This is a genomic window from Streptomyces sp. NBC_01390, from assembly GCF_045040105.1.
In the GTDB taxonomy this organism is placed as follows: Bacteria; Actinomycetota; Actinomycetes; order Streptomycetales; family Streptomycetaceae; genus Streptomyces.
This window is the reverse complement of record NZ_CP109551.1, coordinates 1,724,772-1,840,114: the sequence shown is the minus strand read 5'-3', so window position 1 is coordinate 1,840,114 and position 115,343 is coordinate 1,724,772. Positions and strand designations below refer to the sequence as shown.

105 protein-coding genes and 3 pseudogenes (1 of these 108 only partly in view) are annotated in these 115,343 nt (G+C 67.0%); 68 read left to right on the top strand and 40 right to left on the bottom strand.

What is annotated here, in order from left to right; genetic code table 11:
* Positions 1–318: 318 nt before the first annotated feature.
* From OG241_RS08110 to OG241_RS08085, 6 genes are all read left to right on the top strand, one after another.
* On the top strand, positions 319–909 hold the full coding sequence (locus OG241_RS08110) for a hypothetical protein (RefSeq protein WP_405814545.1): 591 nt from the start codon (positions 319–321) through the stop codon (positions 907–909).
* A gap of 78 nt (positions 910–987) precedes the next feature.
* Positions 988–1,317: a glutaredoxin family protein gene (locus OG241_RS08105; protein ID WP_405814544.1), complete on the top strand. Its 330-nt coding sequence runs from the start codon at positions 988–990 to the stop codon at positions 1,315–1,317.
* Complete coding sequence (locus OG241_RS08100) at positions 1,314–1,760, top strand: hypothetical protein (RefSeq protein ID WP_405776085.1); 447 nt, start codon at positions 1,314–1,316, stop codon at positions 1,758–1,760. The genes OG241_RS08105 and OG241_RS08100 overlap by 4 nt, the downstream gene beginning before the upstream one ends.
* Positions 1,757–2,287, top strand: a complete 531-nt coding sequence (locus OG241_RS08095; protein WP_405776087.1) for a hypothetical protein — start codon at positions 1,757–1,759, stop codon at positions 2,285–2,287. The genes OG241_RS08100 and OG241_RS08095 overlap by 4 nt, the downstream gene beginning before the upstream one ends.
* A gap of 14 nt (positions 2,288–2,301) precedes the next feature.
* The gene (locus tag OG241_RS08090; RefSeq protein ID WP_405776089.1) at positions 2,302–2,904 is read left to right on the top strand and encodes a hypothetical protein; all 603 of its coding nucleotides are present in this window, start codon (positions 2,302–2,304) and stop codon (positions 2,902–2,904) included.
* A gap of 57 nt (positions 2,905–2,961) precedes the next feature.
* The gene (locus OG241_RS08085; protein WP_405814543.1) at positions 2,962–3,201 is read left to right on the top strand and encodes a hypothetical protein; all 240 of its coding nucleotides are present in this window, start codon (positions 2,962–2,964) and stop codon (positions 3,199–3,201) included.
* A gap of 269 nt (positions 3,202–3,470) precedes the next feature.
* Here the strand turns inward: OG241_RS08085 and OG241_RS08080 are convergent, their stop codons facing one another.
* Positions 3,471–3,650, bottom strand: a complete 180-nt coding sequence (locus tag OG241_RS08080) for a hypothetical protein (protein WP_405814542.1) — start codon at positions 3,648–3,650, stop codon at positions 3,471–3,473.
* A 310-nt stretch (positions 3,651–3,960) separates the two neighbouring features.
* On the opposite strand from OG241_RS08080, the gene OG241_RS08075 reads away from it, so the two are divergent.
* From OG241_RS08075 to OG241_RS08000, 16 genes are all read left to right on the top strand, one after another.
* A complete protein-coding gene (locus OG241_RS08075) occupies positions 3,961–4,104 on the top strand; it encodes a hypothetical protein (RefSeq protein WP_405814541.1) in 144 nt (47 codons plus the stop codon).
* Between the two features lie 310 nt (positions 4,105–4,414).
* Positions 4,415–4,756: a hypothetical protein gene (locus OG241_RS08070; protein ID WP_319094586.1), complete on the top strand. Its 342-nt coding sequence runs from the start codon at positions 4,415–4,417 to the stop codon at positions 4,754–4,756.
* A gap of 364 nt (positions 4,757–5,120) precedes the next feature.
* Positions 5,121–5,354 carry a hypothetical protein gene (locus OG241_RS08065; RefSeq protein WP_319094585.1) on the top strand — a complete coding sequence of 78 codons (234 nt, stop codon included), beginning with the start codon at positions 5,121–5,123 and terminating at the stop codon, positions 5,352–5,354.
* Positions 5,355–6,030: 676 nt separating this feature from the next.
* Positions 6,031–6,600 carry a hypothetical protein gene (locus tag OG241_RS08060; protein WP_405776097.1) on the top strand — a complete coding sequence of 190 codons (570 nt, stop codon included), beginning with the start codon at positions 6,031–6,033 and terminating at the stop codon, positions 6,598–6,600.
* Between the two features lie 185 nt (positions 6,601–6,785).
* Entirely contained in the window at positions 6,786–7,208 is a 423-nt protein-coding gene (locus OG241_RS08055) for a hypothetical protein (protein WP_405814540.1), read from the top strand.
* 141 nt (positions 7,209–7,349) lie between these two features.
* The gene (locus OG241_RS08050) at positions 7,350–7,547 is read left to right on the top strand and encodes a hypothetical protein (protein WP_405776101.1); all 198 of its coding nucleotides are present in this window, start codon (positions 7,350–7,352) and stop codon (positions 7,545–7,547) included.
* A 14-nt stretch (positions 7,548–7,561) separates the two neighbouring features.
* Positions 7,562–7,699 (top strand): hypothetical protein, encoded by a 138-nt coding sequence (locus tag OG241_RS08045; protein WP_405776103.1) that lies wholly within the window; start codon positions 7,562–7,564, stop codon positions 7,697–7,699.
* 229 nt (positions 7,700–7,928) lie between these two features.
* A complete protein-coding gene (locus tag OG241_RS08040; protein ID WP_405814539.1) occupies positions 7,929–8,525 on the top strand; it encodes a hypothetical protein in 597 nt (198 codons plus the stop codon).
* A 706-nt stretch (positions 8,526–9,231) separates the two neighbouring features.
* Complete coding sequence (locus tag OG241_RS08035; RefSeq protein ID WP_405814538.1) at positions 9,232–9,564, top strand: hypothetical protein; 333 nt, start codon at positions 9,232–9,234, stop codon at positions 9,562–9,564.
* 267 nt (positions 9,565–9,831) lie between these two features.
* A complete protein-coding gene (locus tag OG241_RS08030; RefSeq protein ID WP_405814537.1) occupies positions 9,832–10,245 on the top strand; it encodes a hypothetical protein in 414 nt (137 codons plus the stop codon).
* 126 nt (positions 10,246–10,371) lie between these two features.
* Positions 10,372–10,653 carry a hypothetical protein gene (locus OG241_RS08025; protein WP_319094577.1) on the top strand — a complete coding sequence of 94 codons (282 nt, stop codon included), beginning with the start codon at positions 10,372–10,374 and terminating at the stop codon, positions 10,651–10,653.
* Positions 10,654–10,948: 295 nt separating this feature from the next.
* Entirely contained in the window at positions 10,949–11,155 is a 207-nt protein-coding gene (locus tag OG241_RS08020; protein ID WP_319094576.1) for a hypothetical protein, read from the top strand.
* A gap of 162 nt (positions 11,156–11,317) precedes the next feature.
* Positions 11,318–12,136 (top strand): hypothetical protein, encoded by an 819-nt coding sequence (locus OG241_RS08015; RefSeq protein WP_405814536.1) that lies wholly within the window; start codon positions 11,318–11,320, stop codon positions 12,134–12,136.
* 380 nt (positions 12,137–12,516) lie between these two features.
* Positions 12,517–13,095: a hypothetical protein gene (locus tag OG241_RS08010; RefSeq protein WP_405814534.1), complete on the top strand. Its 579-nt coding sequence runs from the start codon at positions 12,517–12,519 to the stop codon at positions 13,093–13,095.
* Positions 13,079–13,441 (top strand): hypothetical protein, encoded by a 363-nt coding sequence (locus OG241_RS08005; protein WP_319094573.1) that lies wholly within the window; start codon positions 13,079–13,081, stop codon positions 13,439–13,441. The genes OG241_RS08010 and OG241_RS08005 overlap by 17 nt, the downstream gene beginning before the upstream one ends.
* A 315-nt stretch (positions 13,442–13,756) precedes the next feature.
* Positions 13,757–13,936: a hypothetical protein gene (locus OG241_RS08000; protein WP_319094572.1), complete on the top strand. Its 180-nt coding sequence runs from the start codon at positions 13,757–13,759 to the stop codon at positions 13,934–13,936.
* 605 nt (positions 13,937–14,541) lie between these two features.
* On the opposite strand, the gene OG241_RS07995 is transcribed toward OG241_RS08000, so the two are convergent.
* Positions 14,542–16,293 (bottom strand): acyl-CoA dehydrogenase, encoded by a 1,752-nt coding sequence (locus tag OG241_RS07995; RefSeq protein ID WP_405814532.1) that lies wholly within the window; start codon positions 16,291–16,293, stop codon positions 14,542–14,544.
* 299 nt (positions 16,294–16,592) lie between these two features.
* Here OG241_RS07995 and OG241_RS07990 point away from each other — a divergent pair, with 299 nt between their 5' ends.
* A complete protein-coding gene (locus OG241_RS07990; RefSeq protein ID WP_319094570.1) occupies positions 16,593–17,546 on the top strand; it encodes an IS630 family transposase in 954 nt (317 codons plus the stop codon).
* 268 nt (positions 17,547–17,814) lie between these two features.
* On the opposite strand, the gene OG241_RS07985 is transcribed toward OG241_RS07990, so the two are convergent.
* Both OG241_RS07985 and OG241_RS07980 read right to left on the bottom strand, forming a co-directional pair.
* Positions 17,815–18,285 carry a hypothetical protein gene (locus tag OG241_RS07985; protein ID WP_319094569.1) on the bottom strand — a complete coding sequence of 157 codons (471 nt, stop codon included), beginning with the start codon at positions 18,283–18,285 and terminating at the stop codon, positions 17,815–17,817.
* A gap of 63 nt (positions 18,286–18,348) precedes the next feature.
* Positions 18,349–18,615, bottom strand: a pseudogene (locus tag OG241_RS07980) (helix-turn-helix domain-containing protein); the annotation flags it as partial.
* Between the two features lie 229 nt (positions 18,616–18,844).
* On the opposite strand from OG241_RS07980, the gene OG241_RS07975 reads away from it, so the two are divergent.
* A complete protein-coding gene (locus tag OG241_RS07975) occupies positions 18,845–20,122 on the top strand; it encodes a cytochrome P450 (RefSeq protein WP_319094568.1) in 1,278 nt (425 codons plus the stop codon).
* Positions 20,123–20,186: 64 nt separating this feature from the next.
* Here OG241_RS07975 and OG241_RS07970 read toward each other — a convergent pair whose 3' ends face one another.
* Positions 20,187–20,936 carry a TetR/AcrR family transcriptional regulator gene (locus tag OG241_RS07970; protein ID WP_319094606.1) on the bottom strand — a complete coding sequence of 250 codons (750 nt, stop codon included), beginning with the start codon at positions 20,934–20,936 and terminating at the stop codon, positions 20,187–20,189.
* A gap of 291 nt (positions 20,937–21,227) precedes the next feature.
* Here OG241_RS07970 and OG241_RS07965 point away from each other — a divergent pair, with 291 nt between their 5' ends.
* From OG241_RS07965 to OG241_RS07940, 6 genes are all read left to right on the top strand, one after another.
* Positions 21,228–23,138 (top strand): helix-turn-helix domain-containing protein, encoded by a 1,911-nt coding sequence (locus OG241_RS07965; protein WP_319094567.1) that lies wholly within the window; start codon positions 21,228–21,230, stop codon positions 23,136–23,138.
* A gap of 23 nt (positions 23,139–23,161) precedes the next feature.
* Entirely contained in the window at positions 23,162–23,848 is a 687-nt protein-coding gene (locus OG241_RS07960) for an alpha/beta hydrolase (RefSeq protein ID WP_319094566.1), read from the top strand.
* Between the two features lie 1,471 nt (positions 23,849–25,319).
* Positions 25,320–26,618: a pyridoxal-dependent decarboxylase gene (locus OG241_RS07955; RefSeq protein ID WP_405814530.1), complete on the top strand. Its 1,299-nt coding sequence runs from the start codon at positions 25,320–25,322 to the stop codon at positions 26,616–26,618.
* Complete coding sequence (locus tag OG241_RS07950; RefSeq protein ID WP_405814529.1) at positions 26,615–27,814, top strand: GNAT family N-acetyltransferase; 1,200 nt, start codon at positions 26,615–26,617, stop codon at positions 27,812–27,814. Before OG241_RS07955 ends, OG241_RS07950 begins: the two co-directional genes overlap by 4 nt.
* A gap of 2 nt (positions 27,815–27,816) precedes the next feature.
* Positions 27,817–28,164, top strand: a complete 348-nt coding sequence (locus tag OG241_RS07945; RefSeq protein ID WP_319094563.1) for a hypothetical protein — start codon at positions 27,817–27,819, stop codon at positions 28,162–28,164.
* Positions 28,165–28,228: 64 nt separating this feature from the next.
* Positions 28,229–28,747, top strand: a complete 519-nt coding sequence (locus OG241_RS07940) for a hypothetical protein (protein ID WP_319094562.1) — start codon at positions 28,229–28,231, stop codon at positions 28,745–28,747.
* A 641-nt stretch (positions 28,748–29,388) separates the two neighbouring features.
* Here the strand turns inward: OG241_RS07940 and OG241_RS07935 are convergent.
* Positions 29,389–29,859: a LysM peptidoglycan-binding domain-containing protein gene (locus tag OG241_RS07935; protein WP_405814528.1), complete on the bottom strand. Its 471-nt coding sequence runs from the start codon at positions 29,857–29,859 to the stop codon at positions 29,389–29,391.
* Positions 29,860–30,130: 271 nt separating this feature from the next.
* Between OG241_RS07935 and OG241_RS07930 the strand changes: the two genes are divergently transcribed.
* The 29 genes and pseudogenes from OG241_RS07930 (at position 30,131) to OG241_RS07790 (ending at position 56,172) form a co-directional block, all read left to right on the top strand.
* On the top strand, positions 30,131–31,066 hold the full coding sequence (locus tag OG241_RS07930) for a hypothetical protein (RefSeq protein WP_319094560.1): 936 nt from the start codon (positions 30,131–30,133) through the stop codon (positions 31,064–31,066).
* Between the two features lie 110 nt (positions 31,067–31,176).
* Complete coding sequence (locus OG241_RS07925; protein WP_405814526.1) at positions 31,177–32,223, top strand: hypothetical protein; 1,047 nt, start codon at positions 31,177–31,179, stop codon at positions 32,221–32,223.
* Positions 32,224–32,560: 337 nt separating this feature from the next.
* On the top strand, positions 32,561–33,802 hold the full coding sequence (locus OG241_RS07920) for an AAA family ATPase (RefSeq protein ID WP_405814524.1): 1,242 nt from the start codon (positions 32,561–32,563) through the stop codon (positions 33,800–33,802).
* A 110-nt stretch (positions 33,803–33,912) separates the two neighbouring features.
* Positions 33,913–35,598 (top strand): hypothetical protein, encoded by a 1,686-nt coding sequence (locus tag OG241_RS07915; RefSeq protein WP_405776142.1) that lies wholly within the window; start codon positions 33,913–33,915, stop codon positions 35,596–35,598.
* Positions 35,599–36,005: 407 nt separating this feature from the next.
* Positions 36,006–36,422, top strand: coding sequence for a hypothetical protein (locus OG241_RS07910; protein WP_405814523.1), 417 nt, complete (start codon positions 36,006–36,008; stop codon positions 36,420–36,422).
* A gap of 190 nt (positions 36,423–36,612) precedes the next feature.
* Positions 36,613–36,966, top strand: a complete 354-nt coding sequence (locus tag OG241_RS07905) for a hypothetical protein (RefSeq protein ID WP_405814521.1) — start codon at positions 36,613–36,615, stop codon at positions 36,964–36,966.
* Positions 36,967–37,116: 150 nt separating this feature from the next.
* A complete protein-coding gene (locus OG241_RS07900; protein ID WP_405814520.1) occupies positions 37,117–39,024 on the top strand; it encodes an AAA family ATPase in 1,908 nt (635 codons plus the stop codon).
* 223 nt (positions 39,025–39,247) lie between these two features.
* On the top strand, positions 39,248–39,892 hold the full coding sequence (locus OG241_RS07895; protein WP_405814519.1) for a TetR family transcriptional regulator: 645 nt from the start codon (positions 39,248–39,250) through the stop codon (positions 39,890–39,892).
* A 476-nt stretch (positions 39,893–40,368) separates the two neighbouring features.
* Positions 40,369–40,614 (top strand): hypothetical protein, encoded by a 246-nt coding sequence (locus OG241_RS07890; protein WP_405814517.1) that lies wholly within the window; start codon positions 40,369–40,371, stop codon positions 40,612–40,614.
* Between the two features lie 320 nt (positions 40,615–40,934).
* Positions 40,935–43,733, top strand: a complete 2,799-nt coding sequence (locus OG241_RS07885) for a UvrD-helicase domain-containing protein (RefSeq protein WP_405814516.1) — start codon at positions 40,935–40,937, stop codon at positions 43,731–43,733.
* A 383-nt stretch (positions 43,734–44,116) separates the two neighbouring features.
* On the top strand, positions 44,117–44,530 hold the full coding sequence (locus tag OG241_RS07880; RefSeq protein ID WP_405814515.1) for an SsgA family sporulation/cell division regulator: 414 nt from the start codon (positions 44,117–44,119) through the stop codon (positions 44,528–44,530).
* A 129-nt stretch (positions 44,531–44,659) separates the two neighbouring features.
* Positions 44,660–44,710: pseudogene (locus OG241_RS07875) on the top strand (hypothetical protein); the annotation flags it as partial.
* A gap of 68 nt (positions 44,711–44,778) precedes the next feature.
* Positions 44,779–44,931, top strand: a complete 153-nt coding sequence (locus OG241_RS07870) for a hypothetical protein (protein ID WP_405826898.1) — start codon at positions 44,779–44,781, stop codon at positions 44,929–44,931.
* 131 nt (positions 44,932–45,062) lie between these two features.
* Positions 45,063–45,638 carry a hypothetical protein gene (locus tag OG241_RS07865; protein WP_405826896.1) on the top strand — a complete coding sequence of 192 codons (576 nt, stop codon included), beginning with the start codon at positions 45,063–45,065 and terminating at the stop codon, positions 45,636–45,638.
* Complete coding sequence (locus OG241_RS07860) at positions 45,635–46,195, top strand: hypothetical protein (RefSeq protein WP_405814514.1); 561 nt, start codon at positions 45,635–45,637, stop codon at positions 46,193–46,195. The genes OG241_RS07865 and OG241_RS07860 overlap by 4 nt, the downstream gene beginning before the upstream one ends.
* Positions 46,196–46,296: 101 nt before the next feature.
* Positions 46,297–47,379 (top strand): AAA family ATPase, encoded by a 1,083-nt coding sequence (locus tag OG241_RS07855; protein ID WP_405814512.1) that lies wholly within the window; start codon positions 46,297–46,299, stop codon positions 47,377–47,379.
* A 96-nt stretch (positions 47,380–47,475) separates the two neighbouring features.
* The gene (locus OG241_RS07850) at positions 47,476–47,646 is read left to right on the top strand and encodes a hypothetical protein (RefSeq protein WP_405814511.1); all 171 of its coding nucleotides are present in this window, start codon (positions 47,476–47,478) and stop codon (positions 47,644–47,646) included.
* A gap of 5 nt (positions 47,647–47,651) precedes the next feature.
* Entirely contained in the window at positions 47,652–48,014 is a 363-nt protein-coding gene (locus OG241_RS07845; protein ID WP_405814509.1) for an HNH endonuclease, read from the top strand.
* A gap of 95 nt (positions 48,015–48,109) precedes the next feature.
* The gene (locus OG241_RS07840; protein ID WP_405814508.1) at positions 48,110–48,808 is read left to right on the top strand and encodes a hypothetical protein; all 699 of its coding nucleotides are present in this window, start codon (positions 48,110–48,112) and stop codon (positions 48,806–48,808) included.
* 30 nt (positions 48,809–48,838) lie between these two features.
* On the top strand, positions 48,839–49,648 hold the full coding sequence (locus OG241_RS07835) for a hypothetical protein (protein WP_405814507.1): 810 nt from the start codon (positions 48,839–48,841) through the stop codon (positions 49,646–49,648).
* Between the two features lie 89 nt (positions 49,649–49,737).
* Positions 49,738–51,204, top strand: a complete 1,467-nt coding sequence (locus tag OG241_RS07830) for a hypothetical protein (protein ID WP_405814506.1) — start codon at positions 49,738–49,740, stop codon at positions 51,202–51,204.
* A 233-nt stretch (positions 51,205–51,437) separates the two neighbouring features.
* Positions 51,438–51,560, top strand: a complete 123-nt coding sequence (locus OG241_RS07825; protein WP_405814504.1) for a hypothetical protein — start codon at positions 51,438–51,440, stop codon at positions 51,558–51,560.
* Positions 51,561–51,891: 331 nt separating this feature from the next.
* Positions 51,892–52,344: a helix-turn-helix transcriptional regulator gene (locus OG241_RS07820; RefSeq protein WP_405814503.1), complete on the top strand. Its 453-nt coding sequence runs from the start codon at positions 51,892–51,894 to the stop codon at positions 52,342–52,344.
* Positions 52,345–52,446: 102 nt separating this feature from the next.
* Positions 52,447–52,716, top strand: a complete 270-nt coding sequence (locus OG241_RS07815) for a hypothetical protein (protein WP_405814502.1) — start codon at positions 52,447–52,449, stop codon at positions 52,714–52,716.
* 149 nt (positions 52,717–52,865) lie between these two features.
* The gene (locus OG241_RS07810) at positions 52,866–53,576 is read left to right on the top strand and encodes a hypothetical protein (RefSeq protein ID WP_405814501.1); all 711 of its coding nucleotides are present in this window, start codon (positions 52,866–52,868) and stop codon (positions 53,574–53,576) included.
* The gene (locus OG241_RS07805) at positions 53,569–53,877 is read left to right on the top strand and encodes a hypothetical protein (protein ID WP_405814500.1); all 309 of its coding nucleotides are present in this window, start codon (positions 53,569–53,571) and stop codon (positions 53,875–53,877) included. The genes OG241_RS07810 and OG241_RS07805 overlap by 8 nt, the downstream gene beginning before the upstream one ends.
* Before the next feature lie 197 nt (positions 53,878–54,074).
* Entirely contained in the window at positions 54,075–54,707 is a 633-nt protein-coding gene (locus OG241_RS07800) for a hypothetical protein (protein ID WP_405814499.1), read from the top strand.
* Complete coding sequence (locus tag OG241_RS07795) at positions 54,704–55,123, top strand: hypothetical protein (RefSeq protein ID WP_405814498.1); 420 nt, start codon at positions 54,704–54,706, stop codon at positions 55,121–55,123. Before OG241_RS07800 ends, OG241_RS07795 begins: the two co-directional genes overlap by 4 nt.
* Before the next feature lie 233 nt (positions 55,124–55,356).
* Complete coding sequence (locus tag OG241_RS07790; RefSeq protein WP_405814497.1) at positions 55,357–56,172, top strand: hypothetical protein; 816 nt, start codon at positions 55,357–55,359, stop codon at positions 56,170–56,172.
* A gap of 181 nt (positions 56,173–56,353) precedes the next feature.
* Here OG241_RS07790 and OG241_RS07785 read toward each other — a convergent pair whose 3' ends face one another.
* On the bottom strand, positions 56,354–56,563 hold the full coding sequence (locus tag OG241_RS07785; RefSeq protein ID WP_405814496.1) for a hypothetical protein: 210 nt from the start codon (positions 56,561–56,563) through the stop codon (positions 56,354–56,356).
* Positions 56,564–56,703: 140 nt separating this feature from the next.
* Between OG241_RS07785 and OG241_RS07780 the strand changes: the two genes are divergently transcribed.
* The 5 genes from OG241_RS07780 to OG241_RS07760 all read left to right on the top strand — a co-directional run bounded on the left by OG241_RS07780 (position 56,704) and on the right by OG241_RS07760 (position 59,804).
* Positions 56,704–57,027, top strand: a complete 324-nt coding sequence (locus OG241_RS07780; protein ID WP_405814495.1) for a hypothetical protein — start codon at positions 56,704–56,706, stop codon at positions 57,025–57,027.
* Positions 57,028–57,237: 210 nt separating this feature from the next.
* A complete protein-coding gene (locus OG241_RS07775) occupies positions 57,238–57,585 on the top strand; it encodes a hypothetical protein (RefSeq protein WP_405814494.1) in 348 nt (115 codons plus the stop codon).
* Between the two features lie 647 nt (positions 57,586–58,232).
* Positions 58,233–58,640: a hypothetical protein gene (locus OG241_RS07770; RefSeq protein ID WP_405814492.1), complete on the top strand. Its 408-nt coding sequence runs from the start codon at positions 58,233–58,235 to the stop codon at positions 58,638–58,640.
* A complete protein-coding gene (locus tag OG241_RS07765) occupies positions 58,633–59,142 on the top strand; it encodes a hypothetical protein (protein ID WP_405814491.1) in 510 nt (169 codons plus the stop codon). Before OG241_RS07770 ends, OG241_RS07765 begins: the two co-directional genes overlap by 8 nt.
* Before the next feature lie 101 nt (positions 59,143–59,243).
* Positions 59,244–59,804 (top strand): hypothetical protein, encoded by a 561-nt coding sequence (locus OG241_RS07760; RefSeq protein ID WP_405814490.1) that lies wholly within the window; start codon positions 59,244–59,246, stop codon positions 59,802–59,804.
* A gap of 90 nt (positions 59,805–59,894) precedes the next feature.
* Here the strand turns inward: OG241_RS07760 and OG241_RS07755 are convergent, their stop codons facing one another.
* From OG241_RS07755 to OG241_RS07610, 30 genes are all read right to left on the bottom strand, one after another.
* Positions 59,895–60,278 carry an HU family DNA-binding protein gene (locus OG241_RS07755; protein WP_405814488.1) on the bottom strand — a complete coding sequence of 128 codons (384 nt, stop codon included), beginning with the start codon at positions 60,276–60,278 and terminating at the stop codon, positions 59,895–59,897.
* Positions 60,279–60,411: 133 nt separating this feature from the next.
* Positions 60,412–60,777 (bottom strand): hypothetical protein, encoded by a 366-nt coding sequence (locus OG241_RS07750; protein WP_405814486.1) that lies wholly within the window; start codon positions 60,775–60,777, stop codon positions 60,412–60,414.
* Between the two features lie 41 nt (positions 60,778–60,818).
* Positions 60,819–62,399 (bottom strand): hypothetical protein, encoded by a 1,581-nt coding sequence (locus OG241_RS07745; RefSeq protein WP_405814485.1) that lies wholly within the window; start codon positions 62,397–62,399, stop codon positions 60,819–60,821.
* Positions 62,400–62,466: 67 nt separating this feature from the next.
* Positions 62,467–68,013, bottom strand: coding sequence for a hypothetical protein (locus tag OG241_RS07740; protein WP_405814484.1), 5,547 nt, complete (start codon positions 68,011–68,013; stop codon positions 62,467–62,469).
* Between the two features lie 177 nt (positions 68,014–68,190).
* Entirely contained in the window at positions 68,191–73,320 is a 5,130-nt protein-coding gene (locus OG241_RS07735; protein WP_405814483.1) for a type IV secretory system conjugative DNA transfer family protein, read from the bottom strand.
* A gap of 136 nt (positions 73,321–73,456) precedes the next feature.
* Positions 73,457–75,529, bottom strand: a complete 2,073-nt coding sequence (locus OG241_RS07730; RefSeq protein WP_405814482.1) for a hypothetical protein — start codon at positions 75,527–75,529, stop codon at positions 73,457–73,459.
* Positions 75,530–75,671: 142 nt separating this feature from the next.
* On the bottom strand, positions 75,672–78,698 hold the full coding sequence (locus OG241_RS07725; protein WP_405814481.1) for an AAA family ATPase: 3,027 nt from the start codon (positions 78,696–78,698) through the stop codon (positions 75,672–75,674).
* Positions 78,699–78,736: 38 nt separating this feature from the next.
* Positions 78,737–78,925, bottom strand: coding sequence for a hypothetical protein (locus OG241_RS07720; RefSeq protein ID WP_328689715.1), 189 nt, complete (start codon positions 78,923–78,925; stop codon positions 78,737–78,739).
* Positions 78,926–79,126: 201 nt separating this feature from the next.
* Entirely contained in the window at positions 79,127–79,747 is a 621-nt protein-coding gene (locus OG241_RS07715) for a hypothetical protein (RefSeq protein ID WP_405814479.1), read from the bottom strand.
* A 334-nt stretch (positions 79,748–80,081) separates the two neighbouring features.
* The gene (locus OG241_RS07710) at positions 80,082–82,649 is read right to left on the bottom strand and encodes a CHAT domain-containing protein (protein WP_405826094.1); all 2,568 of its coding nucleotides are present in this window, start codon (positions 82,647–82,649) and stop codon (positions 80,082–80,084) included.
* Between the two features lie 217 nt (positions 82,650–82,866).
* The gene (locus OG241_RS07705; RefSeq protein ID WP_405814478.1) at positions 82,867–86,109 is read right to left on the bottom strand and encodes a hypothetical protein; all 3,243 of its coding nucleotides are present in this window, start codon (positions 86,107–86,109) and stop codon (positions 82,867–82,869) included.
* 444 nt (positions 86,110–86,553) lie between these two features.
* Complete coding sequence (locus OG241_RS07700; protein ID WP_405814477.1) at positions 86,554–87,444, bottom strand: hypothetical protein; 891 nt, start codon at positions 87,442–87,444, stop codon at positions 86,554–86,556.
* Positions 87,441–91,934, bottom strand: coding sequence for a WD40 repeat domain-containing protein (locus OG241_RS07695; RefSeq protein WP_405814476.1), 4,494 nt, complete (start codon positions 91,932–91,934; stop codon positions 87,441–87,443). The genes OG241_RS07700 and OG241_RS07695 overlap by 4 nt, the downstream gene beginning before the upstream one ends.
* A gap of 378 nt (positions 91,935–92,312) precedes the next feature.
* A complete protein-coding gene (locus OG241_RS07690; protein ID WP_405814475.1) occupies positions 92,313–92,993 on the bottom strand; it encodes a hypothetical protein in 681 nt (226 codons plus the stop codon).
* Positions 92,990–93,448, bottom strand: a complete 459-nt coding sequence (locus tag OG241_RS07685) for an XF1762 family protein (RefSeq protein ID WP_405814474.1) — start codon at positions 93,446–93,448, stop codon at positions 92,990–92,992. Before OG241_RS07685 ends, OG241_RS07690 begins: the two co-directional genes overlap by 4 nt.
* Positions 93,445–94,263, bottom strand: coding sequence for a tryptophan synthase subunit alpha (trpA, locus tag OG241_RS07680; protein WP_405814473.1), 819 nt, complete (start codon positions 94,261–94,263; stop codon positions 93,445–93,447). The genes OG241_RS07685 and trpA overlap by 4 nt, the downstream gene beginning before the upstream one ends.
* 40 nt (positions 94,264–94,303) lie before the next feature.
* Positions 94,304–95,542, bottom strand: coding sequence for an acetyl-CoA carboxylase biotin carboxylase subunit family protein (locus OG241_RS07675; protein ID WP_405814472.1), 1,239 nt, complete (start codon positions 95,540–95,542; stop codon positions 94,304–94,306).
* 39 nt (positions 95,543–95,581) lie between these two features.
* Positions 95,582–95,887 (bottom strand): hypothetical protein, encoded by a 306-nt coding sequence (locus OG241_RS07670; protein ID WP_405814471.1) that lies wholly within the window; start codon positions 95,885–95,887, stop codon positions 95,582–95,584.
* Positions 95,888–96,072: 185 nt separating this feature from the next.
* Positions 96,073–96,411 carry a hypothetical protein gene (locus OG241_RS07665; protein ID WP_328689707.1) on the bottom strand — a complete coding sequence of 113 codons (339 nt, stop codon included), beginning with the start codon at positions 96,409–96,411 and terminating at the stop codon, positions 96,073–96,075.
* A 261-nt stretch (positions 96,412–96,672) separates the two neighbouring features.
* Positions 96,673–97,215 carry a hypothetical protein gene (locus tag OG241_RS07660; protein ID WP_405814470.1) on the bottom strand — a complete coding sequence of 181 codons (543 nt, stop codon included), beginning with the start codon at positions 97,213–97,215 and terminating at the stop codon, positions 96,673–96,675.
* Positions 97,216–97,351: 136 nt separating this feature from the next.
* Positions 97,352–99,640, bottom strand: a complete 2,289-nt coding sequence (gene mobL / locus OG241_RS07655) for a relaxase MobL (protein WP_405814469.1) — start codon at positions 99,638–99,640, stop codon at positions 97,352–97,354.
* Between the two features lie 94 nt (positions 99,641–99,734).
* Entirely contained in the window at positions 99,735–100,778 is a 1,044-nt protein-coding gene (locus tag OG241_RS07650; RefSeq protein WP_405814468.1) for a hypothetical protein, read from the bottom strand.
* Complete coding sequence (locus OG241_RS07645; RefSeq protein ID WP_405814467.1) at positions 100,778–101,302, bottom strand: hypothetical protein; 525 nt, start codon at positions 101,300–101,302, stop codon at positions 100,778–100,780. The genes OG241_RS07650 and OG241_RS07645 overlap by 1 nt, the downstream gene beginning before the upstream one ends.
* A 63-nt stretch (positions 101,303–101,365) precedes the next feature.
* On the bottom strand, positions 101,366–102,076 hold the full coding sequence (locus tag OG241_RS07640) for a hypothetical protein (protein ID WP_405814466.1): 711 nt from the start codon (positions 102,074–102,076) through the stop codon (positions 101,366–101,368).
* Entirely contained in the window at positions 102,073–102,822 is a 750-nt protein-coding gene (locus OG241_RS07635) for a hypothetical protein (RefSeq protein WP_405814465.1), read from the bottom strand. Before OG241_RS07635 ends, OG241_RS07640 begins: the two co-directional genes overlap by 4 nt.
* A 113-nt stretch (positions 102,823–102,935) precedes the next feature.
* Complete coding sequence (locus tag OG241_RS07630) at positions 102,936–103,637, bottom strand: hypothetical protein (protein WP_405814464.1); 702 nt, start codon at positions 103,635–103,637, stop codon at positions 102,936–102,938.
* Positions 103,634–104,617, bottom strand: coding sequence for a hypothetical protein (locus OG241_RS07625; protein WP_405814463.1), 984 nt, complete (start codon positions 104,615–104,617; stop codon positions 103,634–103,636). Before OG241_RS07625 ends, OG241_RS07630 begins: the two co-directional genes overlap by 4 nt.
* A 197-nt stretch (positions 104,618–104,814) precedes the next feature.
* Entirely contained in the window at positions 104,815–106,956 is a 2,142-nt protein-coding gene (locus tag OG241_RS07620) for a phage tail tip lysozyme (protein WP_405814461.1), read from the bottom strand.
* Between the two features lie 58 nt (positions 106,957–107,014).
* Positions 107,015–108,319 carry a hypothetical protein gene (locus tag OG241_RS07615; protein ID WP_405814459.1) on the bottom strand — a complete coding sequence of 435 codons (1,305 nt, stop codon included), beginning with the start codon at positions 108,317–108,319 and terminating at the stop codon, positions 107,015–107,017.
* A gap of 138 nt (positions 108,320–108,457) precedes the next feature.
* Entirely contained in the window at positions 108,458–108,850 is a 393-nt protein-coding gene (locus OG241_RS07610) for a hypothetical protein (RefSeq protein WP_405814458.1), read from the bottom strand.
* A 420-nt stretch (positions 108,851–109,270) separates the two neighbouring features.
* On the opposite strand from OG241_RS07610, the gene OG241_RS07605 reads away from it, so the two are divergent.
* On the top strand, positions 109,271–109,780 hold the full coding sequence (locus OG241_RS07605; protein ID WP_405814456.1) for a helix-turn-helix domain-containing protein: 510 nt from the start codon (positions 109,271–109,273) through the stop codon (positions 109,778–109,780).
* On the opposite strand, the gene OG241_RS07600 is transcribed toward OG241_RS07605, so the two are convergent.
* The gene (locus tag OG241_RS07600) at positions 109,761–109,946 is read right to left on the bottom strand and encodes a hypothetical protein (protein WP_405814455.1); all 186 of its coding nucleotides are present in this window, start codon (positions 109,944–109,946) and stop codon (positions 109,761–109,763) included. The two genes, OG241_RS07605 and OG241_RS07600, sit on opposite strands and share 20 nt — an antisense overlap.
* A gap of 1,000 nt (positions 109,947–110,946) precedes the next feature.
* Here OG241_RS07600 and OG241_RS07595 point away from each other — a divergent pair.
* Positions 110,947–112,290 carry an integrase gene (locus tag OG241_RS07595; RefSeq protein ID WP_405814453.1) on the top strand — a complete coding sequence of 448 codons (1,344 nt, stop codon included), beginning with the start codon at positions 110,947–110,949 and terminating at the stop codon, positions 112,288–112,290.
* Here the strand turns inward: OG241_RS07595 and OG241_RS07590 are convergent.
* Together OG241_RS07590 and purB are read right to left on the bottom strand one after the other, a co-directional pair.
* Positions 112,286–112,393: pseudogene (locus tag OG241_RS07590) on the bottom strand (mismatch-specific DNA-glycosylase); the annotation flags it as partial. The gene OG241_RS07595 and the pseudogene OG241_RS07590 overlap by 5 nt on opposite strands.
* On the bottom strand, positions 112,390–113,832 hold the full coding sequence (gene purB / locus OG241_RS07585; protein ID WP_405814452.1) for an adenylosuccinate lyase: 1,443 nt from the start codon (positions 113,830–113,832) through the stop codon (positions 112,390–112,392). The gene purB and the pseudogene OG241_RS07590, both read right to left, overlap by 4 nt.
* Before the next feature lie 103 nt (positions 113,833–113,935).
* Here purB and OG241_RS07580 point away from each other — a divergent pair, with 103 nt between their 5' ends.
* Both OG241_RS07580 and OG241_RS07575 read left to right on the top strand, forming a co-directional pair.
* Positions 113,936–114,169, top strand: coding sequence for a hypothetical protein (locus OG241_RS07580; protein ID WP_405814450.1), 234 nt, complete (start codon positions 113,936–113,938; stop codon positions 114,167–114,169).
* Between the two features lie 638 nt (positions 114,170–114,807).
* Positions 114,808–115,343 carry the 5' portion of a hypothetical protein gene (locus OG241_RS07575; RefSeq protein ID WP_405814449.1) on the top strand. Its footprint extends 109 nt past the window's final position, so the window shows 536 of its 645 coding nt (coding positions 1–536); the start codon lies at positions 114,808–114,810; its stop codon lies beyond the right edge, outside the window.

Here is a 115,343-nt window from a genome sequence, read left to right as displayed (position 1 = left end):
CGGCAGTGGCATTTCCGAGTCCGGGTGATGCACCGAACAAGACGCGTTGCAGCCACCGGCCAGACGCGAGGGCGACGCTGATCGCCGATGCCCCGGGCAAGGCACCGATGAGGCCCCTCAGTGCACCAGCTGGGACATGCATCGGCCGCCAACCCGACACCAAGGAGGCTCGCTGATGCAGGCCTACAGCGGCACCACCCGCCAGACCTACCCCTCGTGGGAAGACCGGCTGGCGACCGTACATCGCGCGTCTGAGCCACCACCTCGCCGGCTGTCCCAGGCACATCCGCCTGACCGGCCTCTGAAAGGACCGCAATCATGCCCTTCGAGATCTATCGCCCTGACCTGGGACAGCCGCGGCGAAAGCAGGGACCAGCGAAGCTCACCGTGCTCCACAGCGAGAACGGACGCTCGCAGATCACCCTGTCCGCGGGCACGCGGGACTGGCTCCGTCCCACGCCAGGCGACGACAGTGCTCGCTGGCCGGGCAACATGCCAACGATGAAGCTCGTCGTCCTTGTGGACCGGGACGCCCGCAAGCTCATGCTGCAGCGTTGCGCCGACAACGAGACCGGTGAGCACGTCTACGAAGTCCGTGGGCTCAACTCCAGCGGAACCGCATACATCACCGGGTGGAAGTTCGACGAAGCACTCGACATCGAGACCGGCCACTACTTCTGTGAGCTGATCCCTGACATGGCCGACGGCAGCGGCGGCACCGCACGCGCCGTCACCATCTCGATGGACGCCGGCGTGCCGCCGAAGAAGAGGAGGACCTCCGCCCAGCGCACTCATGTGCAGCAGCATGCTGCCGGTTCTCCCGCTGAATCGACGACGGAAATCGACCAGCAGCGCATCGACGAGATCCACACTGTGCTCGACGAGGGCGTCACCGTCGTCGCGGCCTAGCTGCGCACCGCGCCTCCACACAGCCGCAGTCCCTCCCACACGAGCCAGAAAGGCATTCGCATGCCTCCCGTCAACAGCATGGACCTCCCGCGGACCACGCATGTTCTGCCGACGATCACGATCGACGGCCCGCACGACGGCCCGCACGACTGCCCGAACTGCGACAAAGCCATACAGATCTTCGACGGCAAAGGCATCGCCTACACGAAGGTCGACCTTGAGCCGGGCGACGAGAACCACCGCCACGTCACTGAGAAGCTCGGCTACCAGCAGACCCCGGTGATCACCGTCAAGTTGGAGGGTCAGCGGACCGTCCACTGGGGCGGGCACCGCATGGACGTGCTCATGGCCCTCGGCGGGCTCTGTGCCGAGGGCGTGGCGTCCGACCACAAAGAGGCTTCGCGATGACGGCCGCCGAACCCACCATCAGCATCGAGCTGACCGAACGCCAGCAGAGCGTCGCCCTCGACGCGTTGTACGACAAATCAGCCGAGACCGACCGGTACCTCAGCTCCTACCGGGACACCGAGAAACCCGGACCGCTCGACAGTTGCTGCGCGGCGCACCTCGCCCGCTTCGAGGAACGCAGCGCGCAGCGCGCGGACTTGCTTGAGCGCAAGCGACACGTCCGCAGCGCCATCAACATCGTCGACGGGGCTGTGCCTGCTGTCTGGGACAACGCAGTACCGCGGGCCCTCGCGGACGCCTTGCGTGACCGCGAGGACGACCGGTCCGTGCAGGCAGCCGAGTGGCTGGCCAAGCACGAGAACGACGACGAGCTCTGGAGCCTCATCGGTAGCCTGCTCGATCGGATCACGGAATTTGCAGATCCGGATGGAGGTCCGTCATGAGCATCGATGCCCGCACATCCAAATCGAGCCGACGCATGTTCCATAACACCGACCGACCCAAGCCCGGTGACTACGTCATCGTCGCCGAGCCCAGCATCGACAAGGGTCACGAGTCCTACGCGTCCCTGGCGATCGGCCGGGTGACCCGGCTCGCCGACGACGGTGAACCGCTGATCGTCTACGTCGGCAGCACCGACGATACCAAGGTGACCTTCGGCGAAGCACTGGTCATCCCGCAGGCCGTGTTCGAACAGCTCACTGGGTGCGAAGAGATCTCCCTCCCCGACGCGGAACCGGACTCCGTCCACGACTACTTCGATCGTCCACTTCGCGCCGGCGACTCGGTGCTGATCCCGGAAGGAGCGACGGTGGACCGCATCGCGGCGAGGTCACTCTCGATCACCGATGGCATCGCCGGGCGCACCGACACCATCGTCAGGATCGGCACCGACGGTCTCGTGGCCTTGCTCTCGCCCGGCGCTGGCGACTTCCCCGCGGATCTGCTGATCCGCACCAACGAACGTTGACAGACAGGCACCCCATGACCCACCTAACCGAGGCTGCCCCGCACATTCGCTCTCTGGTCGCCGTGAAGGAGCACGCCGACTCCATCGGCGCTGAGCCGTCGATGTACTTCCCTGAGCAGGACGGCAAGGCCGTCCCGGAGGAGGGCGCGTGGATCATCGTGGTCGAGGAGCCGATGACCGAGCTTCGCTCGAGGTTCCGCGTCCCCGAGCTGTCGATGTGGCGTGCCCGTCCGCACCAGCTGAACTCTGGCGCGATCACCGTCGGCCACGGCAAGCAGGCCGCCAAGGTGTACCCCAAACAGGCGGTCATCGCCACGCCCCGGGGAGACCTGCACCTGTGGCCGCACGAGTACGTCGTCGCCGACCGCCCAATGGAGCTCGCGTCGGATCCCGAAGCGACCCTCAACTCGCTCGGAGGGCAGCCAGTGCTCGACGAAGGGGAGCTGTTCTACCTCATGAGCCGCGGCATCCCACGCCACGAGGCCGTGATGCTTCTGTTCGACAGGGTGACCTCTCTCGACTTCGTCTACGTGACGTTTCCCAAGGAGGTCACTGACGTCCTCGCCGGCGCAGGGCGGAGCCTGCGCCGGCACATGACACTGAACCCCCGCGCCTAACTTCACCATCACGCGCAGCATCCAACCCACATCACGCCCTTCTAGGGGGACTGACTCATGGCCCGCACGCAGACGATCACGAAGTACCAGGTCGACCACTGGAAGAACGCGCTGGAACAGATGCTCGAAGAGGGCAATTTCAGGCAGGGCGGCCGGCCGCTGAGCCCCGCCGGCATCGCGGAGTGCAAGCAGGAGATCGCGATGCTCCGAGGCCTGAACACCCTTCGCGTGGGCCAGGTCGTCGACCTGGACACCGTGCAGCCCATCTACGAAGACCCCAACGACGCCGGAAGCTAGACCCAGGTCGGCTTCGATCCGAACAGCGACGTGTACTTCGCCTCGGAGATGTCTCTGACCGCCGTCCAGGCAGTCGGCATGTTCCAGGGCATCGGAGAAGCAGACCAGCGCTGCGCCCAGACCCTTGAAGGCTCTGACTTCCAAGCCGGCATCCGTGCCGCCCTCGCGAACCGTGAGCGCCAGGGCATCGTGTTCCTGGATCCCAACGAGGCGGCCGTCGGATCCACTGGCTGTTTCTCGCCCAGTGGCCACAGCGCTACCCGCGGGCCCTACGGCTCGGTCTCCCACGAGGTCAGCTTCACGCCGCGCGACGGCGAGGTCTTCACCTCGCACCACGGGCCGGCCAATGACGAGAAGGTCGTCGAACTGCTCGTCGCGGCGCTCGTCACCGAGTGCAGCACACCGAGGGCGACCTCCCGCGCGGACTGTGCGGCGACAAAGCCGATCATCAGCCGCACTCGTACATCAGCGGATCGCTGGATGAGTTCCGGTGCACGGCCGACCAGGAGTCCCGGCTACCGTACGCGGCCGAGATCCAGCAGAAACCACACCCCGACACGAGGGAGCAGGCTCGACCATGAGCATCCCCGTCGACACCCTCGCCATGACTGGCCGCGACTCGGTGACGGATGCCGACGCCACCCGGGAAGGCTGGATCCGGGCTATCAACCTCGCCTTTGACCAGGCTCCGCCCCCGCCGAGCTCGACCCAACAGCGGAGCGCGACGCGTACCCAACAAGATCAAGGAGCAGCGCTCTCATGACCGATCACGACTGGGACAACCCCATCACCGGCGAGCACGGCCCCGACATCACCAACGACGGTTCGTACCCCGTGCGGTGGGAGATCGACAGCGACGAAGGCGTCTCCCCGGTCCAGGCCGCTCTCGACGTCTGGCCGTAAAAGTTCCTGCGGTACAACGAGCAGCCGGACAACGGCGACGCCTGCGTCTTCACCGTCATCGAGCGGTTCACTGGCCGGAGCGTCGAGATCGACCTGAGCGACAAGCGGCACGCGCATCTACTCCCATGATCCGTCCTGGTCAGGAGACCGGTGATACGGGACGGACGGCACAGCCGCCCCGGGTGACGACATGAGACGACGAGAAGCCCTGGAGAGCTCCGTGTTCCCCAGGACTTCTGCATTCCTGCGCTCGCTACAAGCACCACGAAGCGCTGGCCGTACCCACCCACGACAGAGGAGTGACAGCACAATGCAGGACTTCACCTCCAGTGGGACCCGTAAGAACCCCAAGCCGGGCCCGGCAGATCAGAACGTCGGGTTCACCGGGCTGAGTGTCGATGATGACGACCCGGATGTTGCGACCCTCAAGAATGCGATCGCGAGGAACCTTGCCCCGATGGGCGTCACCCACGTCACCTTCGTCGAGCCCGGTGAGATCACCGATGCCCGCAAGCAGATCCGAGGGCGGGAAGACGCCTACATGCACGTGAGTGACGGCACGTTCCACGGTTGCCTGTGCGGCTACGCTCCACAGCGTGCCGCGCCGTCCGGGGCACCCGAGTGCCCCGTTTGCGTGCTTCTCGACGCCTGAACGACACAGGGGCGGCTCGGCCGTTCTCCACGCGACGCCCTGCGGTGGGCGGCGAGTTGTTCCCTCAGGTCGTTCAGGGTGCTGGTGCCGCGGGCGGAGTCCGCTCCACCGGGTTGCTCAATGGCTCGTCTCGGTGACTGCCACCGCGGTGTCTATGTCGCCAAGGGCAAGGTGAGCCTCGGTCTGGCGCGTAAGCCGGCGCACCGCTGCGGGGCGCCGCCCTGGCCAAGTCTGGGCAAAGAGCCAGTAACCGCCGGCCACCCAAAGAAGAAGCTCCCGTGTCATCGACGACGTGCTCGCGCTGGACCAAGTCGTGCCGCACGACATCCAACCCACATCACGCCCTTCGAGGAGGGACTGACGCATGGCCCGCAAGCAAAAGATCACGCAAAACCAGGTAGACCACTGGGAACTCACACTGCAGATGTTTCTGGATCAAGGCGACTTCAGGCAGGACGGTCGGCCCCTGAGCCCTGCGGGTATCGCGGAGCGCAAGGGTGAAATCGCGGAGCTGCGCGGACTGCTCACCCTTCGCGTGGGCCAGGTCGTCGATCTGGACACGGTTCAGCCGATTGACGAACACCCCAAGGAGGGTTGATCGCAACCCCGGGAGCCGATGAGGCAGGGCGCGCCGTTGGCTCGCCATCTTCCACCCCGAGAAGAAGTACGCGGTCGTCATCCAGACGATCTCCGACTGCTCGCAGGGTGACTGGCTCGACATATTTGCCGCAGTCCTCGACGGCCAAGGGACGCCGGAGTCCCGCATTGACCAGGTCCGCACGTGGGCCGTCGGCGATGTCTGGACCGTCATCCCCGACCACAGGGCCGGAGTCTCCTGCATCTGCGCCGACGACGCTGGAGCAGCGTTCGCGCGCTTCCGCGAGAACGAGGACGACGAAGAGTCTGTGCCCGAAGGGCTCGATCCGACAGCAGAGCACGACACCAGGTGGCGCGTGAGCTGGGAGATTGACGCTGAAGGAAGCACAGCTCTTGGGGCCGCTCGCCCGGTCTGGGCTGACCAGTTCGGCCGCGACGATGCCACTGACGGGGATGTCTGCGTCTTCACCGTCACCGACGCGCCCCTCTGAGGCGACGTCCCCGTTGAGAGGGTGCGCACCGGCATGGCAGTACGTGCACCGCCGGAATACCGCGGGCCACTGGTGCCCGGAAGCCACTCCACGACTTGGGCCCTGCCTCTACGGGGCCCTGCGGTCGCGCTACCCCTATAGGGCGCGGCACCCGGCCCCCCATCCCACCACCCGTCGGAGAGACTCGTGCCTGCCCCGTTCCTCGCCCCCGGCACCACCGGGCACGACCCCGCCGTCCTGCTCCCCGTCCGCATCAGCGGCTTCGACGGCGCGCTCGAAGCCCTGTGCCCGTGCGACGACAGCGTGAAAGTCCGCGACGGCAAGCTGGGCAACCACTTCCCGCCCATGTACCAGGGGCGACCGCCGACCCTCAGAGACCCGTTCCTGCCGGGCAACTCCCTGTGCCGCTACACCGGCCGCACAGTCACCCTGGCCGCCGCCCTGGCCCGCGACGAGGCACCGACACCCGAGGAACGGAAGACCGCTGCCACAGTGAGGATGAACCCCTCCGCATGGCTGGGTCTGCTCGACTGGGTGACCTTCGAGGACGTGAAGGTTGGCGACCGTATCGGCTTCACGGAGACGGAGGACAACGACGGCTACGAGCGCCGCTTCGTCCGGCACGAACGGGAAGGCATCGTGACCCGCAAGGGCGCCACCTTCGTGACCGTCGACTGCGTCCCCGACGCCCTGGGCGACAAGGCCCGACTGAAGAAGAAGGACTGGAAGAGCTTCCGCACCCGCCGCAAGTACTGACCACCCTGTCCTCGGCATCGACCCCGAGGAGACCAACCCGCGCCGCCTGCTCCTCCCCAGGAGCCGCGGGCGACGCGTGCCAACTGACCGAACCCATTGAGCCCGCTGTCGCGCCGCCCGACTACCCGGTCCTGGCAGCGGCACCAACCGGGCGGCAGCCGCCTGGTTATGGAAAGGAGCAGGACATGAAGCAGCCGGCCGACGGACCCTCCGTACCCGCACAGTTCACGCCCTCCCTGCGTGTGGAGCGGTTCGACGAGGTGGTGCAGTACGACGACGCGATGACGGCGAAGCCGCCGCAGCGGACGTACGAAAAGGTATGGCAGGGGCGGTGCGGCCCGGACTTCACCGTTGAGGACGGCGAGGACAGCGAGACCGTCCGGCCCGTCAGGCTGCGCGTCCGCTGGTTTCAGAACGGCGACGCTACGCCCCGCTGGAACAGCATTGAGGTAACCGGTCAGATGGTCCTGCCCGACGGGCGCCTGCGTCGGCTTCCCGTCCGGGAGATCTGGACGCACTACCACGCCGAGCTGGGGCAGATCCCCGACTGGTTCCTCCAGTTCGTGAGTGCCAACCCCCCGGCAACGCGGACCACCACGCAGGTCTGACACCCAGCGTGACCTGGCTCCTGCCGTCCATGTACGCAAGACACCTGGTCGTTCAAGCCGGGATCGGGATTCGAGTTCCCACAGGAGCACTCGACTCGCTCGACGTCCTGTCCTGCCCGACCACACCCAAGGAGCACGCAGTTGGCCCCCTACCGCTGTCGGCCGAACGTCAGGCTCGCCGCGCCGGTCGTCACCCTCTCCACCGTGATCGCCCGTCACCTGTGCGCCGACCTCCTCGGCCGACCGGATCCGGCCTGGCACCGCATGGCCCATCTCGTCACCGAGCAGCTCTTTCCCGGCAGCGCCCACCACACCGTGACACTGGCCCCCGGGACCTGAAGGACCTGCTGGCCGTGCTGCTGGACATCGCCATCGCCATCGACTTCTACGACCTCACGCTCTCGCCCGAGGCGTGCGGCTTCACCGAAGCCGACATCCAGGAAGCCATCGACGTTCACCACCACCACTACGGCCCGCTCCTGGACTGCTGACGGCCCCCGCGACGGGCCAATCAGTGGTGATCGACCTCAGTGACCACGATGGGTAGTTCGAAGACCCGCTTTGAAGCGCAAGCGCTGGGCCGGCACAGCCGGCTCGGGAGCCAAAGAAACACCTGCCTGCCGGTGGGGCTTGCTGGAACGACCAGCCCAGCTCCACCGGCAGTTTCGGTGCTGGCCCCAGCCAGCTGCGTACCCAACAAGATCAAGGAGCAGCGCTGTCATGACCGATCACGACTGGGACAACCCCATCACCGGCGAGTTCGTCGGCGCGCAGCCACCCGAACACCCGAATGAGGAAAGCACCGTGCCCAGTACCCCGATGCCCGAGAGGCTCATACGCACCGTCACCGACGCGTACGTGATGGCTCTCAGGCAGGAGAATCTTCAGGCAGCGCTCGGACTCATGACGCAACTGGCCAACAGGTACGGTCTGGCAGCCGTCTGGGGCCTCGCTGTCGAACTCGCCATGAACCTTCATACCCACTGCCCTTCACACCTCCGTACTGCCTTGGGCGGCGCGAACCTCTCCGCTCTCGCCCCCGCAGCGGACGACGACAAACTCACCAGCCTCGATGTCGCCTCCAGGACCAACCGCCTCATGGGGCGCGGGCAGGTCACAGCCGCCGACTTGGAGGACACCGAAGTCCAGATGCGCGTCACGGAAACCGTCCGCCACGCCGTTCAAGCGGCACTCAATGCCGCTGCTGGTCAGAGTCATTCGGCTGCTGCCGCTCAGATGGGCGCGCTGACCACGCCCCGCGAGTTGTCTGCGGCCGTGGCCCTGCTCACCAACGGGCTCCGCACCGTACTGCCGTAGGCGCACGCCGTGAGCCCCCGTGTCTACCGCAAGGGCCAGAGCCGCCCGATGCCGTTCGACTGCAAGTCCGGCGCCGGAAACCAGGAACGTGCAGCCCCTTCACCCACCGGCCCCACCCACCCGAGAACGCTGACGATCCTTCCTGAGCTTGCTCAGGAAGAAGAATCCTGCCCACCCTGGGTCTCTCAGGAGAGGCCCTGACCTACGTCGAGGCCCACGTGCAGCGTGGGAACATCGTGTTCCCGTAACGGAAATTCCATAAAATCTCCAGCAGCATACGGAAGCGCTCCGCAAGGTAATCGAGCAAGCGGAAGCCGAGCAGTGATGGTGCCTGGATTGCGAACCAGGAAACTGGCGATGGCATAGAGCTTTACGTCTGCTCATGCTAACCCTGGAGGGCGCGAAATGCATTGGGCCTACATTCAGTGGACCCCGGAAGCAGAAGGCGTCCACGAGGTCACGGTAACCGCGGATCACGCACACAAGCGGTGCGCGGAAAAATCCGAGACCACAAACGTTGTCGTTGACTGCGACGTGAAACTTCCTGAGGAGCTGCGGCACACCGTTTGGGGAGAAAGTAAGGATTCCGTTATGGCTGCGGCTCGCCGCATTGCTCTGGATATCGTTCCTTACGGAGGCCGCTACTCCACCCACTACGTAGGTGAAATCAACTAGTCCCTTAATCGATTGGAAAGGGGAAACGGGAATGCCGATTATTGCTGTAGAGGTTCAGACCCTCAAGAACATGCAGCAGAACCTTCGCGCCCACCTGAAGCGTGCAGGTATCCCGGAGTATTCCTGGAAGGAGCAGCGCGCTGGTTTCGAGGTCTGGCATGCGGAGCATCGCGAAGGCGAGACGTCGATCATCTGGCACACATTCGACCTGGATGGTGATCAGGGTGAACAGCGTAAAGGGCTGGAGTCCTGCGCCATCGTCCTTCAGGAGCATTACTGGGTGAAACTCGATATGCCCGGCATGTACACCGACGTGAACCGGCCGTCTCTGCGTGTTCTGTTCGGCTTGTCGTGGCTCAAGTAGAGGCAACCGCAGCATCTGCGCCCGCCGGCACCGCGAGAACGACACGTTCTACCGCGACAGCCGTGACACCGGGCGGTGGCCGCTCTCTACCCCGCACGACCGGTGCCGCGCCAAGTCGGAGGCCAAGTGGGAGTCGGAGCGCGCCGAGGAGAAGCGACAGGACCAATACGACACCGCCGCTAACCTCTTCGCCGACCTGCACCCGGCCAGACCGGCGCGGCGCCCGACCGCGAATTCGGCCAGGACGACGATGAGACCAACGATGAGATGCCCAACGTGCTGCTGAAGGCGTCGGAGCATCTCGACCGCCTTGCGGCTGCCGGTGAGCTGGACTCCGACCGCTGGGCCGAGCTGGTCGACGGCGCGCGCGATGTCATGGCCTACGCCTACGAGCAACCGGGCCCGGTCGTCCTGGAGAAGAAGCCCGAGTCCTGGCAGATGCCCTTTCATACCGACTCGCCGCTCACCGCTGAGCAGAGGGCGGACCTGCCCGTGCACTCCGTCGTCCGCACCACACAGCTCCGCGCCGGGCACGACTGGGAGGTCGTTGAACGGCGAATCGCCGCGCGCGGACTGGCCCGGTACGGCTTCGCCGACGCCGTGAGCGCCGGGCACGCCCTCACCCTGGCCCGCGCCGGCAGGAGGAGGGGCCGCACGCCGCATCGCCTTCCTCGCGGATGAAGTGCCCGCCATCGAGGCGCTTCGCGAGACGGACGCCTGACGGCCCGCTCGGGCGGGAGCGAGCGACCTAAGCCGCTCCCGCCGGCACTCTCCCGCCCACCACGCAACGCCCCGAACGGAGCCCCAGTGTCCTCCACCCCTGCCGTCATCGAGATGACCGCTACCGACTTGCACACGCACCCCGCCGTAGACGAGATGGCCCGCGACCTGCTGAAGGCGACGCCCGCCATGCTCGCCACCCTCATCCGTCCCAACGACTCCCCGTCGGTCTGGTTCATGGGCCTGGCCAACGAGCGGTTCCGGGAGCGCGCAGGGACGTCCGGCGGCCCGTTCCCGGGCAGCGTCGCCCGCGCCGTGATCACCTGCCTCGCCGAACTGCGCGCCGAACAGGGTCGGGCCGCCGACTGATCCCCTCCCCCGCCGCGCCTCGGCGCCCCGCAGCCGGCCCGGGGCGCGGTCTCCCAGCCACACACCGTAAGGGCACCTGTGACCAGCACCGTTGCAGTGCCCACCACCGCTGTTGTCGACCTGCTTCGCGACCACCGGGAGCTTGCTGACGAGCGGCGGAAGTCCTTCGACCCGTACCGCGACGCCGACGGCGACGTGAAGGCCGACGACCTCACCGACTACGACGACAGCCGCACCACGACCGCGATCGAGGCGCCGGACTGCCTCGACGCGGCCATGGAAACGGCTCGCCGCCGTGGTGCAGCTCCCTGGCGGCACCACGATGACCGTGCCCGGCAGTTACCAGGAACAGTTCACCGTCACCGCGGGGCGGCTGGACGACGCCGCACGGGAGGCGTCTGCCAACTGGCTCAACTGGCCGTGGTTCGGCAGGACGGCTCTCTCATCGACATCGACGGCGCACATGCTCCCGCGGCCGTGCCCGGCGCGGAAGGGCTCGTAGCCGTGAGGCCGACGAGGAGCTGTGGGAGTTCATCTGCAACTCCCCGCACTCGTAGTCGCCCGGACGTTCGTCAAGCCGCGGCTCGACACGTTCTCGCCCACCGCCTGACCCACCCACCCCGCGGCCCGGCCGTGTGACGGGCGGCCCTCCGAAGGGACACTCGTGACCAGCTCGACCACGCCCCACCCCGTCGCCGCCGAGACCATCAGCTACCTGATGAAGGCCGCGTTCCTGTCCGAACAGCGTGTGCTCACCGATCTCGCGCTACACGCGGGCCTGTTGTGGCGCTGCGTCTGCAAGGAGGTCAACACCCTGTACGCCTACCGGTGCGGCGGCTGCGGCGAGCAGCGCCTGTGGACCAAGGACGTCACCCCGACCCGATACAACGGCACCCTCCTGGAAGACCTCCGCTCCGCACTGGCGAAATGGTTCAACGACCGGCCGAGGGCTCGCCGCCCCGCCGCGATCAGCTTCCGCGTCACCACCGTGAACGACGACGGTCCGGCCCGGGCAACCTGGGGCGTGACCGCCTGCTTCACCGACTCCCCGGACGGCAAGGCCTGCAAGGACGTCTTCGAGCGGTCGTTCGTCGCCGACGCCCTGGTCGAGATAGGCGCCTTCGACCAGCCGCAGACCGGCGACACCCTCCGCGTCATAATCCCGCCGCCGCTCACCCCCGACCGGACCACCGAGTACACGTACGTCATCGGCGAGTACGCCCACGAAGCCGCGCGCGTCCTCGGGGAGGGTTGGGACTCGGAGTCCGGCTACATCGGTGCCTACGGCAAGCTCTGGGGCCCCGGCACGCCCACGCTGCGCGTCTACGTGGACCACGACGACGACCTGGTCGTGGCGCTCGACGACGATGCCGACCCCATGCGGTTCACCGTGGACCTCCCCAACGGCGCCCCGACCAGACCTGACGAGCTGCGCGCCGCCGCCGCGGACATCGCCGAGATCATCCGCGCCAACTACCTCTGACCCGTACCTCGCCGCCAGGCGCGTGCGCCGGGCGGCCCCTGCTCCCTGGAAGGGATCCTCCGTGAACCTGTACCCCGGCGACTCCATCGACGTCGGTGTGACCCGAGCGCCGGTCCCCCTCCGGCCGCCTCCCCTCGCTCCCCGCTCGCGGTCGGCGACGTCGTCACCCTCGCCGACGTGATCGGCGCCAACTCGGTCATGAGCACCACTACGCCCCGCCTGGGCCCCGTGTTCTTCGCCAGCCGGGAGAACGTGCTGGCGGTGGTCGCTCACTGGACCCGGGAGCAGTCTGCCCCGGCGCCCCCGGCTGAGGCGCTGCTGTCGGTGGATCCGTTTCGGCGTCGCTTGGCGATCTCCGCTCGCGTTGGGTGGGGAGCCTGATGAGCAGCAAGACGACGGCCGCCTTCTTCGGGGCGGCCGTCCGCCCCCGGCTGGCGCTGGTCGCCGGCCCTCAGGTCGCGGTCGGCTCGCAGTGCCCGGATAGCGACGCCGCGCGGACCATGACCGTTTTCGGCTGGTGCACCGCGTTCGTGGACACGGTGCGGCTGGCTGTCGACGGCGGCCTGAAGGGCGACGGTTCCGGGTTCCGCGCGGTAGACGCGGACGGCCGTACAGGCCGGCGGGTCAAGGGTGAGCGGGTGCGGCTACTCGCCCGCTGCGGATACCTCGCGCGTCACGCCTCGGGCCTGGTCGTGGCAACGAAGGACGGACACGAGGCGCTCAGGCTCGCCGAGGCTGCCGGACCGCGCGTGCTGCGCGATGAGGCCGACGTCATGGCATCGGTTCGCAAGGCTCGCCGCGCCCGCCAGTGGGACAGCCGCGCCGGCCAGGACGCGCACAGACGAGGCAGCCGAGGTGACCGACGAGTTCCGCGCGGGCAGCGACGCCGACGACCGAAATCATCGACTACTGGGGAACGAGGACAAAATAATGACTCGACGTGTGTTCGACGACAATGACGAGGAAGAGACGTCAGAGCTCAATGATCGTCCTGTGTGCCTCACGAAAGACTTGGCTACAGTGCATTTCGTTCCTCGCATGTCTGGTGGGCCGGACTGGGCAGATCCTGGAACTCCTCGACCTACACAAACTCCCCCAGAAGATGCCGATGGCGGGAGACGTACGGTGACAGAAGAAGAGAAGCAGGATGAGCAAGAAGACCTCAGCCTCACTCCTGAAGAGCTGGTCAAATTCCTCTGGTGGGTAGATGAGTCATGTGGTCCGGAAGAAGTTCTGGAGTTCATCAGTTCTGAACCGACATATGTCGCCTCATTCATCCGCAGTTATAAGAACCTGAAAGCGTGAGCATGAAGAAAAAACCCGGCCGACTTGACCGCCGAGGCGGCCAACGGGGCCGCGTCAGCCCTCCCCGAACCGTCGACACTCGCACGGTCTGGCTGCTGCCACGGCCACCGGCGCACAGCGGAACGGCGGTGTTGTTCCTGGTCACCGCTCTGCCAGCAGGGGGAGCAGGACCGTAGCTTTCTGGGTGCGGCACAGTGCGGCAGGCGGCCGTCGCAGCAGCAAGTCCCGTGCTGCACAGCGCCGTTACAGATCACTGTCGCGCCGATTGTGGCCGCGCCGTATTCCCGCTCAGTCTGTGGCCAGTTGGAGGAACGCATGCCCCGGTACAAAGTCTTTCTTCAAGCACACGCCGGTGCCGAGGTCGAAGTGGACGCACCGGACGCGCAGGAAGCCAACCGCCTGGCGCAGGAGGCTGTCAGGGAGCGCAGGGCCGTACGCCGCCCCATCGAGAAGTGGACGCCGACGATGACGGTGAACCTCGACCGCAAACCCTGACCCCCGGCTGCCGCACCTCTAGCCTGACGTGCTGCACAACAACTGCGGCGGGCTGTGCGTCCGGGCCGGCCGTTGGTGAGCACCCGGCGGGGAAAGAGCGGCCACGGGTTGACTGCCGGGCAAGTACTAGATGCGACGGCAGCTGCGCTGTACGTCACGCAACAACCCCTCGCGAGTGCAGAGCCCCGCACTGCACCAGAAGGAAGCCATCGTTCATGGTTGAGGAGACCCCGATCATCGCCAGGCTCGTCGCCGAACGCGATGTTCTGGCTCACGCGTGTGGCGAAGCTGAAGGGTTACGCCGAGACCTGGCGGCTCTTCGGCAAGGGAAGCTGGCGGAACGTCCGTCGTGCGCTGCTGGAAGCCAGCAACGGCAAGTGCCGACGCTGACCCATACGTCGGGGTCGACCGCCGGTCCAGGCCTCGGTAGTCCCGCGCGGCGCGAGGTGTTGTGCAGGGCGAACCGCCTGGTCACCCGGGAGCGGATCGCCCAGCCCGACGTTCAGCATCCTCAGGACGCGATGAGGCGGTGCCGTGTCCCTGGTGAGAGTGTGCCCGTGCTGCGATACGGACAGTGACAGCGTCTCCTCGTGGGTCCGCTGCCCTCAGGCCGGTACAACACCATTGCTCAGAGCGCTGATGGGGTGGTTGAGGAGGACTTCCTCGGAGACGGCGAAGCCGTCGGCGAGTGTCAGGGCATCGGGTGCGAGCTCGTCGAGGATGTCATCGATCGCTTCGGGGAGTTGCCTGACTTGCTGGGCCGTGAGGTGTCCTTGGGCGAGGAGGGTGCCGCTGTGGTTGCTGATGTGGCGTAGTGCGAAGAGCCTGTGGACGGCAAGCAGAAGGCGCCTGGTGGAGGGGTTGGACGCCTGGTTCGCGGCATTCAGCAGGGCCTCTGCGGCGAGGCGCCGCGCGTGGGCGTCGACAAGTTCGAGGGCGGGCAGAACTGCCCGGTTCCACCGGGCGACACGGTTGCCGCGCTTTCGGCTCCGCAGACGGGTGCGTGCTTCGTGGTGCCAGACGCGCTCGATGTCGGCGAGCAGGTCCTGGAGTCCGTCCGGGCTGGCGATGTCGGGGTCCTGTGACGGGGCGTCTGCCGTCGAGGTGAAGTTGAGGAGCATCTCCGCTGCGGCTTTGACCCAGATCACCAGGTTGTCGCCTTCTGCGGTGATGGTGCCTTCGTTCGCGGAGAGTTGGCCCGCGATTCCGTTTGCCAGGAACAGGCCATGAGACCCGCAGCGCTCGCGGCACGTCGTCATGACGTCACGGGCGCGCCAGGTGATCCATCCCTTGGCGATGGCGACGAGCCGGTCGGCGGCCTCGCGGTCTTCCTTGGAGGTGGCCTGCGTCCACTGCCGTACGGCGATGTGGTGCAGCAGTGTGGCGGCGTAGGTGGTGGCGATGGCGTCGAGGAGCGGGGCGTGGTGACTGCGGTGAGCGATGAGGGGGATGGTGTCGCCCGGGATCCCGCTGGGGATGTGACGAGTGTGCGCGTAGCCGATGGCGACTGCGAGGGCGTGGCGGGCCATCCCGAGGCTGGCGGCCGTCATGCAGAGTTTGCCGGCGGTGACCCGGGCTACGGAGCGCAGGAACCGTATGCGGGAGCTTCCGACGTCGCTGGTGAACTCGCCGTCGGGGGAGAGACGGCCGTGGTCTGCTTGGAGCAGGGCCTCGTAGGGCAGGCGGACGCTGTCGAAAACGGTGAGGCAGTGGTCGACGGGACTGGTGGTTGTCTGCGGCAGGCGCTGTATTCGCACGCCTGGCAGGGGATGCCCGGCGTCATCGCTGAGGGGCAGTAAAAAGAGGAACACGCCCTGGTCCCGTCCGCCGACGATCAGGCGGGCAGCGACGACTCCGGACTTCGGGCCGCCGAGTGCGCTGGTGTTGGGCATGAACTTCCCGGCACCCGGGGTCGGTGTCTGTAGAACAAACTCTCGGCCGTCCGGATCGTAGGTGGCGGTGGTTTCCAGATGGGTGGCGCTGTTGCCGTGGGCGGCCTCTGTGCACAGGAACGTGCCCGTGCGCGCCATGTTGGCGAACTCTCGCAGGTCTCTCGGGCCGTCGTGGTCGAGCAGGCTGCCCAGGACGAGGTTGTAGTGGATCGAGGCGATGGTGCCCAGTCCCGCGTCGGCCGGCCCGACCCACTCGTGCAGCGCGGTGAGCCGCTCGATGTCACCGGCGAGCCGCTCCGGGTGGTCGCCGCCGTCAGCGAGGGCGTCGTTGACGAGGCGGAGACGCTGGTACGACAGTGCGGTTCGCTCCTCGGGCGACAGCCCCTCCCGGAAACGGAAGGCGCTGGTGGCGAACAACTTGCGCCAGGGCTCGTGGATTTGCTCGAACTGCCCGCCGAAAATCACTCGTGTAAGGTCAGAGGCAACCGAAATGCCCTGATCAGAGTGTAGTTGAAAGGTCACGTTCCGGAACGCTAATGCATTCCACGGATCTACTCAGCATGATGATCAACACGATTAGAAGTGGGCGGACAGTGGTATCTGCCCACCACGGCGGGCTGAAATGCGTCTTCGGGGCATGAGACATGGCCGAGGCGCATGGTGGCGATCCGGCCAGGTAGGCCCTCTCCTTCGCTGCCGGGGAAGTGAGTGATCTGGTGGGGGATGCGCGGTACTTGTCGCCCTCGGCACAGGAAGCCCTGCGGATGCGGGCAGTGGCCGCCCTCGTGGAGGGACGCTGCCGCGAGGACGTTGCGGCGATGCTCCAGGTCTCGCCCAAGACCGTGGCCGGCTGGCGGGCGAAGTGGATGTCGGGCGGGCGTGAGACGCTGATGGCCCGTCCGCGTGGCAGGCGCACCGGTGACCACCAGCTGCTGTCCGCGGCCCAGCAGCAGAGGCTTCGTCAAGCGGTCCTCGACTACCGGCCGTGCGATCTCGGTCTAGCCGGGCAGTTGTGGACGCGCGCCCAAGTGGGGGCGCTGATCGCCGTGCTCTACCAGGAGCGGCTGACCGATCAGGGCACGGGCAAGTACCTGCACCGTTGGGGCCTTTCCTTTGAGCGACCTGACAGAAGGGCTGCCGGCCAGGACGCCGAGGCGCTGAAAGCCTGGCGGGAGAAGGCCTGGCCCGCCCTGCGTGCCCGGGCCAGGGCCGAGGCGGCCGAGGTAGTCCTCGCCGACCAGGTGGGCATCCGCTCCGGCCAGGCCAACGGCCGCAGGTGGGGCGAGAGCGACCGCACACCGGCCACGCACCGCAGCGGGATCTCGTTCTCGGGCAGCGCGATGGCGGCGATCGGCACGAAGGGGCTCGTCCACTTCATGGTCGTCACCGGCACCTTCGACGGCACCGTGGCGTGTGACTTCCTGGAGCGGCTCAGCGGTCACTTCGACCGCAAGGTCCACCTTGTCGTGGACGCGCATCCCGCCTACCGCTCCCGCGCAGTGAACGACTGGCTGGCGGGCCATGCCAACCGGATCGAGCTGCACTTCCTGCCGTTGCGCGGGGTGACGAGCGAGGAGGAGCCGATCCGGGTCGAGGGACAAGCGCACATGTCCTTCCTGGACGTAGGTGAACCGGCCGAACCGTTCCTTGGCAGCCTCAGGACCCCGTCTGGATTCCCTTCCGATTCCAAGGTTGCGAGACGGGTTCCGAGGCGCTGAGCCGCCGACGAAGCGGTGTGACTGTGCGAGATGGTCGCCCCGGATCGTGGTGCTCGACCCTGCCGGCCGCCGAGAGCCAGGACACCGGCTCGGCCGACCCCGGTGAGCCGCGAAGTCGCCCGCGATCGGTCCGAATCTCCCGGACAGGTGGCGCACGCTTGGACCGCCCGCGTACCGCTGGCACCGGGGAGCGGGTCTGCCTCGGGCGCGTGCCGAGGGCCGTAGGCAGAACAAGGACGGACTCTTGCCCGGGTCTTGCAGCTGTCATTCACACTGGCTCAGCAGGCGCCTGACGGTGAAGAGAGTCGAAGGGCACCGTGACAAGGGTTGCGGCAGTGCCCGCCGCGATCAGGGGGTGTCCGTGTCCTGGGCCGCGGCCTGCATGGTTCAGCGGAAGCGTCGTTCCGTCGATGCCCTGGTCCGCGGCCAAGACCGAACGTACCGACGGATCCCGCTGGATGGCGGATCGGATGGAGCACAGGACCAGATCGTGGGGGTGGCGGACGGATGCCAGCATGAAATCGGCGAGCAGTCGGGGCGCCCATGCCGTGTGCCATTCCGTCAGAGTCGCCTCCCGTGACGGGTCGAGCAGCGACCAGCGCCACCAGTTCCGCGGCCGCCGCCGAGAGGGGAACAGGACCGCGTAGGCAGAGTTCCCGGCGATGACGTCGCCGTTGGCGGCCAGGACGAAGGCTATGTCCCGGTGGCCGTCGACCACGCCCTGCCAGCGTGCGGACACCGGTCCGGGAGGGGGCGGGGGCTCAGTCCCAAAGAGGTCGAGCTGAGCGACGCGCACATCGTGCCGGCTGAATCGCAGCAGGTCAGTGATGCTGTCGAAGAGCTGGGGAGACGGCCGTGAGGCTCCGCTCTCAACCCGCTGGTACACGCCGTATCCGAGACCGAGCGCAACATCCACATCACCTTGCCGCAGCCCAGCGGCGGCCGGCGCGCGGCGACCACGGGACGGCCGAGGGGGCAGGCCGAGTTCCTCGCAGGTCCGCGCGGCACGGTATCGCCGAAGAAGGCCCTGGAAGACCAGCCCCCGCTGATCGGCCGGCCCGCCCGTCACACCCGCTTGCGAGGCCACGGTGACGCCATCCGATCGCGAAGGTTGCACAGTCGGACGTCGTGGTGTTTCCGACTGTTGAGTTGCATCATGGCTGCAAATAAAACCACATGCCTAGTCAGTTTTGGAAGCACGTCGTCTCGACGCTCCTGGGCCGAAGGGCCTGCGTGCCACGTGAGCTGCTCCAAGTTCGGCTGCCGGGTGGGTGGGGGACATGAAGGAGTGCAACAGCATGGAGAGTGCACAGACCGGGACCGCCGCTGCCGCCGCAGGCCGCTGCCCATTCCCTGTGGGTCTGCGGCCGGGCCGCGACCCGCTTCAGGAGGCGGCCGAGATCAGGCAGTTGGGGGTGTGCCCCATGGTCACCTTGCCGGGAGGACTGAAGGTCCGAGCCGTGGTCGACCAGTCCCTGGCCCGGCGCCTGCTGACGAGCAAGCTCATTAGCCGAGACGCGCGTCGGCATTGGCCGGGATACCGCGAGGGAATCATCGACGTGGACGCGATCACCGACAACTGGGTAGGGACGGAGAACGCCCTCAACAGCTACGGCCCAGAGCACCGGCGGTTTCGTGCACCCATCGCCGAGGCACTCTCCCGAAAGCGCGTCAGCGAGATGGTTCCCGTGATCGAAGAGGTGGTCGCCGGCCTCCTCGACCGGATCGACGGTCGCGAAGCCGTCGACGCCGTCGAGGCGTTCGCCACACAGGTACCGCTTCTCGTGACCACTCGGCTGCTGGGCATAGAGAGCCAACGGCGCGCCGCGTTCCGCAATGCCATCGGCGGGCTGTTCGACACCGGAGCCAGTGCCGCGGAGGCGGCCGGCCACCAGGCCACGGTCGGTGCACTCCTTCAGGAACTGATCGAGCGCAAGCGTGCCGTGCCGGGGGACGATCTGACCTCCGACTTCATCCGCGAGGTCGACCTGGCGGACTCGGGCCTGTCGGACCAGCAACTGCACGACCAGCTCAAGCTCTTCATCGCAGCCGGCATCGAGACGACCGTCCACGGCATCGGCACCCTCCTGGTCAACCTGATGACGCACCCCGAGCAGCTGCGCCTGCTCCTCACCCGCGAGGCGACCTGGGAGGAGGCGTGTGAAGAGAGCCTGCGCTACCGAGGGCCCATCGGCGCCGTGCCGATGCGCTTCGTCGTCTCCGACTTCACGGACGCGGAGAGCAAGCAAGACTTCACTCGCGGAGAACCGGTACTGGTCTTCTTCGGTGCCGCAGGCAGGGACGTGGCGGCGCACGGCGCGAGCGCCGACGACTTCGACATCACGCGGCGGCAGAGCCCGCATCTGGCGTTCGGGGCGGGACCGCATTTCTGCCCGGGGGCGTCCCTGGCCCGGCAGGAAATCGCGATGGCAGTGGCGAGCTGGTTCGAGAGGTTTCCCCACTGCTCACTGGCGGTAGACCCGTCCGACCTGCAATTCCTCCCGTCGTGGATCCTCAACGGGTACGTCCAGATCCCCACGCGTCTGCGGACCGAAGCCGCCTTCCACACCGCCTAGGATGACGCGTCCGGGGACCGGCCGAGCGCCCCCGCGCGGTCCCCGGACGCGTCTCCTGCCACGGTCAGCCGGCCTCGGCCTGGAAAACAGCCCGCGCCATCAGGAGCTTCGGATGCTCCGCGGTTAGCGCTCTCCCATGCGCGACGCTGAGATTGAGCACGCGTTGGGTCTCGGCTGTGGCACACATGGTGACGATCGTCCGGTTGATGTTCGCTATGGCATCCGGAAGCTCATTCGGGTTCGGCCGGTGCATTATGTCCTCCCCCGTCCATGCACCGACCCACAGACGAGCCACCGCACGCGGGTCGACCCAGGGCAGAAGCTCGCCCCGTTCCCGAGCCTCCATCAGGAGACCCGAGGCGTACGGAATGTAGCCCTCCCAGAGCTTCCTGTAGAAGGGGGTGTCCGGCTGGGTCGCGAGCCGCGAGGCCGCCCTGACCACGGGCACCTCGGGCAGCAGCACGGCCAGCGAGATCGAGGTGTCTACCACCGCCTGCACGCGCGGCAACAGGTCTGGGTCGGGCTCGTCCAGCACGAGGCCCTCGGTGACCACAGCTGCCGCAATCTCCATCTTGTTGGCGAAGTGGTAGTAGAAGGAGCTTTTCGTGATACCCGAAGCCTCCACGATGTCGTTGATCGATGCGTCGAACCCCTTGTCGGCGAACACGCTTGCTGCCCCCTCCACAAGGGAGTCGCGCGTCTTGACAGCGCGGGCCTGCCGTCGTGGCTGCGGCACTCTCGGGTCCTCCTGGTCGACATGAATCGCGGGGCAGCTGCGCCCACGGGCGGCAGAACCGGCCGCGGGGGAGCGCATCACACTCGATCATCCTGCCAGCGGGACGCACCAGTGCGGAACAGCCGGTCCCGTACTCCGCACCACGCGGGGTGGTTGCTTTCCTGCGGCTGCCAGTGAATCATGTGCCGTGAAAACAAACTACATGACTAGTCGGTTTTGGCTCGGAAGCAGAGCACGTGTGAGTGTCTGCCCGGGCGCCGTGCTGTCGCAGGGGGCAGCGACGGCCGGTCCGAAGGCACCGGGGGAGGTGGCAGGCGCGGTGTTCGTCCAGCAGAGAACGTACGGCTCCGGGGCGGGCCGGGGAGAGGCATGCTGACTCTTGGCTCGTTGCCCCCGGACCTCGAACTGGCCGTCGTATGGCCTCGGAAGCCCGCTGTCCATCACTCCGTCAGGGTCAACGCGCTGGTGTCGGTGTCACTGTCGCCGATGCTGGGGAGCAAACCGCCCCGGCTACTGCAGGCCGGGGCCCTGGTGCTGATCACCGGTGTCGTCCCGCTCACCATCCGTGGCCGCACCGCGGCCAGCATGCAGACGCTGCTCCAGCAGATGTCCCTCGCCGGGTGCGCCGGACTCGTGGTGAGAGCGGACGCAGGTGCCGGCCAGCCATTTCCACAGCCGATCCGTGATCATTCAGACGTATGGGCCGTTCCACTGCTGACCACCACTGCGTCAACGGAGCGATGGGCGGCAGCAGATCACGCCGTCCAGAAGGAACGGCTGGTGCGCGCCGAACAGCGTGAAACCCAACTCGACGAGCTGGTCCACCAGTTGCCCGCCCAGCTCGCCGACCCCAAGGCCCTCCAGCGGATCACGGACTGGCTCGCTCAGGCTCTCGACGTGAAAGTCCTCGTCAGCGAACCCGAACGCGTCCTGGCGGCCTCGCCCGACACCGCCGCCGAGCACCTCGCCCATGCGATCATCCGTCAGTCCGTCTCCAGCGGCGGCCACGACGGCCCAACCGGGCCCCACACTCAGCTCATCTCCCTGGCCCCCGCCTCCGGAACCGGAACCGTCCTGGCAGTCGCCCGCCGTACGCCGTTCGACGAGTCAGACAATCGGCTGCTGCGTCATGCCGCGAAGCTCCTTGGCCTCGTGGATCAGGCAACCCGCGGATACCGCGCGGCCGCCGATGCCTCCGGCGCGGCCCGCGTTGCTGCCGTCGACCTCCTTCTGAACACCGAGGTCGACAAGGCGCGCCGGGTCATGGTGCACCTTGCCCCCGGCCTCCTGGAGCCGGACACGGCCCGCATGTTCGTCATCGACACCACCCCCGCCCAGCGGGACACCGCCGTACGCCGCTGCGAGACCGCCCTGGCCGGCCGCGCCCTGGTGGTCGCCGATCCGCGCGACCCGCGCCGGATCCTCGTCATCCATCCCGTCCGGCCCGGCGAGGAGGCCGACACCAGGGCGGTGGATGAGCTCACCCGGCTGATTCACGCGCTCGGACGGCGCCACTCGTCTCTTGGCGGCAGCGGCGTCTACTCCCTCTCCCGGCTCGCCGAGGCTCTTCACGAAGCGCGAACCGCTCAGCGGTTCGCGCTTCACCAGCCCGATGGCGTCGCCCTGTCCGTGCAGAGCACCAACCTGGTCAGCCTGCTCCCGCAGGACGACGCCCAATGCTGGGCACACCAACTCCTACGCCCGCTCATGCACACCGACGCCGAGTGGGACCAAATACGCGAGACGCTGCCCACCGCCCTCGCCTACCCCAAACACGTCGCGGCCCGGCGCCTCGAACTGCACCGCAACACCGTCACCAACCACGTGAGGCGGGCGGCGCAGCGACTGAACATGGATCTGACCACCGTCACTCACCGCATCGCCGTCGGCCTTGCCCTGGAGCTCGTCACCCAGCGACAACGCTCCACACGGCCCGCCACCGAGCCTGGAACACCAGCGCCGACGCTGCGCGAACTGCTCGCGGCACCCCAGGTCCGTGACTGGGCCGACATACTGCTGAGCCCCGCCCGGGCAGACCGGCGCGATCTGCTCGCCACGGCTACGGCGTGGCTCGCCTGTGACGCCCACATCGACCCGACCGCGCGCGCCCTGGGCCTGTCTGCGGGCACAGTCCGCACCCACATCAGGGCGCTAGGGAGTCATCTGTCGCTCGACCTCGACTCCCTGACAGGCATGCGTGACCTGCAGTTCTCGCTGCACGCCACGACAGGGAAGCCCGAGATCACCGAACCACACCGGGAATTGTGCACAGCTGTCTGAACTACGGAGGAAGGCGAACAAGCATGAGCGAATTCGTGTTGGTGCCGGGGACCTGGCTGGGCTCGTCGGCCTGGGACGAGGTGGCGGTGCATTTGCGAGCGGCCGGGCACGGCGCGCACCCGCTGACGTTGTCGGGACTGGCGGAGCGACGTGCAGAACCGACCGGGCAGCAGGCACACGTGCGGGACATAGTCGAGGAGATCGAGCGCCTCGATCTGCGCGACGTCGTGCTCGTGGGGCACGGCTACGCGGGCATCCCGGTCGGCCAGGCCGCCGGACGGATCGGCGACAGGCTGGCCCGGGTGGTGTTCGTTGACGCGAGTCTCCCCACCGACGGACAGCCCTTCCTGACCGGCTGGGCACTGATGACCCTCGGCGGCAGCAACAACGGCTCCTGGCGCCCCCTGCAACCTGACGATTTTGCGCACCAGGGGCTCACCGACGAGCACATCGCCCGGATCGTGGCCGGCTCCACACCTCACCCGGGGACCACCCTCACCGAACCGGCCGTCCTGACCCGCCCGCTCGACATGCTGCCGACGACGTACATTCAGTGCCTGCTGGATCACTTGACACTGCCCCCCAGGGTGGTGGAGCTACTGAAGAGCGACCGCTGGGAACTGTTCGAGATGTTCACCGGCCATTGGCCGATGTACTCCGAGCCATGCGAACTGGCCGCCATCCTGCTGCAGTCGGCCAGCAGAGGCTGAGCACCCGCGGAGCCCACCGGGTTGCGAAGGCGCAGCCGGTGCCGAGGCACCGACATAACCGCTCGGACCTCAAAGATAGGACCGGCCGAGTCAAGTACCCGCGAGAAGATTCCCCGGTTCGAGATCTCCCTGCCTGGGCACGGCACATCGGCCATCGATGGACTGACCGCGAATAAGCGAGATTTTGCCGGTATGCCGTCCGGTAAGCACTGCAACGCCCATGATCATGCACACCGACCGGCGGCCAGCGGTCGATGCTCCGAATGCGGGGAGATTTGGCGAAGTCTGTGGAGCGCCGGATTGACACCGCTGAAATAGCCCTGCGCGAGAGCGTATTGCCCGCAGCTGCTCGTGAGCGCGATCGCGGTATCAATTCATGGTTCCGGCACTACCGGGCACGATTCACTCTGCCGCCTTGGCGACACGCTGACGATGTTCCGTGATCTGTCGGGCGAGGCCCTCCGCGTGTGCTCCGAGCAGCAGGAAACGATCTCCGGAAACGTGGTAGGTGAATCGGGCGCCGGATCGCGTTGAGGTAGGTCACGCATGTTGCGTTCGCGGTCCCGTACCCCAGGCGCCACACGCCCCTCAGCGCCGGCCCGTTGGTGGCAGCCCGCTCTTGGGGGACCCCAGCGGGCCGGTCTCAACTGGCCAAAAATCTTTACCGATTCACATCCCGATAACGGGGCCGATTTTGCGCGTAGGCGCGGGGAGCCAAGGAGCGGTGAAGTCTCCATGAGAGTGGAATTGGCACGCCGCGACAGTGGGAGAGGCGGGCGTAGCCGTTGGCTCTGCATGATGGAGTGTTCATGGTAATCAGGTGCCAGTAGAGCCTGAAAAGTAACCATCTTGCTGAATAGGGAAGTTGAGGACATTTGCTGATCGCATGTCAGGAGGCCCATTCTCGCCGCTGGTCGCACGCGTGTGCAGTCCCGCAGGGATGTCGCGGAGGGAAGGGCACTTCATGATCTCGATCGCGGTGAGAGGTGCGCAGTCGACAGGTCATGCCCGGAAGTTTGTGCACATGCGAAATGGTAGTGCCGTCAGCATACGCATAGCGTTGCTCATGCAAGCCCAGCCGGATCCCACATCCTGAGGTTGAGCAAGCCACAGCCGAGCGTGGAACAGGCCGGGCGGAGACGTGGGGGACGGCAGGAATGCCAGCACTGCACGAACAGAGTGCACACCTCAGCCACAGGTGCCGGGAGGCAGGCGCCGGAGGGAGTGGTTGGAGCCACATCCCGCCGGACCGCCCGCTCTCGCCAGCGCAAAACCAGGCCCCTGCCAGGGCCTGTGCGTAACGACTCTCAGCAGAGTCACCACCAGCAGATCTGAGGAACCACTGGGGCTTTCCACCGGCGTGTTCGAGCACGTCGGCGGTGCTCAGGATAGATCAGTGCGCTGCGCGAGAACAGCGTGGCCGCCGGCCTTTCCCGAGAGAAGGCCCCCCGAGCCAGACGGGGCGAACTGCATGACCTCCAAGCACGCGACGGACCAGCCGGCACCGCGCACCACAGCGTCGGTTCGCCGCCGATGCTCCCCGGCGGAGTTGGACCGTATAAAGGACCTCGGCGCATCCCGGCCGATCCTCGCCGACCAGGCCCTGGCGATCGGCCGGGAGCCTGCGGACCAGGGCACGGATACGAAGGGGCTGCTGCGGTGGGTTGAGGCGCTGGGCCGTGAACAACCGCGCTCGATCGGCTTTCCGGGCGCCCTGGATTTCTCGTATCAGGAACTCGCTCCGGTCCTTGACGTGCTGGTGAACAACGTCGGGGACCCCGAGAGCAGCGATGCGAGCGCGGTCTCAGCCAAGCAGCACGAGCTCGCCGTCGTTCGTTTCCTGGCGGAAACCGCGGGCGCGGACCCTGACGACATCTACGGCTACGTCGCCGGCGGCGGGGTCGAAGGTATCGAGCGCGGGCTGGAGCTGGCACGCGAGCGGCTGCCGCACGCCCCGGTGTACGTCTCTGACCAGGCGCACTACGCGGTACGCAAGGTCGCCGAGCGGCTGCGCATGAAGCTGGTCAACGTGCCCTCGCGGCCAGGCGGCGAGATGGACCCGGCTGAACTGCGGCTGCGGGTGACTGTCCGCGGCCATCTGGGCAGAGTCGGCCTGTCCGGTGGGCGCCGCCCGGGGGCCATCATCCTGGCCACGACCGGCTCGACGTTCCGCGGCGCCTACGACAACGTGGCCGCACTGCGCCGGGCCGCCTCCTCCGCAGGCGCCCTTCATGTGCACGTGGATGCGGCCATGGGCGGACTCATAGCCGCCCACGCCCCCTCCCGGCCGAGCTGGAGTTTCGCGGACGGCGCCGACTCGATCTCCGTCTCCGGGCACAAGGTCCTGGGCATGCCCGTGCCGTGCAGCGTCTTCCTGGCCCGCCGGGACCACGTCGGCGAGGGCCGCCCGGGCGCCGAGTACGTCGGCGCCACGGACCGCACCTGGGGCTGCTCACGCAGCGGGCTGGCCGTCCTGCTGCTGTGGGCGCGCCTTCGCTCCCTCGGGCACGAAGGACTGCACGAGCGTGTTGGCGCCTGCCTGGACGTCGCGGCCTACGCCGCCGAGCAGTTGGCACAAGTAGAGGGGGCAGCGGCCGACCGGGTCACCGACTCGATCGTGGTGACCGTCAACAGGCCGGCCGAGTGGGTCGTCGACCGCTGGCACCTCGCGGTCGAAGGCGGCCGCGCTCACATGGTGTGCGTCTCGCACGTCACCAGGGCCACCGTCGACCGCTTCCGCGACGACCTCGCCCGGGGGTACGCAGCATGAGCGCCACCCCGACCGGCGTCCGGTCCCGCCCCACCGCACCCGTACCAACCGACCTCGCTCAGCCCGTCGTTGACGTCCGCTCCGACGCCACCCGCATCGGAGCAGCCGACTGGGACGCGCTCGTGGAGCCGCCCGGTTTCTACAACAGCCGCCCCTGGACCAGGGCTCTGGAGCAGACGCACGGCGCCACCCCCGTGCTCGCCGCCACCGCGGCCGGCCAGCTCGTGGGAGTCCTGCCTACCTGGGAGAACACCCAGCCGGCCGGCCTGTTCAGCCTCGACGAGATGACGCGAGGCCTGCTCGCCCCCCGTGAGCAGGCCCTCCTGTGGCTGGGCACACGACGCTCGACCGTGAACACCATCACCTGCGTCCGGGAACCGGGGCTGCGCCGCCGGACCCTGACAGCGCTGCTGGAGACGGCCCGGCGTCTCGCCGCGGGCCAGGGCCGATCGGGCATCGTCTGGCCCTATCTCACCCGTGACGCGGCACGGGAAATCGCGTCCTGCCATCCCCTCGCGCAGGAGGTGCTTCACGCGGCCGACGCCATCGTGGATGTCCCCGCAGACGGCATGGAGGGCCTGGAAGCCGCCGCACGCAGCAAGAGCCGCATTCAGTGGCGCCGAGAACAGCGCCTTTTCCGTGAGGCCGGCGGATCGGTGGAATGGGTCCCCTTGTCGTCGGAGATCTGCGAGAAAATCGGCCCGCTCCTAGCCAGAACACGGGACCGGTACGGATCTCCTGGCGGAACAGCGTGGATGCGGCGCACCCTGGCAGGGCAGATGTCATCGGGCGTCGCACGAAACGCTGTTGTGGCGCTCACCCGCACGGGATCCGATCTGTCCGCGGCGGCAGTCTTCTACCGTCATCAGGACTGGATTTACGGCCGGTACTGGGGAACATCCGACAGCGCGCCACCTTACGCCTATTACACCCTTACCTTTTATGCGGCGGTGGACTGGGCCGCCGCGCACGGATGCCGATTCCTGCACCTGTCGGTCCCGGCCTCGCCAGCAAAGACCGCCCGAGGAGCCCGGCTGAGCCCCCTCTCGCTCGTCGTCCTGCCGACCGGCCCTCGCCAAGAGATCGCCGAACAGGCTCTGACGAGGCACAACGACCGGATGGCAGCAGAGCTGACGGCCAGAAACAGCCCTGTCTCCCCGGCGTGGCCTTCCTGCTCCAACTCGGGCGAGGCGTGAGCATGCTCTATCTCGGCTACACCTTTGAAGCCACCGAATACGCCCACGGCCACCTGGACGATTTCTGGCTCTGGATGGAGAAGCGGGAACCCTGGTTCTATCAGGACCTGGAGATGGTCCGCTGCACCATGTGGCACGTCGAGACCAGGGATTCGGCTCTTCACATCAATCACTACGTCGAATTCGACGACGAACAGGCACTTGCGGAATACCGCACAGCGATCGCGGAAAAGTCGGCGGATCCGTCCTGGGAGGAACGGCGGCTCCAACAGGACGTCTGGTACCGGATCATCGCGCGGTCAATTCACTATTCCCCGCCCGTCGCCTTGGGGTTCCAGGGACGTGGATAACCCCGGGCGGACGGATGTCCGGAACGCGAATCCTCCCGGATCTCGCATATGAAGGAGCGCACCGATGATCCACCCTCACCCAGAAGCGTCCAACTCTGACGAGTTCAAAGGCTTCAACGAAGCCCGGCGCATCATGTGGTGCCATGACGCTCGTGCTCGCGTGTACGAGCGGTTCGAGAAGACGAGCTTCATCGGTGACACGAACGTTGCAGCGGTCCACGTCGACAACACCACCAGGGCGGACCGTGTGTTCCTCGTGGCATTCGACAAGGCCGGCCAGCAGGTCGGCGTCGACACGCTCTACATCGATGAGTCGAATCAACACCTCGACATCGCGGCCGAGTTCGACCACGCCTTCACCGGCATGGATGTCGTGCCGGACTCTCAGCTTGACCAGGCCATCTCTCGGGAGAACGGCTGGGTCGTCAATCTGAAGGTACTGCGCGAGTACGACTCTTTAGCCGATCGCCGGGCCACGCAGCGCGCGGTGTTCCTGGCGCATCTGCAGGACATGATGAAGAACGGTGACGTCCGCGGATTCCTGTTTGGCCGGGGTGAGTCCGATGACACTGATGCGGCGTGAGAGACCACGACCTCGTACCTCAGACGACCCCGTCGGCAGCCTGGCCGGCGGGGTCGTCTGATCTCTGACGCTGTTTCAGTGCTCCGTTTTCGCAAGAGGGGAGGGGATCAGCACAGCTGATCCGGGCGTCGAACCCGGGCCGAGTGCTTTGCGCGGAGACATACCGCGGACCGGCTCACGCCGGTCCCGGGTGACGCCTCGCGGTGAGCCCTACGAGGCCGCGCAGTTCGTCTTCGGCACCTTCGACAATCATGAGCAAACCGCTGAGCACGGAGGACCTCACGGTCAAGTTCCACAGCAACCGCGCCGGCGTCTACCGCGGCGAGACCACGATCTGGCGGGACCCTGAGGGAAGTCTCTACCGCGTCGGCCAGCGTCTGGACCCGGCCGAGTTCGAGATCGCGACCCTCGCCCCCACCGGGTGGGCTGCTCAGCGAGTACAAGCTCGAATACCCGCAGGACTACGCACCGGATGGCATCCGGTCCATGAACGACGAGGTCGAGCAGCTGCATCAGCTGCGTACGCGACTGATGGACCTGCAGGCCGTCGGGGAGCAGGGTCCTCGCCTGAGATGACGACGATGCCCTTACCGCTTCACCGCGATCAGGGCATCGAATCAGGCTCGGTATGTGCCGGGTCGTCACACTGGCGGGACGAGCAGTGAGGCCCATGCGTAGATGAGATCCGGATTCTGGATCTTGTTCGTCTCGACCAGGATGCCGATCGGCACCCCCGTCGTCCCTGAGATCGCGGTGAGCGTATCGCCTGGCTTGATGGTGTAGGGCTTCGCCTTCGGCGCGGGCTTCGCCTCGACTGGTGCACCCGATCCGTTGGGCTTGTCCTCGTCGCCGCGGCCCGGGGTCGGATCCTGACTCGCCCTGCTCTCGTCCTGCTTCCCCGTGCCGCCCTCGCTCGGCGGCTGGGCGCTGCCGCCTCCGGCGTTCTTCTCGCCGGGATTCACCGGTGCCCTGACCGGGGCCTGATTGCCCTGCAGTGCCTGGATGAAGCCGCCGTCGGACGTCGCAAGCTGCGTCAGGCCCCATCCGGCGAAGAGCGCCGCTCCGGCCACCATGACGCTGGCGGCGATGACGGGTCCGTTGCCGAAGCCCATCGGGCCGACGCGACTCCCGGCCGCTGCTCTCGTCTGCGCCGACGGCTTCGAAGCCGTCCCCACTGGCCTCTGAGTCCCAGCCGCCATCCCTGCTCCAACTCCTCTGCAAATAGCACGCACAGCCATTCATGTCCTACATCGACATTCTACTCATAGCCGAACCGAAGTTGATATAATAGGAGATCGGATGGCAGTCCGAATCCTATCCGATAGCCCCCCAATGGACCCCTGAGTCACCGACCGCCAGACCGAACGAAGGAACCGCATCACCATGGCCAACTACCGCATCTCCGCCAGCCAGATCACCGAGGGCAAGAACGTCTTCATCCGCGGGAAGCTCGGCTTCGCCGTACTCGCCCGCCTCATCGAGGGCGCGGAGCTCGTTGCCAGCGATCAGCGCAGGACGAAAAACGGCATGACCCCCGTCGGCAAGCCGCACATCACCGCGACGATCATTCACGCCGAGGTCCAGTGCGCCGATCCGAACAACCCCACCCTCGAAGAACAGTTCGTCTCCGAGCGCCGCTACGACTCCCCGAAGCGGCCCGAAACCGGAGCCAACTACTCCATCGACTCCAAGGGCAGCACTCTGCCGATCATCGCGATCCCTTCTCCGAAAGGCGACGGCACCTACGACCAGGACGAGTCCGGCCAGGAGCTCGCGCAGGGCCTCGACGTCACGCTCGTGCTGCGCACCTACAAGCCGAAGGACTTCAACAACCGCGGCCTGGCCCTCGAACAGGTGATCGTCCACGAGGAGCCGCGCTACTACAATGCCGGCGGCGTCGACCCGGCTGAGCTGGCTGCGCGTGGCATCGTGCTCAACGGCACGCCGCGCCCCGTTCAGACCACTCCTGCCAGTGCTGCCCCTGCCGCCGTCCCGGTGGCGACCGAAGTGGAGGACGGCCTGTCCTTCCCGACCCCGCAGCCGGCATCCGCGCCTGTGGCCGTGGCCGCGCAGGCTCAGGCCCCGGCGACCGCCGTGGCTGCGCCCGTCGCTGCTGCTCCTGCTCCGGTTGCTGTTCCGGTCGCAGCTCCCGCTCCGGCTCCTGCCCAGCAGGAGACCCTGGTGGAGAAGCTTGCGCGCCTGGAGGCCGAGAACGCCTCCCTCAAGGACAACGGTTCGGCGGTGGGTGCGCCGGTGGCCACCGGCCCCTGGGGCGGCTCCGGCGAGGCCCAGCAGGCGGGGATCACCTACCAGGGCTGATCCACGCTGATCATCGATGAGACCCCCGTACGCGCATCTGTGCAGCAGTACGGGGGTCCTGTCTTTCTCTTCCCCTCCTCACGCCTCCGATCGAAAGCGTGCGTCCCACGATGACTCCAGCCGACCCCCATGCCTGGTTCCCGCAGTTTTACGGCAACCCCGCGATCCGCACTCTCGCCAGTGCCTGTCGGTGGACCATCTCCGGACAGATCGGGGACGAGACCCCTGACGATCCCACCAAGCCGCCGAAGCGCAAGGTCCCGATCGACGTACGGCACCTGCTCGCCGGCTGCACCTCCAGCTGTCAGCACGCCGGCCCACTACGCGGAGCCTTCGCCCTGGACGAGACCTGTCTGCTCACTCTCGACGAACTCACCGCGGCGATACCGGAGGCCGCGAACACCGCCTTCTACCTCCAGGCCCAGACTGACGGGCTGCTCGTCCTCGACATCGAGGCCGACTGCCCGTCAGGTGTGGCCGCAGACCTGCTTCGGCTGCCGGGCATCCTCTACTCGGAGCTGTCGATGTCCGGCCGGGGCTTCCATCTCGTCATGCCGCTGCCGGAGAACTTCCACGACTTCCCCGTGGCCGCCGGCAAGCGCGTCCTGCGTGAGGAACACGGCTGGTACGAACTGCTCCTGGACCACTGGTCGACCTTCACCCGCCAGCCGGTGCCCGATCTCATCGTCGCTCGCGTCAACGCAGCAACTAGCGCGCCGGCCTGCGCCTCCATGGAGGACCTCTACGCGCAGCTGGCCGTGAACGCCAGCGAGAGCTCCGGTGCTTCGGCATCAGATGTCGACACCGCCGAGGACATGCCTGACATCCCCTACTCGCAGGCGATCGTCGAGCAGACCCTGGCCAGCGCACGCCATCAGCTCCGGGACCCCGGTGACTTCAACCACGACATGTCCCGCTGGGAGTTCTCCGTTCTTGCCTCGCTCTACGGGTGGATGCGGACGCAACTGCGCGCCTACAGCGCCGTCGGCGTCGAGTACTCGACGGGCGATACCGCGTGGTTGCTCTACAAGGCGGCGGTCGATGTCATCCCTGCACGCCCCAAGCACAGCGAGCGGCGCAACGGCCGGCCCTTCCTCCTCGACCGGGCGGCTGCGCTCGTGGCCGACCGCGAGGCCCGTTCCTCGTCGACCAACTGACTGACGCTCTGTTCCTGCGCCTGCTGCTGCTTCTGGTCCTGGTTCATCTGCTGCCACCGGCAGCGGGTGGGACGGATGGCGGGTGCTGTGACAGTCCCGAGCACAGGTGGGGGACAGTGCTGGATCGCGCGGAGCGCGATCGGGTGGCGATGTGCAGCGGGGCTCCATCGCCACCAATGGCGGGAGCGCAGGTCTCCGCCGGGTTCCGACAGCGCGGCCCGCGCCACAGGACCGTTCACGGCCCATGCAGCCTCGGCGACGCCGAGAGCAGCAGCGCCGTCCTCCGACATCTCTTCTCTTTCTCTCTTCCTCGCCCGCGGACAGAAAAGACATCGCCATGAAGTTCAACGACACCCTGACGACCCTCATCAAGCAGTCGCTCGAGGTCGGCGCGACGCCCGCTCTCATGGGCGAACCCGGCATCGGCAAGTCCAGCTTCGTCGAGGCCCTGGCCTACGCCATGGGCACGCAGGCTTTCACGCTGCCGTGCAACCAGCTCGCCGACAAGGCCGACCTCACCGGTGCACGCCTGGTGCTGTACACCAAGGACGACGGCACGCAGAGCTACAAGCAGGTCTTCTACCCGCACCAGGTGATCCAGGAGTGCATCGACTACGCCGAGATGAACCCGCGTGAGTGGCCGATCCTCTTCCTCGACGAGATCAACCGCACCACCTCGGACGTCACCTCCGGCGCGCTGACCCTGGTCACGCTGCGCCGCATGGGGTACGTCGAGCTGCCCAAGAACGTCCGCATCGTCGTGGCCGGCAACGACAGGGGCAACGTCACCTCGCTTGACGAGGCAAGTCTGTCCCGCTTCGCGATCTTCCACGTCGAGCCCGACGCCGCCACCCTCATGTCCGTCCTCGGCGACAACATGAACCCCTGGGTGAAGACGGTGCTCACGCAGTACCCCGCGCTCATCTTCCAGAAGTCGACGCCCGTGGCCATCGTCGCCGACGGTCAGGACGACGACGACAACGGCAACGTCACGATGGCCGATCTGTTCGACGGCGGCGAGGAGATGAACCAGCTCACCACACCGCGCACCATCGACAACCTGTCGAAGTGGCTCAACGCGGCCGACCCGCAGCAGCTGGCGCAGTGCCTGGCCACCCCGGTCCAGATCGGCGACCGTGAGACCTCGCTGTTGAACGAGGCCATCGAGGCCTACGTCGGGGACACGATGTTCACCACGCAGCTCGTGGCCACTATCGCCCAGGACCTGGCGAGCAATGCCGGCAGCGTGCAGCAGAACCGGGTGAACGTCCCGAAGCCGAACTGCTACCAGAGCCTGAAGGCCGCGGCGACCATGACCGACATGGCCGCGGTCATCGTGACGCTGACCGACAACGAGAAGTCCGGGTCGCTGCTGTACGCGCTCAAGGAGAGCAAGGACAACGCGCGCCTCATCGAGCAGCTGGCCCAGGCCATCACCCAGATCGAGCCGGCGCACACCCGCACGCTCATCGACATGGTGACCAGCCAGCAGATCGACCGCCAGAACCTGGAGGCCTTCATGGAGATCGACGCTCCGATCGTCAACCAGGCCAAGCCGGTCCTCTCGGCCTTCCTCTGATCGCTCGCTCATGGGTGGTGGGGACTGCGGTGGGCTGCCGTCCTTGCTGCAACTCCCCACCGCCGGCGGCGTTCTGCCGCTGCCTTGTCCTCAGAAGGAGACCACGACCCATGACGATCACCGTCACGAACCAGAAGCCGGCCGTACTCGACGCACTGCACACCATCTCGTGCACCGGTGATTACGACCCGATGCCGGCGATCCAGCAGACCCTCATCGACCCGCTGCTGGAGCCGTTGAACCCCAACGCCCCGGCGAGCATCACCGACGCCCAGGGCGCTGATCTGACGGGGGGCATCCCGGATCTGGTCCTGAGCTGCCTCGGCGACACGCTGAACGTGACCAGCGAGCAGACCGTCAAGGAGCTGCTCGGGCAGACCCTGATCAACTTCGACCAGGGCACACCGCTGCCGGTCGCCGAACTCTTCGCCGTCCAGGCCGGACAGCAGAACAAGATGCCCGCACCCTCCCCGCGAGTGCTCTACACCGCGCAGGCTGATGTCCTCCCGGCCGCGAAGGCTCTGCTGGCGGGGACCGGCGACGGGAGCGCCTTCTTCGCCTCGATCGCCTACACCTTCCACCCCGACACCCTCGGATTCTGGTTCCAGTCTTCTGCGGCCTTCGACGACTTCAAGAACTGGCTGTCCCAGCAGACACAGACGATGGCCAGTGCGTTGCCGCCGGCCACCACCAAGCTGCTCAACGACTTCACAACCCTGTCCCTGAAGGGACTCACCGAGTCGCTGCTGGTGCGCAAGGACGACTCTGACGCCAATGATGAGCACTCCTTCGCCCGCGTGCTCGTGCACATGCTCATGAACTACGCCGAGCAGCAGCGGGCTCAGGCCAGCCAGCAGAACACCGCCCCGGACACAGGCGTCCTGCCGTTCACGATCGGGGAGCTGTTCTGCCCGCGCTCCCTCGTCCTGGTCAGCGTCGAGGCCCATGCCCGGGCCAGTGCGGCAAAGATCACGGGGGAGTGGAACCTCATCAACCAGTCGCTGGCTTCGCCGGTGAAGGTCGTCTCGAACACGTCGCTGTCCAAGCTCACGTCGCTGCCTCGGGCCGCCGCCCGGGCCGCCACCCTGGGAGCCAGGCAGCAACCGGGCCAGCCCGGCAGCCGTAGCGCCCAGGTGGCCTTCCGCAAGCAGCCGCCGAGCAAGCTCGACCTGCTCAAGGACATCACCCGTGTGCTGCGCCGGATGGGCAAGGTCATCAAGTCGCAGAACATCTTCCGCACGACGAAGGCGACCTTCCTCAAGGCCAACCGCCGCAACCCGGACGACTTCAACAAGCCAGGCCGGATCACCTCGGTGCAGTACATGCCCGACCTGCACATCTACATCGACACCTCCGGTTCGATCTCCGAGAAGAACTACCAGGAGGCGGTCATGATGCTCATCCAGATCGCCAAGAAGCTCAACATCAACCTGTACTTCAACTCGTTCAGCCACTTCCTGTCCCAGGAGGTGATGCTGCGCACGGAGAACAAGTCGACGGCTCAGATCTGGAAGGAGTTCCGCAGGATCCCGAAGGTGTCGGGTGGAACGGAGTACACGCAGATCTGGCAGTACATCAACGCCAGCCCCGTGCGCCAGCGCAGGCTCTCGCTCATGGTCACCGACTTCGACTGGCTGCCGCCGTCCAAGCGTCAGGACCACCCGAAGAACCTGTACTACGCACCCTGCTCCGCCATGGACTGGTCGTCCATGGTCGACCTGGCAAAACGCTACGCCGACTCGATGCAGCACATCGATCCGAGCATCCGGCAGAGGCTCCTCGGCATGGTCGTCTGACCTTGCTGCACCTCAAAATCCGTCAAGGGCGGTGCCGTCCAACTCTCCTCATCGGCACCACTCTTGACGATCCCTGGCCTCCTCCCATCCATCTGCAGTGCAACTCACGGACACCGATGGTGTTTTCGACGGTCGCAGGCCCAAGGCGATCGCGTTCGGCTCATAGCCTTCGGGAGCGTTGAAGGTCGACTGGCGCTGCACGTCGTCGGTCGAGACGCATGCCGAAAACGGCGCGTCAGTTTCCGTGCGCGTCCATCTGCTGAAGGCGCGGGCACTCATTGGCTCGGCGCTGAACACCTCTGCCGGTACGCCACCCTTCTTCGTACCGGGCAACACCTACGTACACGGGGACCGGGTTCACCGCCCCTGAACTGACGACGCAGCCCTCGACGTCAGAAAGGCAACCTATGCATTGCACCGACACCGAGGCATCCGCTGCACGTGACAGTGCGGCGGCGCTGCGCCCGCTGCTCGACGCCCTCCAACCCGAGATGCTCACCGCGATCCGAGAGACCGTGGCCGGCGCTGAGAAGGCCGCGTGGCTGCGAGTGGTCGCCCGTCGGGTGCGCGCTATCGCTCCGGGCCCGTACGCGGTCGCTGTTTTCGCGAACGTGGGGCCGAAGCTCGGCATGGGGCACGACGACTACAGTGCCCGGAACGTGGACCTGTACGCCGAGGTCGAGGACCAAGACGAGCCGAGCGAGACCTGCGACTTCGACGATGCGGCGCTGACGCGGGCACTGGGCGCGCTGGCGGAACTATTGCGCCCGTCGGACGGCGCGCAACTCGACGTTCACCTGGACCAAGAGGGCGAAGGCAACTGACCAGCTTTGACGCCGTGTTGCGAGCCTGTCGCTTCCCACTCCGGCTGCTCGATGCCTGTGGGCCTGTCAGCTCTCGGCCACCACCCCGCTACCGGGTGCTGATGAACCCATCGTTCACCCGTGGCACCGCCATGGCCCACGTCACCCACGCCTACGGTTTCTGAAACCGAATGGGCTGCTGGTGTCGGTCATGTCGTGGACCGTCACTGAACAGACTTGCAGCATCACAGCTTTCCGAAAGCTCGTGGAACAGCGCGGTGGTCTCGTCGAAGCACTTCCGGCCCGGGTGTTCTCCCAGTCCGGGACGACTGTCGACACCGTCCTCGTCACCATTCCTGCCACCCGACCGGCCGACGCCCGGCCCATGGTCTGGCCTGCGCGCGACATCCCCGCCCAGGACGTGGAGGAACTCGGAGACCCGGCCGACATCGCCTCGGAGATCGTCGCTGATCTTCGTAAGGCAGTCACCGTTTTCGAAGAGGTTGCCGCCGCGCTCACCAAGCCGGCGCCCACCACCGTGCCAGGCGATATCGAGGTCAGCTGACCATGCCGCTCCTCGAAAACCGTCAAGAGCAGTGCCGCTTTTGACGGCCCCTGACTTCCCTCTCACCCATCCGTATCCCTGCTCGGGACACCGTGGCGCATCCATCCAGCGCGCCACCATGCCGAGCGACCCGCACCGAAGGAGGACCCGGTGGGTCTCAGCAACTTCACACCCGGCGGCTCCGACGACGACAAGGGCAACGGCGGTGGCGGCAGCGTCCCTCCGCAGTTCCCGCCCGTGGGACTGCCGTCCAGCGGTGGCAGCGCCGACGACGTCAAGGAGCTCCTCGTCGACTACAACGAGAAGTTCAAGAACGCCGATCCGACCATGTTCCGTGACACGCTCATCGGGCAGGTCCTCTCGGTCGTCATCAGCAAGACCAAGCCCAACGCTCTGCTGGTCGGTTCCGCCGGTGTCGGCAAGACGAAGATCGTCGAGGACATCGCACGGCGCATCGCGCTCGGTGACACCCTCATCCCGGACCAGCTCAAGGACCACACGATCTACGAGCTGCCCATCACCAACATCATCGCCGGGACCGGCGTCGTCGGCTCGTTGGAGGAGAGGGTCAAGGCGATCGTCGCGTTCGCCTCGGATCCCAAGAACAAGGCCATCCTGTTCATGGACGAGATCCACCAGATCACCGGAGGGTCCGGCAGCCATGGCGACGCCGTCGGCCGCAAGATCTCGCAGATCCTCAAGCCGGCTCTTGCCCGCGGTGACATGTCCGTCATCGGCGCGACCACCAGCACCGAGTCTCGGGCCTTCGACGAGGACCCGGCCTTCGCCCGCCGCTTCACCCGGCTCATCGTCGACGAGCTGAGCGTGGAACAGACGCTGGCCGTGATGACCACGGTCCGGCCCGGCCTGATCGCGCACTACCGTTACCAGATCGGGGTCTCCGACGACGTCCTGGCCTCGGTGGTGCAGATCGCCGAAGCAAACTCGCGGGCCGGCCAGCACCGGCCGGACAATGCCATCACCCTGCTCGACCGCGCGATGGCTGACCGGGTCCTGGAGCAGAAGAAGCTCATCGTCCAGGCCGAGAACGCCGGCGACACAGCACTTGCGCAGACCTTGCGGTCCATCCCGCAGGTGCCGCTGACCAACACCCGTGTGCTCGATGTGGCCAAGCGACTGATGACCGGAAACGCCCAGCGCAAGGACCTCGACGTCGCCGCGCTGAGCGCCACGCTCACGAGCCGCCTGCAGGGCCAGGACGACGTGCTCGACACGCTCGCGGACCGTCTGGTCCGCGAAGAGCTCGGCCTGTTCCCGACGAAGACGCCCACGACGTGGCTGTTCGCCGGGGCCTCGGGCGTGGGGAAGACCGAGGCAGTCAAGATCATCGCTGAGGAGACAACCGGCGCCGAGCCGATCATCCTCAACATGACCGAATTCCACAGCGCATGGTCGACGTCGAAGATCATCGGCGCGCCTCCCGGGTACGTCGGATCGGACTCCAACCAGGAGCTCCCGTTCGACACGCTGGAGTCCAACCCCCACCGGGTGATCCTTCTCGACGAGTTCGAGAAGGCCGACAAGGCCGTGCAGCGCCTGTTCCTCTCTGCGTTCGACGAAGGCTACATCCGCAACGCCCATGGCAAGATGCTGGACTTCTCCAAGGCCCTGGTCATCTGCACGACCAACGCCGCCCGTGATTCGCTCGACGGCAAGATGATCGGCTTCGGCAACAACCCGAAGACCATCTCGACCCAGAGCCTCAACAAGACACTGGAGCAGTTCTTCGACGCCGAGCTGCTGGGCCGGTTCTCACTGGTTGTGGGGTTCAACCCCATCGACCGTCAGACCTACCGGCAGATCATGGCCGCCGACTACGAGCGGCAGCGTGAACGAATCGTCGAGGCCAAGCCGCGGCTGGCCCAGGCGCTGCCGGCGTCGATGCCCGACGACGAACTGCGCGCCATCGAAGAGACCACCTACGTGGACTCCCAGGGGGCGCGGCCAGCGCGCAAGGCTGTTCGCACCTGGATCGAGGACCACCTGCTCGCTGCCCAGACCGGCGGCACAGCCTCGGTATCCCCGTCGGACGACTGAGCAGCCGTCCGCATCGCACCGAGGGTTCCTGTTCCGGGTGTTGCGGAACAGGAGCCCTCGGCGTCATGTCCGTCGACGACATCACAACGCCGCTGGCCCCTGACCAGCATCGCGGGGGCGAACACGCTCCCGCGTCAGGCGGCCGTGGCCTGGATCAGACGCGGCCGCCGCCGGCCCGGCTCCGAGGGGCCAGCCGGTGCCACCCCACTTGACAGGAAGTGAAATGACCGAGGAGATCCGGACCACCGCAGGGCGCCCGATCGGGGCACGCGGCCTGAAGACTCGCAGCCAACTGCTGCTCTGTCTCAAGGAGTTGCTGGCCGAACACGGCTATCACGCGACGAGAGTGATCGATGTCGCCCGTCGCGCGCGTACCTCGCCCGCGACCTTCTATCAGTACTTCGCAGACGTCGACGCGGCCGTCCTGGACCTGGCACGGCCCGTGGCGCAGGAGGGAAGCGACGGACTGATCTACGCGGAGATCGGCAGTGGGTGGGGCGGCGGGCGTCACGCGGCCGGGAGCACGGTGGACGCCTTCTTCGCGTTCTGGCGGGAGCACGAGGTGGTCCTGCGGGTGGTCGACCTGCGGGCGGCCGAGGAGGACAGCCGGTTCACCGAGATCCGCCGCCGTATGCTCTCCGGTCTCCTGGGGCACCTGGAGTACGCGATCACCGCTCGTCCGTCATCACCCGGTGCGGCGGACGAATCCTTCGCTGCGGCCGAGGCGCTGACGGTGCTGCTTGCCGCGGCCGCCGGGCGCCAAGACCCCGAGACAGCGGACTCACAGGTGGTTCGCCAGATGCTGGTCGAAATCGTCGCCCGGGCCGTATCCGGCGGAACCGCCGCCGTCCAGCTGCCGACTGCGTGACCCCTCAGGGACGCGAGTCGAGCACGCGATGTCCGACCGGCGACACGCTCGCGGTCGTGATGTGGTGCGCCAACCCCGGCCCAGACGGGCGGGGTACCCGCCACAACCCTCTCAGGAGTACCGCGTTGGCCGTGACCGCCAATGTGATCGACACGCTGATCGGGCGGCCACGGGCCAGCGACGGCTCCGGCCAGCCCACACCTGGCAGGACCGCCCTTCCCCACCAGCCGACTTCAGCGCCCCGCCTCCCGGCCGGGCACCACCGATTCCACTGCCCATGGGCAGTGCAAAGGACGTCCGTCATGCCACTGTCGCTCTCTCAGCTTGAGAAGCACCTGCTGGGCGCCGCCGAGGTGCTGCGTGGCCCGCTGAGACGGCACCAATAACAGGACTATCTGCTGCCGCTCGTCTTCCTGAAGCACGCCGGCGACGTACCTCGCCCCCCACGCCCTCATTTCTCAGAAAGGGGGACAGCCATGTCCACCATGCTCCCCGAACCTCTGCTCCAAGAGCACCGAAAGCGAGCCATGGAGCTCTCTGCTGCGGCCCGAGCGAACCTCACCACCCGTGTCCGGAGCACCGATGAATTCCGCGAACTGGGCCTCATGCTCGGCCTGGTCGAGGTTGATTCCGCAGGCTCCCTCGTCACGGCCTGTCCCTGGGATCTCGATGCCGACGATGCTGCCGTCGATGGTCCCGACCGGCGCTCGGACTCGACCTAGAAGTGAGATGAGCTGCCGCTGATGAACGACCGCGCGCCTGGGTAGCGCGCGGTGTCCGGGGTATGTGGCTTCGCCACATACCCCGGATTCAGGGGCCTGACGGCCCCTGACGGGTGGGTTGAGAGGAACACGGGCGGGGCTCGTCGGCTGACGAGAGCCCCGCCCGTGTTCGTACCCGCGCCCATGACCAGCCCCGTCGCTGCGCTTTTCGCTCGCCTTCGAGCATTCGACTGACTATTCATTCTTGTCTTAATTGCTGTGCGACGTTTTCTATACCTTCTCTCAACCCGCCTCTCGATCCACTGGAGAAAGGCAACGACATGCCTGTCCTGCTTGATGACCTCGACCTCTCGGCCAATGCCGTTGCCCAGAAGGCTGTCGACCCGAAGTTCTTCTCCTCGAAGCTCACCGGCAACGGCAAGAAGATCGGCCTGCTCAACGAGTCCCTGCTGCCGGTCAACACTGCCACCAACACCGCCTACGCCATGGCCACCGACATCGAGGTCAAGCAGAGCTCGACACAGCACGACATCACCACGACGTCGATCCCGCTCGCGCCGATCACGCGCCGCGCCCTGAACGCCGGCGGGTCCTTCACTCTGCCGAGCCCGCACGCCGACGACCGCTTCGCTGTGGACACTTCGTCCAGCCAGTTCGACAACTGGGACGTCGTCTTCGACATGACCCCGCAGGCGCTCGTGTTCTACGAGGACAAGTCCGGCGGCAAGTCCACGCGCGACCTCGTCATTCAGTACCGGATGGAGCTGTACCTCTTCAAGAAGGGGCTCCCCGAGCCCGAGTACGCGACCGCCGTCTCGCGCTCGGCCGGCTACGGCAACCACGACGCCGCCGTCTTCCTGCAGTGGGACACCAGCCCGCTGGAGAACGCCCGTGACTACGTCCAGGACGTGCTCACATCCGCCGGCCTGACGGCCTCCAGCCTCGGCGATGAGTTCGAGGACTGGATGCGCCAGTACTCGATCTACGAGCGCATCACGCGCCTGGCCCAGATCTGGGACTCCGAGGTGATTGCCGACGAGGTCTGCCGCTACATCCAGGACATGCCCGCGGGCCCGACGGAGCAGCAGCTGAACATGCTCGCCGTCCAGCTGCGCTACCTGGAGAACTACAACGTCCCGCTGGAGGCCTACCGCCGGATCCACAAGCAGGTGGATGCGACCTTCTCCGACCAGATCGCCGCGAAGCTGTCGAAGCAGAACCTCAGCCTGCTGATGAACCACACGCTCGACCATCTGGAGCATATGAAGCCTCAGCTGATCGTGCCTGCTCAGCCGGCCACGCCTCCGAATCTGCCGCCCCACCTGTCCAAGCAGCAGCTCGACGCGCTCACCACGCACGAGCCGCTGGTGATGACGCAGGCGGGAGCCGGCACCGGCAAGTCGACCGTGATCCTCGAACGGATCAAGTACCTCGAGGTCTGCGGTGTCTCCGCCTCGGACATCACGGTGCTCTCGTTCACCAACGCCGCTGCCGACAACATCACGGAGAAGAACCCGGACGTCGGCTCGATGACGATCGCCAAGATGATCATTGACATCTACTCGATGAACCACCCGAGGCACAAGGTCTCGGCGATCGACACGATCATCAACTCGATCGACATCTTCTACCCGAACAGCAAGTTCGCGGCGACGTTCCGCCACCGTCTGCTGGAGCTCGACCAGAACAGGACCGGCGCGTTCACTGCCCTGAACACCTTCGTCGAGAGCCACTTCGACGAGGTGATCGCCCTGCTCGACCGCATCGAGCAGACGTCACTGGAGCTGCAGATCATCATCTGCTACCAGAAGATCGACGACATGGCCGAGCCGGCCCACGTGCAGTCGAAGTACCTCATCATCGACGAGGTGCAGGACAACAGCGTGTTTGAGTTCATCTACGTGCTGAAGTACATCACCAAGCACGCTCAGTCGCTGTTCATCGTCGGCGATGCCTCGCAGACGCTGTACGAGTTCCGCTCGGCGAACCCGCGCGCGCTCAACACGCTGGAGGGCTCGGGGGTCTTCGCGACCTTCAAGCTCACGACGAACTACCGGAGCAACCAGGAGATCCTGGATTTCGCGAACGTCGTGCTCGGCGGACTGGAGACCAACCAGTTCGCCAACATCCAGCTGCAGGCGAACTCGCTCGCCATGCCCACGGCGGACTCGTTCCAGGAGAAGGTCACCCTGGAGTACCGCGAGGTGGCCAGACTCACCGGGTTCGTCACCCAGGACCTGCAGGCGACCGTGCGCAACACGGTCATCCCCGACTACGTGGACAAGTGCCTGGACCGGGGCGAGCAGGTGGCCTTCCTGGCCTACTCACGCCGCGAGGTGTCCCTGATCCAGGATGTGCTCGAAAAGCGCTACCCGGACCGCCGCGTTGCCTCTCTGGTCAGCGATCGGGTCTACGCCACGGACATCTTCTCGAAGTACATCAAGTTCTTCTGGAACGATGTCCTGCAGGCACAGCCGGCCAACGCCGCGTTCGTGGTCTCCCAGGGGATCAAGGACAACATGGACAAGCTGGCGAAGAATGCCGCCAACGCCAGCGTTGAGAAGGCGATCCTGCGCACGATCTCCGAGTGGTGGATCGAGAACAGCACGACCATCAACGGATGGGTCACGCTCTGCCACCAGGGCACGCTCACGCACGTGGCGTTCTTCGACCGGCTGCGCGACAACCTGCTCTCCTTCGAGATTCGACGGAACCAGCAGAAGCTGAACATCAACAAGCAGAAGAACCAGGAACGCAAGCGGAAGAACCTCGAGTCCAAGGCCGACCTGGTCGTTTCAACGATCCACGGTGCCAAGGGTCTCGAATTCGACAACGTTGTCGTCCTCTACAGGGAGGACACGAAGATGACCCAGGACGTCAAGCGGATGTTCTACGTCGCCTTCACCCGTGCCATGAAGAGCCAGTACGTACTCGGTTACGGCACCGTGAAGAACCCGCCGATCCAGAGCAGTTACGAGCAGATCGTGACGGCTCTGACCGAGCGCGACAAGAGGAACGCCGCTCGCGCCCTCGGCATCGATCCGGACCTCCTGGACGACAACGACAGCGCTGCTCCTGGCGATACCGATGACCGCTCCGCGGTCACCGCGGCCGTCTGACCAACCGCCGCCACCTCATGTCGCAGGGGCGGGTGTTCTCGACGAGAGGCACCTGCCCTTGCGGTCTTCCACACGCCACACCCCTGAATGACCCAGCCCCCAACTGGTCACACCATGACCGTGTTAGGGCGCCCGGCACGAAGGCGTACGACGGACCGCTCGCCGAGAGCCACGCCGAAGCCTGGCACCACCTCGACCAATGAGCCATCCACGGCGAGGTCCTCTTCGCCGTCACCGCCCTGGCAGAACGCCAGGTACAGCCAGCCGCACCCGTCATGTCCCCTTCCCGCACAGAGACCTAGACGGGACGGCGGTGTTGAGCAGCGCCGGGCCTCGCCTCCCGCCGGCACCACGCTTTCCCGCCGAAGAACAGGAATCCACCCATGGACTTTCCCGACCTGGAACTGAAGATCCGCATGACACTCGTGACCGACCCGGACCTGAGCGTCTTCGTCCCCGTGCGGCTGTACTACAAGAACACCGACCCCTACGCGGTGCAGGCCTCCTTTGACGTCTCGCCCGACACGGTGGTCCGGTGGACGTTCGCCCGGGAACTGCTCGCCCAGGGCCTCACCGCACCCGCCGGCATCGGTGACGTGAAGATCACTCCGATCGGCCCTCATCAGAACCGCTGCCTCAGCATCGAACTGGAATCCCACGACGGATACGCCCGCCTTGAAGGACCGGCAGCTTCCGTCAAGGCCTGGCTCGCCAAGACCTTCGAGGTCGTCCCCGCAGGCCGGGAGTCTGAATCCGTCAACATCGACCGCCTCCTCGACGAGCTTCTGACCGACTGAGCCAAGCACCGTCCCGCGTAAGAAGATCCGCGCCGCCATGTCACAGGAGCGGCGCGCAGCAGCCCCCGGAAAAGCGACGGCCTCGGCGACCGCGCCGCCGTCTACCTCGTGATCGACCGCTCCTATTTGATGAAGCACTACTTCACCGACGGCACCGTCCAGCGGTTGAGCGACCGGGTCCTCAGCCTGTCGGCACACCTCGACGACGCCGGCAAGGTCGCGGTCGGCGCGGCTTCTTCTCCGGCGGAATGCACACCCTCACGCGAGGCTGCCTGTTCCGCCGCTCCCAGAACTTCGTCGATGTCGCACTCGGCGCCCACCAGGGCCGCATCGCCGAGCTGCACAACTCCCTGGGGCACCTCCTTATTACCCCGGACAACAGCGGGCTTCCGATCCGCTGAGTGCCGCTGCCCCGCCGCCATCTGCCCGACGACGCGGACCGCGTCACCCGAAGGGCCATCAAGCGGCTCCGCTACATCGCACAGGAGGAACAGCAGTGAGCAAGATCTGGATCCCGGACCCTATCGTCCACGTGGATCGGAAGGGGGGCGAGGAGCGGGCCAGCGACGGCTACAGCCGGTACGGCTCGTACGTCGGCGCGCGGGAGGAGCGGTTCCAGGACCACTGGGCCAAGCCGGAACAGAAGCCGCTGGATCCCATCTATTTCGCCAATGTCGCCTGGGAGATCGCCACCCCGCCGGTCATGTCGCCCGGCCTGGTCGACTGGCGGGCCGACCTCCACAAGGTGACGGTCGGCTACGACGAAGAATACGGCAGAGACCTCATGCTCACCGTTGAACTCCCCCTTGAGCACCACCAGTTGGCCGCCAAGATCCCCTACACGTACCAGGACTGGGACCGGCCCTACCGCTCATACGAGGACGGCTTCCAGTTCCTGGCGCAGCCCGGCACCCGCCACGACCGGCCCACCCTCATCACCATGGTCACGGTCCGTCACATCCTCGGCTCCGTCACGCTCGTCACGCCCGGCAAGCCCACCGGCCGCCAGCTCGTAGACGACGCCCTGCTGTCCGTGGAGTACACCGCCGCCACCGTCAACGCCGAACTGCCCGAGATCATCCGTAACGTGCAGGGGGAACCCCGGTGAATCCGCCCGAGCCCAGCCGCACCCTGCTGGTGACCCGGCGTGCGATGGACGGGTGCCGGGTGACGCACCCCTACACCCGCGAGCGCTGCGACAACGGCCCCTACTCCCATGACCTGCACTGGGCGGCGAAGCCAAGGAGCGGCTGGTGGAACACCGCCACCGGCCAGACCACCAGCCCGACCGGGCTGGTGTACGCGCACTACTTCGCGCGGTTTACGCCGGAGCCCGGCCGAGACACCGCCGAGCCCATGGAGCACTTCCCCGAGCCGATGGCCCTACGCAACGAACTCGCCGGGCGGGTCACCTACGGCTACGGCACCAGCTATGCCCCTGGCGCTAACCGGCCCACTGTCCGCTATGACCGTGTGGACCCCGGCGCCTACATGGACGTTTGGGTGATCGCCAGCGTGCCAGCGAAACCGGACTACAACCCCCCGCCGAACCCGGCCACCTTCAGGCCCATGGAGCGCTGGACTGTGGTGGGCGACTTCAAGCGCTCCCAACGCTCGCTCTACCTGCCGCTCACCACTCCCGCACGAACAGAAGCAGCCGCGTGAGCCGCGCCCGCCGGTACCCGGTGGCCGGTGATCCCGGCCCGATCCCCGCAGATAAGCCGAAGCTTTCACCCACTCAACTCCTGCGAGAGCGAGAAGCCTTCATGCCCGCATCCACGATCGTCGCTTCCGGCGGGGAGTTCCGCCTCTACGGGGACTCCGTGCAGACCTTCGCCGATCTGCCCGTGGCCACCTACACGATCTCCTTCTCCCAGGTGACCGGCTACAGCCTGCGCCAGACGGAGCCGCTGGGATCCGCCGATGAGACCGTCTACGGCAGCCACGCCTCCCGTGTACAGCGGATCGTCACCGGCTACTCCGCCATGGACCGCTCGCTCGGCGTCATCCTCTCCGGCGACAAGGGCATGGGTAAGAGCCTCATGCTCCGCCTGCTCGCCGAGCGGATGCGCGAGGAACACCACCTGCCCACCGTGCTCGTACAGCACGACACGCCGGGGCTGGCCGCCTTCCTCGACGAGCTGGGCGAAGTCGTCGTCGTCTTCGACGAGTTCGAAAAGATCTTCTCCAACGAGGACGACGAGTCGCAGAACCAGTTCCTGAGCCTGTTCGACGGGCTGAGTACGACGAAGCGCCTCTACGTCCTGTCGGTCAACGAACTGCACCGCGTCAACGACTACATGCTCAACCGCCCCGGCCGCTTCCACTACCACATGCGCTTCGCCTACCCCGAGCCCGACACGGTCGCCACCTACCTGCACGACCAGGTGCCCGGAGTGGCCGAGAAGCAGGTGGCCGAGATCGTCGACTTCTCCCGGAAGTACGACATCAACTTCGACCACCTGCGGGCGATCGCCTTCGAGCTGTGCCTGGGCGAGTCGTTCGCTGAGGTGATCGGTGACCTGAACATCAAGCGCAGTGAGCACGCCGGCTCGCGGATCGAGGCCCACATCACCTGGAAGAACGGCGACACCGACGTCTTCGATGGCCGTGTCGATCTGTTCAACAGCGACAGCCTGCAGACCATCAACGACTGGGACTCCGGCACCGAGCTGCAGTTCCGCATGCGCGACGCCGTCCCGTCCGAGGACGGCTACCTGCTCCCGGATGGTGCTTTCACGCTCACCGACCTCCGTGACGAGGACGACAGGTCGCCCGACGACGAGAAGGACCTGCGTGCCGCCGCGGTGACCCTGCGCCGTCCCCCGAAGTACTCCATCGACTTCTGAGGACGTCCCCATCCGAACCGCCGAGGAGCCACTCCGGTCTCCTCGGCGGTTCGCTGTCCGGCTCACGCGTTCCTGTACAGAAAGCAGCCTTCGACCATGCCCAAGTACCGCATCGTCTCCGAGCCCGGCCCCGGCGCAGAGCATCGTGAGCCCCGAAGGGCCAACCTTTGCCTCGGCAAGGCCCGTCTCGTCACGGTCATCGACTCCGAGGACCTGTTCTGGGCGACCAGGCGTGAGCTGACCTCCTTCGGCAACGACCCGCACTGAGCGCCATGCAGCCAGATCCGACTGTGCTGCTCGCCTGCCTGGCCGTCGCTGCGCTCGGCATCCTGTGCCTCGCCATCGGCGTTGGCCATAAGCGGCGCTGGCGGGACCCCACCCGGCTTTACAGCTGGTCCCAGAAGCAGCAGCTCATCCGCCAGGCCAACGGCCGGTGCGAGCACAAGCCGCCCCTCTGGTTCCGGTGCCACGCACCGGGGACCGAGGCCGATCACATACACCCCTGGAGCCGTGGCGGGCCGACTGAACTGTGGAACGGCCAGCTGCTCTGCCGCCGGCACAACCGGCGGAAGTCCAACCGCGCGCCGAGCCCCCTCTACCGCTGGCGCCTCGCGCGCCGGCGCAAGAAGCACTGACCACCCCGACACGCATCAGCAGCACACTCATGGCCTGCATCATCTGCCCGAACTGAGGCGCGGAGCGCGACACCTCCGCTCGCTACACCTCTCCGGTGAACCAGGAACGCGACAACCGTGAGTGGTCCGAAGGACATCTGTTCGGCAGGTGCCAGGCCAAGCACTCCGAGGAGAGCAGTGAGCTTCGGCCCGAGCAGCGCTTCAACGAGCTGAAGGGCCGGCTCATCACCGCCACCGGATCGCCCGGGCTCACCTCGTGCCACGACGGCCGGGTCCTCATGACGCTGGGGGATTGGGAACGCTTGATCTCCCGGAACGAGGCGGCCGACGCGGTGTCCGCTGCGCAGACCACCGAGATGCACGCCCGTGAGCTCCACCACTTCGAGGAAGACCAGATCTCCGCCTCCGTGCTCGCCGTGCTGGACGAGATCCGCCGACTCTGCGACGGCGTCGAGTACAAGGTCCCCGGCAAGCACGAGACCTGGGACGCGCACCCCAAGGAAAAGCCCGTCTTCGCAGGCGAGATCGAGGCCCTGATCGACCGGCACGGCCAGTCTCTCGAAGCAGCCTTCCTCCAGGCTCGCATCGGCAAAGCCGTGAACCGGGCCGCCGACGACGTAAGTGCTCTTGGACCCGAGGACGAGCAGGTCCGCGACGCCGCCAACCTCATCTACAGCGCCGCGCTGCACTACCTGGAGAACCCCGCGCGACCCTGCGCCAGGCGGTCAGGGCCAGCTACGACCAGGGCGTCGAGGACGTCCTCGGCTGGATCCAGAACTGATCCGACCCGCTGATTCCCCCCACCACCGAAGGAGCAGATCATCATGGGCGCGAGCATGCTCACGGCCACCATCGCCTTCCCGGCCGAAAGCACCGAACCGCCGAACTTCGACCGAGGCCGTCAGCTGCTCGAAGAGATCACAGACGCCTCGCTCTTCACCTTCGACGAGCCTGAGGCTGAACTGGAGGAGCTGCTGCCGGATCTGGACGGCGAGTCCGACCTCGTCGACGAGAACGGCGAAGTGCTCATCGAGTACGCCCGGCGCGCCGGGCTCGTCATCATCAACAACCTCGAAAAGGCCCTCGACTCCCGGGAGACGACATTCCTCACGGTCGCCGACTACAGGATCTACATCTCCGGAGGGCTCTCCAGCGGCGGCAGCCCCACGGACGCGACCGGCGCGATCTGGGGCGCCTACAAGCTGCCCGAGAGCGTGCTCCTCGCCATGGGCTTCATCCCGGACTACGAGCTGCCGCTCTCCCGCGCGAACGGCAGCGGGGCCAGCACGCCCCTCACTGACACCGACGTGGTCGACGCGATCGCGCTCGGCCTGGGCACCTCGCCGGAGTGGCCCGGCACGGACACCCTCAAGTGGATCGCCGAGGCCATCGGCAAGGTGCGTGACGAACCCGGCAACGCTGAGCCCGTCGAGTACCTCAAGCGCTGGTCGGAGCGGTACGGCTTCGACCTGCTGTCAAGCAAGTTCCTCTCGGCGTACATCGGCGAAGAGATCGGCAAGGCCGGCGAAGAGGCGACTGACTTCACAACGCACCCGCGACCGACAGGGGATGCGGCACCCCAGGTTGACGACGCCAACGCGCGCGGCTGGTTCTTGCGGGAGGGCTGCTCCTAATGGCTGTCCGAGACGGATTTCGACTGATCGCCCGCTGGCGACCACCACGCCCGCGTGCCGCACGCCCCTACTGGAAGGACGACCCTGTGATGACGCTCCCCAACCCCGGCCAGTTGCGCACGCTCATACATGACGCGCTTACCACAGCGCTGACCCGCGACGCCGCCACACTGCCGGCCTCCATGCTCTACACGCCCGGCTGCCGCCCCGCGCTGTTCATCGACAGCAGCGTGGTCCGCGGCGGTCCCGGAGTCGGCAAGACGTTGTGGGCCCGGGTCCTGACCGACCCTGACCTCCGTGCGACAGCCGCCCATGACTTGAAGATGCCGCGCCTGGAGGATACCCGGGTGATCTCCGCCCCTGGGGCCACAGGAGACAGCGACGGCTATCCGGCCGCGCCGGAGCTGGAGGCACTGCTCGGCGAAGGAATCCGCCCCGTGACGGTGTGGACCGCTGTCGCCCTGACCGCCCTGGGCGTCTGCGACCTCACACATCTGCCCAGCTGGCGCGACCGCGCGCAGTGGCTGCTGCGTAACCCCGACGCCCTGCGCCAGGCCGTGGCCTACCTGAACTCGCAGGGCCGCACTCATCTGGTTGTCTTCGACAGCCTGGACCGGCTCCACCCCGATCAACGCACTACGGATCGCCTCGCCTCCGGAGTCCTTCAGCTCGCTGCCGACCTGGCCCGCCTCGGGCCGCGCGTGAGGGCGAAGGTCTTCCTCCGCCCCGACACCCTCGACGCGGCCCTGTGGGCGCTCACGTCCGAGGCCCGATCTGCTCTGCGTACGGCCGACTTGAACTGGAGCACGCCGGACCACTGGGGCCAGGTGACCGGAACGCACCTCTACGGGCTGTTCTTCCAGCTCCTGGCCAACCACCCCAGTGAGGGTGCCGCCGCCTTCCGTTCTCTGACCCCGGGCTGGAGGCTCACCCCCGACGGCCGCTTCAGCGCCCCCGAGCAACTGACCTCCGATCCCGCCGCGCAGGAACGCCTCTTCACCGTGATCGCGGACCCGTACACGGGCGCGGCCGCCCGCAGCGGCTCCACATACCGGTTCATGTTCACGCATCTCCAGGACGGCGTCGGCGGACTCAGCCCGCGCCCGTTCCTCATCGCACTGAGGGAGGCCGTGCGTCACGCCCTGGACGATCACCCCGACCACCCGCGCGCCCTTCACCACCGGGACATCCGCCGGGGCGTGCCGGAGGGAGCGCGTGCGCGCGCCGCAGAGGTCGAGCAGGCCATGCCGTGGGTGTGCGCGGCACTCGCTCCGCTGGCCGGGCAGCAGCTGCCGATCGATTCCGCCCAGGTCATCGCCCAGTGGGACCACGCGTGCCTGCCAGACCGTCTTCGCCGTCTCGGCTCCCGCGCGGCGGACCCGTGCCCCAGCGGCATGCGGCACCTGGCCCGCTACCACGACCTCCTCGAAGAGCTCACTGCCGCTGGCGTCGTGCACCCCAGGACCGATGGGTCCTGGGACATGCCTGAGTCGTTCCGCATCGCGTACGGCCTGGGACGCCGAGGAGGCGTGAAACCGGCCTCGGCCCCTGTCTAGCCCCGGCTGAGGCGCGCCCGGACTCCCGCCACGCACCGGCACGCGCATCAGCTATCGCGCTGCCCCGCCGCCGGATACCGACTAGTGGGGGTGCGCCTGCCGCTGGCTGCGACGAGTGGTCGCACAGCGTGAGCGCAGGCGCTGGTTGGCTCGGTTCCTGAAGCCGAAGGCGTTGCGCGCTTCGAACCGCGCATCACCCGCGCCTCAAGGCCCGCGCCGAGGTGGGCAAGCCCGTGACGCTCGGCACCTTGCGGTGGGAGCTGGCAGGGCCGCCGACGTTCGAGCGGCAGCCGCGCACGGTCGACGGCCCCGGCACCTCGGTCAACGACCGCGGAGTGGACGAGGTGCCGGGGTGAGCGACGTCCCCGACTACGTCCGTGGCCCCGGCCTCCAGCGGCCCCGCCGCCCGCAGAGCACCACTTCGGCTGGTCGGGGCCCGTGCCCGTGGGCCGAGCGCAGGCGCATGCACGAGCCTCCGTGCGTGGCGGGCTGGATCAGCACCGACGAGCAGGGGCCCGAGCGGGGCGCCGACGGCCGACCCCGTACCCGGGACGGCCAGCCCGTCAACCCACCAGACGATGCGCCTGTGTCCCATCTGCCGCCCAGAGGCGGGCCAAACCCTGGCCGACGCGATGCTCACGCACGGCCGGCAATTCTCGAAGTTCCCTAAGCGCAAGGAGCGCTGACATGTCTTTAGCCCAACCCACCGAGACGCGCCCCCCGACCTGGCGCGAGGAACTGACCCTCGACCTGGCCGACGCCACAGAGAAGACGCGGGCGGCCTGGCTGTCGCAGCGCAACGTCGTCGCAACCTACCTGCGGGCCGTCACGCCCCACCTGGAGGCGGCGTTCCACCGGGGCAGGCTTGGCGACCTGCGCGACCGGGGGATGCTCCCGCCCTCGCTGACGCACCCGCTCACCGGCCGTGAGAAGCAGGTCATCGTCCGCGTGGCGCGTGGCATGTCCAACGCAAAGACCGGCGTGGACCTGTGCCTCGCCGAGGACACGATCAAGACCCATCTGCAGCGCATCTACAAGAAGACCGGCGCGCACGACCGGGCCCACGCTGTCGCCCTCCTGCTGATCCGGGGCGACATCACGGCGGCCGACGTCCTGGAGCCCCTGGATGACGACTGTTGACGCCCCTCTCCCGCACCTTGCGCCCGCAGGGGCGCGGCGACGAGTACCCTGCCGCTGCGCTGGCGGGCATGGTGAGGCGGCTGCCAGTTTCACAGCGCCCCTGTGAACGTCCGGCTCCCGGACGGCTTGTATCCCGTTGAGGCGACCACACGCGCCGACACCGCGGAGTGCCAGGACTTCTCCTGGGGTCACGGGGACGAGTGCGAGATGCTGCTCAACACCCCCGCGAAGGAGGGGGCCGACGCCGTCCATGCCACGCACCCGGCCCAGGGGAAGCCCAGCGTGCTGGTCAGCTGTCCCCCGTACGACAAGCCGGGGTCTCCGTTCAACGGATTCTCCGGCTTCGTCATGCCGTTGTGCTCGCCGCCGTAGCCACAACATCCCCCCGCACGTCAGAGAAAGGGCAGTACATCCGTCATGACCAAACCGGCCAACCCCTACGCCCAGGCTTACTTGGGCTTTCTGGGCGGGACCGCCGAGCACCAGACCCAGCAGGCTGAGACCTCTGAGGCGGTGCCGGCATGAGCCGCCGTCCAACCCAGGACCCAGCGATCGACGCGGAACACGGCGGTGAGATCCACCCCGCCTTCGGCGTCGCGGTCGTGACGCGGAGGAGTGGTGGAGGTCGTTCGCTGTTCCAGTCCGACCTGCTCCACAACGAGACCATCTCCCTCTCTGTTCGCGAGGCCACGCGCAAACGCGACCTCAACCACGACTGGGTCCATCCAGGCCGAGAGGTCGTGGAAATCGAGATGAGCCTCGCGCAGTGGGGCTCGCTCGTGTCTTCCATGGGTCTCGGCAGCGGCGTTCCGGTGACCATCCGGCGTACCGAGCACAACGCCTTCGTACCCGAGATCCCTCATCAGCCCCGCACAGCCGAAAGCCTGCGGGAGGTCCGCGAGGTCACCGACCGGATGTATGTCCGCGTCAAGTCCGCCACGGCGGCACTGCACGAGGCGATCCACGAGAAGAAGGGCGTGAGGGCCACCAAGGAAGCACTTAACGCATTGGAGAACGCCGTCGCCGGTGCGGGCAGCAACGCCCAGTTCACCGTCGACTCACTCGTGGAGGCCGGCGAGCAGGTCGTCGCCCAGGCCCGGGCCGATATCGAGGCCCACGTTCTGGAGGTCGTCCGGCTGACGGGTGCCGAGCCCTCCATCGAAGCCTCGTCATTCGATGCCCCGGCGCTGCCGGGGCCCACTGCCAGCCGAGAGGAGCCCTCCGATGCCTGAACTCACCGTGCCCGACGAGCTGTTCGACGCCGATTCCATCGCCTCCGACGAGCACAGGCTGGCCGAGCGCTTCGACTGGATCATCCAGGATGGCCAGATCGTCCACGCCCCCGTCGTCGGCTGGGCATGGGCGTGCCCCAAGTGCGGCGAGTCCGGAACCCTGCTGGAGGCCCCTGTTGCTCTTTTCCACAGTGCCTCCCCGCACGGGAAACAGCACGCAGCTGGCCCGTTCGACACCTTCGGGCCGCTCCTGGTCTCCGTCGTGCGCGAGTTCCCTGGCTCTGCTCCGGGAGCCGACTGAAGCACCAGCCTCGATACGGAGGGGCATCAGCCATGAACGCACTCACGACCACCGGGACGCCGTTCACGGCCTGAGCTAAGCGCCAAGCGCAGCTTGGACTTCATCGTTCGCACCTCGGACGGCCGCAGTTTCACCATCAACCCTCAGCTGCCCGGTCTCTCCATCGAACGCATCAATGACAGCGTGGAGGAGCTGTGATGGATGAACAGAGGAGGCAGGAATTGCTGGACAGCCTGCCGGACGACCCGGTCAACGCCGAGCGGCCTCCGGAGTCCCTCCAGCAGAAGGCGGACCGGATCTCCTCTGCCACCGGCCATCCCACCGAGGACGACATCACCCTGCCGTCCCAACTGGAGAGCCTGGCCGACCAGCTGGCCCGCCAGTACGACTACCGGCCCCTGGCCGAGCTTGAGCAGGAAGACCCCGAACGTGCCCAGGAACACCGGGACGCGGCCGCGCACCTGGCGCCGTGGATCCAGGAGTGCCCCCGCGAGGAACGCCGCGCTGCCTTTGGCCGCGGCTTCGACAAGGGCAAGGAACGCCAGAAGCTGCGCACTGCCGGCGACGTACGCCGTCTCAAGGACGAGGTGGCCGAACTACGGCAGGACCGTGACCCGGACGGGCTGCGGGCTCGAATCCGGGACCTAGAGTACGCGCTGGAAGGCTGGGACCGCTTCATGACCGGCCGGGTCTCCCCGCGGCCGGACGTGCCCGCGGACTGGAAGACGCAGGCCGCCGAGTACTTGGCCAAGTTGACCGCGGTGCAGCGGGAACTTGCCGTGCTGAAGGGTGTGCAGCCATCCAACGCCACTCGGAGCAGCTCGTCGTGACCGAAGGCGCCTTGTACGCGCGGCTGGACGGGTTACAGGCGGCCTTGTCCAGGCCCACACCGGCCCCGCCGCTACGACCCGGCCGCTGTTTCCGCGGAACCAGCCTGCTCCACCCGGATACTCCGCTCGGCGACGCACAGGCCCCCTGTCCAGGACGACCCTGTGCGTCGCCGGATACGCCGCCCACTTCACCGGCCACACCCTCGCTAGTCGTCCGCGACCTGTCCGACTTCCATGGCAGCCGCGCCACCCACACCGTCGCCCACAAGCCCGGCAGCCACGCCCTGCCCGTCTGGGTCGTCGCCAAGCGGGAACTGCACCTGACCGGCAACGACGCCGGACGGCTCTTCGCCTCCTGCACCGCGGCAAGCACCGTGCTTGCCGCCCTCGGTCAACTCGCGGGTGGTGCACCCTGAATCGACTGGGCGCGATCCAGCAGTAGCCGCCTGCCCCGGCCGAGTAACCGCCCACGACCGCCCGGCTGTTACCGGGCCCGTCATCTGCCTGCCCGCCTCACGTAGACGTTTGTATCGCCCGTCGCGCCATCACCGTAAGGCGGGGGCGGTGCCCCGTTGCCCTCCCGCCCGCCAGCGGCGGCGCGGGAGCGGTCGAGGGTCGCATCCGACCGTTTCTTGGGGGAACATCCGCTATGTCCAGCCGTCTCGAATTCGTCCGTGTCGCCAGCGGCCAGCCCGTTGATCTCCTCTACCCCGGCACCAGCATCAACGGAGACCTTGTCGGTGACGGTGAAATGGCCGTCGCCCTGTGGAACCGCGGCAACGGCATTGCCCTGCACGGCACGCAGCAGGACCTGCTCGACCGCCTCGAACAGCTCAGCGCCGTCGTCCGCGCTGCGCCGCCGCTGCCGACCGAGCCGTATCACCTGCCCGCCCACCTCGACCCCGATGACGTCATCCCGGAGACCGGCGACGTCTGCGTCGACCACGTACACGACACCACCCGCTGCGCCACCCCGGGCATCACCGTCCGCGACCCCCGCCGCGCCACCTGCGCCGCATGCCTCAGCGACTGGAACGACACTTGGCACACGGCCATCGCCACGGTCCTGTACGTACCGGCCGATCCAACCGACCACACGATCAGCCCCAGCCTCCCTTACTCCCTCACCGGCTGGGTCACCGACGACAGCGACAGCGGCAAAGCGTCCAGGATCACCGCCAAGCAGCGTCAAGCGCTTCAGCTCATCCACGACAACCCCGGCAGGGTCGTCGTACGGCAACGCGGCCCCCATACAGCCGGCTACCTCAACGTCCACAACAGCACGGCACGCATCCTGAACGACTGCGGGTTGATCTGCCGGGGGTACGCCACTGGCATCAGTGCCCGTCCCAAGAGCGGCCGCAACGACGACAAGGTCTACACGTGGGCTCTTACCCGAGCCGGACTCCACACCCTCAACAGCCAGCCGGAGCCCCACATCGAGGAGGCCGGGCACGATCTGTAATCCGACCTCGGCGACGAGCCGCTGGATGCTTTTGTGCGCCCCTTCGTCGACCTCGCCGTCGAGTCCGCCCGTGCGAAGTTGCCTACTGAGGAGCACGACACGGTCGACAACGCGACCGTCCTGGTCGCCGAGCTCACTCCCTAACCCCGTGCTTGTCCGTAAATCCTCGTCAGCCAGCGCGTTACTCAGGGGTCGGGTCCCCGGGGTCGGCGCTGTCGCCATCAGCGGGGTCTTCGGCCTCCATCCATGCGTTCAGCCTGGCCAGCCCTTCCTCGTCGAAGTCGAGCTCGCCGCCGGGCGCCCTGCAGCCCACGCGGTCGAGTTGCGCCAAGACTTCCTCGATCGTGATGTCTTGATTCGACGCTTCATCGGGGGACGGGACTCCTGCCATGTCTTCTCTCATACCCATACATGTCCCGAGCCGTCCAAAACGTTTAGTCGATTCGACAATTCAAGTGCTTGTCCGAGGCGTTTCGTCGGCGCAGGTGGCCGACATACGTCGGTGTTCCTGCTCCTGAAGGAGGTGCACCGTTGAACACACCCCCGCCCGGTGCGGCGATCAGTGCCGGCGACAGGCGGCTCCTGATCACCGCTGCCGTCGTGCTGTACGACCGACATGGTGATGCCAACGATGTTTTGTGCAGCGCTCAGACCGATGTCATCGAAAAGCTGCGGCCTCTCGTCCACGGCCCGCGCGGCGAGGAATGCGCCGCCGCTATCAGCCCGCGGGACGTGCTGTCGGTCGCGACGACGGCGGTCGAACTGACCGATCGCCACGGGAGCGACGACGAGGACTGGCGTGCGGCAGTGGAACGCGCGCGGGTGTACGTCGAAGTCGATGACGCGGAGAGCTGATCCTGTGCACGCCATCTGACGGCCTGCCCCGGGTGCAGGGGCGGGCCACGTACCCCGCGGCCCCGCACTATGGGCGCCGCCACTGGGGGCCGTGTGTTGTGGCTCTTGCCTCTTGGGCCGAGCCCTGCCACGGCCGTTGCGCGGCTAACTGTCGTGCTGGCCAGGGTGGTTGCCGTCCACCTACCGTCTTTCTTGTCCAGGAGCACGAACATGGCATCACAGCCCGAGCCCACCGTCTTCCACGCCGTCCTGGCCCGCCTCGCCGCTGCGGACATTCACTGCGAGGTCATTTCCGACGGGAAGCTGTCGGACCAGACACACGGCGCCTACACCTTCGCCGACGACTCCCAGCTAACCTGGGGAACTCAGAGCAGCACCGGCGTGGAGAACTCCATCACTCACCCGGTCAGCGCGCACGGCCGCCTCGACGGCTTCTTCATCGACGACGTCAGTGACGAGAGCCGCGAGTTCACCACCGGTGACTTCGAGACCGACGAGGCCGCGTTCGTCACCTGGGTCACCGCCCTGGCCGACCGGCACGGCCGGGCAACCAAGTAGCGATCCGGCGTCCGCCGCCCCGCGCCCACCGGCCGGGGGACGCCAGCCCCTTCCGCCGCCCCTGTTGCGGCCTCACCACGACTACCGCCTGGTGGTCTGGGATCTGCCCAACCCGCCGGTCATCGACACGGTGAATGCGCTGCGCGACGCTGGCCACCAGATCATCTTCTGCTCTGGCCGGCCCGAGCGTGACGACCGGGGGTGCAGCGTCCGTGCTGCGACCCGGGGCTGGCTGGGCCAGCACCTGGGGGAGTGGGCTGACGATGCTCTGCTGCTGACGCGCGGCAGGGAGACCTGCGCCCCGACCACGCCGTCAAGTACGAGCTGTTCAACGCTCACATTCGTGACGCCTATGACGTCCTCCTGGCCTTGGACGACCGTGACCGGGTGGTGGCCCTGTGGCGCTCGCTCGGCATCGTCTGCCTGCAGGTCGACGAGGGGAACTTCTGACGTCGCGACCGTCCATCCATCAGGGCCCGTGCCCCGGCTCCGCACCGTGCGGGGCTGGAGCACGGGTCTCCTCTTTCTCTTGCCCGTCCCGCCTCTCAGGGACGGAGCGATCCACCATTCGACACTCTTATCGACTCGACGATAACCGTCGTATGCGAGTCGATGACAAGCTATTCAAGACTGATTAGACTGAGGCTATGACTCACAACAGCAACGCTCACGACAACGGCACTTCCGACGCCGCGCTCCCGAAGTTCTCCGTCAACGTCGTCCCGACCGACCAGCTCAGGCGCGAGAACCTCGGCACGTTGCTGAACCGCTATCGCTGCGGCGAGATCACGCCGCTGATCTTCGGCGACGACAACAAGCCCGAGGCCGCGATCATCCCTTTCGCCGCGTTCGTGCGCCTCATGAAGTACGACCACGCGGCCCACGTCCACGCTGAGGCTCCTTTCCAGGCCGAGCTCTCCCGCCGCATCCAGGAGTCCGACGCCTCCGGCGAGGCGGGCATGACCATCGAGGAGCTCGCCGAGAGCCTCGGCACGCTCGGTCAGCAGTGGGCCGATGAGCATCGTGCTGCCCAGCAGGAGAAGCGTGATGAGTGAGCGTCAGCCTCCCTTCCGCCTCCTGCCGACGACCGGTCTCAAGCAGGACCTCCAGACGCTCCACGACGCCGCGGTGATGCACCCTCATGGACCGGAGGACCGGCTCCTGCGCGTGGCTCTCAATCAGCTGGGCCGGATCCAGCAGGGCGCGCCGAGCACGCATCCGCTGGAGTACATGCCCAGTTATCCCGACCTCTCTGATTGCGAGACCACGTACGTCGGCGCGGATCCGAATGCGAAGCCCTCGCACCGGATTGTCTGGCGGGAGCGCGCGCCCCAGCGCCCGGGCGGGCCCGTCACCCGCGAGGTCATTGCCCTGGGTGAACGCGCGAACGGGCAGGCCTACTACATGGCCGGCCAGCGCCTCGGTCGCCCCGTGGGCTTCACTCTCGCCGAGCTGGCCGCGCAGCGCGAGCCGATCGCGAGTCCCTCACGGCCTCGACAGCGCTCGATCAGCTTCGACACGCCATCCGCGGATGAGCCTGATCTTCAGTTCGGGTGACCTATAATCCAGTATTCTGTTCATCATTGCGGTCTTCTCATGAAATGGAAGTAATGGTGATTTGACAGGGGGAGATGGTGACGATGTGCGACTGCGAGTCAGTGATCCAGGCGGTCGCTCTGGATGCCGAACCCCAGTTCAGCGTAACCGCGGGACGCCGCCGGCGGTTCAGTCCTCGTTCCGCCCTTTTCGTGCGGCGCGGCATCGGACTGGCGATCGCCCTCGGCATGGCCTACGGAATCTTCCACGTCATCTTCCGCACTGAGGTACTTGCCCCAGTGCTGGCCTACGTCGGACCCGTCAAGGACTTCATCGGTTGGGTGATCGAAGACCCAGATCGGGCCTGGATCGCACTGGCGGCCCTGGTCATCCCGCACATCGGGCTGTACTACCTGCTCTTCGAGGACCGTAGGGCGGGCACCATGTTCAAGAGCGCCCATCTCATCATCGCCCTCAGCCTGATCGGCGGGGTCAGCCTGCCAGCCGTCATTGGATGGGTCACCGGCTTCTTCGGCTCGATCGCAGACACCGTCGCTGGCCTGTGGGACAACTTCATGGGCTGGGGCAACTCGCCGCCGGGGTGGGAGCACCTCGCCGGGGTCGGCGTGCTCATCGTCCCGGTCATCGTGCTCGTGCTGATCTTCGCTATTGCCGACGGCTGAGCCTCTCAACTGGGCTCGTCCCACCACGAAAGAACCCCCGAGATGCCTGTGCATCGCGGGGGTTCTCTTTTTCTGCTGGCACCTCGTTGCCTACGACGCGGCTCGTAGCTCACGATCCTCAACGATGTTCTCGAACTCGTCGGCATCCTCGATCATCCCGTAGGTCTCCGGTGGGATCTCATCCTCGTCGCCCCCGAGCCGGCGGTTGAGGGTGCTCGACGCGGAGAACTTCAGCACCGCGTAGTCGTCGACGTCGCTCTGACCGAAGCGCACCTTGTGGCCCTTGTGATCCTGTCGGTAGAAGCGGCCGAAGCCCGTGAGCACGACCGTCTCCCCACAGCTGGCCGCGCCCGTGAGTTCACCGAGCAACGACTCGTACACCTTCTTCACTGTCCGGACCGGCAACCCGCTGCGAGTCGCAACCCGAGAGATGAACTTGCGCTTACTGACACGCGGATTCGTCGTCGTCTCCATACCCACACCCTGTCCTGTCGTCCTTCAAGCCGCGGTTTCGCTGAGAAACCAGTCTATCGAAGATAGTGACGAGTCGAGAAGGAGAGGTGTGCTTGTCGAATGTCTCTCGCTAGGCTTGTCGTGTCCCATTCGGCTAGAGCTCCAGATCCAGCTCGATCTCCTCCCGGTCGTCCCTGGGCTCGTAGTTGACCGACTCGATGATGTTCCGCGTGTTCGGATCGTGGCGCTGGTTCACGACCTTGTCGTGGGACTCCTCGAACCGCCGCTGCGCCGCCACACGGTGGGCCGCATCGAGCTTTGCGCCGATGTTGCGCTCCCCGAACTCCATCATCGAGCCCAGCAATGCCTTGGTGCCCTGCTTGGTCGCGCTGACGTTCGGCTGGTTCTGGGCCCGCTGCTGCTTCCATCGGCTCCGGTCCTCCGGCGTGACGTAGCCGAACATCCGCGCGAAACGCGATCCGAACCTGACCTGCTGTCCCTCATTCTGTTCCTGGCTCATGGCCCTTCCTCCTGCTCCTTGTTCGTGTTCTCGGATCGTCCTCAGGCGGGCTGGTAGTCCTCGGCATCGGCCTCAGCGTTCGGGCCGTCGTTCTGCTGGCCGGCCTCTCGTTCGGACGACGGGCCCGTAGGGCGCGACCGCGGCTTGAGCCGCTGCTTCTCGAAGAAGCCGCCCGGGTCGTCGACCGCTGTCTGGAGCGTCTGCTGCCAGTTCTCCCCGAGGCTCCGTTTCAGCTCGGCCTCAAGTTCCGGGTACTTCTCGTTCACTGCCTCCAGCGCGTCGACGTAGGCGTTGGAGTAGACCCGCTGCTGCTCCTCGGGCGAAAGACCGTCGATGTCCATGCTCGCGATCATCACCTCGGACTGGTCCAGTCGGCGCTGGAGCATGTCGGGCAGCCCGCTGGTGTCCAGGCCCTGCTTCTGCGCCGCGAAGCCGACCAGGTAACCCAGCATGTTGCCCCCGTAGCCCTCCTGGTCGCCGCGGCCCAGCGCGTCGAGCATCGAGGTCTTCATCGTCTCGGCGAGCTGGACCTGGTGGGCGTCCGCCTCCATGGGCCGGCGCAGCGTGAACATCCCGTCCTCGGGCAGACGCCAGCCCAGCTGGTCGTCGAACTCCCCGCTCCAGACCGTGCGGACCCTGTCTGAGCCCGCGATCCGCTCCTCGTGCGCGGGGGCCTTGACGATCCGGCCGTGGGCCACGCCGTTGAACATCGTGCGCAGCTCGGGCTCGTACTCCATCCGCTCGCCGATGATCATCCGCGCGCGGTGGACGACCTCCTGGCGCTCCAGGCCGTCTTCGCGCATCTGCTCGTGCAGCCGCTTGCGCATCGCCCGGTAGCTGTCGCGGATCAGGCCGGCATCCGCGCCCGGCTCACGCATCTTCCAGAAGGCGTTCTCCAGGAGCGCGACCTCCGTCATGGCCGCCGAGTCCGGAGTGAACATCTCCCGGTGGCCGCGTTCGCGGTGCTGCATGGCGTCGAAGCGCTTGCGCCACTTCTTCGTCAGGTGATCACGCGGATCGGTGCTGCCGATGAGGCGCTCGCGCCGGGCGCCGCTCGGCACGTCCTTGAAGATCCTCTGCCGGTGCGCGATGCCGCTTTCGGCGGAGGCGATCATGCCGCGGGTCCTGGTGTCGATGCGCTCCTGGATCTTGTCCTTGAAGGGCTGGAGGTAGCTGTCCATCTCCTTCTTGAAGTCCGGGGCAAGCATCCGCATGGCCATCACCATGCCGACGGCCTGGACGACCGAGTTGGCATTCACCCCTCGAGAGAGCGGCTTGAGACACGACTGCATCATCATCTGCATGTAGACGTGGTGCATGACACCGAGCTCCTGCGTCCGCTCCTCGTCGTTGAAGCCGGGCACCAGCAGCTTCGAGTCCCGCAGCGAGGCCATGTACTTCTCGCCGGCCAGCCGCGTCTCCGCCCGGAGCTTGAGCAGTTGCTCGCGATGGTCCAGGCCCTCGGCCTCGTCCTCGGCCCGGTCGACGTCGATCCGGTACACGCGCTCGCGGTCGGCCATCCGCGCCTGGGTCTTCGCGCCGAAGAACCCGCGGGCGCGGTCCCGGAGCCGCTCGCGCCAGGCGCGCGAGCCGTCGTTCTCCGGTCCCGGCTCGTCGTTCACCGGAAGCTTCTTGGTCGCGCGCCGACGGCCCGCAGGGCCCGTTCCCAATTCCTTGGATTGCGCCATCTCAGTACCCCATCCCGTGGTCGTCGTTGCCCTGCGGCTGATCGATCTCGATGCTCGGCGTGTAGCGCGGGCGCGACGCGCCCACGCCCACGGCATGCGCCGAGCGGCGGTGCGAGCCGCGGGTGCGGGAGGCCTCCGCGTCCTGGGAGATCACGTCGCGCTTGACCACCGAGTCATCTACGGCGATCGCAGTGCTGTCCAGACCCTGTGCCTCGGCGGAGCTCAGCTGATCAAGCTGCCGGGATATCTCCGTCCGGGCCTTGCGGGTCCCCGAGGACGCGAACTGCTCGTTCTTCTCGCCGTCGTAGACGCTCTCGCGGTTCTTGGCCGCCTGGACGAGCGCTTCGAAGCCGCCGCCGTAGGCCATCCGGTCCATCACGGTGCCGGCCAGCGACGGGTCATCTTCGAGGTTGCGGATGAGCCCGGTCTTCGGGTCCTCCAGCGCACTGGCCACACGGGCCACATAGTCCGGGTTGACCGCGACACCGAAGCCCTCCTTGGACTCGTAGAACTCGATGAACTGCTTCTCCCACTCCTCGGACGTGGCCTGGACGGGCTCACCGTCGAGGAACGCCGTGCGCCACTGACCGGGGCCGACGTGTTCGATGCTGCGGCCCCTCCAGAGCTCGCGGCCGGGGCCCTGGAGCATCGCGTACTTGTGCCGGGCCTCGGCGGCGTCGTGTTTGGCCTGCAGGATCGACTGAGTCACCGGGTAGGTGACCTCCAGGACGGCCTTGAGGTCTTCGCCGCGCAGCGCACGCACGGCGCGCTGGCTGAAGCTGCCGCCCAGGCCGGTGCCGTGGGCCTTGATCGCCGTGGCGTACATCGAGGCTTCCTGGTCCGCCTGCGTGATGCCCGGTGTACCCTCCGCATCGCCCAGGTTCCGGGCGTAGTCGGCGAGCTTCTTCTCGCTGCCCTTGGCACCGGTCTCGACGCAGACCTCGCGCACGCTCTGCAGGTGCGCTTCGCGGTCCGAGAACGTCAGTGCCGCGCCGAACTCGCCACGCTGCGCCTGGCGGTACAGCCCGCTCAGCTCCTCCGTCACGACCTGCTGGTCGAGCTTGATGTCCTCCGGCGACTCTGCGCCCGTGAGTGCCTGCAGCCGGAGCCGGTTCGCCTCGCTGCGCGAACTCTCCAACTCATCGGCCAGTCCGGCGTCCTTGGACAGCGCGACCTGGGTGTCCAGCGAGACCTGCATGGCCAGCGGGTGCGAGCCGTCGCCCTTGACCACGCCGGTGTCGAGCAAGTTGGCCGGCACCGAGAGCTTCGCCAGGGCTTCCCCCTTGGCGGCCTCGCTGTGCAGCTTCACCACGGCGACCGCGTCGCCGTCGAAGTCGCCGTCGAAGCAGGCGTCCATCACGGGGTTGATCGCGGCACCGGTGAGCCGGTCGTCGATCGCCACCCGCATGTAACGCACACCGGCGTCACGGAGCACCGGGTCACGCCACACCAGCGCGTGGTCGCCCTCGGCCAGCCCCAGCTGCTCGGCCTTGACCGAGCTGAACGCAACCTGGTCGACGTCCAGCCGCGGGTCCGCGGTCCACACCATCGTCGCCGAGTCGGAAAGCCGCGAGGCCATCAACCCGGTCTTGAAGATGTTGTTCTTGCCCGTGAGCACCCGGCTCTGCACGTCGGTCGTGATCGCCTCGAAGGCGCGCTGAGCGCGCGAGACCGACTCGCTCATGCCGCGACGCACCTCGGCGCGCTTCTCCGCGGACAGACCCTGGCCGTCCAGCTGCTCGGCCATGTAGCGATAGCGGCAGGCCTCGACGAAGACGTCCTGGTAGCTGCGGGTGTGGTCGTGCGTGACGGAGGACCCGTCCTCGAACTCCTGACCACTGCGCAGATGCGAGGACATCACCGGCAGCTTCCACGAGCTCGCGCTCACCGTCTCGGTCTGCTCGCCGGTCGGATACGTGAGCGGGAACGGGATCTCCATGTCGCCGCCGCGGTCGCCGATGAGACCGCCGAAGGACTTGCGCATCGCCGTGGTGTTCAGTCCCGGGAGCTGGCCCTCCTTGCGCGGCTGAGTGCGCAGCAACTCGGGCATCGCGATGAACCGGCGCTCGGGGCGCTCGTCGAGGCCCTCGGCGTGGCCGACCACCCGCAGAGTGCCGTCAGCCTCCATGTCCATGCCGGTCACCAGCAGGTACTCGCGCAGGTTCGACTCGGCCCCGCTGTTGTGGCCGTAGAACTCGCGCATGATCGCCGGGCAGTCCTGAGACTGCAGCGCCCAGGCCAGCTGCGAGGAGGCCTTACGGCCCTTGCCGGCACGCACCTGCTCGTCGTCGTAGATCTTCGTCTTCTCGTCGACGGCCATGTGAGTGACCACGAAGCGCATCTCGCCCAGGGCACTCGGCCGCAGTTCTCCCGTGGGGGAGCGCAGATCGGAGACGTTCCCACTCATCAGCTCGCGCGCCGAGCCCGCATTGCGCCGGGAGATCAGGCTGAACGGGCTCATCACCACGTCCAGGCCCGGGTTGGCCCTGAACCAGTTGACCTCATCGACGACATCCTGCTCCCGCGCGTCCTGCAGCGGCATGTCCCGGTCGACGATCAGCGAGATCACGCCCTTGTTGCCGTGCAGATCCGAGATCTTGTCGCCCACGACGAGATCGCGCTCCCGCCCGCCGGCCCCGCGGATGCGGTGGCGCTCGGCGAACTCCTTCGACACCACGATCGGGTCATCAGCCGTCCAGCCGCCGAAGGTCATCAGCGCCGTCTTCGCCGGAGCGGTGACCTCAGAAGACTGCATGATCGTCGAGGCCGTCATCTGCTGGCGGTCGAACGGGTCGTACCGCAGCGTCTCGAGCTCGGCCAGAGCCATGAGCGGCGCACGCTGTCCGGCCACGCTCTCGTCGCCCGGCACGATCCGGCCGTCGGCGTCGACCTGGGCCTGAGTGGTCAGGTACCGCACGATGCCCTGGTTGGTCGCGCCTCCGGTCATCACCGGGTCGAAGTAGCCGCTGGGCGCAGCGACGTTGCTCCGGTCCTTGCCGGTCAGCACCGTCATGTTCCGCCCGCCGGTGAGCCGCCAGGCGTCGAAACGGTTGTCGTCAGCCGGGTCAGTCCGGTCGCGCTGGGCCCGGTACTCGGCGTAGATCGTCGAGCCGGCCTTGATCTCGTTGGAGTAGCGCACACGGCGCGCCTCGGTCTGCAGGATCGCGGCCGTCCACTCGTCCAGGTGCTCCTTGATCTCGCGGGTGGACTCGTCGAGCTGGTACGTGGTGGCGCGCTCGATGAAGTCGATCGGGTGTTTCGTGCCGTGCAGCTGCGAGTAGACCGTGTTGAGCGAGGACGGCTCGCCGGTCTGGCTGCGCCCGGCGATGAGGTCGCCGGCGATCTGGTACTGGATGCGCTCGTGCATGAGCTGCTCGTAGCCGCGCAGGCGCGTGCGTTCCTCGACCGAGGTCGGAGCCTCGCCCGGAGTCTGGGCCGTGATCGTGGCCTCGTAGCCCGGCACGACCAGAGCGTTCTCCCCGCTGGCGAAGGCGGTGGTGATCTCGCCGTACTCGCCGACGTCGAAGACCTGGCCGATCTCACCCGAGATCGGAGTCCCCTCGCCGTTACGGCGCAGCTTCTCGCCGCTCCAGCGGATGACGCCCTGCTCGTCGACCAGGATCTCGGAGACCGTCGCCGCGTTGCGCTCGATGCTCTCGCGCACGGTGGCCCCGATGCGCCGCATGAACGCAGATTCGTGATCGGCGATCGGTATGGAGCGCTCGGCGTCGAAGCGGACGAGCCGGTCCTTGAACCGGGTCGTCTGGAAGGTCGAGCCCATCATCTCGTCGGGGGAGACCCCGCAACGACGCAGCGCCGAGGCGAGGTTGTCGAGGTTCGACCACTGCCCGGTGGGGCTGGTCATGTACCGCGCCACCCGGTCCGGGTTGAAGCGCTGATCGACCCACTCGCCGTCGACGTCGTGAGGCTCCGCCTCCCAGGTCCCGATGAGCTCGAAGGGGACGTCCTCGGCGTGCTGCCGGACTTTCTCGACGGCCGTGCCGCCGTAGACGAGGTTGCCCATCTCGGGCACCTCCGTGGCCTGCAGCTCGCCGATCTCTTCCAGCCGTTCCTGGTACATCTCCTCGGTCGCGCCCGGGCGCAGCAGATCGCTGTGCGCGCCGGTGAGCACGTCCCAGTAGGAGCGCTGGATCGCAGCGACCTCGGAGTCAGCCGAGTACTCCGGCGGCTCGACCGCATCCAGGTCTCCGCCCGTTCGTTCCAGCTCGGCCTCGGCGCGAGCGATCAGGTCTTCGACGCCAAGAGCTGCCTGCAGATTCTCCCGCGCGCTCTCGACGGCGGCCTTCGCGTAGGCCTCAGCGGGCTCGGCGTCGACGAAGAAGGTCGGCAGGGAGCGGTTCTTCGCGTCCCGGCGCAGCATCACCTTCGGCCCGGGCCGGGGACCGGATTCGCCGGGGGCCACGTAGTCGCCGACCACGAACATCGACTCCCGGTCGACGTGGTAGCTGTCGGGCACATCCGCCAGCGTGCGGCCACGGCCGCGCTCCTGGTGCGTTGTGCCGGTCTCGCCGGCGGCGTGCCCCGGCAGATCTGTGCGCTCGATGCGGTGGCCCTGGGCGAAGCGCAGCAGCTGAACGGCCTCCGCCGGCGAGGGGGAGTGGACCGCCATGCCGCCGGGGACCCGGTAGTTCGTCGAGTAGCGCAGCACGCTGCCGTTGTCGTAGATCCGGGCTCCGGCGTACTCCTCCTGGCGCGTGTCGGTGAGACGGATCTCCATGCCGGTTCCGGCGATCTTCGCCTTGATCTGACCGGGCTCGCGGTCGCGCATCACCTCGTAGGACACGCCCTGGGCCTTCAGCTCTTCGAGCAGTGCTGCCGAGCGTGCCACGGCGCGCTGGGACATGAAGCGGTTGCGGTCGACGCGGTTCGTCTGGGGATCCCGGCCGCCGTCGATGACCCACTCGCGGACCTGGTCGTATTCCTGCTGGCTCATCTTGTCCATCAGCGCGGTGAGTCCAGCGGCGTCATCGTTCGTCATTGCTCGGCCTGCCTCGAAAGGCTTGCCGTCGTCGTCGATGCGCCAGAGCACCATGTTCCCGCGCCGGGGGTCGGCCAGGGTCTCCACCTCGCCGCCGGCCACACGCCCGATCGTCTCGTCCGGCAGGTACACCAGCGCGGTCCCGGCGCGCTTGACGGTCGCGCGTTCGGACCAGTCGGGGTCGTAGGGGCTGATCGGCAGCCGGGCCGTCTTCGGGTCGGCCTGGGCACCGACGCCGGTGGCACGGGTGAACTCCCGCTGCGACTGCTGGTAGCGCTCGTTGTGCGGGGAATGGTCACCGAACTGCGGCTCGTAGTCGGACACCTTCTCCACGAATGCCTGGTCGATGGCGGAGAGGCAGTCGGTGACGCCCAGCCGCGGGTCGGCCAGCGCGGCGCCCCGCTGGCCGAGGATCTCGTCGACCCGGGCGCGGATCGCCTTGGCCTGGGAGATCGGAACGACCTGTCCGGTCTGCTCCCTGGCCTGCTCGACTGCCTTGTAGTAGACGTACTCGTAGAAGTACCTGCGCAGTCCATGTGCCTTCTTCATAGCCAATCAGCTTCCTGTGGAGGCTCGGGGTTACATAAGCATGTATAGAGCCTACCTGGCTTATCGAAAGGTAGTGAGAGGCTATCTGGAAAGGCCAGTGCCGAGGCAGTCTCCCTTAGTCGAGAGACGACCTCGGCACTGGTCGTGATCCTTCGCCGGCCCCCAAGTGGCCGTCGGCTACTTCGAGTTCATCTCGATGGCCATGGCCCGGTCGAACCGGCCGTCGGCCAGCACCTCCCAGCTCGGCAGTGAGGCCAGGTACTGGTAGAAGGCCGAGTGGACCTTCACCGTCGCCAGTGACTTCAGGTCCTCCTCGGTGACGTCCTGATCCGCGAACATTCGCGAGGCCTCGTCGTTCACGTGGCCGTTGATCCGGCGGGCCGCATTGGCGTACGCGTCCGAGCGGATCTGGCTGATGTACGTCTGAGACCCGTCGGCGCTGCGCAGCTCGCCGTCGCCGCCGACCGAGAAGTGCTCGCGATCCTGTTCCAACTCGGTCTGCGCCGACTTGTAGGCCTCACCGATCTCGATGTCCAGGCTCTTGACCTTCGCCGAACCGTCGGGGTTGACCAGCATCTCCTTGCTGATCGTCCCCTCGGCGTAGAGCAGACGCTGCCGCTCGGCGCTGACCGCCTGACTCTCGGCGACCGCAACCCCGACCTCGACGTTCTCGATGAACTGGTCCTCGTCGAACATGCTCATCCCCTCGTACGCGTCGGGGTCGACGACCACCGGAGCGTTGGGGTCCTGGCCCTCGTCGACCGTGGTCATCGTCGTGATGACTTCCATGACCTCGTCGGCGTAGACATCCGGGTCCAGGCGCTCGATGTCGACCTCCTGGTAGCCGTAGATCTCCTTGTACTGCGCCTTCGCGGCCGCGGCCTTGACCGCCTGCCGCATGCGCTTCTCCAGCATCTTCACGAAGTCCGGCTGATTCATCCGCACGTCGAAGTCCATGGCGCTGGACAGCGTCGGGATCGTCTGCAGCGAGTAGGTGTGCCCCGGGTGGTTGATCGTGTTCCCCAGCAGCCGGAACGACATCGGCAGGATCGTCTGGTTGCGGTTCCAGATCGGCGCGTCGCCGGCCCGGAAGACGATCGAGTTGCGCGGCGAGAGGAAGGCCATGTCGTTGTAGCTGATCAGCGGCTCCTCCTTGGTGTTCATCGTGTAGGAGACCCGGCCCTCGGTCTTGCCGCCGATGACCTTGTCGAGATCCTGGCTGATCTGCTTGCTGTCCCGGTACGACCGGTGTGTCTTGCCGCTCATCTTCTCCAGCGTCTCGATCATCGAATCGTCCGTGGACTTGAGGAAGACGATGTTCGAGGTGTTGTGCGTCGGGATGAAGTCGTCGGTGAGGTAGAGATGCCGCTCGTCGGCCACCCGGATGCACTGCACCTCGTCGTCCCGCACGTACTCGACGCTGACGACACGATTGAATCCGCGTGTAGGGTCCCGCCAGCGCTCCGCCTTGCGGGGCAGCGCGAACGGGTTGATCTTGGGCAGGCGAATGTTCTGCACGCGGTAAGCGTCCCGAGCCGCCTTGGGTTCGCTCTGGTTCGGGGCCGTGTACGTGATGTTCGTCCTGACATTGATTGCCACGCGACCACCGAGCGAACGGATCAGGGTCTGCACACCCTCGGCGAGCTCACGGCTCGCAGAGGTGAACTCCATCTCACCCTTGGCGCTGATCGTGCCGTCGGTGTCCATCAGCCCCCGGAGCAGGTCGGTGCGCTGCGCGACCGAGCCACGAAGGTACGCCTCCGGGACCGACTTCTCCCACGAGCGCTTGCCGGCGATGTCGAACTCGCGCATGAGCTTCCGAAGCCCGTTGATCCGGTACGTGGGGCACAGGCCGTCCGCGACGGCCTGCTCGACGATGTCGTATCCCCGACGACGGATCTCGTCCACGATCTCCAGGTCGCGGCTGTAGAAGGAAACCGTCCCCTCCGGGTTGATGTGACCATCACCCAGGATCGCGCCCAAGACGTACGGGTCGATCGGGAAGTCCATCTCCGGGTAGGCGACCGGGTCGATCGCAATCAGGTCGACCTGGCGACCCTTCTCGACGCGAGACTTGAGCTCCTCGGTGCTGATGATCTCGGTAACCCGCGCCATCGTCTTGCCGCCGGCACCGCCGACGTAGAGCCGCTTGCCGTTCTCGTCCTTGCCGCCGAGGTATTTGATGCTGGACTTCCGGCGCTCGACCGGCCACAGGTGATCAGGGCATGCCTCCACCGTGGACCCGTCGCGCAGCTTGAGCCGGTAGACCGGACGAATCTTGACTGGGTACTTCGCGGTCACAGTCGTGACCGTGCCGAACGGGGTCATCAGCTCGTCACCAGGCTGGATCTTCTCCATCGTCGTCCATCCGTCCGGCGTGGCGATCTTGGCGTCGAGCGCGAGGCAATTTCCCTGGACGATCTTGTCGACGCTCTCTCCGTAGACGTCGCGCAGCTGCTGCAGAGTCTGCAGGATGAGCGTGAACTGCTGCTCCTGGCCCAGGCCGATGGAGAGCATCGTCTCGAAGCCGTCGATGCCCTTGCCCTCCGACTGCAGGTTGCCGAGCTCATCGAGCATGAACCGCGTGCGGTAGAGCGGCTTCTGGTTCGACTTCGTCATGTACGCCTGGTCGGCACTCACGTCGAACAGCTGCTTGACCAGGATCAGGATCAGCTTCGCGTACTTCATCAGATGAGGCGGAGTCACCAGGAACAGCGCCTTCGGGGACTCCGAGTAGCGCGACAGTGTCTGCGTGATCGCCCGTGCCTGATACGAGACTTTCTCCGGGTTGCCGCCGCCGGAGAAGTCGAGCCGCGTGTCCGGGTACAGCGTGTCCCCGGACTGGAAGGACAGGATCTTCCCGTCCCGGGTGCCGCCCTCACGCACCGGCTTCAGCTCACGCATCACGCCGTTTTTCACGATCTTCTTGCCCGTCACCGGCTCAACCACGTAGTACCGGCCGTTGAGCGAGACCTGATAGTTCTTCGTGAAGCTGAAGTAGAAGGTCCGCACCAGCATCTTCGTCTGCGGGTTGACCAGCTCCAGCTTGAGCCAGGCTTCGTCGCCGGGGAACGTGCCCTTGAAGTTGTACCGGGCCCAACCCTCGCGGCCGACGATCTCCTCGTGCTCGAAGTCCTCCCCCAGGTTCTCGGCGAACATCGGGTCCGCGTAGGCCGACCACACGGCCTGCTGACCGACGAGGTGGTCGCGCTTGACGTAGTTCGGCGCGAAGCGCACGCCGAGGCGACGCGGGAAGCTCAGGCCGGCCAGGTCGGTGTTCTGCGAGGGCTTGCCCGAGGTCAGCGTCGAGATCGTGGGGTCGGTGAAGAACGACATGGCGGTGATCGCGATGCCGTACACCGAGGCCAGCATCTTCTCCGCGCCGGCCATCGAGCGCAGCGCGTTGTGGGCGTTGCCCACCAGCGTGCGCATGTTGTTGCGGGGCAGCTCCTCGCTCGCGTTGAAGTACAGGCTGAGCATGTCCTGATCGGCCTTGCCCTCCCACATGAAGGCCTGGGCCGCCGCCTTCTCCTGCTCCTCGGCCAGGGCGTCCTCGTTGTTCTCGAACTCGCCGGCCTTGACCCGCTTCTCCAGCTCGGCCTCAGGGTTCTTGATCTTCTTCGAGCTCATCTGCACGAAGAGCTGGTAGCAGTTGTAGAGCGTGCCCTTGCCCCAGAGGTCATCGAGCTTCTGCTCCAGCAGCGCCGGGTCCATATTCAGCACGGCTGCGGCGCTGCGCAGCTCCCGTTCCTCCTCCAGGTAGAAGTCGATGAGTCCGTAGGCCGCGCGCTTGAAGGCGTTGTTGGCGGCGTTGGGCCAGACCGGGTCCTCGCCGCCGTCGAGCGGAAAGAAGATCCCGGCGATGTTCTCCACGTACAGCGCGCACTTGGTGAAATTGCCCTCACGCGCCGCGTCGGCTGCCAGCCCCAGGGGGTTGTAGATGTCGGTCTTCATGGAGTTGATCAGGTTGAACTGCACCGGCTCGAACCCGCGTGTGACCAGGGGAACGTAGTTCTTCACCAACAACTCGCCCTTGGGGTCGTTGATGACCATGTTCGAGGGCTTCTTCTCCCGCGACCACATGTCGATGACCGGCTCGATGTACGTCTGGCCCTTACCGGCTCGGGTGATGGCCAGCACCATGGTGTTCACCGGCGCGGTATCGACCACGTACGCCCCGGCCGGGCGCTGGACCTCGTACACCGGGAACGTCCAGTCCTCCGTGATCAGGTCAGCGACGGTCTTGTACGTGTCCGACTCGAAGCCGAGCTTGTCCCGGTTCTTGCCGTCAGGGTTGTACGGGATCCGCGTGGTGTCGTACTTCTGCCGCAGCATCTTGTCATCGGGGATCCCGGATGCCTCGAACAGCTCGTCGCCGAAGTCTTCGTCGATGATCGGCAGGGTCTGCGTCAGCGGATTGCCCTCGTCGTCGTCCATGACCTCGCCGGCGGAGTAGACGAATTTCCCCTCCTCGTCGATGACGTCCTTCTTGGCGCGCTGGGCGACCTCGACGGTGCCCAGGCCCTTCTTCTTGAGCATCATGTGGCTGAGCATCGAGCTGACCTGCACGCTTGAGTGAGCGCCGGCGTCGGGGAACCAGTCGTAGTTCTGCTGGATCTCTTCCGGCAGGGAGATGTGCTGGTCGTTGTGGTACTGGTTGATGTCGCTCGTGGTGTTCATCAGGTTCGCCGCGGCGACCTTCCGCGAGAACCACGTGCCGACAATGAGGGCGACCATCAGACCCGAGCCGAGCGTGATGAAAAGCTTGAACCCCGAGACGCCGGCCAGCTGCTCGCCGACCGTCGTCGCACTCTTCTTGGCAGCCGGTTTCTTGGCGCCGGGCTTGCCGTCCTTCGCCGCGGTGTACCAGCTGGGGACCGGAACAGCCTCAGCGCTGTGGTAGCACTTCGCCTTCACGTCCGGGTTGCCGTCCTTGGTCAGGGGCCGGTAACACTTCACGACCGAGCCGCCAGCGCCCGTCGTGGTGTCCTGGACGTAGTACACGCTCGGCTTGCTGGTGCTGCTGCCGCTGCCGGACACACCCGGACCCACGGACACGCCCACCGAGAGCACCGCCGTGGCGATGAGCGAGTAGAAGACCCAGGCGACGATCGTCACCAGCACGCCGGTCATCACCGCGATGACGATGCCCGGTCTGGTCGACCTCAGGGTCAGGAACGTGCTGCGGTCCAGCTGCTGGTTGTCGTGGACGTCTCGGTTCGTCAGCGTTTCACCGGGTGTCCGCGCCGAGATCTTGTCCCAGCTGCTCGCCTTCGGCCGTGCCGCCTTCCGCCTGTTCGTGGCCATCGTGATTCCTCACTCTCGAGCCTCGCTTGTTCTGCAGTCCTGCTGTCCAGCGCGTCTGCCTGCGCAGACGACGACGGCGCACGGGGAACGCGCCCCATGCGCCGTCAGATCACCCCGTCGGTCATGACCGGATCGCTCAACGGGTCAAGACCACCCCGACGATGAAGCCGGCCGCGCCCATCAGGAGCGAGAGCGTGATGATCATGACGACGAGGATCTTGTTCGAGCGGCTCTGCATCTCGGAGGCCCGCGCCAGCTCGTTGGCGTAGGACTCCTTGTCGACCCGCACCTCCGTCAGGCGTGCCTCGTACCGCCTGGCCACTGAATCCTCGACCGTCGACAGCTGCCGGAGCAGGTCGGTGGCCCGCGCCGCCTGGGAGTTGGTCTTCTCCTTCTCCAGATCGAGGTTGTGCTGCCACTCGGCGTCCCGAGCCGTCATCTGCGTGATGGCGTCCTTGCGGTTGCGTTCGAGCTCGTCCTCCATCCGGCGGATCCGGTCGGCATGCTCAGAGCGCACCGACTCCAGGAGGTCCTGCTGCGCCCGGCGCAGGACGCCGATCTCGTCCGTGGTCCGCAGGTGCTCGGCCAGCGCCTCGGACTGGGCGATGTCGGCCTTGCGGTTGTCATCGACGATCCGCTGGATCTCGGACTTCCACTGGTTCAGGCGCTCTTCCTCGGCCCCCAGGTACTCCGACTGCCGTTCGGCCAGCACCTCGAAGATCCGCGTCTGCCCGGTCTGCATCTTCAGCGTCGCGTCCGAACGCCGGACCCGCAGGATTTCCTGCTGGTTGTGCGCGTGGGTGTCCTCGACGTCCCGCTCGATCCCGGCGACGGAGTCGATCTGCTCGCGCTCCATCTTCGGGCGGTTGCGCTCCTTGTACTGCAGTTCCGCCGAGAGCGCCGCCTGCTGGGCCACCTTGGCGGCCTGCGACTCGTAGTCCTTGGCGATCTCCGCCCGCCGGGCCCGGACCTTCTCATCCTTCTCCGTCTGCCGCTGCTGGTGCTCGGCCTCGGCGGCGTCCTTCAGCAGCTTGTACCGGGAGCCCGCGCGGTCGGTGGCCACATCGCGGATGACCTGCTCGGTGTGCGCCGACATAAGGTTGACGTAGAGCGCACGCAGCTCATCCTCGTGCGCGGAACGCAGCCGCGTCAGGTCGGCGTTGGCCTGCCGATTGAGCTGGGCGACCTGGTCCCCGAGCCACTCCGTCGCGCCCTCGGGCACAGCGATCTGCACGACCGGCGCGCCGATGGCGAAGGTCGCGTTGAACTCATCGAGCCGGACGTCCAGGTCCAGCTCCTCGGAGAGGAACCGGCGGGCGATGACGCCGCGCACCTGGGCCTGATCGGCCAGCAGCACAGTGTCGCCGGCCTCCTGGTAGTCGCCCTCGATGCCGTACCCGGCGTCGGTCTCGTCGAAGCCCTCGTAGCCGGCCACCTCGTCGCCGTCGTCGTCCGGCGCCCACTCGACCGGAGCGGTGCCCGCGTCGTCGATACCTGCGACGTCCTCCTGGAACAAGGGTGCGTCCGCCCCTCCCTCGTCGTTGACGACGTCGCTGAAGAGCGGCTCGTCGTCCAGACCCTCGTCAGCCCCCTCGTCACCGAGGATCTCGTCGAAGATCGCATCCCCCTCGTCCTCTCCGCGGACCGCGGTGACAGGGCCAGTGGTCCCCACCTCGGCGACCAGGCCGCTGTGCCCTTCCCACGCCTCCTTGCCCACGGCTTCTGCGAGGCTCGTGGTACCCGCAGCGACAAAGCGCGCCTGCGCGAAGGTCGCGTCCTTCACCAGATCGACGAGCAGATCACCGCTGGGCTCCTGCCACACGACGGCCCAGGCGTAGGTGGCACCGGTGAGCAGCGAGTACTCCTCCATGCGCGCGAGAGTCTCGTCGGTGGGGATGATGCCGAAGACCTCCTCTTCGAGCATCTCCGCCGTGGCCACCGTACGGATCTGGTCGGAGCTGATGAGCTCGATGATCGAGCCCTTCGCCTCGTCCCGGCCGTGCCGCTTGCTCAAGCCGCCGATCGAGTCGGCTGCGAGCACGAGCATCACCCAGGCCGTACCGCTGGGAAAGACGAACTGCGTGTTCGCCCGCAGCAGCTCGACCGCCGCCGGGATCGCCGTCTCTCTCACCACGGAGGCCAGAAGCTCGTCGGGCTTCTTCTTCCGCTCCTTCTTCTGGCTGGCCGCTGCCGTCCCCAGAATGCCCATTGATGCGCGACCCCTTCGCTAACAAAACACAAGTCACCTGGTTTATGAGTATCCTATCGTCGTCTTATCGGAGTGGGCAACTATAGGGAATGATGGGGTCATTGACTCACGAGTCAACTAGTTCCCGCTGTCCTCGACCGGCTCATCGCACCGCGCTGACCTCGATGTTGGCGTCGGAACTCAGCAGATTCTTGTCATCGCTGACCAGGTCGCCGACGACGTCGATGCGGATCCGTCGCTGCGAGGGGTGCTCGTTGAGGAAGGTCGCCACCGAGGTGGTGACCTCGTCGGTCAGCTTCGCCACAGCCGCACGCGCACCGCCGGCATCAGAGTCGGTGTCGCCCTTGTCCTCGATGAGGTACTGCAGGACCCTCGCATCGACGTCGATGCGCACGTTGTGCTTGACGAACACCTCCTGCACCATCTGGCGCAGCTTCTTCCGCACGATCTTTTGCTGCGTCGGCAGCGACAGCGGCTGGAAGGGCACGATCGCGTCGATACGGCTCAGCAGCTCGGGCGGAAACCGGTTGTCGCCCGTGGTCGAGGAGATGGAGCGACGGATGAGCTTCTCGTACTCCATCAGCTGCTTGCCCGACCCCGTGTCGTCGGCGGCGTACTGCGCGATGTCCTTGTAGATCTCCGAGCCGGCGTTCGTCGTGAGCACGATGTAGGTGTTGAGGAAGCTCACCTCGCGGTTGTTGTCGTCGTTGAGCCGGCCGTCGTCGAGCACCTGCAGCAGCACGCGTGTCACCATCGCCGAGGCCTTCTCGACCTCGTCGAAAAGCAGTACGGCGTGGGAGAGGTCCCACACGCGCTTGGTGAGCTCAGAACGGAACGCCGCGAACGACGAGTCCTCGGCGTACTCCGTCATGTCGAACCGGATGAGGTGCCGCTGGTCATCGCCGAACAGCAGTCGCGCCAGCTGCTTCGCGAGCTCCGTGTTGTGCGTGACCACGAACTGACCAGCCTGGTAGAGGTGCTCCTCGTCGTTGACGCAGATACACGACGAGCTCTGCTGCTCCGGCAGCTTCTCGATCGACGCGATGCCGACCATGTCGAACTTCTTCACGCGCTGACGACCCGAGGTCACGATGACCGCCCGCCGTGCGATCTCGCGCTTGCGGGGGAGGGAGAAGAACCGGGCCTTATCCTCGTTGCCGACCTTCACGTGCACGCCGTACTCGACCAGTTCGCGCCCGCCCTCCTTCGTGCGTGTCCACGATGTGACCGTGTTCGAGACGCCGAGCGAGAACAGCACCTCCCTGAGGTCCTCCGCGAGCCCCTTGGAGAACGTCGAGTACGAGACGTTGAAGCGGTCGTTCGAGCCGCCGATCGATCCGTCAGTGTCGAAAAGGCCCCGCACCAGTGCCCACCGCTGCTGTACCGATCCGTGTTTGTACCTCTCCGGGATACGGCGCTCCGCCGATCGCGCACCGATCAGATCGGGAACCGGGGCAAGCACGTCCTTCGTCTGGAACAGCGAATCGCGGCGGTCGTCCACCGGGCCAACGCCGACAGGAAAGACCCAGCTGTAGTTGTGCCCGTAAGACTTCGGTGCCGATCCCAGCCATTCGCCCACCGTCCACACGGTGTGGTCGGCGTCGTCCCCGCCAGACGAGAGCGTCAGCTGCGTCTCAGTCAGGCACCCGTTGCCGATGAGGACGCCCAACACATACGGGTCGACGTCGAAGTCCTGCTCCGGCCAGTGCACCGGTCCGTTCGCCGGGATGAAGAACTTCAGATCCTCCCGAGAGCCGCCGGGGTAGGTCCGCACAACGCCACGCTCGACCATTTCCTGCGTGCTCAGAACCATCGGCACGATGTCCTTGCCCGCATGCTTCCTCGCCCGCTGCTTGGCTGTGTAGACCGTCCACAAGTGCGGTCCTCCCACGTCGAGAGTCCGGCCGTCCCAGAGCGTGACCCGGTAGACGTCCTGCATGCCCTGCGGGAAGTGTCCGAGCACCTCGACCGGGCGACCTTGGCGACCGAACACTCTGTCGCCCGGGACCAGGTCGCCGTGCAGCTTCCAGGTGGTCTCGCCGTCGCTCGAGTAGACAGGAACCCGCGTCGAGTCGATGCAGAATTTCCCCACACCGGTGGAGCCCGTGAACAGCAGGCTCGCCATCGGCTTTCCCTTGTCGTTGAGGTCCGCCACCGACAACTGCAGACGACGCGCCACCGCGCCGGTCGCCCAGTCCTGGCTGAACACCTTCTCGTCCAGCTGCTTCTTGATCTTCGCGCCGTCGACCCGGAATGCGACGTTCACGTTCAGCGACTCCATGAGCACGTCCGAGAGCAGGTCCCGGTCCATCGGCCGGCGCGTCAGGCGATGCCAGCCGACCATGGAGTCGAGCACGAGGATCGACTTGCGCGGCTGGGCGCTGGCCGGCATGTAACGCTGGGTGTACTCGTAGATCTGCCGAAAGACGTGGTCGTCGTAGAACTCGTCGGCCACCCCGTACCGTTCGGCCATGCCCTGCAGGATCTTGATGGTCGTCGCCTGGTCCGGCGGGTTGAGGTTGATGCGCTGCAGACGCTCGACGAGCGGCTGGTTCGGCGAGATGTGCTTGTGGAACTCCTCGTAGGTCGTCGCCGCGATGATCCTGATACCTCGGGTTCCCGAAGCTGCGAGGACCGGCTTGATCGCCTCGACGGCGGCGTCGGAGAGCTGCATGATCTGGTGGAACTCGTCGATGAAGAGCACCAGTTCGTGCTTCTCGTCCTTGACGAAACCCTCGGCCTCGCCGAAGAAGCCCTTGAGTATCGCGGCCATGTTCTCGGCGTTGCCCGCCTCGGAGATCATGCGCGCCGGGTCCACTTCGAGATAGAGGCGATCCGGATCCACGAGCATCGTGGCCTGGACCAATGCGGTCTTACCCGTTCCGGCCTCGGCCAGCAGCAGCGCATTGCACAGCTCGGGACGGCTCATCGAGGCCAGCAGCTGCATCGTCTCGCGCTCACGGCCGACGATGTCGCGCTCAGCCTTCTTCAGCGGCTCCGAGAGCTTGGAAAGGAGTGGGTAGCGCCCATCGAGCTGTGCTTCGTGAAACATGCCGCGCAATACCTCTCGACTGGACTGAAGATTCAACTGGGAAATCAGCCGGAATCCTATCACGAGTTGCATTCGATAGGGCATTGAATGGGTAATTCGAAAGGCCCCGGAGTCCACTCCGGGGCCTTTCGTTCCGTGCACTGGTCGCGAGTCGCTCACCCGCCGTATTCGGACTCGCTGCCCTCCGGCGTCTGGGGCTGCTCGAACTGGTAGTTGAAGCGCTCGCTGACGGGGGCCTTGTTGCTCCCCTCCGCGCCGGCCTTGCCCATCAACGCGCCCATGCGTCCGACCAGGTCCGCGCCGAACGAGGGTGAAGCCTTCGGTGTGTCCGCGGAGGTGATCAACCCAGGAGCGAGAGCGGCCGGCTGCCGAGTCTGCGGCCGGCGCACACGCACCACTGGGTTGAACCGCGGTCCCGGCTCGCCTGATGCCGGCGCCGACGGGTAGCTGTGACGCGGCCCGCCGTGCGTGCAAAACAGCTCCTGTGTGTAGTGAGTCAAGTGGCCCGGGACGGAACAGAGGAGGGCGGCGTGCCCGCCGCGTCGCTACCGCTGGGTGCTCGCGGAGCCCACTTGCTCCCACTCGCCGTCGATCACCTGCGCGCTCTGCGGGGTGAGTGCGGCCAGGAGCTGCCCCTGGTACGTGTCGTTGATCGCGTAGATCTCGCCACTCCCGTCGGCGCCGAGGGCGATCTGTGCCTCGCCCGCATGGAGGTAGCCGTTGGGGTACTGGGGCTTGACCACCGTCTTCTGGGTGTGCGCGGTCCCGGCGACAACAAGGACTCCGCCGTTGGCCAGCCGCAGCGCGTACACCGTGCTGGAGGCCGGCTCTGCGGCGACGAACCAGCTGTCCGCGATGTTCTTCCCGGTCTGGTCGTCCTTGCCGGTGCCGTGTGCCTTGTAGTGCCGGTAGCTGTTGATGGCTTCCTTGGTCTCCGCGGTGGAGGCCAGCTTCTTGCCCTCCTGCGCTCCTCCGGTTTCCCACAGGTCCTCGTACGCGGTGCGGAGCTGGTTCGGAGTCAGCGCACCGACCTGCTGTGTGGGGTCGACGCTCTCGGCCAGCCCGTGCTGGTCGACGGCGATCTTGGGCAGTGTGGTCTTCTTGCCCAGCCAGACCGCCCCGGACATCTTGTACGGGCCGCCGCTCGCCTTGTCGAAGACGAACACGCCGCGGGACTTGTCGCCGCCGGAGGAGGTGGCCGTTATGGCGAACCACGTGGCGGGTGCGGCCGGGATGATGTACTGGCGGTTCTCGTACGTGAACGGGCGTGAGTAGGTCTTCTGCTTCTTCGCCGTCCACGTCTTCCACTGTGTAGGTTCCCAAACGGAATGCCCCTTTCCGGTGTGACGGCCTCGGTGTTCCCGGCTGTCTCACTTAGGGGACACGGCACTTCTGTCTCACGATCTTGTCCCGTGTGCTGCTCTTACGCTGTCCGGCGCGCGGCGGGCGTGAATTGCAGGTAGGCGAGTGCTCTGTCGTCCGAGAGCTTCTGGCGTGCGGTCAGGCCGCCCCGAACGCCGAGAATGCCCACCCCGTAGCCTGGTGCAGCGCGTCGCCTGGCTGTGCCGCCCGGGCGTCACGCAGGGCCTCCGCCAGGGAGAGCCCCTCGCTCAGGGCCTTGTGCAGCGTGAGCATCAGCGGGACCACGGCGGCGTCGTTGACGGGTGCCGTGCAGGCGACCACCCCTGCCGTGCCCAGCGGCAGCAGCGCGGTGACCAGGCCGAGCAGTTCGTCGGCACCGACGGAGGCGAAGCGGGCGGTGTCGCTGCAGGAGAGGATGATCTGGTAGGGGCTGCGGTCCAGGCGTTCGAAGTCGTGGATGATCAGTGGCCCGTCGGCCATCCGCAGCGACGAGAACAGGGGACTGTCCGCACGGTACGTGCTGTGCGCCGCGATATGAGCCAGAGCCGCTCCGTCCAGCTCCTCCAGCACACGGGGCACACGCGCGTCCGCGTGCTCCAGGACGACGGCACCGCCGTACTGCCCGGCCAGATGGGGCACCTCCGCGCCGCCCGTCGCCAACCCCGGCCCGCGCACCAGCACGTGGCGGACGGCCGGCGGCGGCTCGGTCTCCCGTGCGCGCAGCCAACTGCTCGCCGACGCCGACACGCTGAGCACCCTCTCCCGCAGCGACGGCAGCAGCGCCCATGGCACGCGGTGCAGCCTGGCCGGCGGTACGACCACGACCGGGCCGTCGCCCAGCTGCGCGGCAGCCGGGCCGAGCAGCAGCTCCTCCAGCCGCCGCCCCGCGGCCTCCACCACCGGCAGCCGCGCCTCCGCGCCGGGGTGGGCCAGCCGCCGAAGCCCGGTCTGGACGTGCTCGGCCTCGGTCTCCGCCTCGGCGAGCAGCCCGGCCTCGTACCGCCGCACTCGCCCCTGCCCGCATAGGAGGAGCTGGATCCGTCCGTCGAGCACGAGGAATTCCACCAGATATGTATTGTCGCCCAGTTCGGACAACAGTCTGTCGGGGGTGAAGCGATGGCCGTCGCCGAGTGTGTCAGCCCGTAGCTCGCGGGTCCGGGAGCGGATCTCCCGCAACAGTCGCCGCTGTTCGCGCTCCAGGGTCGGAACGGGACGAGCCTCCATGCGGGCCGCCTCCGCGCGGGCTGCGATCTCTCGAAAGGCAGTCAGGTGGCTCTGCAGCTCTGGGTCGGCTGGTGGGCGGATCGGTGGTGCGGAGAGCACCGTAGCCCGCCAGCGCTCACTCCACTCCAGCAGACTGTGTGGATTGTCGGAGTCGAGGCTGGCCTGCTGGGCGAGCGCGGCCAGTTCCGCGCCTTGCGCGATAGCGGTGGCGCGCAGCTCCGATGCTCCGAGTACCGCCCGGTAGTCATCGAGGGCGTCCATGCCACGACGGCAGGCGTCCAGGACGCCCTCGCCGGAACCGGCGGCCCGGGCCTGCAACGCCTTCGCCGCCCAGCCGGTCATCCGCGCCAGTGGCGGCCCGCTGCGCCGGCTGCGGGCGGCGACGGCCAGATGCCGCTCGGCGTCCGCCGTCAAACCGAGCCCGAGCGCGATCCGGGCCGCGAGTAGTGACGCCTCCGGCGCGGCCGGCGCGCCGAAGAGGGCTAGCCGGTCGGCGACCGCCGCCGTGTCGGCCACAAGCCGGCCCGAACTGCGCCCGGCGGCCACCCGTGCCTCGATCAGCACCAGCCGTGCATGTGTCTCCCACCAAGTGCGCCGCTGCCCCGCGAACAGCCGCACGGCGAGATCCGCGCGCGCGATCGCAGTGTGCGCGTCCCCCGCCCGCCGGGCGGCGCGCGCGGCGGCGAGCAGTAGTTCGGCCTTGCGGGTGGGCTGCCCGCTGATGCCGTCGAGCACGGCGATCGCCGCGTCGGCCTCGGCCAGCGCCTCGGGCGCTAGCCCGGCGGCCATCAGCACCTCGCAGCGGCGGATGTTGAGCATGAACGTCGGCGTGCCGAGCTTGGCGTACCGCTCCTCGGCCTCGTCCAGCAGCCGCAGCGCCGCCGGAATGTCGCCCGACCGGAACGCGGCGAGCCCCCGACTCTCCACCGCGTCGGCCTTGTCGTGCTCCTGGCCCGTGGTGTCCCACAGGGCCTCCGCCGCCGTGAAGTCGGCGTCCGCCCGCTCCACCGCTCCCAGCGCCAGATGCACGGTGGCACGCAGAGTCAGCGCCCGCGCCGTCCAGATTACGTCGTCCGCCTGCCGCAGTACCGGTATCGCCCGGCGTACGTCCTCCAGCGCCTCGCGATGATGGCCGAGCACCCACCAGGCGTAGGCCCGCCGGAACAGTACGCGCGCGCGAGTGTGTCCAGTGCCGCGCGCGACACCTTGCTCGAGCGCCACGAGGCCCTGCTCGGTGCGACCCTCGTGCACCAGCGCCACGCCGAGCGTGGCGAGGACGTCCGCCTCCCTGTCGGACGAGTCGGCGCGCGCGGCGAGGTCTCGCGCGCGCCGCAGATGGCTCAGGGCGAGCCGCATGTCGCCCCAGTCCCGCTGCCAGACGCCGATTACCTGGTGGGCGACGGAGGCATCCAATGGCGGCGGATCGGCGTCGAGTACCTCTTCCGCCCTCGCCCGCGCCTCGTTCGGGGCGGCGAACACCATCGGCAGCAGTTCGAGAACCGAGTCGCTTCCCGCTGTCACTGGCTACCGCCCGTAGTGACGCGTGAATACGTGCGCATATCTGTCGGGCTCATCGTCCACTCACGCCATCCTTCCCCAGACGACAGCCTCCCGCAGGTTTGCTGCTTCGGCCATGGTGCGCAACTCCAGACGCCACGCAGGCCGTCTCCCGGTGCTACCAGCGATGGCAGGTCTCCAGTCATTGCCACGGCGCAGAGCCTCGCGGTTTGCCGAGCATGTCGCGGCCTGCATTCTTGCCGGTGAGGACATCGAGGGTGATGGCAGCTATGCCGTCTGCGGACGTCACGAGGATTGCGCCGTCAGAACTCATGGCCACGGCTGTGACGGCCGAGGGTAGATGGAATGTTGCGCTGCATGTCCCGGTGGCCAGGTTCCAGAACACTGTGCGGCCCGATATGTGGCCGGTCACTACATGGGGTTGCCCAGGCAGGTCGACCACTGTGAGGTCAGTAACGGCATCGCCTTGGTGATCGGTCAGCTCCCCTCTGCAGTATCCGGTGATCAGATCCCAGAGATACACGATGCCCCCTTCTCCGGCTGAGACGGCGTAGGGATGCCCGTCAAGATGGGTGACCGCCGCCGCCTTAACCCAGCCGACGTGACCGGTGAGGTCGTGGAAAACGGTTCCGGCGCTCAAGTCCCATACCTGGATACGCCCGTTATCAGCGCCGGCGACGACGTAGGGGCGGCCGTGCATATGCGTGGCTGCCAGAGCATCGACCCACGCTCCATGGGCGACGAGCTCTGCGGTCTGTATGCCGGCGGCCACGTCCCACACGCTGAAGCCTCCGTAGCCTCCGACGAGAAGGCGACTGCGATCGGCGAGCTGTACAGCCGTCATGGTGGTGGCGGATCCGACGTGGCCCGGCAGTTCGCGGACCAGTTCGCCGGTCAGCGGATTCCATATCTGCATACCGCCGTAGCCTCCCGTGACAATCTGGGGGCAGCCCTCGGAATCGATCAAAGTGAGGGCTTGAACCTCTGCTGCCATCCGCGCTTCGCTCGGGTCTTCCTCCGAAAAGTCCAGGGCCTTTCCGCTGAGTGCGTCCCAGACTTCGATGTAGCCCAGGTCGTTACCGGTGACGGCGTACGGGCGGCCCTGTGCCGTGAAGGCCGACAGGGCGGTCGGAGGCGAACTGGCAGGAACCGCCCAGCGCACCGTCCAGTCCGTGGAGCGCTCGAGCGTCGTCTGCAGCGGTCCGTTCTTACGGAATGCGGCGCTCATTGCCAAGAGTTGGCGGCGGGTATCGAGGGGCATGGAGGTTCGTTCAACGAAGGCGCCTTCATAGGCCGCTGCGTTCGCCTCGGCTTGTGATCGCACGGACCCCATAGCATGCGGCAGCAGCTCAAGGAGGACGGACGGATCGCCAAACACGAGGTAGTCGCCGTCTTCGAAGACCTGGTCCAGGCAGCCTGCGTCGGCGGCATGCTGCGGCAGGTGACGCTGCAAATACGGCGCGGCGAGACGCCACAGCGGCCGATCCTCCTCGTCGCGCGGCACTGACGCGACAAGACCTCGGTACAGCTGTTGCCGGTCTTCGTGGCTCGCGGACTCACGCCACCAGTCGGACACGCCCTGGTGGAAGAGGCGGTAGAGGGTGGTGCCGTCCTCGTCCACGCTTCGGCTGAGGTAGAGGCGTGCCTCGTTGTCAAGGAGGTGGTACAGGGTCTCGAACGGCACCTGGCGGCCTTGGCCGGTGGGGTCGAAGGCCACGGCGTCAGCCAGTACGCGCTCTGGCATGCCCCGCCCCTGCGCGAAGGCCAGTGCAGTCAGTACGACCCGAAGAAGGGGCTGGTCACCGTGACGCTGGAGGTCCATCTCCACCAGGTCGGGGAGGCTACGCGGGGCGTCATGGCCGATCCGCGCTGCTTCTTCGATCACGGAGCTGTGCTGAGTGCTGGACAGCATGAAGTTCACGTAGATACCCGCGGTGAGAAACTCCCCCAGCCGTAGGTACTCCGGCACACGGCCATCCTGCTCGTCGGCGTCGTCGGCCAGTCGTTTAGCGATCGCTTCCGCCAGAGCGCTGCGAGCGTGTCCCATGGGGCCAGTGGTGTAAGGACCAGCCGCGGCCAACAAACGCTTCACGTAGACGATCAGGTCGTCACGAAGTGCTTCCGGAACAGTGGTATCGAGATCGAGGCACTCGTACCCGCTACGTGCGGTGAGCAGGCCGCTGACCCTCGGGTCTTTGCGTGTAGCGATCAACAGCCGAACGAGCCCCCTGTACCTGCGGGCCAGGGGGTAGAGCAGTAACTGAGTGATCGTTTCGGGCTCGTTCGACTCGTCGAGGGCATCGATGATGATTGTGATGGGGCGTTCCGACTGCTGTTGGCTTTCCTGCAACAGCGTGAAAAGGGAACCTGCCGAATCCTGGCCAGGAACCGGACCCGCCGGTGACGGTTCGGGCGGCAAGGCCGCAATGTGGCGTACCTGCTCGGACAAGGCCCGCACCATGTCGTTCAGCGCCATGTGGCGCGCGTGGATGACGAGCAGCCGGTCGTTCGTTCCCGGAACCGTGTCGGCCAGGCCGCTCCAAAGCGGCTTGGTGTATTCACGTAGCCCCGGATGCGCGGCGCAGATCAGCATGCCGAGCAGGGCCGATTTTCCGGCCCCCGGCTTGCCGGTGACGACGCACAGGGCCGGAGCGGCATGCTCGTCGTCCAGCCAGCTCGAGAGTTGCATCAGGTCTTGCTTGCGTCCGCTGAAGTATCCCTCGCGCCAGTCCCGTTGGACAGGCTCTGCGCCGCTGGCACGGCGCATGAAGTGCAGGGGGTCCACCGCCAGGTCGGCCAGACGGCCGATTTCCGTTGGCAGCCGCTCCTCTGGGGCAGTCTCGGCGAAGCCCGGGTTGGGAAAGAACGGCAGAGTTGAGAGGTCGGCGTGGCTGGGCACCAGACTCGTCAGGACACTCTGCGGCAGGCCCTCCTCCTCGGCCACGAGCTCGCGTACGGTTGCTTCAACCTCCTTCCAAAGGGTGTTCGCCGGGATGTACCGAACCGATGAATCGATCCGTAACTCACCACGAAGGTAGCGACCGAGGACTTGGATCAGTGCTCGGCTGAGCCGGTAGCCGAACGCCTTATGTCGCGGTCCCGTTGCGGCGAGGACCCATGCTCGACGCTTGGCCACGTCCATCCGGGCGTGCCAAGCGGTGACAGCGGCCTCGCCCGCGCAGCAGACGTCCAGGATGAACAGGGTGACGGGACGGTGGCGCTTGGGGTGATCCTCGATCCACCCGATCCAGCCACTGACAGGATCCCGAAGAGGCTCCCCGTCGGGGCCGAGGATGTACAGCTTCTCGCTGCTATCTTCTGCCAGTTCGCCGTGCCCTACGACATGCACGATCAAGACTGCGATGTCCGACGCGGTTACCAGACTCTCAATCAGCTGCTCGCAGTCGGCATGCTCCGACTGCACCGGAAACTCCTCGTATTCAAACCCGGACAGTGCCTGGGCGACGCGCCGGGCGTGGGCAGGCGCACTGTCCAGCGGATCAAGGTCCGCCCTGGGGGACGAGCCATCCGCACTACGCGTTAGCGGCATTCCGAGGGCCAGCACGACACGCCGTCCCGGACCGCCAGCGTGGCGCCCACTAGCCGCTACCCCAGCTGTCTCCCCCATCCGTACGCCCAATTCCCCCTGTCGTGACCAGTTCCCAGCACCGACCATAGACGTCACACTCGTGTCCGCACACGAGATCATTCAAAGCCAGGCATGCCAATGGCTGGCCGGTCCATCATGCTCTTGCTTCGCCCGGCATCGAGAAGCGCAGAAGGCCATGGCTGCTCAATCGCCAGCCACCGGCGCGGCCACCCTCGCTCTTACCGTCGCGGCCGGCGGGAGGGTAAATCTAACGGCGGATCACACTTCGAGGTAGGGCGCGATGGTAGCGGCGGTGGTCGCGGATCGCAGGTAGTTGTCGGCGTGATGGAAGCCGAACAGGTGATTGATGACGGTGGTGTGGTCGAGGGCGATCCCGTCGAAAAATCGGCCTAGTTGGGGAGGGATGGCCACGGGGTCACCGGGGTCGGCGATGTTGACCCATCGCGTTGCGCCGGGTGGGCATGTTCCCCGCGGTGCCGGGCCGGCGCCCTGCGGTGCAGGGATGAGGCGTTCGAAGACGGCGCGGGGGAGTGCCAGGGGAGAGCCCAGGGTGAGGAACAGCTCGGGTTGCAGGTCCGGGTGGGCGTGCAGGGCTTCGTAGGCGACGACGGAGCCCAGCGAGTGCGCGATGACGATGCGCGGCGCGTGCCGGGCGATCCGCAGGGCCACCTCGTCGCGCGCCGCTATGCGTTCTGGGGCGTCCTCGGCTCGCAGGTAAGCGGCTACCTCGCGGAACAGAAGTCGGATGAACACGCGCAGTGGTCCTTCGGCGAGGTCGAACTTCCGGGCCACCCAGGATGCCAGTGCTCGCAGGGGCAACGTGGCGTGGCCCTGCGACACCTCCTCGGGAACCCCCAGCTCCCGCGCCCATGCGGTGAGCATCTCCTGTGCCAGTGGGTCGTCCAGCAGGTCAGGGTTCTCTGTCCCTTGGGCTGCCGGACCGGTGGCGAGCTTGTCCGCGTAGTACGCGAAGTCCAGATCAATATGGTTCGAGTCTATGCCGAGACCGCTGGTCAGGTGCCGTGTCCAGGCGCCGGCCTTGAGGGTGCGCAATTCTTCGAGGCGGGTGCCGGACACGTCGGAGCCGAGGCTGTTGCCCACGCCGTGTACTGCGACGACACGAAGGGGTGCGGCGACGGGGCTGGTCATTGAAGCCTCCGGCTGAGAGGGGCGAGGCTGAGGGCGACCACGTCGTGGCCGGCACCGAGAACAACGGTGCCGTCGGCAGTGGCGGCTACGGCGTTCGATACGGAAGGGAGGTGATATGCGGCGAAACAGGATCCGGTGGTCAGGTCCCACACCCGAACCGACCTGTCGCTGCTGGCGGTGAAGGCATGAGGGCGGCCCTCCAGCTCCTCCACCACTACAGACAGGACCCTGTCGGTGTGGCCGATGAGTTGGTGGATCTGGTCTCCGGTGGTCAGGTCCCATACCCGCACCGATCCGTCGCCGGCGCCGGTGACGGCGTGGGCGCGGCCTTCCAGCTCCGCCACCGCCACTGAATGGACCCAGTCCAGGTTGCCGATGTCTTGCGGGGCCCGGGCTCCGGTGGTGAGGTCCCACACCCGCACCAACCCATCGCCGCCATTGGTGATGGCGTGGGGGCGGCCATCCAACTGCGCAACCACCACTGAATAGACCGCGTTGGTGTGGCCGGTCGTCAGTTGGCGGGTCTGCTCTCCGGTAGTCAGGTCCCACACCCGCACCACCTTGTCGTAGCCGGCAGAAAGGGCGTGGGGGCGGCCCTCCAGCTCCACCACTGCTACCGAATTGATCGATTCGGTAGAGAGCGATTCGGTGTGGCCGGCCATCAGTTGGGCGGTCAGTTGGCGGGTCTGCTCTCCGGTAGTCAGGTCCCACACCCGCACTGCCCCGTCGAAGCCGGCAGAAAGGGCGTGGGGGCGGCCCTCCAACTGTGCAACCACCACCGAACGGGCCGATTCGGTGTGGCCGGTCAGTTGGCGGCTCTGCTCTCCGGTGGCCAGGTCCCACACCCGCACCGCCCCGTCGTAGCCGGCAGAAAGGGCGTGGGGGCGGCCCTCCAGCTCCACCACCGCCACGGAAGAGACCACGCCGGCGTGGCCGATGTTTTGAGGGGTCTGGTCTCCGGTGGTGAGGTCCCATACCCGCACCGACTCGTCGTGGCCGGCGGTGACGGCGTGGGGCCGGCCCTCCAATTGCGCAACCGCCACGGAATAGACCGGGCCGGTGTGGCCGGTCAGTTGGCGGGTCTGCTCCCCGGTGGTCAGGTCCCACACCCGCACCGCCCCGTCCTCGCCGGCTGAAAGGGCGCGGGGACGGCCTTCCAGCTCCACCACTGCCACCGAATAGACCCAGCTGGTGTGGCGGATGAGTTGGCGGGTCTGGTCTCCGGTGGTGAGGTCCCACACCCGCACCGTCCCGTCGTAGCTGTCAGCGAGGGAGAGGGCGTGAGGGCTGCCCTCCAGATCCACCACTGCCGCCGCATCAACCCGGCTGCCACGGGTGGTCAGTTGGTGGGTCTGGTCTCCGGTGGTGAGGGCCCATACCCGCACCGTCCCGTCGTAGCTGGCAGCGAGGGAGAGGGCGTGAGGGACGCTCTCCAGATTCACCACCACCACCGCATCAACCCGGCTGGTGTGGCCGATGAGTTGAGGGATCTGGTCTCCGGTGGTCAAGTCCCACACCCGCACCGGTCCCTCGCCGGCGGTGACGGCGTGGGGGCGGCCCACCAACTCCACCACCGCCACTGAATGGACTGCGTCGGTGTGGCCGGTCAGTTGGCGGGTCTGCTCTCCGGTGGTGAGGTCCCACACCCGCATCGCCCCGTCGTGGCCGGCGGTGACGGCGTGGGGCCGACCCTCCAACTCCACCACTGCCACCGACCAGACCCGGCCGGTGTGGCCGGCCAGTTGGCGAGTCTGCTCCCCGGTGGTCAGGTCCCACACCCGCACCGGCGGGTCGCCGGCGGTGACGGCGTGGGGGCGGCCCTCCAGCTCCACCACTGCCACCGAATTGAGTCGGCCGGTGTGGCCGGTGAGGGTACGGACCAGCGCTGTCGAGACCTGGCTTCCTGTCGCCCATCGCACGCGCCAATCGGTGTCGCCGGGCAAATCGGCCTGCAGGCGCTCGTTGCGGTAGCGTGCCGCATCCAGGGCCAGGAGTTGGCGGCGCGCGGCTGGCGGCAGAGCCTGGTGGACTCCCCAGGACGCCCGGTACACGGCGGCGTTGAGTCTGGCCTGCTCCGATCTGGCGTGGGCCAGGGTGTCCACTAGGGTGTGCGGGTCCGCGTGCACAAGGAAGCCGCTGTCCTGGAGGAGGTCATCCAGGTGCCCGGCGTCGAGAGCGTGCTGGGCGGTGTGCCGCCACAGGTAGGGGACGGCCAGATGCCACAGCCGCCGGCCCGCGCCGTCACGAGGCACACTGTTCAGGAGGCGCTCGTAAAGTCGTTCCGCGGCGCGGAGACTCCGTTGTTTCTGACCCGCACCGTCACTGGGCACACCGCCGTCCACTATCCGCCGTTCAGTGGGGCGGAGTTCGTTCCAGTCGATGGTGCGCGGATCCTGCCGCGGTGGCTGGCTGTGGGGTGGGTTGTGCCGGAGCCATTCGGCGAGACCTTCATGGAAGAGCCGGTAGAGGGTAGTGCCGTCCTCGTCCACGTCGCGGCGCAGGTAAAAGCGCGCTTCCTGGTCCAAGAGCGTGTAAATCTCCTGGAGAGGAAGAGGGCTGTCCTCCGTCGGGACGGTGATGAAGGCCGCGGCAGTGTGGGCGAGGACGTGCTCGGGCATGCCCCTGCCCTGGGCGAAAGCCAGAGCGGTCAGCACGGCGTGCACGAGAGGCTGGCCGGTGTGGCGTCGAAGGTCCAGTTCCATGAGTGCGGGCAGGCTACGAGGGACAGAACGGCCCAGTTCGGCGGCCGTTTCGGGGGTCTCGCGGGGCTCCTCGGCAGCCAGGAGGTAGTGCACGTAGAGACCTGCGGTCAGGAACTCCCCCCACTGGAGGGCCTCGATGTCCCCGGCCGACCCGTCCCCGCCGCCTGCTCCGGTGAGCCTTACGGCGATGGCCCGCGCCAGCGCCTCGCGGGCCGCTCGCCGGACACCGAGGGCATACGGGCCGTCAGCCGCGAGGAGCCGACTGACGTACTCGGTAACGTCCCGGCAGACCGTTTCCGGGGCGATGGCGCTGAGGTCCGTGCACGCGTCCTCGTCACGGGCGAGGTCCAGGAGGCTGCGGAACCGCTCGTCATCACGTGTGCCGACAAGCAGCCGCAGCCCGCCTCCCGGCATCTGGGCACGCTGCGCGAGCGGGAGCACAAGCTCGGTGATGATGTCCTGGGGCCGGACCGCCTCGTCGAGCGCGTCGACGATCACGGTGACCGGGCGCCCGTCACCCGGCAGCAGGCTCAGAAGATGATCCACCTCGTTCGAGGCCGACCCTTCACTCTCCCCGTCAGGACCGGACAACCCGCTGCCGGGGTCACTGATGTGACGTAGCTGGCGGGCAAGCGAAGAGAAGATTTGCTTGACGCCCAGCTGGCGCGCATGGACCACCGCGATCCTGTCGTTCTCACCCGGAGCCCGATAGCCCAGGCTGCGCCACAACGGCTTGGTGTGTGGGCGCAGTGCCGGGTGTGCGGCGCAGACCAGGACGCCCAGCAAGGCTGACTTCCCCGCACCGGGCTTACCGGTGACGACACGCAAACCCGGGGCTGCAGCCTCATTATCGAGCCAGACGGACAGGTCGTTTAGTTCCTCGGCGCGGCCGGAGAAGTAGCTCTCGTCCCAGTCGCGGTCCACCGGCTCGGTACCGCCGGCCCGCAGCATGAAGTGGGACGGGTCCGAGGCCCAGTCCGCCAGCTGGGCGATCTCGCTGGGCAGCCCGGCAACCATGGCGATGCCCGCGCGGTAGGCCGGATCGAAGCAGGGGTTGGGGAAGAAAGGGAGATGGGAGAGATCGGCGTGGCTGGGAACGAGGCTGGTGAGGATCGTCTGCGGCAGACCTTTGTCCTGCGTGGTCAGGTCGTTCACCGCGCGTTCGATCTCCTGCCACACGGTGCTCGGCGGGATGTACCGCACGGAGGGATGGAAGCGGACTTCCTCGGCCGTGTACTTCCCGAGGACGCTCACCAGGGCCCGGCTCAGCCGGTAACCGAACGCCTGGTCCCTGGGACCGGTGGCCGCCAGCACCCATGCCCTGCGTTTGGCGACGTCCATCCGCGCGTGCCAGGACGTCACGGCGACCTCACCGGCATAACAGACGTCGAGGACGAACAGCGTCACCGGCTGCCGGGGCTCTTGATGGTCTTCATCCCTCTCATGGTCCTCGATCCGGTCGATCCAGGCTCCCACCGGTCGGCTCAGACGTTTCCCGTTGCTGTCCAGGACATACAGCTTCTCGCTGCTGCCCTCGGCCAATACGCCGTGGCCGACGATGTGAACCACCAGCACATCGACGTCCTCGTCGACCACTGCCTGCTCGACCACGTCCCCGTAGTCAGCCGCCTTGTCCGACCCCTCGGCCGAGTACGGTTCGTACTGAAACTTCCCCAGGGCCTCCGCGACCTTTTCCGCGTGATAAGGAGCCTTCTCCAAAAGGTCCAGGCCGAACCTTGGCGAACCGCCGTCCTCGGCGCGCGCCAGCGCGATACCCAAAGACAGCACCGCATTCCGCGCCTCGTCTGCTTTCCCTGAAGAGGGCACATCCCCCGCTGTACCTCGCATCACCCCGGCCCTGTCCCTTCGTCCGTCCACCTCGACGTCCACGCGTTGAAGATAATCATGTCGCGCTGCCCTGGTAAGCGCGTTCTCTGACATTAGGGTGCCGACCAGCATCTGATACGGCATCCACCGTGGCGGCCCAGGCAGCGACTATCAGGGCGATCCTGCAACGCCGCCTCGCTGTCGTCGGCCGCCCAGACCGACAACGACCGTTGGACCGGCATGCATCCGCCCGTCCGCTATGAGGGTTCGCTGGTCTGAGGTCGAGCGCCTGGCATGCGTCAGCGAGCGTCAGCTTCAATGCACACACGAGCGTTCGTCTCACATCGGTGTCCCATGGGCCAGACAAGGGCAACCGTCAATGAGAAGGGGACATCCGAATTGCGAACCTACACACTGCTTGTAAACGCCCTGGTCCTGGGCGTAGGGACCCCCTGCTTCTACGGTGCCCAGCAGCTTGGCGTCCCGTGCGGCATTTGCGGCATTGTTCACGGCCTGGAAGTGGTCGACCACCTGCTGGGCGGCCGCCTTGCTGATCGCTCCCTTGGGGGCGGGGGTGCGGCTCGCGCTCGGCGTAGGGCTGCCGGCGCTGCTGGTGTCCGAGCCTGCGTCGCACGCGCCGAGGGCGAGCGCCGCGGCGGCGCTTAGGGCCGTGAGCGCCAGCGGACGCAGGTGGGCGAGGCGTGTGGATGGGGACATGCTGAGGTTCCTTCCGGGAACGGCGACGGTGTTCTGTGCGGTGTGTTGCGTGCGGTGGAAGTGGTTGAGGTTCAGGCCGGTGGCCTGCGGCTGCGGCGGACTCCGGCCGCGACGGCTGCGGCCGTCTCCGCGGCCGCGACAGCGGGTGCGGACGGCCGGGCGTGCATGGACCGGATCACGGCGGAGCCGACCACCACGGCGTCGGCGTAGATTCTCCGGTTCGCAGAGAAGCGGATTGCCGACCTCGAAGCCGGAGTCGGTGACCAGAAGTTTGAGCAGGCGGCCTACCTCATACCAGTTCATGAGGCGTCCACCGCCTCCCACAGAGTGCGGGCGACGCACTCCGTGCCACGGGTGAGCCGTGGACGAGACGGCGTGTGCCACCTGCGGCGAGGGGCACGATGGGCGGCTGCCCGCCGATTGGCTCCACGCGGACGTGCACCGCTCGCCACGTCCTGGGTGTAGGTGATCAAGCGGGTGCAGGCCAAGGCTTTCGCCGCCCGCCGCGCGGCGCCGTACAAGAGCGAATTCGCGTTCCGGGCTCCGTCACTGCATGTGCGTGTGACTTCGAGAGTGGCTCCGTCGTCCAGGTGGCGAGCGACAGGACGCCCCACGATCGCGACAGCTCGCAGAACTCCCTCCTCGTCGGCGGCGAAAATCGCGAAGATCTGTCCCGGGGGAGGTGCGTGATGACGGTGCCGGTCCTGGGCGAATGCCGCAGCCTCACGGAGGCGAACAGGCACCAGACGAAGGGTCATGCGGCACCGCCGACGGCGAGCGCAGCCACGAACTCCTCGACCAGGGCCGCCGTTTGGTGGAAGCTCTCTGCGCCACTGCGTAGAGAGCGGACGAGAGGTGAGCCGATCACGACGCCAGAAACGTCTACGCGCCCCACGATGGCGGAGGCAAGCTCAGGCGTGGAGACTCCGATGCCGGTCAGGATCGGGGTCGACGGAGCAAATTGCTGGACGGCTTGAACGAAAGCAGCGAGACCGTCCAGATCAATCCCAGCCGCGTATCCCGTCTGCTGGTCAGCGGCCGCGGGCACATAGACGAACCCCGTTGCGGCTCGGCATATGTCGCCCAACTCGGCATACGACGCATCACGATTGGCGAGGAGCGGGGCGCTGATTCCGGCCTCCGCCGCTGCCGCCACCCACGCCTCAACGCGTTCCGGCGGAACGTCCGGCACGAAGCACCCCGCAGCACCGCCGGCGGCCAGCTCATCGGCCATTCGCTGCGGACCAAGAGATTGGATCGTCGTCCAATAGCTCATGACGACCACAGGCGTGTCACATCGAGCAGAGACGCGCCGCACCGTTTCCCGCGTGACTCCGATGCCATCACCAGCACGAAGAGCACAACTATGCGCTGCTGCGATGGCCGGACCGTCGAGCCAGGGATCCGCCACTGGCACACCCACTTCCAGCATCGCCGCACCGCTTTCCGCAAAGGAGGCGAAGGCGTCCACGCTGCTGCGGAGATCCGGATAGCCCGCCACCGAGAAGGCCCCGAGGGCGGGCTGGGGGTGCGAGAGCGCGGCGGCGAGACGGTCGGGGGCGGTGCGAGTCATGCGGGGTCCCTTCAAGCGGCTTACGGCGGGCCGGAGTTGCTCACGCAGCGCGGGGGACGGCGGAGGTGACCTTCACGTCGGTGCGGGCGAGGACGTCGGCGAGGTGCTGCTGGGCGTCGTGCGCGCTGTCGCCGCTGACGACCGCGTACCCGGCGCGGATGTTGGTCGGCGTCGTGCTGGAGGGGGTGAGGGTGGCGGTGTCACCGACGTCGCACAGCCACTGGAAGTGCTCCAGGTACTGGTCGCTGCCGGGCCGCAGGTCGCGGTGGGTGACGATGCCCTCGGCGGGCGGGTAGATCATGCCGATGGCGGCGCTGCGCTGCCGGGTGGGGCGCAGGTTGGGGATTTCGCCGCAGGCGAGGGCGGCGGCGGCAAGGGGCAGGGAGATCCCGGTCGCCAGGCGTACGAGTTCGCCGATGAGGTCGCCGCCGTGGCGGGCGTTGACCTCGATGACTTTCGGCCCCTGTGGGGTGAGGCGGAGGTCGGTGTGGCTGACGCCGTGGGTGATGCCGAGCGCCTCCAGGGCGGCTGAGGCGACGGGGGCGACTTCGTGCAGGAGCGGGTCGTCGGCGCTGACGCTGTGCCCGGTCTCCAGGAAGTAGGGGGCGAAGCCGACCGCTTTGCGGGTGACGGACACGGTGCTGGTGACGCCGCGGTGGGTGACGGTCTCCACGGAGATCTCGTCTCCGTGGAGGTACTCCTCCACGAGGACGCCGTCTCCGTCCGGGCCCTGGTGGGCGGCGCCGGCGGAGGCGATGGCCCAGGCTGCGGGCAGATCGGTGATGGTGTCCACGCTGATGACGCCGATGCCGCCGGTACAGGCGGCGGGCTTGAGGACGACCGGGTAGCCGACGCGTTCTGCCGCCGAGGCTGCGGCGTCCAGGGAGTGCACCCAGGTGGAGGCGGCGGAGGGGACTCCGGCGGCGGCGAAGCGCTGGTGGGAGGTGGCCTTGTCCCGGGCGGCGGCGACGGCCGCGAGGGTGTTGCCGGGCCGGCCGCCGAGGCTGTGTGCGAGCCGGGCGGCGGCCATCAGGTGGAACTCGTCCCAGGTCAGTACGCCGGCGATGGGCCATCGCACGGCGAGGGAGGCGGCGGCGATGTTCACCGCAATCGGGTCGCTGAGATCGGCGACTTCGTGGTCGATGACGTAGGGCTTCTGCCAGGTCATGGGCGCGCCGTTGATCAGCAGCAGCGGGTAGTGGGCGGCGGTCTGCTCCAGCAGGTAGCCGCCAAGGGGGCGCGGGCCGGAGCCGATGACGAGGAGCATGGGGTGGGACACGGTGAACTCCCAAGAGAGACGGGCGGGTTGGAGGCGGGATCAGGCCGTGCGCGGTGCGTCGGTCCGGGCAGCGGCCCGGGGGGCCGGTGGCCGTGGGATCGGCGGCTGTTCGGCTCGGCGCGTAGGAGGCGCGGTGGTGCCACAGGCGCCTCGGAAGGCGAGGGCCACGGCCGCGCCCTGCAGGACTGCGCAGGCCAGGAGCAGGCCGGGCAGGGCGCCGGCCACGGGCATCGGCAGTACGACGAGCACGATGGTCACGCTGAGCGTGCTGCCGAAGGCGGCGGCCGGGGTGAGGCGGGGGCGCAGGGTGCGCAGGACTACGGTCAGTGCGCCTTCGCCAGCCATCAGGAGGGCGATGGTCGCCGCGCCTCGCCGGGAGGTCGGTGGGCAGGCGCTGGACGCAGTGTCGGACACCGGCGTTGCCGAGGCATGGAAGGTGGGCCCGGCCGTGGTCAGGTCACGGCGCTTCGGCCCGGTCGCTCCGCGAGGGAGCAGTCTGGGGACGCGTCGGCTCGGCGGCGCGCGGTGGGTTAGAACCAGCTGGCGGCGACCCAGCCCTTCGTGCCGTACGAGCTGCCGGAGAGGGATTCACCGTAGTACCAGCGGTTGCCGTACTTGTTCTTGGCGGAGCACTCCACCCAGAACTCGCCGGCGGAGTCGAGGTGGTCCTTGGCCTTGTAGGCCACGCCGGGGCCGGTGCGGATGGCCGGCCATTCCAGGTTGGGGCCCCGCACGCTGTGGTTCTTGTCGTTGCGGGTGCAGGCCGCCGCGCCGACAGCGGATGCCGGGGTGACCGCCGCGGCGATCCCGCCGAGCAGGACTGCGGTGGCCGTCGTTGCCATGACGGCGTTGCGGATGGCGGATCGCATGAGAAGAACCCTTCGGTTGGAGGTGTTCGTCGAGGTGCGGGGGCCGCGTCTCCAGCGGCCCCCCCTAGCGCGGCGGACGCGCTGGAGATCTGTGGATCAGCCGTGCGAAGCCGACTGATCGCCCTGACGGGAGCGGCGCCGCGAGTACATCGAGCCACCCACGGCGGCGACGCCGACAGCGAGCATTCCGCTTGCGACGACGGCGAGTTCGCCAAGTGACATCCAGGGGCCTGTCGAATAAGGCTTGACTCGACCTCGGTCTCAGCCGACCGCCGGCTCATCGACCTCGGCTGCCTGCTCCTGCTCGGCCTCGGGAGCCGGGGCCTGAGTCTGCGACTCCTTGGCCGCCGCCCGGGCCTCGCGGGCGGCGCGCATGGACGCGAACTGGTTGTCCAGCGTCTTGTCGTCGACCTTGAACTCGGAGGCCTCGACGGACTTGGTGTTGACCACCAGGCCAGTGCCGCGCGTCGCGGGCATCACGTTGCCCTTGAAGCCGTAGACGGTGCCGACCTCGTTGCCGTCCTTGTTCAGGATCGGCTCGGTGTTCGGACCCGCGGCCTTGACGATCTCCTCCATCTGACCGGTGGAGTACGGAGCGCCGTTGTTGTAGCGGACCTTGCCGTCCTCACCCTGCACCCGATCGGACCTCAGATGCAGGTTCGTCTGTTCGGGACCGCGCGGATCTCGAGCGTCGAGCTGGACGTCGGCGTACTGGGACTTGCCCTCCTTGGTGACGCCGTTCTTGTAGACCCTCGCGATGAGGTTGACTCCGGTCATCGCGCCCTTGCCCTTGAGAAGTGCCATGATCTTTTCCTTCCGTTCGTTCCGACTGCCCACTGACAAGTCGGCCGCGATCAGTCACATCGTCCGGGCAAGGTGTTGAGTCCCGCCGAACACTCTTCACGCTAATACTGTTATAGAGCATTCGACAAGGATTCGACTAGTCTTTCTGTTCATATCCAAGGTCAGTCGAGATGGAAGGTGACTGCGAGTCGAATACCATCCTGGCATCCGCTGTGGCCACAGCCTGATCGACCTGGGCCTGGACCCGCACGACGAGGCCGGCGTCCAGCGACGAAGCCTTGGACCGCCGCATCCGCTCGGCCTGCCCGCGCTCGGCGCGCAGTTCCGCGATCCGGGAACGCAACACGAGCGTGCCGGTTTCCTCGTCTGTCTGCTGATGCGTCAGCTCCCGGGAGACCCGTGTCATCGCCGCGACATCGTCCACCGGCAGATCGGGAATCGCCTCGGCCTGGCCGGACTGGTCCAGGTAGTCCATCGCCGCCAGCAGCAGCAGCCGGCGATCCCTGGTCGCCTCGACGAAGGTCTGGCGTGCCTGCGGCCCGATCTCGACGTCGGTGACGAAGTCGTGTCCCAGGTGGTGCAGGTCCAGGGCCTTGACCTCGGCGAAGTCATACGCGGCACCGGCGACGATCTTGAAGTCCGTGCTGACCGCGTCGGTCTCGGTACTCGCCCGGTCCTCGGCGCTCGACCCCACGCGCAGCACCAGGCCGGAGGAAGCGAGATCAGCCCGCAGGCCGTCCAGCTTCTGGTCATAGGACTGCTTCATCGTGTGGATGCGCGCGTCCAGCACCGCCCGGCCGCGCTTGCCCTCGGTCAGTTGCCGGCCGCCGGGCTGATCGTAGATCGTCCGGCCCAGGTTCTCGGCCTCCTCGGAGTCTTTCATCCGCTGCAGGGAGGCATCCGCGCGCAGCGCCATGAGCGAGAGCAGCCGCTGGCCGTAGGTCGCCACGTCCTGCTGCTGCTCGTACCACTGGCCGGCGTCCCCGAGGAACGGCAGGAAGCGCTGGTACTTGCTCATCAGCCGCCGGTGGTAGTTCTCCTCGAAGCGGTAGAAGTCGTAGAGCGGGCGTGAGTCCTCGGCGGCGACGCCGGCGTTCTCGGCCTGTTCCCACTGGTGCATGAGGTCGCGGTAGACCCCGGCCTTCTCCCGGTGATGCTGCAGGCGTGAGGCGTAGCTGCGCAGTCGGAAGCCGAAGGAGACCAAGTCGGCCTCAGTATTCTGGTCTTCGCCCTGCCGGTCCGCGGCGAGCGCCGCCATCTGCTGGTAGTCCATTCCCATGACTTCGAGCATCGGCGTGCGCACCCGCAGCTCCGACTCCGGCATGGCCCGCAGCATCTGGTAGACGCCGTTGACGGCTCGCTCCATGATCTGCGTACGTCCCTGCTCGACCAGCTTCTGCCATTCCTCCGTGCTCAGAGACTCCTTCGCGCGGCGCTCGTTGGCGTAGTCGACGATGCGTTCCATGGCCTCCGGTATCGGGGACCCTGCACGGTCGAGTTGCTCCTTCACGAGCTCGGTCACCAGTTGGTTCGCCTTGCGCATACGGGCGTCATTCGAGCCGGCGCGCCACAACGTTCGGTCTGCCGGCAGGCAGGCGAGCAGGAACTGCGGCAGAGACTCGGCACGGATCCGCTCGTGCGCCCACCGCTTGATGAAGGTGGTGACGTTGCGCCGCTCGTAGCCGACAGCGCTGGCGAGATGAGCCACCGCCTGCTTCTCATCGAGCCAGGCGTCAACACCGCGGCGGAGCCTGGACTTGTGTCGGTCCAGGAGCTTGCCGCGCTGCGTACCGTTCTTCGTCACCTGGCCCCGGCCGCCGTCGACCATGGCCAGGTGGCAGTGGACGTGCTCGGTGTCGATCTGGATGACCCCGACGTAGCGCAGGTCGTCGAAGCCGCTGGTGCCCGAGCTCATCCGCTCCAGACCGTGCATGATCGCCATGCGCAGCTTCATCTGGTCGATGTGGCCGCGGTAGTCGCCGCGGGCTTTGCAGTGGAAGTCCTCGTCGACGATCTTGTGCTTGCGCAGGTATTCCTCGTCGAAGGACAGCACCGTCTTGAGCACGGTGTGTCCGGCGTCGAAGTAGTGCTGGATGTCCTTGGCGGCTGCGCGCAGCTGCTCGTCGGAGAGTGAGACCGAGCCGTAGCCGAAGGCCACGCCGCCGGCACCCTGGGCCTGGCGCATCTCATGCTTCGCCGCGCTCCGCGAGATACCGGCGCGCTCGACGGCCGACTCCCGCGCCATGTAGCGCATGATGAAGTGGTCGGTGCGCAGACGCTGGATCGGAGTCAGCGACTCGGTCGCCTGCTCGCGGGCCATGTACCGGGTGACGTAGTCACCCGGCGTCGCACCACGCGATCCCTCGCCGCCAGGCAGCGGCACACTGAACTCGTTGACCACGATGATGTCCTGCTTCAGGCCCAACGTCGCTCTCCTTCCTGTCTCGGTACCGATGCACTACGGCCCCGGCTGCTGTCCGCCAGCAACCGGGGCCGCGCTCGTCATGCCTGCTCCGTCCTCAGGACCCCAGGCTCTGCTCGCCGTCCTCGTCGAAGTCCAGATCGGCCGCACGCTGGGCCACCTGGCGCTTGCGCTCGTCCAGACTTGGAGCGGGCTTGACCTCACGTCGTCGGGACTCCTGCTCCTCCAGCTCCAGGTCGAGATCCAGATTCAGGTCGCGCTGCGCCTCATGGGCCGCAACCGGGGGAGCGAACGGCTCCTCCTGCTCCTCAGCCGTCTGCAACGCTGCCGCCACGCGCTCCCGGTAGAGGTTTTCCGTGGTGCCCTCGGTGCTCGCGCGCTCGGTCTGGTACTGCTCCTGTTCGGTGGCGATCTCCGCCTCGATCTGCTGCAGACGCGCGCTCATGCCGTCAGCGACCGGCGCTGCCTCGGGCACGGGCGCTCCGACGACCTGCTTGACCTCAGCGTCCAGGCCCAGCTCGTCCTCGGTGAACAGCGAGTTGATCGCGTCCGAACGTGCCTTCAGCCCGCGCGCATCGACCACAGCCTCAGCCCGCGGGACGCCGTCCTTGGAGTGGTCGGCGAAGTAGCCGGCCAGGTCGTAGCCGCTGGACTCGAGATCGATCTCCAGGCCCCCGATGTCGTGGATCTGGGTGAAGACCACGGGCGCATCGCCTTCGGTCTGCGCCCCCGACGGAGCGAGCACGAGCATGTCCGCCGTGGCCGGCAGCTCCCACTCGATCCCGGTGACCTGCTCGGGCACGGCGAAGCCGCTCGTGAAGTAGCCCTTGCCGGCGAGCACGACCAGCTGCTGGTCGTCGAACTCGTAGAAGGCGTCCACCTTCTCGCCCTGGCCGGGGGCGTAGGTCACCTGGGAGATGCCGAACGGCAGGGCCTCGGCCGGGGTGACCGAGCGCAACTCGCCCGTCATATGCAGATACGGGCGGTAGTTCTCCTCCTTGCCCCGGTGCTTGAGATCGAGCGATTCGACCATGACGCCGAGCTCGGCGGCCACCCCCTCCAGCCGGTACGTCTCCACCCCCCGTTCACGCAGGACACGGTGGGCCCACACGTCGTTCATCGCCAGTCCTGCAGTGCGCATCACGTGCTCCTCTTGCGGTTGGTCTTGCTCTGGCTGGTGGCCCTGGTCGTGGACTTCGGTGTGACGTCGGCCCCGGTCGCCTCGCCCCGGGCATCCCGGATCTTCGCGATCATCCGCGTAGCCCAGCGCCACATGCCGCGCATCACGACGATCTCGCCCGCGGCGAGCAGTGCGACCAGGAAGAGGAGCGGCATCACCCACATGGCAATGGTTCCGTCCGCACTGAGCGCCCCCCGGGATGCCCCCGACTGCTCGTGCAGCCACGCGCCCAGCAGCGGGATGATGACCATGGCCGTGATGAACGCCAGCAGGCAGTCGGCGAGAAAGACGATGACCCGGAAGAACCCCGCCCACACCACGACGGAGAACCTGCCAGTCTCCTCCTTCGGGGCCAGACGCCGCCATCCGGTACGCAGCTTCGAGTCCTTCTGCTCCTTCGCGGGCTTCGCCCTGGTCTTCTTCGCCGTCGCGGCCGTGCTCGTCGGGGCGGTCGTCTCGGTCTTCTCCAGGGTCTGGGTCGACATGTTCGTGTCCTCACGTCTCGGCGGGGTCTTCTTCGGTGCGTGCTGAAGCGGTGGGCGCTTCGCTCACCCGGTCGGCTTGGGGGAGGGCTGTTCCGCGCTGGCGGCAGCGAGGGCGTCGCGGGTCTTGATGGAGGCCCGATATGCGTCCAGCGACGTCACCGTGCCGTCCTGAGAGGTGCCGTAGGTGAAGACCACGAACTCGCTCTTGACAGCGCTGTTCCGATCCGGCCCGACACGGACCGGATCGAGCCGGGCCACCCCCGTGTAGGAGTAGTTCAGGCCCTGCACCCGACTCACATCGATGTCCAGATCAGCGAGCGTGTACGTCGTCCCAGCGCCCTTCGTGGCTCCGGTCGCCGTCATCCACTCCGGCACGAACCCGGTGAGCACCCGGGACTTGTGGTCGAGGAAGGCGTAGCGCGCGTCGAGGAGTACCTGCTGCTCCTTGACGGTCCGGGTCGACGCCGAGCTGTCGGTGAGGCTGAGCAGGAGGGACCGGCCCGTCGCCCTGTCACGGTTCACCCGCTCGATGTCCATGCCCGGCAGCTGAGCCAGCAGCGCCGTGTGCTGTGTTGCGAGCCTGGCCCGGGCGTCGCCCAGGTTGCCTTCGAGCTTGTGAACAACCGCATCGGCCTGGGTGTCCGACGCGGCCGGGCCATCGCTGAGCAGGCTGGCTCCGAGCGTGACCACCGAGAGCGCGAGCAGCGCCCCGGCGCCGCCGAGCAGGATCTTCCCGGCGTGCTGGCGCAGCTTGTCCTTGATCTCCTCGTTCACGGTGTTTTCACCTCCTGCTTCAGGGCCTCGCCAGTGGCCGTCGTGCCGGTCTGGATGTTCACGAACGCCTTGCGGACCTGGTCGTAATCGGTGCGGGCCCAGGCCAGCACCGCCGGCCTCTCGCCCGTACCTGTCCTGGTCTCCATCGCCAGCCAGGTCACCGTGATGGTGCTGTCGTCGTTGACCAGGTAGGGCACCTGGGAGACCCACTCAAAGCCGGAGTTGAAGCTCATCGGGATCCCGACGCCGGCCGCCACGTCCTTGTCACTGGCGAGCAGATACCACGGCCCCAGGTCCGCCTGGTGCACCGAGGGGGCGAAGTAGGGGATGAGGTTGCGCAGCGTCGACTCAGACGTCGCCGTGTCGAGCGAGCCGCCGTCTGCCGCCACGCTGGGAGTCAGGTAGCGGTAGTCGTTCTGCAGCATCGCGACCTGACCAGCCGCCGTCAGGGCCGCGGTCAGACCACGCTCGGTGTCGTCGGCCGTCGGCAGCGCCGCCGTCTTCGCTTCAGTGATCCTGATCTGCTCCTGCAGAGAGGAGATCTCCGGCGCAGCCGTATCGCTCACCGCGCTCTGACCGCCGGAGAACCCCGCAGAGAGTACGAAGCACAGCAGTGCGCCCACACCCATGCTCACGCCGGCCACGAGGGTGCGCTTGCGCAGGCCGCCCGCGGGCTCCGTCTGCTCAGGAGTGTCCGCGCCCTCCTGCGAGGACGCGGACGTCGCGACGAAGCGCGTCTTGCGCACTGCGCCCCCACCCGACTCATCGGTCTGTGTCGATGCCATTAGTCCTCAACTTGCCGTTTCACTCGAATACCAGAGCGACTCTATCAATAAGACGAGTCGAAAGGCGGTATGAGTCATCCGGAATAGCGAGTCTCGCCACTCGCCGGGACGCCGGAGAGATTCGAGACCTTGCCCTGGGCGTCGACCGTGACGAAGAGCAGCGCGCGCCGGTGCGCCGTGACACTGGCTTTGCTCGACTTGTTCTGGGACACCGCGTCGGAGGTGACCTCGACGTCGGCCAGGACGGCGTAGGTGTAGACGCCCGCCTTGACGTCGACGACCTCGATGTCCGGATCCTCGCCCAGAGCCGAGTTCAGGCCGACCGTGTCGATGTAGTAGTAACGCCGCCCCCGGGAGTCCTCGTTGAACCTCGACGGAGGCATGAACGACGTCAGGAACGTCTCGTTCTCGGCCAGGCCGAACCGGCTCTTCAGGCTCTCGCGCGCCGCCTCGTAGCTCAGTCCCGACTCCCACGTGAAGGCCATCGAAAGCAGCGACTTGATTCGCTCGCCGTCGGTGCTCAGCCGGTTCTGGCTGACACCCAGGGCCGCCATAACGTCCGCGTTCACCTGCTCGGCGTTCTCCTTCTGGATGCCTGCCAGATGTCCCTCGACGTCGCTGATCCGGGTTTCCTGCTCAGCCAGGGCCGCGTGCTGGCTGCTCCAGGTCGCGCCGGCAACCGTCGCTACAACCGCGAGGACCGCTGCCGTCACCAGGACCGAGAGATTGCGCCGGAACAACCCCCGCCGCGGGGGTGCTGCCGTCTGCTCCGTCATCGCTTCCCGCCCTTCTTCTGTGCGCCCGTGCCGCTGAGTTCAGGGACTCCGGACCTGGCCGGCATCTCGATTGCGGGGTTCTCGTACTGAGCCCCGGCAGCGGTCACCACGAGCGCCAAGCGGCCGAAGGTCCCCGCCGTGCCGTTGCGCACGTAGCGCGCGCTCGCCCAGGCGAGCACCCCGCCGCTTTTCGTGTCCCGGCAGAGCCAGAGGACCTTCGCCTGGATTGTCATGCCCGAGACGTTCTGCATGCTCAGGTCCGGCATCACCGTCCCGACCTTCCACGCGTACGTGCTCGGGGCCGCTGCGTTCTGGCCGTCGTAGCGGATGTACCAGGCGTAGCGCGGATCGATCTCGGTAGTCGCATCGAACGGCGTCAACGACGAGGTGCCGTACGCCTCCTTGCCACTGACCAGGAAGGAGTCCTTGCTGAACAGCGCTGCCATGTCCCGGCGGTGCATGATGATCTCCAGCATGGCCTGGTTCAGAGCCCCGTTGTTCCGGCTGGGCTGGACGCCGGCCTGGTGGTACAACGTGGCGAAGGCCTGCTCCCCGGTCGCTACCTTCTTCGCCTCGGCAGCTGCCGCCTCGGTGAGCCTGGACAACTGCGCGCCGGCGTCCGCTGGCACGGGCGTGGACCGGGCATCATCCAGCTGCCCCTTGAGCTGGACAATCTGGGCCTCGTTGTCCGCCGTGCTCGCCTTGAAGCTCTCGCCGGCCACGCCCGTGGCGACGACCAGGGCGAGGATCCCCACGCCCATCACCGTGGTCACGCTGCGCCGGATCAAACGTGCGTTGTCCTCAGGGGTGCGCACCTGGACCTTCTCGCGCTGGAGCATCGTCCAGCCCGCGAAGCGCTCTTCGAGCTCAGCTCCGGTGACCTTCTTGCGCGTCTTCGGTGCCGCGGGCTTCTCTTCGGGCATCGACCCGGTCTCCTGCTCGGGGCCCGCACTCTCGGACTCGTCATGGGCTGTCGTCACGGAACGCACTCCTCACTCCACGTTGCTCTCATAAACGACTCAAGTCTACCTATAAAGGCATTCGAGACCGACTCTGAATCCATTCGATAAGAGATCGGAAAAGCGAAGCCGACACGCAGGGCCTGCACCGGACATGAAGAAGCCGGTGCCCGGATCGCCCGGCACCGGCTTCTCGCTCCCAGATCAGATACAGCGCATCAGACCGTCTTGATCTTGCCGGAGGGGAGCATCGAATCCGACATGTCCACGAACTTCCAGCCCTCGGCCGCCATCCGCGCCGCGCTGTCGACGCGAACCCGACCCATGTAAGCGCAGTAGCCGGCCTCGCCGAGGATGACCTTGTCGCCCTGGATGCCGAGCACCACGAGAGTGTGGCCGGCGGGGGTACTGCCCGGGGCGGAGCCCACCGAGTAGGCCGTCGGAGTCGAGGACATCTGCTTGCCGGTCACCCTGGCAATCGTGTACGCCGTCTCCTTGCCGTCACCGGCCGGGTAGGTCTGGAACGTCGTGTACTTGTTCACGAAGTAGGTCGAGAACGATGTGCAGTTCTGCGCGTGATTACTTCCGCACGAGCCAGGACCACCCTGGTCGCCGTAGCGGTCGTCGAGGAACTTGTCGCCCTCCTTGTTGAAGAGGTCAACCAGGGTCTGGGCCTCTTCCTGAGTCATCCCGCCGTCCTTCAACGAGACAGAAGTGCCGCCCTTGGAGGTGCAGTTGCCCACGATCGTGTTGATGCCGTCGGCGGTGTTCTCGATGATCCCGCCGACGATGTCCTCGACGCCGCCCACGACCGAGCTGTCGACCGACCAGCCGCTCATCGTGCCGAACCACATCTCGGCGTTGTCGCTTCGTGCGGTGAGCCCGGCCGCGCCGTCAGAGGAGCGCTCCCAGTTCTCGTGGAAGTGCAGCGCCGCCGCACGCGGCGAGCCCTGCGACTTCTTGAGCATGTCCTTGAAGACCGTGACATCGCCCGGGTTGTCACCATCGACCATGAAGGCCAGCTGGGCCTTGATCGTGAACCAGTCGACGCCCTTGCTCTTCGCGTACTGGCGCAGCAGCGTGTTGCGGCCGAACGCCCACTGCCCGAGACCGATGCCGGTGTCCGTGTTCTGTGCGGCGCTGGCCTTCTCGGCGGTCATCGCATACGTCCCCGTGGGGAAGTCCTGCACGCTCGTCGGGTCGATCCCGGACTCCTGCGACCAGTTGCCGAGGATGCCCGCGATGTTCTCCTTCGGCATCCCCCAGCTGCTGAGTACCGAGTAGATCTCCTTGGCGTTCTTCTCCACGCCCGCCGGGACGGTCGCCCCGGAACCGTTGCCGACGCTACCCGCGTTGACGACGCACGCCGTCCCGTTCGCGTTGATGCTGCCCTCGGTCAGCGCCGTCGAGTTGAGGACGCCGGTCACGACCGTGCCCACCAGGGCCAAGGCGGCGGTCATCGCGACCGCACCCGACATCGCCGCCGCTACAGGGGGCATCGTCGCCGTGACGGTGACGCCCAGGACCGCGCCGGCCCCCTTGGCCATAAAGCTGCCGATCGCCATGAACGGCGCAACGATCGCATGACCAACCGCCTTGGCGATGTTGACGATCAGCGTCCACAGCAGCTTCCCGGCGTTGACTGCCATCGCCAAGGCCGCAAAGAACATGGACTTCAGCCAGTTCAGAAAGGCCATGGCCATGACCACCCCCATGGCCGGCGGAGCAGCAGCCGTGCCACCGCCGACGGCGACGCCCTTGGCCGCCTTCGAACCCAGGCCCTCGTCGTCCTTCGACGCACCACGCTCGTAGCCCGTGCCGCCGGCACCCAGCTCACGTTGGTCGGCCGGCTTGGCGTCCGCGTCCTGGGCCCCCTCGACGCCGGCGTTCTGCGCTGCGCCAACGGCGGCTCCCGGAAGCCCGCCAGTCAGTGCGCCGGCCACGGCACCGGAGACGGCAGCTCCTGCGTAACGCCCCGCGTTACGGCGGGTCGCGCTGCTGCCGTCTCCCTCGATGACCTTCTGGGCCGCGCCTCCGGACATGTTCCCGGCGACGCCGTTCATGCCCTGCTTGATCTTCGACCCGGCACTCGCGGCACCAGGAGCCTTGCCCGCGGTCTCCGCGGTGCTTGCCGCGTCCGGCATCTTTGGCGCAGTGCTCGCCGCGCCAGAAGGACCAGAGAAATCAGCCCCCTGCCCGAGAAGCTGCTTGGGCACGCTGGCCTTGCCCTTGGGAGGCTTCTCGATGCCCTCCTCAGGGCCGAGGCTCTTGGTCCCGCGACCCTGCCGGGGCATCCCCTGACTCACCGACGTACTCGGCTGGTCCTTCTGCGGAGTCCGATTCGGCTTGTCGGTGGCCATGTCGCTTTCCTTTCCGGCTCACTGTCAGGTAGCGGGATGCGTCGCCTCCTCGTCGCACTCAATGGAGTGTGATGAGGAAGTCCTTGTCGTCGCGGATGGTGCTGTTGGACTGCACGTCCCGCAGGCTCACGTCCAGTCGGATCAGGTCGAGCGACAGGTCTGATTCGTACTGCGACTTGTTCCGGGAGTAGTTCTGATACGCCTGTGAAAGGTTGTTCATGATGTTCATGAGCGGGCGCATCGTCACGTCAGAGGACTGGTAGTCCTTGGTGAGGCTGGTGCCATCCGAGAGGATCCACTGCATGTCCGAGATCTGCTGGCTCGTCGGATCCGAGCCCTCGTCACGCTTCTTGGTGAAGAACTGGGCGTAGCTCTGACCAACCGGCACCAGGGCGTCGAGGTAGCCGTCGTAGACGTTGCCTGCACGCCAGTTGAGGTCGAAGCCGCCCGGGACGACGTGCTTGGTCTGCAGCGCCAGCGTCGAGACGCCGTCCTCGGCCTCGGCCGCGGAGACGCCCGTGATCCTGTCGGCGGCGATCGAGACCGGAACGGTCGGCGGACGCAGGAACAGGCCGTCGATCTTCGTCGTCTGCAGGTCGGACGTGTACGACTGAATCTGCGTCAGATTCGCGCGCATCTCGACGAGCTTCTGGTCCAGGGCATCCCTGGCCTCGGTCTCCTTCTCCTTGAGCGCGACCTCGTAGTAGGCCTGCGCAGGGTCGAAGGTCAGGCCGTCGAGCGCCGCGATCTTCTGGACCCCGGATGCGCCGGGGTTGAAGAAGACCCGCCACTGGTCGTACTTGGAGAAGGTCTCGTCGCCGGCCAGCTTGCCGCTGCTCTGCGCCTGCTCCGCTGCGGGCGTGGTGAGTTCGGCATTCGCACGGACCGTCAGGTTCAGCACCTGGCGGTCGAAGGGTCGGTCGGCGTTCAGGAGGACACCGACGTAGCCGGTCGAACCGAAGGCGTAGAAGGAGCCCTTGATCCCGCTGGTGCTGACCGGCTCGCTGTTCAGCGAGGTGTCCGACCCGAGCAGGAACGCCCTGTAGTCCGCGGCGTTGTACGAGATCTGGGCGGTCGGACTGAAGTGCATCATCACGAGCGCCTTGTTGCCGCTCTCGTTGGTGTAGATCCCGTCGACGGTGCCGTCGAGATTCGTCTTCGACGTCTTGAAGTCGCTGGTGTACAGCGCCGTCTGCGACAGCGAGTCACGCTCCGCCTGGTACGCCGAGGCCCCCGATGCGCTGATCACGATCGCGCCCGCGACCGTGAAGATGCCGAAGAACACCCCAAAACGCTCGATCGCGTGGTGTGAGTCGAGCTTGAACTTCCTGCTGAAGGCCAGTGCCTTGTCCTTGATCCCCATGTTCTGCTCTCTTTCGTGCCTGCACCGTGCTGCCGGCCCGGATATGGCGAACCGGGCCGGAGGAGGCCTTGCACCTCAACCGACCCGGTTCGCTCGACGCCTCTGTCCCCGGTCGTGTGCACGGTCTGTGACGGCCTCTTACTTGGAAGGGCCGCTCAGGAACCCGCTGAACTGATCGACGGGCTGGACGATCACCGTGCCGCCGCCGAGGTCCGTGATGGTCTGCTGGCCGCCGGAGCCGACCGTCGAGATCAGCGACCACCCACCAGTGGTCAGGGCTCCGCCGACGAGAATGAGAAGCGCGATCATGACCCAGCCCTGCTGGTGACCCGCGGACTGCGGGTTGGCCATCAGCTTCTTGATCGCGAGCACGCCACCCCAGACCATGCCGACAGCACCGAACAGCATGAGCAGAAGACCGCCCCATTGCTGGATCTGGGACTTGGCGTTCTCCAGGAAGCTGGTCAGGTCCCAGGCGGCACTCGGCAGGGAGGCCTGCGAGAAGACGACTGCCTCGTAGATCCTTGTCATGGTTCTTTCCCATCGCCTTTCGAGTCACTCTTTGGCGTGACCGTGAGTCACAAGGAAGCAAGCGTGGCCCACCCGCCTGGGCGGGCAGTGATAGAAGCCGAAGTGGTCAGTCGCATGCTGCCAGATCCCCCATGGACTCGTATATGTGCGCATCTATAGCGGCTAATGTACCCCATTCGAATGGTGAGCTACAGGGTCACTCGAAAGGGTCTATCGATAAAGAGTCAAAGGAGGCTCGGAAACGAGACGAATCGGCGTTGTGGCGTGCGACCGCAGGGTCGCGGTGGACGCCTGTGGAATCCGCAGCGTGAGATGTGTAATGTGCCGCTCCAGCACTGCTGCGACGCTGGCCTGCTCGATTTCGAGGCGGCCCCCCACACCCCGTCGATCGCGATCCCGACCAGGAAGTGCCAAACCACCATGAACCCACTGCCCGGGGACCTCTTCGCCCGCCGACTTCGTCAAGAACGCGAACGCCTCGGCATCAGCCAGGCAGAACTAGCGCGCCGTATGGCCGCACTTCTCGGCACGAACGTCGACTCCACCGCCATCACACGCATCGAGCAGCAGACCCGCGCGGTCAGGCTCGACGAAGCGGTCACCGCTGCCGAGGCTCTCGGGGTCCCTCTGATCACACTGGTCAGCGACAACTACGCCCGGAAAAACGAGGCTGAGATCCAGAACCAGCTCGCCGAACTCGCCCTCGCCGAGCAGGAATGGGAGAGGCTGCGCCAGCAGATCCATCGGATCACCCAGACCATCCAGCAACTCTCCGCCGAGCGGGAGGCCTTCCGCTCTCACGCGCTGGACGTCAACCCTGAAACCGCCGGCGACTACGAGCTCGACCCTGAGACCCAGGCCGCTCTCGACGCCCGCATGCGCGATGTCCGCAACAAGGCGGCCGGAGAGGTCACAGCCCCAGGCGCATGACGCTGTCGCGGGCGGCCGGGTTGAACTCCCGGTCGTAGACCTTCACCGTCTCGGGCTTCCGCCACCGGTCAGCCCACATGATCTCCTCGATGCTCGCGCCGTTCCGCCTTGCCTGAGTGACGTGACCAGCTCGCAGACTGTGGGAGTTGTACGCGGCCGGATCCATCCTCAAAACCTCCCTCATGCGCGTGTGCAGCGCGTTGCCGCGCACATCGGTCTCGTGAATCCGGGCGTCCCCTCTGTTGCGTTACGTCGCTGATGTATATGACAAAGTCGCCTCCGAAGCCGTCTACGACGACAGGGACCTTGGAGACGCCGAGCTGGCGCTACCGTTCGATGAGGACTGGCCCCGCGCTCGGGGGAACTTCAGACCGGCGAGACGCCTCACCGCGACCGCCCCCAACGGCGCCGCGGTCATCACAGCCATCAGGTCCTCCCCCGTGCCACTCGACCAGCTCGGGGTCATACACGTCAATGTCATCCGGATGCAAACCGACGCGACGGACGAACTCGATGAGGTCCTCCGAATCGACGGGGACTGTCCTGAAAAACAAGAGGCTCCCGATCGACGAGTAAGCCCAAGGCGACGGTCCTCTGCTACCGGCCTACTCCGGCCCTGACCCGCCGTCAATAAACCACCGCTAGGTATAGCCGGCCGCACCTTGACGGGTGCGAGGAAGGCGTGTCGCTCAGTGAGCGATGGTCCTAGGGCGCGCCGCGGGGTGCGGCTGCGCCACGATGGCGCAATGGGCGAAGGCGCGTCGGGCGGGGATGAACCAGCCGACGTGAGGGGCGCGGTAAGCGCTCTACTTGCATGACGCCGGAGAGGCAGTCGGCTGCCGTTCTCCAAGAACGGCTCAACGGCCTAGAGTACGCGCCAGGCATGGATGTTGACTGTCCGTCGACCGTCGCGGTCAGGAGGGGTGAATGGATGCTGTGTGACGCTGTCCCTTGTAGTGTTCCGAGATGTCGTGACGGCGGATAGGAAGTCGGTTGTCGTTCCCGTGTAAGGGTTCAATGGCCCGGGGATGCGAATCAGGCATTGAGGAGGCGGCTGCTTGTGTCCGCAACTGCCCCACAAGCAGGCGCGAGTAGCAGTCCACACAGAGCGCGGCAGAGCAGGTGAGGGGCTCGCTGGGTCATCACGGAAAATCCAAGGAGGGGCGATGCCATACGTCGAGTGGCGCGGCGGCAAGTGCCGCGTCAAGTGGTGGGAGGGCGAGTACTTGCCCAACGGCCGCAAGAAGTACGAGTCGGAGTCCGGCTTCGAGGACGAGAAAGCGGCATGGGACTACGGGCTCGATCGTGAGTACGAAGTGCGTCACGGTACTGCGATCAAACAGAGGGACAGTAAAACTCTCATGTCGGTCTACTGCTGGGACTGGTTTCAGGCCCAGGATCTGCGGCCGTCATCAACGGTGAGCTACAAGGCCATCATCAATAAGCGGATCGAGCCCTATTGGGGAAGTCGAGCCGTCGGTGACATCAGTGCATTCGAGTACGAAGCATGGAAGAAGGCGCTTCGCGCGGCCGCCGAGCGTGGCGAGATATCAGCCGGGTACGTGAAGGAGATTCTCATGGTCTTCGGCGCCATGATGGATGACTCGGTGACTCGCTATCGACTCCGCATGACCTCGCCAGTCGTACGGGAGAAGCGTGGCCGCGGAAAGTACAAGAAGAAGGTGCGTGAGAAGAAGCGCCCCCAGGAGATGGCCACGCTCCACCGCCTTGCGGTCAACGCCTACAGCGTCTGGGGCTACAACGGCTGGACGTACATCTGGACCGCGGCGTTCACTGGTATGCGGCCGAAGGAGATGTGGGGGCTGCAGCGGTGCTTCGCTTCACCGAACTGGCCCGCCTCGGATCCACTCGACTCCGACGACGGAAAGCGTGAACCGGACCTGGATCGGTACATGCGGATGCCGGCACTGCGGGTGCAGTCTCAGCACCAGTGGGTTGAGGGGGAACGGAGGCTGGTGGACCCGAAATACGACTCGTGGCGGACGTTGGTGGTGCCGCCGTTTCTGCATGAGATGCACAAGGCGTTGCTGGCTTCGCACGACTCGCAGTGGATGTTCCGGTCGCACAGTGGGGGGCCGTTGCTTGGAACGAACTTCGAGGAGGCGTACTGGTATCCGATCAGGGACGGTAGCTCAGCGCGCGAGGGGCGGTATGCGCGAGCGGAGATACCCGCGGTGCCGGAGATGGCCAAGAAGCGGATCTATCTTCTGAGGCACGGCCACAAGGAGTGGCTCGACGAGGACGGCCACCCGCGGGTGGCCGTCGAGGCGCGGATGGGGCACGAGATCGGGGGAGTGGAGGGCGTGTATGCGAACGTGACACCGGGAATGGAGTTGCGGATTGCAGAGACGCTGCAGGAGCGGTGGGAGAAGTTCATGGGAGGGGAGGGGAAAGTGTGGCTGCCGCCTGTTCCCAATCCTCTCCCAGTTGATCTTGCAGATCGTGTTCCTGCGCAGCTCAACGGGGGTGCATCTCTAGATGTCGGTTGATGCCGCAGAACAGGACGTGGAGGCCGTCCGCGACGACGTCGGGTACGAGACGGTCGCGGGCGGCCTCCAGTTCGGCCCGGGTGAAGCGGGGCGTGCGGGTCAGAGGATCGCCCCGGGGGTGTAGGCCGCGGCCTGGGGGTGCTGCTTGGCGATCTCCTCGATCCGGCCGACGACGACGGCCACCTGGTCGGCGGCGGCGCCCGTGAACGACAGCTTGTCGGCCATCAGGGCGTCGAGCTGCGCGCGGTCCAGGGGGATGCGCTCGTCGGCGGCGAGCTTGTCGAGGAGCTCGTTGCGCTCGGTGCCCTGCTCACGCATGGCGAGCGCGGAGGCGACGGCGTTCTCCTTGATGGCCTCGTGCGCGACCTCGCGGCCCACACCCGCGCGCACCGCGCCCATCAGCACCTTCGTGGTGGCGAGGAAGGGGAGGTAGCGGTCGAGTTCGCGCGCGACGACGGCCGGGAAGGCCCCGAACTCGTCGAGGACCGTCAGGAAGGTCTCCAGCAGCCCGTCGAGAGCGAAGAACGCGTCGGGCAGGGCCACCCGGCGCACCACCGAGCAGGACACGTCGCCCTCGTTCCACTGGTCGCCCGCCAGCTCGCCCGTCATCGAGGCGTAGCCGCGCAGGATCACCATGAGCCCGTTGACGCGCTCGCAGGAACGCGTGTTCATCTTGTGCGGCATCGCGGACGAGCCGACCTGACCGGCCTTGAAGCCCTCCGTCACCAGCTCGTGCCCGGCCATCAGCCGGATCGTCTTGGCGGTCGACGAGGGCGCGGCGGCCAGCTGCACCAGCGCGGTGACGACGTCGTAGTCGAGCGAGCGCGGATACACCTGGCCGACGGAGGTGAAGGCGGTGGAGAAGCCCAGGTGCCCGGCGATCCGCTGCTCCAGCTCGGCGAGCTTGGCCGCGTCGCCGCCGAGCAGGTCCAGCATGTCCTGGGCGGTGCCCACGGGCCCCTTGATGCCGCGCAGCGGATACCGCTCCAGCAGCTCCTCGACCCGGCCGTACGCGACGAGCAGCTCGTCGGCGGCGGTCGCGAACCGCTTGCCCAGGGTGGTGGCCTGCGCGGCCACGTTGTGCGAGCGGCCGGCCATGACCAGCTCGCCGTACTCGCCCGCGAGCTTCCCGAGCCGCGCCAGCACGGCCACCGTACGGTCGCGCACCAGCTCCAGCGAGAGCCGGATCTGCAGCTGCTCCACGTTCTCGGTGAGGTCGCGGGAGGTCATGCCCTTGTGGACGTGCTCGTGCCCGGCGAGGTCGTTGAACTCCTCGATCCGCGCCTTCACATCGTGCCGGGTGACCTTCTCGCGCTCGGCGATGGACGCCAGGTCGACGGTGTCGAGAACCCGCTCGTAGTCGGCGAGGGCGGCGTCGGGCACCTCGATGCCGAGGTCCTTCTGGGCCCGCAGCACGGCGAGCCAGAGCTGCCGCTCCAGCCTTACCTTCTGCTCGGGCGACCAGAGCGTGGCGAGCTCGGCGGAGGCGTAACGTCCGGCGAGGACGTTGGGGATGCGGGGCTTTGCGGGTGCGGCGGTCACGTGTACGGAGTTTACCCGGCGTCCAGAAGGGGTCTGCCCCGTCTATGGAGTCTGTAGAGCGCAGGAGCGTGACGTCGGCCTTCACCGCCTGGTTGTGGCGGTGATGGCCGACGTTGTGTTCGGGGAGGGTGTCGGTGTCGCTGCGGCAGTGGGGCTGGGAGAGATTCCCGCGGAGACGGCGCGGGTGGCGTGGACGGTGTGTCCGAAGGGCACGCCGGCGGTGCGGCTGCGGGATGAGTTCGCGGAGGTCTTCTCCGCCGAGGACATCGGGCAGCTCTTCCCGACGGTGGGCCGTCCAGCGGTTCTGCCCGGAGTGCTGATGCTGGTCACGGTGTAGCAGTTCGCCGAAGGGCTGTCCGACCGGCAGACCGCGGAAGAGAGACACGGCGACACCCCGCTCCCGTCGACCGTCTCCGGCATCACGCACGCTAAGCGCCGTCGTGGTCGCAGCGGCCACGATCATGGTCTCGTCTTCGCCGGATTCGTCTTCAACCCCCAGCCCATGATCAGATTCCCCTGGCGCCCGCGCCGTGCTCCCCGGTCCCACTCCGCGCCGGGCAGGGAGAGGCACGCGGCGGACGTTCCGGTTTCCGGGCGGGAGCCTTCCGCGGCCCGGGACCGCTCACACGCCTGAGCCGGCCGGCGGATGATCCCCCGGAACCCTCGTGTCCGGTTTGCCCCGTCCGGGAAGGTGTGGCCGTTCTGTCGCGCCCGCACAGGCCGCGGCGGGCTCCCCGGATTGTTTGTTTACCACCTGACCTGCATTGATCAACAATTCTGCGGCGGCCAGAGTGGCGGTCGAACGGCCCGCTCCGCCGCTGCCGATCTCCCCGGTGACGCGGCGGTGCGGACACCGTGCCGGCCCTCACACCCCCGAGGGCCGGCAAACGCAGCGCATGCGCACGTCCCGAAGTCTCGTCATCCACCGGTGTTCCGCTTGCCCGGAACCGGCTCCTCCGTCTCCTGGAGTATTCGATGCGATTCGCGCCCCGCACCCACCTCCCCTCCCGTCGCCTTGTCCGCGGCGCCGGCGTCGCCGCCGCCCTCACCCTGGGTGCCTCCCTCATGGCGGCCCCGCAGTCCTACGCCGCCGACAGCCCCTCCGTCGCGCAGCTCCTGCAGCAGTGCGCCACGGCCGACGTGTGCAAGTTCCACCCGCAGAGCTACACCGCGTACACCGGCCCGAAGCACCAGGTGGGCTCCACCGCGTTCAACTGCGCCTCCGAGATCAACCAGCACACCGTCAACTGGTCGGACACGACCTCCGCCACGAACACGGTCGGCGTCGCGATCACGGCGACCGCCAAGTTCTGGGAGGTCTACGAGGCCTCCGTGGAGGTTTCGTACTCCCACTCCTGGACGGCCTCGCACACCGACTCCGAGACCAAGACGGTCAACGTCCGCCCCGGGTGGAAGGGCTGGCTCGAGCGCGGCACCTCCAAGCAGAAGGCCACGGGCTGGTACGAGCTCCACTTCGGCAAGCGCTACTACGGTCACTACATCTGGTACAT

Bases quoted from the DNA above. Each gene is read 5' to 3' on its own strand.
- OG241_RS08110 (WP_405814545.1), top strand. From the start codon at position 319: ATGCCCTTCGAGATCTATCGCCCTGACCTGGGACAGCCGCGGCGAAAG.
- OG241_RS08105 (WP_405814544.1), top strand. From the start codon at position 988: ATGGACCTCCCGCGGACCACGCATGTTCTGCCGACGATCACGATCGAC.
- OG241_RS08100 (WP_405776085.1), top strand. From the start codon at position 1,314: ATGACGGCCGCCGAACCCACCATCAGCATCGAGCTGACCGAACGCCAG.
- OG241_RS08095 (WP_405776087.1), top strand. From the start codon at position 1,757: ATGAGCATCGATGCCCGCACATCCAAATCGAGCCGACGCATGTTCCAT.
- OG241_RS08090 (WP_405776089.1), top strand. From the start codon at position 2,302: ATGACCCACCTAACCGAGGCTGCCCCGCACATTCGCTCTCTGGTCGCC.
- OG241_RS08085 (WP_405814543.1), top strand. From the start codon at position 2,962: ATGGCCCGCACGCAGACGATCACGAAGTACCAGGTCGACCACTGGAAG.
- OG241_RS08080 (WP_405814542.1), bottom strand. From the start codon at position 3,650: ATGATCGGCTTTGTCGCCGCACAGTCCGCGCGGGAGGTCGCCCTCGGT.
- OG241_RS08075 (WP_405814541.1), top strand. From the start codon at position 3,961: ATGACCGATCACGACTGGGACAACCCCATCACCGGCGAGCACGGCCCC.
- OG241_RS08070 (WP_319094586.1), top strand. From the start codon at position 4,415: ATGCAGGACTTCACCTCCAGTGGGACCCGTAAGAACCCCAAGCCGGGC.
- OG241_RS08065 (WP_319094585.1), top strand. From the start codon at position 5,121: ATGGCCCGCAAGCAAAAGATCACGCAAAACCAGGTAGACCACTGGGAA.
- OG241_RS08055 (WP_405814540.1), top strand. From the start codon at position 6,786: ATGAAGCAGCCGGCCGACGGACCCTCCGTACCCGCACAGTTCACGCCC.
- OG241_RS08040 (WP_405814539.1), top strand. From the start codon at position 7,929: ATGACCGATCACGACTGGGACAACCCCATCACCGGCGAGTTCGTCGGC.
- OG241_RS08035 (WP_405814538.1), top strand. From the start codon at position 9,232: ATGCCGATTATTGCTGTAGAGGTTCAGACCCTCAAGAACATGCAGCAG.
- OG241_RS08030 (WP_405814537.1), top strand. From the start codon at position 9,832: ATGCCCAACGTGCTGCTGAAGGCGTCGGAGCATCTCGACCGCCTTGCG.
- OG241_RS08010 (WP_405814534.1), top strand. From the start codon at position 12,517: ATGAGCAGCAAGACGACGGCCGCCTTCTTCGGGGCGGCCGTCCGCCCC.
- OG241_RS08000 (WP_319094572.1), top strand. From the start codon at position 13,757: ATGCCCCGGTACAAAGTCTTTCTTCAAGCACACGCCGGTGCCGAGGTC.
- OG241_RS07990 (WP_319094570.1), top strand. From the start codon at position 16,593: ATGCGGGCAGTGGCCGCCCTCGTGGAGGGACGCTGCCGCGAGGACGTT.
- OG241_RS07975 (WP_319094568.1), top strand. From the start codon at position 18,845: ATGGAGAGTGCACAGACCGGGACCGCCGCTGCCGCCGCAGGCCGCTGC.
- OG241_RS07970 (WP_319094606.1), bottom strand. From the start codon at position 20,936: ATGCGCTCCCCCGCGGCCGGTTCTGCCGCCCGTGGGCGCAGCTGCCCC.
- OG241_RS07965 (WP_319094567.1), top strand. From the start codon at position 21,228: ATGCTGACTCTTGGCTCGTTGCCCCCGGACCTCGAACTGGCCGTCGTA.
- OG241_RS07960 (WP_319094566.1), top strand. From the start codon at position 23,162: ATGAGCGAATTCGTGTTGGTGCCGGGGACCTGGCTGGGCTCGTCGGCC.
- OG241_RS07955 (WP_405814530.1), top strand. From the start codon at position 25,320: ATGACCTCCAAGCACGCGACGGACCAGCCGGCACCGCGCACCACAGCG.
- OG241_RS07950 (WP_405814529.1), top strand. From the start codon at position 26,615: ATGAGCGCCACCCCGACCGGCGTCCGGTCCCGCCCCACCGCACCCGTA.
- OG241_RS07945 (WP_319094563.1), top strand. From the start codon at position 27,817: ATGCTCTATCTCGGCTACACCTTTGAAGCCACCGAATACGCCCACGGC.
- OG241_RS07940 (WP_319094562.1), top strand. From the start codon at position 28,229: ATGATCCACCCTCACCCAGAAGCGTCCAACTCTGACGAGTTCAAAGGC.
- OG241_RS07935 (WP_405814528.1), bottom strand. From the start codon at position 29,859: ATGGGCTTCGGCAACGGACCCGTCATCGCCGCCAGCGTCATGGTGGCC.
- OG241_RS07930 (WP_319094560.1), top strand. From the start codon at position 30,131: ATGGCCAACTACCGCATCTCCGCCAGCCAGATCACCGAGGGCAAGAAC.
- OG241_RS07925 (WP_405814526.1), top strand. From the start codon at position 31,177: ATGACTCCAGCCGACCCCCATGCCTGGTTCCCGCAGTTTTACGGCAAC.
- OG241_RS07920 (WP_405814524.1), top strand. From the start codon at position 32,561: ATGAAGTTCAACGACACCCTGACGACCCTCATCAAGCAGTCGCTCGAG.
- OG241_RS07915 (WP_405776142.1), top strand. From the start codon at position 33,913: ATGACGATCACCGTCACGAACCAGAAGCCGGCCGTACTCGACGCACTG.
- OG241_RS07910 (WP_405814523.1), top strand. From the start codon at position 36,006: ATGCATTGCACCGACACCGAGGCATCCGCTGCACGTGACAGTGCGGCG.
- OG241_RS07905 (WP_405814521.1), top strand. From the start codon at position 36,613: ATGTCGTGGACCGTCACTGAACAGACTTGCAGCATCACAGCTTTCCGA.
- OG241_RS07895 (WP_405814519.1), top strand. From the start codon at position 39,248: ATGACCGAGGAGATCCGGACCACCGCAGGGCGCCCGATCGGGGCACGC.
- OG241_RS07890 (WP_405814517.1), top strand. From the start codon at position 40,369: ATGTCCACCATGCTCCCCGAACCTCTGCTCCAAGAGCACCGAAAGCGA.
- OG241_RS07885 (WP_405814516.1), top strand. From the start codon at position 40,935: ATGCCTGTCCTGCTTGATGACCTCGACCTCTCGGCCAATGCCGTTGCC.
- OG241_RS07880 (WP_405814515.1), top strand. From the start codon at position 44,117: ATGGACTTTCCCGACCTGGAACTGAAGATCCGCATGACACTCGTGACC.
- OG241_RS07870 (WP_405826898.1), top strand. From the start codon at position 44,779: ATGCACACCCTCACGCGAGGCTGCCTGTTCCGCCGCTCCCAGAACTTC.
- OG241_RS07855 (WP_405814512.1), top strand. From the start codon at position 46,297: ATGCCCGCATCCACGATCGTCGCTTCCGGCGGGGAGTTCCGCCTCTAC.
- OG241_RS07850 (WP_405814511.1), top strand. From the start codon at position 47,476: ATGCCCAAGTACCGCATCGTCTCCGAGCCCGGCCCCGGCGCAGAGCAT.
- OG241_RS07845 (WP_405814509.1), top strand. From the start codon at position 47,652: ATGCAGCCAGATCCGACTGTGCTGCTCGCCTGCCTGGCCGTCGCTGCG.
- OG241_RS07835 (WP_405814507.1), top strand. From the start codon at position 48,839: ATGGGCGCGAGCATGCTCACGGCCACCATCGCCTTCCCGGCCGAAAGC.
- OG241_RS07830 (WP_405814506.1), top strand. From the start codon at position 49,738: ATGACGCTCCCCAACCCCGGCCAGTTGCGCACGCTCATACATGACGCG.
- OG241_RS07820 (WP_405814503.1), top strand. From the start codon at position 51,892: ATGTCTTTAGCCCAACCCACCGAGACGCGCCCCCCGACCTGGCGCGAG.
- OG241_RS07810 (WP_405814501.1), top strand. From the start codon at position 52,866: ATGAGCCGCCGTCCAACCCAGGACCCAGCGATCGACGCGGAACACGGC.
- OG241_RS07805 (WP_405814500.1), top strand. From the start codon at position 53,569: ATGCCTGAACTCACCGTGCCCGACGAGCTGTTCGACGCCGATTCCATC.
- OG241_RS07800 (WP_405814499.1), top strand. From the start codon at position 54,075: ATGGATGAACAGAGGAGGCAGGAATTGCTGGACAGCCTGCCGGACGAC.
- OG241_RS07790 (WP_405814497.1), top strand. From the start codon at position 55,357: ATGTCCAGCCGTCTCGAATTCGTCCGTGTCGCCAGCGGCCAGCCCGTT.
- OG241_RS07785 (WP_405814496.1), bottom strand. From the start codon at position 56,563: ATGGCAGGAGTCCCGTCCCCCGATGAAGCGTCGAATCAAGACATCACG.
- OG241_RS07775 (WP_405814494.1), top strand. From the start codon at position 57,238: ATGGCATCACAGCCCGAGCCCACCGTCTTCCACGCCGTCCTGGCCCGC.
- OG241_RS07770 (WP_405814492.1), top strand. From the start codon at position 58,233: ATGACTCACAACAGCAACGCTCACGACAACGGCACTTCCGACGCCGCG.
- OG241_RS07765 (WP_405814491.1), top strand. From the start codon at position 58,633: ATGAGTGAGCGTCAGCCTCCCTTCCGCCTCCTGCCGACGACCGGTCTC.
- OG241_RS07755 (WP_405814488.1), bottom strand. From the start codon at position 60,278: ATGGAGACGACGACGAATCCGCGTGTCAGTAAGCGCAAGTTCATCTCT.
- OG241_RS07750 (WP_405814486.1), bottom strand. From the start codon at position 60,777: ATGAGCCAGGAACAGAATGAGGGACAGCAGGTCAGGTTCGGATCGCGT.
- OG241_RS07740 (WP_405814484.1), bottom strand. From the start codon at position 68,013: ATGAAGAAGGCACATGGACTGCGCAGGTACTTCTACGAGTACGTCTAC.
- OG241_RS07735 (WP_405814483.1), bottom strand. From the start codon at position 73,320: ATGGCCACGAACAGGCGGAAGGCGGCACGGCCGAAGGCGAGCAGCTGG.
- OG241_RS07730 (WP_405814482.1), bottom strand. From the start codon at position 75,529: ATGGGCATTCTGGGGACGGCAGCGGCCAGCCAGAAGAAGGAGCGGAAG.
- OG241_RS07710 (WP_405826094.1), bottom strand. From the start codon at position 82,649: ATGGTGTTCGCCGCCCCGAACGAGGCGCGGGCGAGGGCGGAAGAGGTA.
- OG241_RS07700 (WP_405814477.1), bottom strand. From the start codon at position 87,444: ATGACCAGCCCCGTCGCCGCACCCCTTCGTGTCGTCGCAGTACACGGC.
- OG241_RS07690 (WP_405814475.1), bottom strand. From the start codon at position 92,993: ATGAACTGGTATGAGGTAGGCCGCCTGCTCAAACTTCTGGTCACCGAC.
- OG241_RS07685 (WP_405814474.1), bottom strand. From the start codon at position 93,448: ATGACCCTTCGTCTGGTGCCTGTTCGCCTCCGTGAGGCTGCGGCATTC.
- trpA (WP_405814473.1), bottom strand. From the start codon at position 94,263: ATGACTCGCACCGCCCCCGACCGTCTCGCCGCCGCGCTCTCGCACCCC.
- OG241_RS07670 (WP_405814471.1), bottom strand. From the start codon at position 95,887: ATGGCTGGCGAAGGCGCACTGACCGTAGTCCTGCGCACCCTGCGCCCC.
- OG241_RS07665 (WP_328689707.1), bottom strand. From the start codon at position 96,411: ATGCGATCCGCCATCCGCAACGCCGTCATGGCAACGACGGCCACCGCA.
- OG241_RS07660 (WP_405814470.1), bottom strand. From the start codon at position 97,215: ATGGCACTTCTCAAGGGCAAGGGCGCGATGACCGGAGTCAACCTCATC.
- OG241_RS07650 (WP_405814468.1), bottom strand. From the start codon at position 100,778: ATGCGCACTGCAGGACTGGCGATGAACGACGTGTGGGCCCACCGTGTC.
- OG241_RS07645 (WP_405814467.1), bottom strand. From the start codon at position 101,302: ATGTCGACCCAGACCCTGGAGAAGACCGAGACGACCGCCCCGACGAGC.
- OG241_RS07630 (WP_405814464.1), bottom strand. From the start codon at position 103,637: ATGACGGAGCAGACGGCAGCACCCCCGCGGCGGGGGTTGTTCCGGCGC.
- OG241_RS07620 (WP_405814461.1), bottom strand. From the start codon at position 106,956: ATGGCCACCGACAAGCCGAATCGGACTCCGCAGAAGGACCAGCCGAGT.
- OG241_RS07615 (WP_405814459.1), bottom strand. From the start codon at position 108,319: ATGGGGATCAAGGACAAGGCACTGGCCTTCAGCAGGAAGTTCAAGCTC.
- OG241_RS07610 (WP_405814458.1), bottom strand. From the start codon at position 108,850: ATGACAAGGATCTACGAGGCAGTCGTCTTCTCGCAGGCCTCCCTGCCG.
- OG241_RS07605 (WP_405814456.1), top strand. From the start codon at position 109,271: ATGAACCCACTGCCCGGGGACCTCTTCGCCCGCCGACTTCGTCAAGAA.
- OG241_RS07600 (WP_405814455.1), bottom strand. From the start codon at position 109,946: ATGGATCCGGCCGCGTACAACTCCCACAGTCTGCGAGCTGGTCACGTC.
- OG241_RS07595 (WP_405814453.1), top strand. From the start codon at position 110,947: ATGCCATACGTCGAGTGGCGCGGCGGCAAGTGCCGCGTCAAGTGGTGG.
- OG241_RS07580 (WP_405814450.1), top strand. From the start codon at position 113,936: ATGGCCGACGTTGTGTTCGGGGAGGGTGTCGGTGTCGCTGCGGCAGTG.